The organism is Mycobacterium sp. pV006, from assembly GCF_041287115.1.
In the GTDB taxonomy this organism is placed as follows: Bacteria; Actinomycetota; Actinomycetes; order Mycobacteriales; family Mycobacteriaceae; genus Mycobacterium.
In genome coordinates, this window is record NZ_JBGGKT010000006.1 from 170,266 (window position 1) to 283,093 (window position 112,828).

The 112,828-nt window shown below is 68.3% G+C and carries 109 protein-coding genes, 2 pseudogenes and 1 riboswitch (2 of these 112 running past the window's edge); of the genes and pseudogenes, 43 read left to right on the top strand and 68 right to left on the bottom strand.

Annotation, left to right across the window (positions count from 1 at the left end; genetic code table 11):
* From ACAG25_RS11830 to ACAG25_RS11935, 22 genes are all read right to left on the bottom strand, one after another.
* A protein-coding gene (locus tag ACAG25_RS11830) for a glycosyltransferase (RefSeq protein WP_370488633.1) crosses the window boundary here: on the bottom strand, nt 1–532 show its start. It extends 623 nt beyond the left edge of the window; only the first 532 of its 1,155 coding nucleotides appear in the window; its start codon is at nt 530–532; its stop codon lies off the left edge, out of view.
* Nucleotides 529–1,536: a glycosyltransferase family 4 protein gene (locus tag ACAG25_RS11835; RefSeq protein WP_370488634.1), complete on the bottom strand. Its 1,008-nt coding sequence runs from the start codon at nt 1,534–1,536 to the stop codon at nt 529–531. The genes ACAG25_RS11830 and ACAG25_RS11835 overlap by 4 nt, the downstream gene beginning before the upstream one ends.
* Nucleotides 1,537–1,603: 67 nt before the next feature.
* Nucleotides 1,604–3,085 carry an O-antigen ligase family protein gene (locus ACAG25_RS11840; protein ID WP_370488635.1) on the bottom strand — a complete coding sequence of 494 codons (1,482 nt, stop codon included), beginning with the start codon at nt 3,083–3,085 and terminating at the stop codon, nt 1,604–1,606.
* Nucleotides 3,082–4,500 (bottom strand): hypothetical protein, encoded by a 1,419-nt coding sequence (locus tag ACAG25_RS11845; protein ID WP_370488636.1) that lies wholly within the window; start codon nt 4,498–4,500, stop codon nt 3,082–3,084. The genes ACAG25_RS11840 and ACAG25_RS11845 overlap by 4 nt, the downstream gene beginning before the upstream one ends.
* On the bottom strand, nt 4,501–5,484 hold the full coding sequence (locus ACAG25_RS11850; RefSeq protein ID WP_370488637.1) for an NAD-dependent epimerase/dehydratase family protein: 984 nt from the start codon (nt 5,482–5,484) through the stop codon (nt 4,501–4,503).
* A gap of 92 nt (nt 5,485–5,576) precedes the next feature.
* Nucleotides 5,577–7,157, bottom strand: a complete 1,581-nt coding sequence (locus ACAG25_RS11855; RefSeq protein ID WP_370488638.1) for a sugar transferase — start codon at nt 7,155–7,157, stop codon at nt 5,577–5,579.
* Nucleotide 7,158: 1 nt separating this feature from the next.
* On the bottom strand, nt 7,159–8,085 hold the full coding sequence (locus ACAG25_RS11860) for an NAD-dependent epimerase/dehydratase family protein (RefSeq protein WP_370488639.1): 927 nt from the start codon (nt 8,083–8,085) through the stop codon (nt 7,159–7,161).
* A gap of 528 nt (nt 8,086–8,613) precedes the next feature.
* Nucleotides 8,614–9,456, bottom strand: a complete 843-nt coding sequence (locus tag ACAG25_RS11865) for a hypothetical protein (protein ID WP_370488640.1) — start codon at nt 9,454–9,456, stop codon at nt 8,614–8,616.
* A gap of 56 nt (nt 9,457–9,512) precedes the next feature.
* Nucleotides 9,513–10,958: a KamA family radical SAM protein gene (locus ACAG25_RS11870; RefSeq protein ID WP_370488641.1), complete on the bottom strand. Its 1,446-nt coding sequence runs from the start codon at nt 10,956–10,958 to the stop codon at nt 9,513–9,515.
* Nucleotides 10,955–12,343, bottom strand: a complete 1,389-nt coding sequence (locus ACAG25_RS11875; protein WP_370488642.1) for a flavin monoamine oxidase family protein — start codon at nt 12,341–12,343, stop codon at nt 10,955–10,957. The genes ACAG25_RS11870 and ACAG25_RS11875 overlap by 4 nt, the downstream gene beginning before the upstream one ends.
* Nucleotides 12,340–12,561 carry an acyl carrier protein gene (locus ACAG25_RS11880; protein WP_370488643.1) on the bottom strand — a complete coding sequence of 74 codons (222 nt, stop codon included), beginning with the start codon at nt 12,559–12,561 and terminating at the stop codon, nt 12,340–12,342. The genes ACAG25_RS11875 and ACAG25_RS11880 overlap by 4 nt, the downstream gene beginning before the upstream one ends.
* Entirely contained in the window at nt 12,558–14,090 is a 1,533-nt protein-coding gene (locus ACAG25_RS11885; protein ID WP_370488644.1) for an AMP-binding protein, read from the bottom strand. The genes ACAG25_RS11880 and ACAG25_RS11885 overlap by 4 nt, the downstream gene beginning before the upstream one ends.
* Nucleotides 14,087–15,871 carry a glutamine--fructose-6-phosphate transaminase (isomerizing) gene (gene glmS, locus ACAG25_RS11890; RefSeq protein WP_370488645.1) on the bottom strand — a complete coding sequence of 595 codons (1,785 nt, stop codon included), beginning with the start codon at nt 15,869–15,871 and terminating at the stop codon, nt 14,087–14,089. The genes ACAG25_RS11885 and glmS overlap by 4 nt, the downstream gene beginning before the upstream one ends.
* 146 nt (nt 15,872–16,017) lie before the next feature.
* Nucleotides 16,018–16,842: a LuxR C-terminal-related transcriptional regulator gene (locus tag ACAG25_RS11895; RefSeq protein ID WP_370488646.1), complete on the bottom strand. Its 825-nt coding sequence runs from the start codon at nt 16,840–16,842 to the stop codon at nt 16,018–16,020.
* Nucleotides 16,843–16,978: 136 nt separating this feature from the next.
* On the bottom strand, nt 16,979–17,698 hold the full coding sequence (locus ACAG25_RS11900) for a LuxR C-terminal-related transcriptional regulator (RefSeq protein WP_370488647.1): 720 nt from the start codon (nt 17,696–17,698) through the stop codon (nt 16,979–16,981).
* A 28-nt stretch (nt 17,699–17,726) separates the two neighbouring features.
* Nucleotides 17,727–18,785, bottom strand: a complete 1,059-nt coding sequence (locus tag ACAG25_RS11905; protein ID WP_370488648.1) for a hypothetical protein — start codon at nt 18,783–18,785, stop codon at nt 17,727–17,729.
* A gap of 170 nt (nt 18,786–18,955) precedes the next feature.
* A complete protein-coding gene (locus ACAG25_RS11910) occupies nt 18,956–20,113 on the bottom strand; it encodes a lipid-transfer protein (protein ID WP_370488649.1) in 1,158 nt (385 codons plus the stop codon).
* Nucleotides 20,113–20,514, bottom strand: coding sequence for a MaoC family dehydratase (locus tag ACAG25_RS11915; RefSeq protein WP_370488650.1), 402 nt, complete (start codon nt 20,512–20,514; stop codon nt 20,113–20,115). Before ACAG25_RS11915 ends, ACAG25_RS11910 begins: the two co-directional genes overlap by 1 nt.
* Nucleotides 20,511–21,467 (bottom strand): bifunctional MaoC family dehydratase N-terminal/OB-fold nucleic acid binding domain-containing protein, encoded by a 957-nt coding sequence (locus ACAG25_RS11920; protein WP_370488651.1) that lies wholly within the window; start codon nt 21,465–21,467, stop codon nt 20,511–20,513. Before ACAG25_RS11920 ends, ACAG25_RS11915 begins: the two co-directional genes overlap by 4 nt.
* The gene (gene fadE29 / locus ACAG25_RS11925; RefSeq protein WP_370488652.1) at nt 21,464–22,627 is read right to left on the bottom strand and encodes an acyl-CoA dehydrogenase FadE29; all 1,164 of its coding nucleotides are present in this window, start codon (nt 22,625–22,627) and stop codon (nt 21,464–21,466) included. Before fadE29 ends, ACAG25_RS11920 begins: the two co-directional genes overlap by 4 nt.
* Nucleotides 22,628–23,629 (bottom strand): acyl-CoA dehydrogenase family protein, encoded by a 1,002-nt coding sequence (locus ACAG25_RS11930; protein ID WP_370488653.1) that lies wholly within the window; start codon nt 23,627–23,629, stop codon nt 22,628–22,630. It lies immediately after the preceding gene.
* Between the two features lie 36 nt (nt 23,630–23,665).
* The gene (locus ACAG25_RS11935; protein WP_370488654.1) at nt 23,666–24,925 is read right to left on the bottom strand and encodes a cytochrome P450; all 1,260 of its coding nucleotides are present in this window, start codon (nt 24,923–24,925) and stop codon (nt 23,666–23,668) included.
* Nucleotides 24,926–25,046: 121 nt separating this feature from the next.
* On the opposite strand from ACAG25_RS11935, the gene ACAG25_RS11940 reads away from it, so the two are divergent.
* The 4 genes and pseudogenes from ACAG25_RS11940 (at nt 25,047) to ACAG25_RS11955 (ending at nt 28,380) form a co-directional block, all read left to right on the top strand.
* Entirely contained in the window at nt 25,047–26,210 is a 1,164-nt protein-coding gene (locus ACAG25_RS11940) for a steroid 3-ketoacyl-CoA thiolase (RefSeq protein WP_370488655.1), read from the top strand.
* An 8-nt stretch (nt 26,211–26,218) separates the two neighbouring features.
* Nucleotides 26,219–26,590, top strand: a pseudogene (locus tag ACAG25_RS11945) (hypothetical protein); the annotation flags it as partial.
* Nucleotides 26,591–26,602: 12 nt separating this feature from the next.
* A complete protein-coding gene (locus tag ACAG25_RS11950; protein ID WP_370488752.1) occupies nt 26,603–27,082 on the top strand; it encodes a nitroreductase family deazaflavin-dependent oxidoreductase in 480 nt (159 codons plus the stop codon).
* A gap of 17 nt (nt 27,083–27,099) precedes the next feature.
* A complete protein-coding gene (locus ACAG25_RS11955) occupies nt 27,100–28,380 on the top strand; it encodes a histidine phosphatase family protein (protein ID WP_370488656.1) in 1,281 nt (426 codons plus the stop codon).
* A gap of 10 nt (nt 28,381–28,390) precedes the next feature.
* On the opposite strand, the gene ACAG25_RS11960 is transcribed toward ACAG25_RS11955, so the two are convergent.
* Together ACAG25_RS11960 and ACAG25_RS11965 are read right to left on the bottom strand one after the other, a co-directional pair.
* Nucleotides 28,391–29,296, bottom strand: coding sequence for an SDR family oxidoreductase (locus ACAG25_RS11960; RefSeq protein WP_370488657.1), 906 nt, complete (start codon nt 29,294–29,296; stop codon nt 28,391–28,393).
* A gap of 17 nt (nt 29,297–29,313) precedes the next feature.
* Nucleotides 29,314–30,093 (bottom strand): SDR family oxidoreductase, encoded by a 780-nt coding sequence (locus tag ACAG25_RS11965; RefSeq protein ID WP_370488658.1) that lies wholly within the window; start codon nt 30,091–30,093, stop codon nt 29,314–29,316.
* 56 nt (nt 30,094–30,149) lie between these two features.
* On the opposite strand from ACAG25_RS11965, the gene echA20 reads away from it, so the two are divergent.
* The 7 genes and pseudogenes from echA20 (at nt 30,150) to ACAG25_RS12000 (ending at nt 36,167) form a co-directional block, all read left to right on the top strand.
* A complete protein-coding gene (echA20, locus tag ACAG25_RS11970; protein ID WP_370488659.1) occupies nt 30,150–30,905 on the top strand; it encodes a (7aS)-7a-methyl-1,5-dioxo-2,3,5,6,7,7a-hexahydro-1H-indene-carboxyl-CoA hydrolase in 756 nt (251 codons plus the stop codon).
* Nucleotides 30,902–31,780, top strand: coding sequence for a cholesterol ring-cleaving hydrolase subunit IpdA (gene ipdA / locus ACAG25_RS11975; RefSeq protein WP_370488660.1), 879 nt, complete (start codon nt 30,902–30,904; stop codon nt 31,778–31,780). Before echA20 ends, ipdA begins: the two co-directional genes overlap by 4 nt.
* Nucleotides 31,777–32,526: a cholesterol ring-cleaving hydrolase subunit IpdB gene (gene ipdB / locus ACAG25_RS11980; RefSeq protein WP_370488661.1), complete on the top strand. Its 750-nt coding sequence runs from the start codon at nt 31,777–31,779 to the stop codon at nt 32,524–32,526. Before ipdA ends, ipdB begins: the two co-directional genes overlap by 4 nt.
* Nucleotides 32,523–33,596, top strand: coding sequence for a (3aS,4S,5R,7aS)-5-hydroxy-7a-methyl-1-oxo-octahydro-1H-indene-4-carboxyl-CoA dehydrogenase (gene ipdC, locus ACAG25_RS11985; protein ID WP_370488662.1), 1,074 nt, complete (start codon nt 32,523–32,525; stop codon nt 33,594–33,596). Before ipdB ends, ipdC begins: the two co-directional genes overlap by 4 nt.
* A gap of 46 nt (nt 33,597–33,642) precedes the next feature.
* On the top strand, nt 33,643–34,272 hold the full coding sequence (locus tag ACAG25_RS11990) for a SatD family protein (protein ID WP_370488663.1): 630 nt from the start codon (nt 33,643–33,645) through the stop codon (nt 34,270–34,272).
* Nucleotides 34,269–34,999 (top strand): annotated as a pseudogene (locus ACAG25_RS11995) (hypothetical protein). Before ACAG25_RS11990 ends, ACAG25_RS11995 begins: the two are co-directional and overlap by 4 nt.
* A 55-nt stretch (nt 35,000–35,054) precedes the next feature.
* Complete coding sequence (locus tag ACAG25_RS12000; RefSeq protein WP_370488664.1) at nt 35,055–36,167, top strand: NDMA-dependent alcohol dehydrogenase; 1,113 nt, start codon at nt 35,055–35,057, stop codon at nt 36,165–36,167.
* A gap of 2 nt (nt 36,168–36,169) precedes the next feature.
* Here the strand turns inward: ACAG25_RS12000 and ACAG25_RS12005 are convergent, their stop codons facing one another.
* The 9 genes from ACAG25_RS12005 to ipdE1 all read right to left on the bottom strand — a co-directional run bounded on the left by ACAG25_RS12005 (nt 36,170) and on the right by ipdE1 (nt 45,204).
* Nucleotides 36,170–37,921: a hypothetical protein gene (locus tag ACAG25_RS12005; RefSeq protein ID WP_370488665.1), complete on the bottom strand. Its 1,752-nt coding sequence runs from the start codon at nt 37,919–37,921 to the stop codon at nt 36,170–36,172.
* A 107-nt stretch (nt 37,922–38,028) separates the two neighbouring features.
* Nucleotides 38,029–38,943: an ectoine hydroxylase gene (gene thpD / locus ACAG25_RS12010; RefSeq protein ID WP_370488666.1), complete on the bottom strand. Its 915-nt coding sequence runs from the start codon at nt 38,941–38,943 to the stop codon at nt 38,029–38,031.
* Nucleotides 38,940–39,335 (bottom strand): ectoine synthase, encoded by a 396-nt coding sequence (locus ACAG25_RS12015; RefSeq protein WP_370488667.1) that lies wholly within the window; start codon nt 39,333–39,335, stop codon nt 38,940–38,942. The genes thpD and ACAG25_RS12015 overlap by 4 nt, the downstream gene beginning before the upstream one ends.
* Before the next feature lie 33 nt (nt 39,336–39,368).
* Entirely contained in the window at nt 39,369–40,658 is a 1,290-nt protein-coding gene (ectB, locus tag ACAG25_RS12020; protein WP_370488668.1) for a diaminobutyrate--2-oxoglutarate transaminase, read from the bottom strand.
* A gap of 18 nt (nt 40,659–40,676) precedes the next feature.
* Nucleotides 40,677–41,240 carry a diaminobutyrate acetyltransferase gene (ectA, locus tag ACAG25_RS12025; protein ID WP_370488669.1) on the bottom strand — a complete coding sequence of 188 codons (564 nt, stop codon included), beginning with the start codon at nt 41,238–41,240 and terminating at the stop codon, nt 40,677–40,679.
* A gap of 278 nt (nt 41,241–41,518) precedes the next feature.
* The gene (gene fadA6 / locus ACAG25_RS12030; RefSeq protein ID WP_370488670.1) at nt 41,519–42,667 is read right to left on the bottom strand and encodes a steroid 3-ketoacyl-CoA thiolase FadA6; all 1,149 of its coding nucleotides are present in this window, start codon (nt 42,665–42,667) and stop codon (nt 41,519–41,521) included.
* Nucleotides 42,660–43,271, bottom strand: a complete 612-nt coding sequence (gene kstR2 / locus ACAG25_RS12035) for a TetR family transcriptional regulator KstR2 (RefSeq protein WP_370488671.1) — start codon at nt 43,269–43,271, stop codon at nt 42,660–42,662. The genes fadA6 and kstR2 overlap by 8 nt, the downstream gene beginning before the upstream one ends.
* On the bottom strand, nt 43,268–44,059 hold the full coding sequence (gene ipdF / locus ACAG25_RS12040; RefSeq protein WP_370488672.1) for a (5R,7aS)-5-hydroxy-7a-methyl-1-oxo-2,3,5,6,7,7a-hexahydro-1H-indene-carboxyl-CoA reductase: 792 nt from the start codon (nt 44,057–44,059) through the stop codon (nt 43,268–43,270). The genes kstR2 and ipdF overlap by 4 nt, the downstream gene beginning before the upstream one ends.
* Nucleotides 44,056–45,204 (bottom strand): acyl-CoA dehydrogenase IpdE1, encoded by a 1,149-nt coding sequence (gene ipdE1, locus ACAG25_RS12045; protein WP_370488673.1) that lies wholly within the window; start codon nt 45,202–45,204, stop codon nt 44,056–44,058. The genes ipdF and ipdE1 overlap by 4 nt, the downstream gene beginning before the upstream one ends.
* A gap of 58 nt (nt 45,205–45,262) precedes the next feature.
* On the opposite strand from ipdE1, the gene fadD3 reads away from it, so the two are divergent.
* The 7 genes from fadD3 to ACAG25_RS12080 are packed head-to-tail and all read left to right on the top strand — an operon-like array spanning nt 45,263 to nt 53,703.
* A complete protein-coding gene (gene fadD3 / locus ACAG25_RS12050; RefSeq protein WP_370488674.1) occupies nt 45,263–46,792 on the top strand; it encodes a 3-((3aS,4S,7aS)-7a-methyl-1,5-dioxo-octahydro-1H-inden-4-yl)propanoate--CoA ligase FadD3 in 1,530 nt (509 codons plus the stop codon).
* A gap of 3 nt (nt 46,793–46,795) precedes the next feature.
* Nucleotides 46,796–47,920, top strand: coding sequence for an acyl-CoA dehydrogenase family protein (locus tag ACAG25_RS12055; protein WP_370488675.1), 1,125 nt, complete (start codon nt 46,796–46,798; stop codon nt 47,918–47,920).
* Between the two features lie 6 nt (nt 47,921–47,926).
* Nucleotides 47,927–48,886 carry an acyl-CoA dehydrogenase family protein gene (locus ACAG25_RS12060; RefSeq protein WP_370488676.1) on the top strand — a complete coding sequence of 320 codons (960 nt, stop codon included), beginning with the start codon at nt 47,927–47,929 and terminating at the stop codon, nt 48,884–48,886.
* On the top strand, nt 48,883–49,824 hold the full coding sequence (locus ACAG25_RS12065; protein ID WP_370488677.1) for an acyl-CoA dehydrogenase family protein: 942 nt from the start codon (nt 48,883–48,885) through the stop codon (nt 49,822–49,824). The genes ACAG25_RS12060 and ACAG25_RS12065 overlap by 4 nt, the downstream gene beginning before the upstream one ends.
* Before the next feature lie 51 nt (nt 49,825–49,875).
* Complete coding sequence (locus ACAG25_RS12070; protein WP_370488753.1) at nt 49,876–50,988, top strand: pyridoxal phosphate-dependent aminotransferase; 1,113 nt, start codon at nt 49,876–49,878, stop codon at nt 50,986–50,988.
* Nucleotide 50,989: 1 nt separating this feature from the next.
* On the top strand, nt 50,990–52,384 hold the full coding sequence (locus ACAG25_RS12075; protein ID WP_370488678.1) for a xylulokinase: 1,395 nt from the start codon (nt 50,990–50,992) through the stop codon (nt 52,382–52,384).
* A 35-nt stretch (nt 52,385–52,419) separates the two neighbouring features.
* Nucleotides 52,420–53,703 (top strand): HNH endonuclease, encoded by a 1,284-nt coding sequence (locus ACAG25_RS12080; RefSeq protein WP_370488679.1) that lies wholly within the window; start codon nt 52,420–52,422, stop codon nt 53,701–53,703.
* Here ACAG25_RS12080 and ACAG25_RS12085 read toward each other — a convergent pair.
* Genes ACAG25_RS12085 through ACAG25_RS12095 form a run of 3 tightly spaced genes read right to left on the bottom strand, consistent with a single transcriptional unit; the run spans nt 53,684 to nt 57,665 of the window.
* Nucleotides 53,684–55,576: an acetoacetate--CoA ligase gene (locus ACAG25_RS12085; protein WP_370488680.1), complete on the bottom strand. Its 1,893-nt coding sequence runs from the start codon at nt 55,574–55,576 to the stop codon at nt 53,684–53,686. The genes ACAG25_RS12080 and ACAG25_RS12085 overlap by 20 nt on opposite strands.
* On the bottom strand, nt 55,573–56,319 hold the full coding sequence (locus tag ACAG25_RS12090) for a 3-hydroxybutyrate dehydrogenase (RefSeq protein ID WP_370488681.1): 747 nt from the start codon (nt 56,317–56,319) through the stop codon (nt 55,573–55,575). Before ACAG25_RS12090 ends, ACAG25_RS12085 begins: the two co-directional genes overlap by 4 nt.
* The gene (locus ACAG25_RS12095) at nt 56,316–57,665 is read right to left on the bottom strand and encodes an MFS transporter (RefSeq protein WP_370488682.1); all 1,350 of its coding nucleotides are present in this window, start codon (nt 57,663–57,665) and stop codon (nt 56,316–56,318) included. The genes ACAG25_RS12090 and ACAG25_RS12095 overlap by 4 nt, the downstream gene beginning before the upstream one ends.
* A 110-nt stretch (nt 57,666–57,775) precedes the next feature.
* Here ACAG25_RS12095 and ACAG25_RS12100 point away from each other — a divergent pair, with 110 nt between their 5' ends.
* Nucleotides 57,776–58,687 (top strand): LysR family transcriptional regulator, encoded by a 912-nt coding sequence (locus ACAG25_RS12100; RefSeq protein WP_370488683.1) that lies wholly within the window; start codon nt 57,776–57,778, stop codon nt 58,685–58,687.
* Between the two features lie 60 nt (nt 58,688–58,747).
* Here ACAG25_RS12100 and ACAG25_RS12105 read toward each other — a convergent pair whose 3' ends face one another.
* Genes ACAG25_RS12105 through hsaA form a run of 5 tightly spaced genes read right to left on the bottom strand, consistent with a single transcriptional unit; the run spans nt 58,748 to nt 63,769 of the window.
* Complete coding sequence (locus tag ACAG25_RS12105; protein WP_370488684.1) at nt 58,748–60,196, bottom strand: peptide MFS transporter; 1,449 nt, start codon at nt 60,194–60,196, stop codon at nt 58,748–58,750.
* Between the two features lie 27 nt (nt 60,197–60,223).
* Nucleotides 60,224–60,790 carry a 3-hydroxy-9,10-secoandrosta-1,3,5(10)-triene-9,17-dione monooxygenase reductase subunit gene (hsaB, locus tag ACAG25_RS12110; protein WP_370488685.1) on the bottom strand — a complete coding sequence of 189 codons (567 nt, stop codon included), beginning with the start codon at nt 60,788–60,790 and terminating at the stop codon, nt 60,224–60,226.
* 5 nt (nt 60,791–60,795) lie between these two features.
* Nucleotides 60,796–61,698: an iron-dependent extradiol dioxygenase HsaC gene (hsaC, locus tag ACAG25_RS12115; RefSeq protein ID WP_370488686.1), complete on the bottom strand. Its 903-nt coding sequence runs from the start codon at nt 61,696–61,698 to the stop codon at nt 60,796–60,798.
* Between the two features lie 2 nt (nt 61,699–61,700).
* A complete protein-coding gene (gene hsaD / locus ACAG25_RS12120) occupies nt 61,701–62,588 on the bottom strand; it encodes a 4,5:9,10-diseco-3-hydroxy-5,9,17-trioxoandrosta-1(10),2-diene-4-oate hydrolase (protein WP_370488687.1) in 888 nt (295 codons plus the stop codon).
* Nucleotides 62,585–63,769: a 3-hydroxy-9,10-secoandrosta-1,3,5(10)-triene-9,17-dione monooxygenase oxygenase subunit gene (hsaA, locus tag ACAG25_RS12125; protein ID WP_370488688.1), complete on the bottom strand. Its 1,185-nt coding sequence runs from the start codon at nt 63,767–63,769 to the stop codon at nt 62,585–62,587. The genes hsaD and hsaA overlap by 4 nt, the downstream gene beginning before the upstream one ends.
* Before the next feature lie 163 nt (nt 63,770–63,932).
* On the opposite strand from hsaA, the gene ACAG25_RS12130 reads away from it, so the two are divergent.
* Nucleotides 63,933–65,003 (top strand): 2Fe-2S iron-sulfur cluster-binding protein, encoded by a 1,071-nt coding sequence (locus tag ACAG25_RS12130; protein WP_370488689.1) that lies wholly within the window; start codon nt 63,933–63,935, stop codon nt 65,001–65,003.
* A 21-nt stretch (nt 65,004–65,024) separates the two neighbouring features.
* Nucleotides 65,025–65,600 carry a hypothetical protein gene (locus ACAG25_RS12135; RefSeq protein WP_370488690.1) on the top strand — a complete coding sequence of 192 codons (576 nt, stop codon included), beginning with the start codon at nt 65,025–65,027 and terminating at the stop codon, nt 65,598–65,600.
* On the opposite strand, the gene ACAG25_RS12140 is transcribed toward ACAG25_RS12135, so the two are convergent.
* Entirely contained in the window at nt 65,597–67,720 is a 2,124-nt protein-coding gene (locus tag ACAG25_RS12140; RefSeq protein ID WP_370488691.1) for an acyl-CoA dehydrogenase, read from the bottom strand. The two genes, ACAG25_RS12135 and ACAG25_RS12140, sit on opposite strands and share 4 nt — an antisense overlap.
* A gap of 243 nt (nt 67,721–67,963) precedes the next feature.
* On the opposite strand from ACAG25_RS12140, the gene kstR reads away from it, so the two are divergent.
* Nucleotides 67,964–68,578 carry a cholesterol catabolism transcriptional regulator KstR gene (gene kstR, locus ACAG25_RS12145; protein ID WP_370488754.1) on the top strand — a complete coding sequence of 205 codons (615 nt, stop codon included), beginning with the start codon at nt 67,964–67,966 and terminating at the stop codon, nt 68,576–68,578.
* A gap of 3 nt (nt 68,579–68,581) precedes the next feature.
* On the top strand, nt 68,582–69,331 hold the full coding sequence (gene otsB, locus ACAG25_RS12150) for a trehalose-phosphatase (RefSeq protein WP_370488692.1): 750 nt from the start codon (nt 68,582–68,584) through the stop codon (nt 69,329–69,331).
* Here the strand turns inward: otsB and ACAG25_RS12155 are convergent.
* Nucleotides 69,328–70,422 carry a LacI family DNA-binding transcriptional regulator gene (locus ACAG25_RS12155; RefSeq protein WP_370488693.1) on the bottom strand — a complete coding sequence of 365 codons (1,095 nt, stop codon included), beginning with the start codon at nt 70,420–70,422 and terminating at the stop codon, nt 69,328–69,330. The genes otsB and ACAG25_RS12155 overlap by 4 nt on opposite strands.
* Before the next feature lie 86 nt (nt 70,423–70,508).
* On the opposite strand from ACAG25_RS12155, the gene ACAG25_RS12160 reads away from it, so the two are divergent.
* From ACAG25_RS12160 to ACAG25_RS12190, 7 genes are read left to right on the top strand one after another with little or no spacing between them, the layout of a single operon-like run.
* Entirely contained in the window at nt 70,509–71,420 is a 912-nt protein-coding gene (locus ACAG25_RS12160; protein WP_370488694.1) for a metal ABC transporter solute-binding protein, Zn/Mn family, read from the top strand.
* Nucleotides 71,421–71,429: 9 nt separating this feature from the next.
* Nucleotides 71,430–72,266 (top strand): metal ABC transporter ATP-binding protein, encoded by an 837-nt coding sequence (locus ACAG25_RS12165; RefSeq protein WP_370488695.1) that lies wholly within the window; start codon nt 71,430–71,432, stop codon nt 72,264–72,266.
* On the top strand, nt 72,259–73,116 hold the full coding sequence (locus tag ACAG25_RS12170) for a metal ABC transporter permease (RefSeq protein WP_370488696.1): 858 nt from the start codon (nt 72,259–72,261) through the stop codon (nt 73,114–73,116). Before ACAG25_RS12165 ends, ACAG25_RS12170 begins: the two co-directional genes overlap by 8 nt.
* Nucleotides 73,117–73,126: 10 nt before the next feature.
* On the top strand, nt 73,127–73,891 hold the full coding sequence (locus tag ACAG25_RS12175) for a LamB/YcsF family protein (protein WP_370488697.1): 765 nt from the start codon (nt 73,127–73,129) through the stop codon (nt 73,889–73,891).
* Nucleotides 73,892–73,913: 22 nt separating this feature from the next.
* Entirely contained in the window at nt 73,914–74,738 is an 825-nt protein-coding gene (locus tag ACAG25_RS12180; RefSeq protein ID WP_370488698.1) for an acyl-CoA thioesterase, read from the top strand.
* 8 nt (nt 74,739–74,746) lie between these two features.
* Nucleotides 74,747–75,661: an MBL fold metallo-hydrolase gene (locus tag ACAG25_RS12185; RefSeq protein ID WP_370488699.1), complete on the top strand. Its 915-nt coding sequence runs from the start codon at nt 74,747–74,749 to the stop codon at nt 75,659–75,661.
* On the top strand, nt 75,652–76,905 hold the full coding sequence (locus ACAG25_RS12190; RefSeq protein ID WP_370488755.1) for an SLC13 family permease: 1,254 nt from the start codon (nt 75,652–75,654) through the stop codon (nt 76,903–76,905). Before ACAG25_RS12185 ends, ACAG25_RS12190 begins: the two co-directional genes overlap by 10 nt.
* Here the strand turns inward: ACAG25_RS12190 and ACAG25_RS12195 are convergent.
* The 5 genes from ACAG25_RS12195 to carD are packed head-to-tail and all read right to left on the bottom strand — an operon-like array spanning nt 76,902 to nt 80,901.
* The gene (locus ACAG25_RS12195) at nt 76,902–77,543 is read right to left on the bottom strand and encodes a (2Fe-2S)-binding protein (RefSeq protein WP_370488700.1); all 642 of its coding nucleotides are present in this window, start codon (nt 77,541–77,543) and stop codon (nt 76,902–76,904) included. The genes ACAG25_RS12190 and ACAG25_RS12195 overlap by 4 nt on opposite strands.
* Before the next feature lie 4 nt (nt 77,544–77,547).
* Complete coding sequence (gene rlmB / locus ACAG25_RS12200; RefSeq protein ID WP_370488701.1) at nt 77,548–78,489, bottom strand: 23S rRNA (guanosine(2251)-2'-O)-methyltransferase RlmB; 942 nt, start codon at nt 78,487–78,489, stop codon at nt 77,548–77,550.
* A complete protein-coding gene (cysS, locus tag ACAG25_RS12205; protein WP_370488756.1) occupies nt 78,489–79,892 on the bottom strand; it encodes a cysteine--tRNA ligase in 1,404 nt (467 codons plus the stop codon). Before cysS ends, rlmB begins: the two co-directional genes overlap by 1 nt.
* A gap of 47 nt (nt 79,893–79,939) precedes the next feature.
* Complete coding sequence (gene ispF, locus ACAG25_RS12210; RefSeq protein WP_370488757.1) at nt 79,940–80,416, bottom strand: 2-C-methyl-D-erythritol 2,4-cyclodiphosphate synthase; 477 nt, start codon at nt 80,414–80,416, stop codon at nt 79,940–79,942.
* Nucleotides 80,413–80,901 (bottom strand): RNA polymerase-binding transcription factor CarD, encoded by a 489-nt coding sequence (gene carD / locus ACAG25_RS12215; protein WP_011892341.1) that lies wholly within the window; start codon nt 80,899–80,901, stop codon nt 80,413–80,415. The genes ispF and carD overlap by 4 nt, the downstream gene beginning before the upstream one ends.
* A gap of 252 nt (nt 80,902–81,153) precedes the next feature.
* On the opposite strand from carD, the gene ACAG25_RS12220 reads away from it, so the two are divergent.
* Genes ACAG25_RS12220 through disA form a run of 3 tightly spaced genes read left to right on the top strand, consistent with a single transcriptional unit; the run spans nt 81,154 to nt 84,315 of the window.
* Nucleotides 81,154–81,741: a hypothetical protein gene (locus tag ACAG25_RS12220; protein WP_370488702.1), complete on the top strand. Its 588-nt coding sequence runs from the start codon at nt 81,154–81,156 to the stop codon at nt 81,739–81,741.
* Between the two features lie 53 nt (nt 81,742–81,794).
* On the top strand, nt 81,795–83,183 hold the full coding sequence (radA, locus tag ACAG25_RS12225) for a DNA repair protein RadA (protein ID WP_370488703.1): 1,389 nt from the start codon (nt 81,795–81,797) through the stop codon (nt 83,181–83,183).
* 10 nt (nt 83,184–83,193) lie between these two features.
* On the top strand, nt 83,194–84,315 hold the full coding sequence (gene disA, locus ACAG25_RS12230; RefSeq protein WP_370488704.1) for a DNA integrity scanning diadenylate cyclase DisA: 1,122 nt from the start codon (nt 83,194–83,196) through the stop codon (nt 84,313–84,315).
* On the opposite strand, the gene ACAG25_RS12235 is transcribed toward disA, so the two are convergent.
* Nucleotides 84,312–85,085, bottom strand: a complete 774-nt coding sequence (locus ACAG25_RS12235) for a hypothetical protein (protein WP_370488705.1) — start codon at nt 85,083–85,085, stop codon at nt 84,312–84,314. The two genes, disA and ACAG25_RS12235, sit on opposite strands and share 4 nt — an antisense overlap.
* 64 nt (nt 85,086–85,149) lie before the next feature.
* Nucleotides 85,150–85,770: a carbonic anhydrase gene (locus ACAG25_RS12240; RefSeq protein WP_370488706.1), complete on the bottom strand. Its 621-nt coding sequence runs from the start codon at nt 85,768–85,770 to the stop codon at nt 85,150–85,152.
* On the opposite strand from ACAG25_RS12240, the gene ACAG25_RS12245 reads away from it, so the two are divergent.
* A complete protein-coding gene (locus ACAG25_RS12245) occupies nt 85,769–86,725 on the top strand; it encodes an A/G-specific adenine glycosylase (protein WP_370488707.1) in 957 nt (318 codons plus the stop codon). The genes ACAG25_RS12240 and ACAG25_RS12245 overlap by 2 nt on opposite strands.
* Here ACAG25_RS12245 and ACAG25_RS12250 read toward each other — a convergent pair.
* Together ACAG25_RS12250 and ACAG25_RS12255 are read right to left on the bottom strand one after the other, a co-directional pair.
* A complete protein-coding gene (locus ACAG25_RS12250; RefSeq protein WP_370488708.1) occupies nt 86,668–87,648 on the bottom strand; it encodes a GlxA family transcriptional regulator in 981 nt (326 codons plus the stop codon). The two genes, ACAG25_RS12245 and ACAG25_RS12250, sit on opposite strands and share 58 nt — an antisense overlap.
* A gap of 40 nt (nt 87,649–87,688) precedes the next feature.
* Entirely contained in the window at nt 87,689–88,444 is a 756-nt protein-coding gene (locus ACAG25_RS12255) for an alpha/beta fold hydrolase (protein WP_370488709.1), read from the bottom strand.
* Nucleotides 88,445–88,495: 51 nt separating this feature from the next.
* Here ACAG25_RS12255 and mhuD point away from each other — a divergent pair, with 51 nt between their 5' ends.
* The 6 genes from mhuD (at nt 88,496) to ACAG25_RS12285 (ending at nt 92,989) form a co-directional block, all read left to right on the top strand.
* Nucleotides 88,496–88,813: a mycobilin-forming heme oxygenase MhuD gene (gene mhuD, locus ACAG25_RS12260; RefSeq protein ID WP_370488710.1), complete on the top strand. Its 318-nt coding sequence runs from the start codon at nt 88,496–88,498 to the stop codon at nt 88,811–88,813.
* Nucleotides 88,788–90,146, top strand: coding sequence for a serine hydrolase (locus ACAG25_RS12265; RefSeq protein WP_370488711.1), 1,359 nt, complete (start codon nt 88,788–88,790; stop codon nt 90,144–90,146). Before mhuD ends, ACAG25_RS12265 begins: the two co-directional genes overlap by 26 nt.
* 14 nt (nt 90,147–90,160) lie before the next feature.
* A riboswitch (cobalamin riboswitch) is annotated at nt 90,161–90,363 on the top strand.
* 38 nt (nt 90,364–90,401) lie between these two features.
* Nucleotides 90,402–91,115, top strand: a complete 714-nt coding sequence (locus ACAG25_RS12270; protein WP_370488712.1) for an energy-coupling factor ABC transporter permease — start codon at nt 90,402–90,404, stop codon at nt 91,113–91,115.
* Nucleotides 91,112–91,459, top strand: coding sequence for an energy-coupling factor ABC transporter substrate-binding protein (locus ACAG25_RS12275; protein WP_370488713.1), 348 nt, complete (start codon nt 91,112–91,114; stop codon nt 91,457–91,459). The genes ACAG25_RS12270 and ACAG25_RS12275 overlap by 4 nt, the downstream gene beginning before the upstream one ends.
* Nucleotides 91,456–92,202, top strand: coding sequence for a CbiQ family ECF transporter T component (locus tag ACAG25_RS12280; RefSeq protein WP_370488714.1), 747 nt, complete (start codon nt 91,456–91,458; stop codon nt 92,200–92,202). The genes ACAG25_RS12275 and ACAG25_RS12280 overlap by 4 nt, the downstream gene beginning before the upstream one ends.
* Entirely contained in the window at nt 92,195–92,989 is a 795-nt protein-coding gene (locus tag ACAG25_RS12285; protein ID WP_370488715.1) for an energy-coupling factor ABC transporter ATP-binding protein, read from the top strand. Before ACAG25_RS12280 ends, ACAG25_RS12285 begins: the two co-directional genes overlap by 8 nt.
* 3 nt (nt 92,990–92,992) lie before the next feature.
* Here ACAG25_RS12285 and clpC1 read toward each other — a convergent pair whose 3' ends face one another.
* From clpC1 to lysS, 3 genes are all read right to left on the bottom strand, one after another.
* A complete protein-coding gene (clpC1, locus tag ACAG25_RS12290) occupies nt 92,993–95,536 on the bottom strand; it encodes an ATP-dependent protease ATP-binding subunit ClpC (protein ID WP_370488716.1) in 2,544 nt (847 codons plus the stop codon).
* Between the two features lie 248 nt (nt 95,537–95,784).
* Nucleotides 95,785–96,126, bottom strand: coding sequence for a histone-like nucleoid-structuring protein Lsr2 (gene lsr2, locus ACAG25_RS12295; protein WP_370488717.1), 342 nt, complete (start codon nt 96,124–96,126; stop codon nt 95,785–95,787).
* A gap of 93 nt (nt 96,127–96,219) precedes the next feature.
* The gene (lysS, locus tag ACAG25_RS12300) at nt 96,220–97,737 is read right to left on the bottom strand and encodes a lysine--tRNA ligase (protein ID WP_370488718.1); all 1,518 of its coding nucleotides are present in this window, start codon (nt 97,735–97,737) and stop codon (nt 96,220–96,222) included.
* 23 nt (nt 97,738–97,760) lie between these two features.
* Here lysS and ACAG25_RS12305 point away from each other — a divergent pair, with 23 nt between their 5' ends.
* Nucleotides 97,761–99,005: an alanine racemase gene (locus ACAG25_RS12305; protein ID WP_370488719.1), complete on the top strand. Its 1,245-nt coding sequence runs from the start codon at nt 97,761–97,763 to the stop codon at nt 99,003–99,005.
* A gap of 4 nt (nt 99,006–99,009) precedes the next feature.
* On the opposite strand, the gene ACAG25_RS12310 is transcribed toward ACAG25_RS12305, so the two are convergent.
* The 11 genes from ACAG25_RS12310 to ftsH all read right to left on the bottom strand — a co-directional run bounded on the left by ACAG25_RS12310 (nt 99,010) and on the right by ftsH (nt 108,480).
* Complete coding sequence (locus ACAG25_RS12310) at nt 99,010–99,816, bottom strand: type III pantothenate kinase (protein ID WP_370488720.1); 807 nt, start codon at nt 99,814–99,816, stop codon at nt 99,010–99,012.
* A gap of 4 nt (nt 99,817–99,820) precedes the next feature.
* Nucleotides 99,821–100,228, bottom strand: coding sequence for an aspartate 1-decarboxylase (gene panD, locus ACAG25_RS12315; protein WP_370488721.1), 408 nt, complete (start codon nt 100,226–100,228; stop codon nt 99,821–99,823).
* A complete protein-coding gene (panC, locus tag ACAG25_RS12320) occupies nt 100,228–101,163 on the bottom strand; it encodes a pantoate--beta-alanine ligase (RefSeq protein WP_370488722.1) in 936 nt (311 codons plus the stop codon). The genes panD and panC overlap by 1 nt, the downstream gene beginning before the upstream one ends.
* Entirely contained in the window at nt 101,163–102,107 is a 945-nt protein-coding gene (locus ACAG25_RS12325) for a Rossmann-like and DUF2520 domain-containing protein (protein WP_370488723.1), read from the bottom strand. The genes panC and ACAG25_RS12325 overlap by 1 nt, the downstream gene beginning before the upstream one ends.
* A 78-nt stretch (nt 102,108–102,185) precedes the next feature.
* Nucleotides 102,186–103,241: a DUF6779 domain-containing protein gene (locus ACAG25_RS12330; protein WP_370488724.1), complete on the bottom strand. Its 1,056-nt coding sequence runs from the start codon at nt 103,239–103,241 to the stop codon at nt 102,186–102,188.
* Nucleotides 103,242–103,308: 67 nt separating this feature from the next.
* Nucleotides 103,309–103,785, bottom strand: coding sequence for a DUF3180 domain-containing protein (locus tag ACAG25_RS12335; protein ID WP_370488725.1), 477 nt, complete (start codon nt 103,783–103,785; stop codon nt 103,309–103,311).
* The gene (gene folK / locus ACAG25_RS12340) at nt 103,785–104,303 is read right to left on the bottom strand and encodes a 2-amino-4-hydroxy-6-hydroxymethyldihydropteridine diphosphokinase (protein ID WP_370488726.1); all 519 of its coding nucleotides are present in this window, start codon (nt 104,301–104,303) and stop codon (nt 103,785–103,787) included. Before folK ends, ACAG25_RS12335 begins: the two co-directional genes overlap by 1 nt.
* Entirely contained in the window at nt 104,300–104,668 is a 369-nt protein-coding gene (folB, locus tag ACAG25_RS12345; protein ID WP_370488727.1) for a dihydroneopterin aldolase, read from the bottom strand. Before folB ends, folK begins: the two co-directional genes overlap by 4 nt.
* On the bottom strand, nt 104,665–105,474 hold the full coding sequence (gene folP, locus ACAG25_RS12350; protein WP_370488758.1) for a dihydropteroate synthase: 810 nt from the start codon (nt 105,472–105,474) through the stop codon (nt 104,665–104,667). Before folP ends, folB begins: the two co-directional genes overlap by 4 nt.
* Nucleotides 105,475–105,518: 44 nt before the next feature.
* A complete protein-coding gene (gene folE, locus ACAG25_RS12355) occupies nt 105,519–106,127 on the bottom strand; it encodes a GTP cyclohydrolase I FolE (protein ID WP_370488728.1) in 609 nt (202 codons plus the stop codon).
* A 28-nt stretch (nt 106,128–106,155) separates the two neighbouring features.
* Nucleotides 106,156–108,480: an ATP-dependent zinc metalloprotease FtsH gene (ftsH, locus tag ACAG25_RS12360; RefSeq protein WP_370488729.1), complete on the bottom strand. Its 2,325-nt coding sequence runs from the start codon at nt 108,478–108,480 to the stop codon at nt 106,156–106,158.
* Between the two features lie 149 nt (nt 108,481–108,629).
* Here ftsH and ACAG25_RS12365 point away from each other — a divergent pair, with 149 nt between their 5' ends.
* Together ACAG25_RS12365 and ACAG25_RS12370 are read left to right on the top strand one after the other, a co-directional pair.
* Nucleotides 108,630–109,556, top strand: a complete 927-nt coding sequence (locus ACAG25_RS12365; RefSeq protein ID WP_370488759.1) for an alpha/beta fold hydrolase — start codon at nt 108,630–108,632, stop codon at nt 109,554–109,556.
* Between the two features lie 14 nt (nt 109,557–109,570).
* Entirely contained in the window at nt 109,571–110,311 is a 741-nt protein-coding gene (locus ACAG25_RS12370; protein ID WP_370488730.1) for an SIMPL domain-containing protein, read from the top strand.
* 74 nt (nt 110,312–110,385) lie between these two features.
* Here the strand turns inward: ACAG25_RS12370 and ACAG25_RS12375 are convergent, their stop codons facing one another.
* Complete coding sequence (locus ACAG25_RS12375) at nt 110,386–112,605, bottom strand: molybdopterin-dependent oxidoreductase (protein ID WP_370488731.1); 2,220 nt, start codon at nt 112,603–112,605, stop codon at nt 110,386–110,388.
* Between the two features lie 15 nt (nt 112,606–112,620).
* Nucleotides 112,621–112,828 carry the final stretch of a hypoxanthine phosphoribosyltransferase gene (gene hpt / locus ACAG25_RS12380; protein ID WP_370488760.1) on the bottom strand. It continues 362 nt past the right edge of the window, so 208 of the gene's 570 nt are visible here — the last part of the coding sequence; its start codon lies off the right edge, out of view — the gene reads right to left on this strand; it ends in the stop codon at nt 112,621–112,623.

Here is a 112,828-nt window from a genome sequence, read left to right on the forward strand (position 1 = left end):
CGAACAGCGCCGGGTCTACACCGTTGTGGATGATCCGGACCCTGTCGGCGGCGTAACCCCGCTCGTGCACCAGAAAGTGTCTTTGAACGGCCGCGACTCCGAAATACGCACTGGTCCAACGGCTCAGTGCACGGTCGATGAATCGGTGCACGACGCTGCGCGGAGTGATCTCACTGGCATTGTGCACCCACAGGATCGTGTGACCGACACCGGCGATCCGCGCGGCGATCCGTCCCAGGGTCTCGGCGTTGTACCCGGTCATCACAACGACGTCGGCACGATTTCGGCGGAAGGTGGCGACGAGCTCCCGCACGGCGCGGACAACCTGCCATTTGCGGAGATTCAGCGCTGTCGCCGGAATACCCGCCGCTTCAAGGTCGGCGAACATATTGCCCTCGCCCCCGAGACAAACCACCGACGGACGCAGGCGCGCCGGATCCAGGCGGGGCAGCAGAGTGGTCAGGTGTCGTTCGGACCCGCCTGCCTGCATGAGAGGGACGACGAAGGTCACTCTGATCGGCTGCTCGTTCATCCGCACACCTCCCGGTAGAGCATGTCGATCCGGTGCGCGACGATCTCGGTGTCGAACCGGTCGCCGACCCTGGCATAGGCCGCATCTGCGTAGCGGATGCGGCTTCCGGGATCGCGCACGACGACCTGCGCCAACGCACCGGTCAGTGCGTCCACATCGTCTGGTGGGACAAGGATTCCGGCGCCGTCACCGATCATCTCCGGCAACCCGCCCACGGCGCCGGCGATCACACACAGCCCCCGGGCCATCGCCTCGAGGACTGCCATCGGCTGCCCCTCATTGCGCGACGGCAACACGAGGACGCAGGCACCATCGAGCAGGTCGGCAACCCGGTCCTCCGGCAACCAGCCGTGCACCGTGACGGTGTCGTCCAGACACATGTCGGTCACGTACTGCCTGGCACGTTCCACCTCACCGTCGCCGGCGATCGTCAACGTCGCGGCAGGGCCGCCCGCCGTGGTGAAGCCCGGCTCGCAGACGAGCTTGGCCCACGCGTCCAGCAGCCTGAAGGTGCCCTTGTGGTCACCGATCCGGCCGAGGAATACGACCGCCACAGGGCCCTCCGAGCGCTGATCGACCTGAACTGCCGGACGGACACCGTTGGGAATGGCGAGTATTCGCGCATCAGGGGCGATGCTTCGCATCCGGTCGGCCCACAGCTGACCGAGGGCTACGAAGGCCGCGGCTCGCGACAGGGTCGCGCGGACCAGCATCTGGACCACAGCAGGTGCGTCGTCGTAGTCCTGGGGGAAACCCGATCCGTGCATGTGAATGATCACGGGGGTTCCTGTGAGGCGACTGATCCAGAAAAGTAGCGATTTGCGGAGAAAGCTGCCGCGGGTGCTGGCATGAAGGTGGACGACATCCGGACGGAAGATGGCCAGATGCACGATGAATCGGACCATCCCGACGGCGAACTCGGCGATCTTGTGCGCGACCGTGCCGTCTCGATGGGTGGCGACGTGACGGATGTTCCAGTCGCTCCACAAGGTCGTCACCTGCATGGCACGGACATAGGAGGCGATGCCGCCGCGCGTGTGCGTGCTGGTTGAAACCCACAGGGCCCGCCGTTCATTCATGTTGTCCCGTCCCCCTGTTCGTGACGCGTTCGGAGCAGCCGATCGCGACTCCCACGATGAGAAATGTGGTCGCGGTCGGGAAGTCGAAGTACCGGAGATCGACGGTCAGCCCGGTGCACAGCAGCACAGCCATGGCCATGATGGCGAGCACGACCAGCGACCGGCCGCACAGGTCCGGTTCCTCGAGGCGGCGGTACGCTCGGCGGAGATGCAGCGCGATCAACCACAGCACGCAGAGCCAGAGCGCCAGTCCGATTCCACCCAGTTCCGCCAGCACCGCCATGTCGTTGGAATGTGCGACCTCGCCATACCCACCGATCCAGGGCACCTCTTGTGACCACTGCTGGTGATGGTGGGTGTTCACTGCCGGGAATCTGCCGATTCCCCAGCCCTCCAACGGTTTCTGGCCTCTCGCCCACATCGCTGTTTCGATGTCGTTGAGCCGGGACTGGATCTCGCTTTCCGAAGCAACGCCTCCGGTTCGGCGGTCACTGCTCGTGAACGCCGACCAGTTCACCAGGACCGTGGCGACGACCAGACCGAGGACGGCGACGAACGAGGCACGGAATCCCCTGGCCAGCGCTGCGCCGAGGACGAGAACCACCAACGCGCTGAGCCACACCGCACGTGTGTAGGTGAGGTAGATCCCGATGCCGCACAGAGCGGCAATGAGCCCGGCGGACCATCTTCGCCATGCCGGTTCGACCTTCTCCCCGCACATGAACATCGCGATCGCGAAACCGAGGATCAACACCATACCGTTGACCACGGGCTGGTTGAAGATCCCTACTGCTCGGTCTTCCCACCCGGGATCGGTCACGATGTAGCGGGGCCAAACCCAACGATCCAGACCTATTCGGGGCATCACGCTGACAGCAGCGGAGTAGGCCGCCAACACCAGGACCGTCCACAGCAGCAGGCGGACGGCCCCCTGCCGGTCGAATGTGTAGCGACCGACCAGGTACAGCGCAAACGGAATCACCGTCGCCACAACGATGAAACGCGCGACCGGGAGCGGACCACCATTGGTCGGGTCCATCGCAGGATACTGATGTGGCGAGACCATCGAGTAGACGTTCCACAGCACGAACAGCGCCATCGTCACCTCGACGGCTCCGACTCCGCGCACTCGCACCGCGGTCCGGTCCAGCCACAGACCAGTGGCCACGACGAGGGTCGCGAACACCACCAACCACAACTCGACCGGCAGCTCGGCCGCCGAGGCCAACGGCATCCGCAGGAACAACGTCACGGTCATCAATGTGACCGCGAACGCGGGACTGACGAGCGCGCACATCCCGAATGCGACGGCGACCGTGCCGACGATCAACGCCGACCCCATGTCGGACGGCAGCACGCGTACGGCGAGCACAACCGCACCGGCGATCCCCGCGACGACGACGGCGGGCAGTGCTGCCGGCAGCCGACCGCCGAGGTCCGGTGGGGCGGTCGTTTCGCGCAACCCGGTCGTCATTGCCGGTCCGCGAGGCTCAAGGGGTCGGCGATCTCCCCGAGACGTTGCGCCAGCGCGGGTGGTGCTCCGTGGTTGGCGCGCTTCCTCGCGTCGACGAGGACGATTCCGAGCAACTCGGCGTGGTCTTTGGTGAGGGCTTCCACCGCCGCGGTGACATCACCGGCTCGGGTCACCCGTTTCCCGACCACGAGAATGGTGGAATCGGCTGAGGCACAGAGCGGATGCGCGTCTATCGAGTCTGCGATCGACGGTGCCACCACGATGACCGTGTCGGCGGTCATCCTGAGTTCGTCGAGGACCGCGTCGATGCGCTCCCGGCTCATCAGCGGGTAACGATCTGCGACGGTGGGACCCGCGGGCATGATCTTCAGCGACTCGACCGCAGATTCGGTGAGCGCGGTGTCGACCAGGCTGTGGTCGCTGAGCACCGTGTTGAAGCCGGGCTGGCTCGACGGAGTCCTGTTGTAGTTGTTGGCGTAGACCAGCACCGTTCGACGCTGCTGCTGGGCCGACAACCTGGCCAGGTCTTCGGCGACGTCCTGGGCTCCCCGTGATCCAGCGCAGTCGGTCAGGGCGACCACCGTCGAGGCCGATTGCTGCTGCAGGTTGATGAAGTTCGCCAGCATCCGTAGCCGGTCTTCTCGGAGGCGGTTGCCGCGGATCGAGCCCGGCTTGGGGAGGTCGGCCAGCGGCTCGATTCCGGTCCGGTGGACAAGGTCCGCGGAATTCACCAATCGCGTGGACACTGCCGCGAGCCCGAGCGCCGCGAGCACCCCCAGGAACAGGCCACCCAACGCAGCGGTCGCGATCTGGACGGCGAACTGTGGTTCCATCTTCGTCACGCCGGCACGCAGTTGCAGGTCCCGCAGCTGGTCGCTCGCGTCCGCGCGCAGGTCCTCCAGGCGCTCCTGCAGAACCGGGACCAAGGGGTTCATGCTGCCGTCCGGTTCACGCTGGGCTTTGAGTGTCTCCAGTTGTCGCTCCGCGCCACTGATCTCCCGGGCGAATCCGACGGTGCGCACCGAGTTGATGTCGTCCCGGAAGGCCGCAGCCATCTGTTGTGCGGAGACCTGTGCGATCTCGGGATCCTCGGCGGTCGCCTCGATGGTGAGAATGGGACTGGCCGCCACGGTGCGAGCTTCGAACCCAACGCCGTCGGGGACCTTGATGCGTTGTCGCAACCTGCCGATGGTGACCGGTTCGTTGAACAGCGTCGAATACCCGACCGCCATGGTGGCGTCCTGCTCGGGCGTGCGCTCCGGCGAGGACTGCACCAACAACGACCGGCCCACGTATGTGGCATCGGCGTCTGACGCGTGCACCGCCGCGACGGCGACCGTGAATGCGGCGACCAGCCCCACCACCCACCAGCGACGCCGGATCTGCTCGAGGTGTCGGCCCATCTGGGAGTTCATCTACGACCCGGCCAATGCACTCGGCTCCGGCTGCAGGACACCGCGCAACCAATGCAACGTGTTCTTGATGCCGTGTTCGACGTCTGCCGACGGAGTCCACTCGAGCAAGTTCCGAGCCTTGCTGATGTCCAACGAAATCGCCTGCACCTCACCGGTTCGGGCGGGCGAATAGCGTGGTGGAGGTGCGCCGCCCAGGGCCTCGGCGATCAGTCGGTGGACTTCACTGGTGGTCGTCTGCGTAGCGGTCCCGACGTTGTAGATACCCGGTGCCACGACGTTCGACGTACCGGCGCGTACGAAAGCCTCGACCACGTCGTCGACATATACGTAGTCACGACTGGCTGTCCCGTCGCCGTACACCGTCACCGGTAGACCGGTGAGCATTCTGCTGCAGAATATGGCGATCACGCCGGCTTCGCCGTGCGGGTTCTGACGCGGTCCGTACACGTTGGCCAGCCCAAGGCTGATGGGCAGCATGCCGTACATGTCGCCGTACGTGTTCAGATACACCTCGCCGGCGTATTTTGCTGCGGCGTAGGGCGACAGCGGGTTCGGCGCGGTGGTCTCTGCGACCGGAAGCCGGGTCGGCGCCCCATACCGAGAGCCGCCCGAAGCCGCGTAGACGACCTTTCGCACCCCGGACTTACGGCAGGCCTCGAGAACATTGATGGTGCCCAGCACATTGCAGCTCGCGTCGTGGGCGGGGTCGGTGACCGAAGCACGCAGATCGACCTGCGCGGCCAAGTGAAAAACAACATCCGGATGTGCGGCCGCGACGACGTCGTCGAGCGCCGATGCGCGTACGTCGACCCGCTCGAAAACGAATCTTCTGGTGGGACCGTGGCGTTTTCGGGCATGTTCGATGTTCGTGATCAGGCCGGTGCTCAGATTGTCTATCCCGACCACCCTGTGCCCTTCGAGCAGGAGCCGGTCGACCAATGTCGATCCGATGAATCCGGCTGCTCCGGTGACGAGTGCCTTCATGTCGATCTCACCATCTCTCAATACTTTTCGGTGCAGCCCCGGCAAACTCCGCTGACTCCAGCTGTTGCAGTGCAAACGGCACTGCCTCCCCCTCAGTACGCACCCCTGCGCTCCAATACCGCACGCAGTGTCTTGGCGACGATGGCCAAGTCGCCGACCATCGACCAGTTGTCGACATAGGCCAGGTCCAGTCGGACGGACTTGTCCCACGACAGATCCGAACGACCACTGATCTGCCACAGCCCGGTGATTCCCGGTTTGACCAGGAGACGGCGTGACACATCGCGGTCATAGGCTTCGACCTCGCGGCGCAGCGGCGGCCGGGGCCCGACGACGCTCATCTCTTGCCGCAGGACATTGATGAACTGTGGCAGTTCGTCGATGCTGAATCGGCGCAGCAACCGGCCCACCGGCGTGATCCGCGGATCATCGCGAATCTTGAACAGGACCCCGTCGGATTCGTTCCTCGCCAGCAGGCTCTCGAACTGCTGATCCGCGTCGGCGACCATGCTGCGCAACTTGAGCATCATGAACGGCTTGCCGTCGAGACCGATCCGCTCCGCCCGGTAGAACACCGGCCCCTTGGTGGTCAGCTTGATCAGCAACGCCGAGATGAGCAGGATGGGCGCGGTCGCCATCAGCGCGCAGGCGGCGAAGCCGAAGTCGAAGGCTCGCTTCTGGAAACGTTCTGTCCCGCGATACTGCGGCTTTTCCACCTGGACCAGTGGGATCCCCGATATCGGCCGCAAGACCAGCCGGGACGGTGCGACGTCCACCACGCCGGGTGACACCATCAGATCGACGCCCATCGGTTCGAGGTCCCAGATCAAGGTGCGCAATTGCTGCACGCTGAGATGCCCGGTGCCGGCCAGCGCGACGGTGTCGGCGCCGTAGTCACAGATCGCCCGCAGGGCACCGACTTCGTCGCCGATGATCGGTATCGGCTGATCCGCCACGGTCAGATACTCATCCCGAGCTGCCTGTGCCCCGGGCAGATAGATCCCCACCACGTGGTAACCGCTGGACGGGTCACTCATCAGCTCGACGGCCAGATACGTTGCTGCTGAGGAATCCCCGACGGCCAGGACCGCGGTTCGATATCGGCCGGCCACCCGCTGGGCCGCCACGAATCGCCTGTTGCACCACCGCCCTGCCAGCAGACCGATCGTGCCGACCGGGAGCGCCACCGCCAGGTATCCGCGTGAGATCTCGAGTTTGACCAGGAGCTCGGCGATCGCGAGAGCACCGAAGGTCGACAGCGACGCCACCACCACCCGCCGGTATTCCTCCACGCCGGCGCCGATGACCCTGACCGACCTCGTGCGCAGGGCCGCCAGCGCAATCAGCCAGCACACCGCGATGAGGCCCGATGATGCTGCGAGGTAGAGACTCTCGCGTCCCGATGTCTGCGGAACCGCGCCGAAGCGAACCTGGTGGGCGAGTATCACCGCTGACACCACCAGAGCACTGTCTGTGAGAGCCAGACGGGTGGCGTACCGCTGCTGCCAACGGAGCCGGGCGACGACCGCCTGTGGTCTGGTGTCCACGGCCGGCTGGACCTCGGTCGCTGACGCGCGTGCTGTCGCCCGGACCGGCACAACCCTGTTGGGCAGCCAGACCGATCCGATCGCACGGCGACTCCGGTTGCGGGTGACCAACTGCGAGGACGCCATCTCAGCCCGCCATCTCGACACCGCGCCGCTCACGCAGCCAGTCGGTTGTGCGTGTCAGACCTTCGAGCAACCCGACCCGGGGCGCCCAACCCGGCAGCGGGTCCGGTACGTCAGGTGAAGTCGGGAGCGGCGCCGTGTCAGTGTTCTGAAGCGGGTTGCGGCACGACTGCGGTCCTGGGTGGACCACAGCCGCCACGAGTTCGTACAGTGTGGCCGGTGGCACGCGGTCACCGGTACTGACGCGGTAGGTCATCGTGGTCAGTCCGTCGTGAAATCCTGCGTATATCAACGCGTCCACCGCGTCGTCGATGTAGACGAACTCGCGCGGACGCTCGACATCGTCAGGTACGACGTAGGGATGGCCCACCACCATGGAAGCGACCAGGGCGGCCACGAAGTCATCTGCGCCGGAACATATCTCGCGGGGCCCGTAAACCGTGGCCAGCGCGAGACTGATCGACTGGATGCCGTACCGTGCCGCCAAGGCGCTCAGGTACAGCTCGCCGGCCCGCTTGGCCGCCGCATGCGGTGTGTCGAGCACATCGTATGCGTCCAACGTCGTGGCGTAGACGATCTTGGGCACACCGGCGCGACGGCAGGCCTCACACAGGTTCACCGTACCGAGAACGTTGTTGCGGGCGTCCAGAACCGGATCCTCGATCGAACTCCGGCTGTCTGTGCGTGCAGCGAGGTGGAATACGACCCCCGGGTTGGCGCCGGCGAGCACGCCGGACAGCTCGGGCGCCTGGGTGTCGAGAGCGATCAGACGCAATCGTTCCTGTGCGGAGTCCGCGTGTGCTGTGGCGCCGCCGACGGCGTTGCAGTTGTGCCGGTTGTCGATGGCAACCACGTCGTGGCCCTGCGACAGCAGACGGCCGACAAGTGCGGATCCCACGAAGCCCGCGGCTCCGGTGACTACAGTACGCATGACCGCAGCGCCTCTCGGCGGATCTTGTTGTCCCACAGTGACAGCCACTTCTGGATGTCGCGGTCAGCTAACTCATCGAGCACCCTTCAACTATCGGTTCCCGGGGCTCCGTCGTACATGGGCCGTCGGATCGATCTTCGGATGAATCCCAGATCTAGTTCCGGGGCCAGAGGACGGGCAACTTCAGTTGTCCGACATGGATACCCGCGCGCTTTGTCTCTGAGTGCCCCGGGGGCAGCGGCGTCGACAGGTAGGTTCGGCGCCCGTCGGGTACATCTCCGGATCTACATCCACGGCCCGCGTCGGCACGGTGACCCATGATCGGCGGTCACTTCACTGCAAAAACAATCGGTGGCAACCGGCAACTCGCGATCTCAGTCCGATCGCCGAGACACCGGGCGGTCCTGGGGTATCCGTGAACGCAGTCGCATCCAGAGCACAGCGGTCGCAGTCAGCAAGGTCACCGGGACTGCTGCGGTCAGGATGAGCGCGCCTGCCATGGCGACGACCAGTGTCTGCATCATCGCATCACCATGGCACCGTCACCAGTTCACTGTAGAGATAGTCGATCTGATGTTCGGCGAGGCTGTCGCTGCGGTACATCTTGCGTCTGTCGCGGAGTCGGAAACACCATGACGGCACATCCGACCGATCTCCGAGGATGCGGATCTCGATCAACGTCGCGATCAGTCCGCGGCGTAGCAACAGATGTCGCGTAAGCGCCCGTAGGCAGCGTCGAAACACGAGAGGATCGCTGACGTACAGGATCATCGCGTAGCCCGTTCCCACCGCGTGGCGGAACTCGCGATACATCACGTGACACGTTGCGCCGTCGTGCGCCAAGACGAGTTGGCGGGCGGCGAGGGCGCATACATGATCGCGGTAGATCTGCCGCTGCGAACCGACGAGAGTCCGCTCCACGACCCGCGGTTCGGTGATGACATCGAACCGTCCGGGAAGACTCGGCCACGGTAGGTTGGGCAAGAGCGCGGCGGTGGTGTCGAGATGGGAGAACCCCATCCAGGACAGGACTTCCTGCGGACCCGGGTTCGGGGAAAGGACGGTGAAGTGATTGCCCTCCTGCGCCAAGAGCGCATTGAGCAACGCCATGCTCCTGGAGCGGTAGGCCGGCAGCACACACCAGGTGCCGATGTTGCAGATCTGCACCGCACGTCCGTCTATCATCCGCTCGGAGTAGAGGGCCAACAGCGCACCGACGACGCGTTCTCCGTCCCTGAGCATGAACCCGTTGTTGGGACGTCGCACCTGCCAGGATCCGCCGGCGCACGCACGCATCCACGGCACCCGACCGTCGTGGTGGTCGTGCAGGAACTCGGCGACTGCTCGCACATCCTCGTCGGTGATCGGCACAGGGACCAGACCGCGACCGACCTGTCGGGGTCGCTGGGCTCTTCGGTCTGCGGCGTTCACGCCGTTCCAGTCGTCCCTGCGCACGCTTCGTGCGGATTCAGTGGTGCGCCGTCGGAGTTCTTGCGCCACCACGCCTGTCCGAGCATCGGAAGTGTGTCGATCGGATCGAAGTAGGGGTAGAGCCGACGCAACGCATCCGGGTCCCCGATCTCCAAGCCGGTACGGTAATTCTTGCTCCAGTAGGATATCCCGAGGTTCTGGTCATACCGCACGACCTGGTGGACCCAGCGCTTTCCGACGTAGGGCACGTCACATACCAGGCGAGGGGTGGCGAATCCCGGCAGATAACCCATGATCGCCAACTGCAGCTGCTGCGCCTGCGCCAGCGACGTCCGCCAGTGTTCGGCGTTGGGGATCATGTCGCACATGTAGAAGTAGTAGGGCAAGATGCCCGCCTCCCCCTGCAGCGCGAAGCACAGATCGAGCAAGTCCTTGGTGGTCGCGTTGACCCCGCGCATCAGGACACCCTGGTTACGGATGTCGCGAATCCCGGCATCGAGGAGGGCACGGGCGGCGCCGGCGACAAGCGGCGTCACCGTTTGCACATGGTTGACGTGAGTGTGCACCGCGAGGTTGACCCCGCGCGTCGCCGCCAGCTGCGCCACGCGCGCGAGACCGTCGAGCACCTTGTGCTGCAGCCAGTGCTGCGGCAAGGCCGCGACCGCCTTGCTCGCCAGTCGGATATCGCGGATCGTATCGATCTCCAGCAGCTGCAGCACAAAGCTTTCCAGCCTCGGCCACGGGACGTTGCCGACGTCGCCCCCGGAGACCACGACGTCCCGTACCGTCGGGGTGCTACGCAGATACTCCAGCATCCGTTCGTGCCGGTGGGCCGGCTGCAAGGTCATTCTCGCCTTGGTGACCGTCGGAGTCGAGTTGCCGATCAGGTCCATGCGTGTGCAGTGACCGCAGTACTGCGGGCAGGTCGACAACAACTCCGCGAGAACCTTGGTCGGGTAACGGTGGGTCAGTCCCTCGACCACCCACATGTCGCTCTCGTGCAGCGAATCCCGTTCGGCGTACGGGTGCGAGCACCACTCTGCGTGACGGTCGCTGAGCACCGGCAGCATGTACCGGCGGATCGGATCGGCATAGAAGGCGTCGGTGAACCCGACGTGGCCGCGTACCGGGTCGGGGACCATCGTGTTGATCACCTGCGGGGGCAACAGCATCGACATCGTCGCGCGCTGCTGCTGGTCGGCAGCGAGGTCATCGTAGAACCGATCATCGACCAGATCGCCGAGTACCGCGCGCAACTCCCTGATGTTCTTCACCGAATGCGCCCGCTGCCACTGCGCATCGTGCCACTGGTCGTCGGTCACCCCGGCCCAGCCGGGAAAGCGTCGCCAATCCGGCTCGGTGAGCAGTCTGCGCCGGTAGGTATATGGCTGGTCGATGACCGCGGTGAACCCGCCGACCCCGGATTCTGCGAGCGTCGTCATGGCGCCAGGACCTTCCCTGCACGAGTCGCGTCGTCGGCGACCTCCGTCAACTCCGCCGCAACTCGGCGGCCCGACCTGATGGCACCTTCCATCAACCCGAAGTACTCCAGGCTGGTTTCGGTGCCGGCCCAGTGCACCCGTCCGTGCGGCCGGGTCAACGTCGGTCCCAGCCGCAGCCAGTCCCCCGGGCCGAAAAGCGCCGCGTAGCACCCCCGGCTGTACTTCTCGGTCAACCAGTCGGTGACCGTGCATTGGGCGGGTACCGGGAGGAGCGGAAAGAGCCTGTGCGCATGGCTGAGCGCTGCGGTCTTCTTGTCGGCTGTGGACAGGCGCGAGAATTCGGTGGCGGCGGCGCCGGTGACGAATCCGGTGAGTATTCCGGCGGATTCGTCGGGAGGTGAATCATCGACGGTCGACAGCAGTGGTCCACCGGTGCTGACCGACCAACCGGACAATCCATGATCGCGCCACAGAGGTGCGGAGTAACCGAGGTGAACTTTGACGGCGCAACCACGCCCCGTGGCCGTGGTGGCGCGCGGGAACTGCAACCGTGGGCGAAAGTCGATCCGTTGCGCCAGCTGCGGAGGGATCGCGACGACGACCCGGTCGGCTCGGTGGACCGACCAGGATCCGTCGGTGTCGGAGACGCAGTGCACCGAGACCCCGTCGACATCCTGGTCGATCGCACGGACCGGTTCCTGCAGGCGCACCCGGTCACCGAGACCGGCCGCCATCGCTTCACAGATTCGATGGGCCCCACCTTCGATGCGCCAGTGCTGCGCACCACCTTCGAAGGCGTTGAGATACCGGATACCGCCGCCGGACCGGAGGTAGAACGCCATGTGCAACACCGAGATCGCGGACGGATCCGCCGCCATCATCTCTCCGAGGAACAGCGGGAAGAATGTCGCGGCGTCCGGGCGCCCGACCGTATCGGTCAACCAGCGCGCGGCCGACAGGCGGTCGAGTCGGTCGGCTCCGGCTGTCTGCCAGGGAGCTTCGGGGCGCACCTGTTCGACGAGTTCTTCGAGCACGTCGAACAGCTCGCCGAGCGCGATGGGATCGAGCGGCGGCACTCTGCTCGGTGTCCTGGTGTGCTCGTCGGCGATCAGGAAGGTGCTGTCACCCCGCATCGCGGTGGACGTCAGTGACATGCCGTACCGGCCGACCAGCCTGAGCAACTCGGTGTGTCGGGTACCCAGGTAAGCCGCTCCGGCGTCGCCCACGGCCTGTCCGGCCACCCGCAGCCCGTGGACACGGCCCCCGACACGATCCCGCGCCTCGAGGACCACCACATCGGCACCGCTCTGCGTGAGCTCGGCAGCTGCCGTCAGTCCCGCCAGACCGGCGCCGACGACGATGACCCGCAGATTGTCCCGTCTCATGGCGTCACGGCCGCAGCGAGGCCGAACAGACCCGTCGGTGTCGGATAGTCGACGATGTCGTCATAGGTCAGTTCGACACCGAGGTCACGGGCGATGGCACTGAGTACCCGTGTCGCCAGCAGTGAGTCCCCACCGAGGTCGAAGAAGTCCGAGTGTTCGTCTACTTCGGGGATTTTCAGGACCCGTCGGAAGATGCTGACGATGTGTTCGGCGCTCATAAGGCCACTCCTTTGTCGTTGCCGGTGGATGCTGACCGGCGCACGGCCGCACGGTCGACTTTTCCGCTCGAGGTGTAGGTCAGTGCCTCGACGAAACGGATCCGGGTGGGGACGAACTGCGCAGGCAGGCGCTCGGCGAGGTATCGCCTGAGTTCTCTGCTGCTGGTACCGGGAGCCGCCACGACGTACGCCGTGAGCACTGTGCCGACCGGCATCGGTTCGCCCACGACCACCGCGCCGGTGACTGCCGGGTGGGCCGTCAGTTGCATCTCCACCTCGGCGGGATGCACCCGCACGCCCCGCACCTTGACCTGTTCGTCGGTGCGGCCCCGCGCATAAAGCAGGCCCCGCTCGTCGCGGTGGACGAGATCGCCGGTGCAGAACCACCGTCGGGCTCCATTGCCGTCGTCGAGGAGGGGGAACGCAGACGCAGTCAGGTCCGGCGCTCCGAGGTACCCCGTCGCCAGGCCCGGCCCCGAGATCAAGAGCTCACCGTCGTCGGTGATGTGGTCTCGTACATGAGGCAACGGACGGCCGATCGGCGCTTCGATGAAGTTCTCGGTCGGGGGGTCGGCGTCGGGACCGCTCAGGCGGGCCGCGTGCGTGATCATCGTCGTCTCGGTGCAGCCGTAGGTGTTCAACAATCCGATGTGACCGGTACCAGATCCGCGCCACTGTCTCAGGCGCGTCGGGTCGACGCGCTCGCCCCCGATGATGACCAGTCGGACACCGGCGGGAAGTCTTTGCTGCTCGTCGGCGAGGAAGAGAACGAGTTCGTGCCAGAAGGCGGTCGGAAGGTCCAGCACGGTGATCTGTTGCTCGTCGAGCATGCGCAGAAACGCGGGGAACGACCCCGAATACGCACGATCGTCGAAAACCACTGCTGCACCGCAGATCAACGCCGGCAGCATCTCCTCGAGGCAGGTGTCCCAGGCCAGAGAGGCGAATTGCAGAACCCGGTCCTGGGGAGTCAGTCCGAACAAGTCGCGTAGCGCTCGCACCGTGACCGTGACCGCGTTGCGTGAGACCACCACCGGCTTCGGGCTGCCGGTCGAGCCGGAGGTGCAGAGCACATACGCGGCCTCGGTTCCGCGCCATCGCGCGACCGGGAGCGCGTCGACCGTCCGGTCCCGCGGCGTCGACTCGGCAGCGACGAGTCGGTCGACCCCCAGGGCCGCGGCAACGCTCTGGCGGCGTGCCGCCCCCGATGCGGCGTCCACCGGACAATAGGTCGCGCCGGCCTGCAGCATCCCGAGCAGATGTTCGACGGCGGCAGGATCGTGCGACACCAACACACCGATCCGGCCGGCGACGTTCTTGGCGTCTGCGAGTTCTCCGCTCTGACACCGCGCTGCAGTGTTCCGGACCCGCGAGGCAAGGCCGCGGTAGGTGATCTCGATTTCGTTGTGCACCAGGGCTGGACGGTCCGGCCAGCGGTGGGCCGCCACCCGGAAGTCTTCGGATACATCGTCGGCACGGATGTCAACCGTGCGGTCGGAGTCGGTGACCCATCGTCTGGGGCGGCTCATTCGACCGTCACCGACTTGGCCAGATTGCGGGGCTTGTCGACGTCGCGTCCCAACGCGACCGCCAGTGTGCGGGCGAGCAATTGCAGCGGGATGGTCGCTGCGACCGGACCCCAGGGGTCGATCGCCTCGTCGAGGACCGGGAGGCAACTGCCGGCCGATCCGATGGTGACCACCCGGCCGCCGCGAGCGGCGACCTCGGCGACGCTGCTGGCCAGTTTCGGATCCCCGTTGTCGACGACGATCACCGGTGTACCTGTCGAGACCAACGCCAAGGGACCGTGTTTGAGCTCGCCGGCAGGACAGTGCTCGGCCCACCGGTAGGTCAGCTCCTTCAGTTTCAGCGCACCTTCTGCGGCATACGGGACGCCTGATCCGCGCGAGATGAAGATGAACCCGTCGGCCCGCGCCAACTCGTCGACGAGCGGTGGGATCATCAAGCGGGCGAGGGCATTGGCGGCGGCCAACTGGTCAGGTACTCTCCGGAGACGTTCGACCAGGCCCACCGCGACCGTCCCGGATATCCGTTCCATCGCCACCAGAGCCGAGATCACCACCGCGACACCGGAGATCACTTGGCAGACAAAGGTCTTGGTTGCCGCCACGCCGATCTCGGGACCGGCCGAACAGTTCACCACGGCGTCCACCGACCGCGCCAGCGTCGAATGGATGTTGTTGGTGAGAGCGAGGATCGGCGATTCAGACAGCGCCGGCGCCTCGATGGCCCGCAACAGATCTGCGGTCTCGCCGGACTGACTGATGGCGATGCACAGTTGCGCTCTGTCGGCGACGTCCGAACTCGCTTCACTGGCGACGGTGGCTGCAACCGGAACCCCGCCGACCGAACGGGCCACATGGGCGATCACGTTGCCGGCGTTGAGCGACGTGCCGCAGCCCGCGATCCGGAGGCGCTCGAACCCGGGCAGACCCAGTCGAGACCAGAGTTTCCCGTTCGCGATGTCCGGCGCCAGACCCTCGATGAGCAGAGCCGCCGTCGCGGGCTGTTCGTCGATCTCCTTGGCCATGTAGTCGGCGTGATCGTGGAGTTGGACGTCAGCGCTGCTCCACGCGCATCGATTCAGCGCCGGCGGCGCGGCGACCACACCGCCGCGGCACCACCTGCCGGTCTCGAGTTCCACGAGATCGCCGTCGTCGAGTATCCGGAACTCGTCGGCCCAGTCGGTGATGGCTGCGATGTCGCTGGCGGCGAAAACGCCGTGGCCGGTCTGAGCCACCAGTAGCGGTGATCCGTTGGCCGCGACGACGATCCGCCCGGACTTCTCCTCCATGACCGCGACAGCCCATGATCCCTGAACTCTGGCGAGCGCTTTCTGCATGGCCGGCAGCAGGTCGGCTTCGACGATCAGCTCGTCCTCGACGAGGTGACACAGCACCTCGCTGTCCACGGCGGTCTCGAATGTGTGACCGGCACCGATGAGTTCGGTGCGTAGGCGTTGCGCGTTCTCGATGATGCCGTTGTGGACAACACTGACCCGACCCGAACAGTCGCGGTGTGGGTGCGCGTTCTCCGTGGTCACCGAACCGTGTGTGGCCCAACGGGTATGACCGATTCCCGCGCCACCCAAGGGCGGGCCCGCCCAATCGATGAGCAGGCCGTCGAGATCATCGATCCGGCCGACGGTCCTCAATCGGACGGTGTCGCCGTCCACGGTCCGCACAGCGACGCCCACCGAGTCGTATCCGCGGTACTCCAGCCGCCGCAAACCGGCACGCAGGTACTCCGTTGCCGGCCGGTGTGTCCGACACGCAATGATTCCGCACATCACCGAACTCCTTCGGATCGGTCGGTCGCGGAGAACCCAGAAGACGTAGTACGCCGCACCCCGGCTATTGCCGGACACCGGTGGTGAGGCTCCCCCGCAAACACGTTTTCACTATCTGCGGCACAGGACCGTCGGTAAATGAGCCATCAGAGCGATTTCCCGTCTGTGCCCAGGACCGGATCGCGGACTAGTTCGGCCAGATCTTCCGCGGCAAGCATGTCGCGCGCGAGCGCGGCAGCCTGTTCGCGCGAACTGACGCCCAACTTCGTCAGCACGCTGTGGACGTGGTTTTTCACCGTGTGGACGGCGATGCACAGCCGGTCGGCGATCTCGCGGTTGGCCATCCCTGCCTCGAGCATCCGCAGGATCTCGATCTCGCGGGTGGTCAGGCTGACTTCCCTGGAAGCCGGGTGGCGTTGGGCCGCCAGTGCCGACAGTCGACGGAGGAGGATTCCTGACAGCCTCGGCGAACATGGCGATTCCCCGGCAGCAACCCTGTCGATCAAGGTCAACAGCTCATCGAGCGATTCATTGCGCATGTGGTATCCGACGACACCGGCCTCCGCGCATCCGACTATGGCGGCCTCGTCGTCCTCGGATACTCCTGTGACCACCACCCGCGCGTTCGGGTCGATCCTACGGAGCTGACGCAACAACATCGGGCTGTCGTGCATGGCGCTGTTCAGCAGGATGACCTGCGGACGCGTCAGGTTGATTGCGGTGATCATGGTCGGGAGATCCCAGGCCACGACGGCCGTGATGCCCCCGGGGCGTCCTGCCAGGACGCCGACCAGGCACTCTCTGAAGAGGGCGCAGTCGTCGACGAGCAGGATCTTCATATCGACGCTCGACTCCGGGCGCCGGATTCCTGAGTCCTCGTGACGAGGGTGGACCACATCCAGGGACTGCGATCCGCAGATCCAGTCATCGATCTCTGTCACCGGGCTGCCAGGCCCGCACTGCTTGATCAACAGTCCTCCCCCAGTAGGGGGTCGAAGGTCCGAGAGAGCCTCGGTGACAGTGGCTTTGGTTTGTGGGTTCCGACCCCGGCGAACACACACCACAACTATCGGGCGCGTCAGTTCCGCCGTACATGGGTCATCGGGACTAATTTCGACTAGTCCCTGGACCAGGCATCCCGGGTGGTCCCCGGTCCAGATCCAGACGACGCGCCAAGGCCGCGGCCTCGGCGCGCGAGCTCACTCCCAGCTTGGACAGCAGACTGTGCACGTGACTCTTGACCGTGTGCACCGCGATCGACAGGTGAGCGGCGATCTCCTGATTCGGTTGGCCCATCTCGATCAAGCGCAGAACCTGCGTCTCACGCGCTGTGAGACGCGGGGAGCGGCCGGCGGGACGGCTGCGGTCGCCGAGCGTCTGGACCCGTTTGTGCAGGATCGCCGCGACGTCCGGCGGACAGTAGGTCCTCCCCTGCAGCACCGTTCGGATCAGGACGAGGAGCGTGGCCAGTGAGTCGGCACGCCGATGGTAGGCAGCCACTCCCGCCTCCGCGCAGGCGACCAGACCTTCCTCGTCCTTCTCGCATGCACCGATAGCGATCACCGGGACGTCCGGACACAGACTCGCGGTCGCGTGCAGGAAGGTTCGCACCTCGAGGGTCGCGAGGTTCACCAGAATCACCAGCGGCGCTCTCGCCTCGAGGACCGCGACGAGGGAGGGCAGGTCCCACGCGGAACGAACCGGACCGACGCCGTGTGCGGTCAGGGCTGACGTGAGAGCCTCACGGTAGATCGCACAGTCATCGATGATCACAACGGGACCGCCGGCGACGGCGCGCCGGTCAACCAAGGCGTGTCGACCTGTCATTCTCGGCACGTTCGAACAGCATTGCGGCTCAGCCGCTGGTCGGTTCGCCGGCCGGCGCCTCGGTGGCGCCACCGGACGGGACCTCGGTGCCGTCTGGTTCCGGACCGCTGTCCGCGACGTCGTCATCCGGACTGTCGGTCGGTGACACCGCATCTCCGCCCGTCTCATCGAAGTCCCGCGCAGCCTCGTCGAGCGCCGTCTCCTCCTCGGAACCGATTGGTGCGGGTGCGGGGTCGATGATCTGATCGGGTTCGACCGGTCCGATCGACGGTTCCGGTAGGGGAAGATCCAAGACGATTTCGGCGGGCTGGAGCACGACAGGAGGCGCGGTCGGCTCGGTCTGAACAGGAGCCGGCTGAGGGGCCGGCGGCAGAGGGTCCGGTGGGGGCGCCGGTGGTGCCGCGGACGCCGGGGTGACCGGCCCCGGCATGCCGGGCGCGGGGGGAGCGACCGACTGAGCGGGGGCCGGGGCCGGCACCGTCTCGGGCGGCAGCGGCACCGGTGCTGCCGGCAGTGCGAGAATCTGGATCCCTGCCGCCTCCGGGACAGGAGGCGGAGGGGCGATCCGTTGCAGGACCGTCGCCAGTTCGTGAAAGATCCGGGCCGGTAGCTGCCGCATCAGAAAGTTCAGGTAGATCAGCCAGTCCGGCAGAGCGGCGGCGCCCACCGACGCGCCACCGCCACCTCCACCGCTCATGACGAAGATCGCGGAATACATTTCGCAGCTGACCGGAACTGCCGCAGGGAAGTCACCGGCGTCCAACAGTTGGCCCCACGCAGCAGGCACGGAGACTGCATCGTTGGGCGTCAGACGTGCTTGCGCCACGAGAACGCGGGCCAGTTGCCAGAGTTCGTGCGTCCCGATTGTCGTGTCCTCGGCTCTACGGATGATCGAGATGGGTTCGACGAGAACGGGAAGGCCGAACGCCTGGTTGAGCCCCGGATCACCGAACGACCCGAAGAACGGCACCTCGTCTGGGGCGGGATACAACGAGGCGCTCAAAGCCAGACCGCCGGCGACGACCGCCGCTGTCAGTGAACGAGCAGATCGACGCTCCCCGTCGACGGGGTCAGTCCGGTCGGACATGTCGCTCCTTCCCGCTGACAGTCGGGAGGAGCCGCTCACAACCTGCGATGCACCCCAGTCGGCGCCGCCCACTCGTCCCGTGGCTTACCACTATCGACCGTGGGAAGCCGGACGTATATGGACAGTTGGAGCGATTTCGGTCGTGGGCCTCGGCCTAGTTCTTCTCCGGCTCAGCCCAGGATCAGACCGGACGTCGGCACGCCGGTGCCGGCCGTCACGAGCACGTGCTCCACGTCGGGCACCTGGTTCACCGACGTGCCCCGCAACTGGCGGACCCCCTCGGCGATGCCGTTCATCCCGTGGATGTAGGCCTCACCGAGCTGGCCGCCGTGGGTGTTGATCGGCAGGCGTCCACCGAGCTCGATGGCACCACCGGCGATGAAGTCCTTGGCTTCGCCCTTCCCGCAGAACCCGAGTTCCTCGAGCTGGATCAGGGTGTACGGCGTGAAGTGGTCGTAGAGCACCGCGGTCTGGATGTCTTCGGGCGACAACCCGCTCTGCGCCCAGAGCTGCCGGCCCACCAGACCCATCTCGGGCAGCCCGAGTTCCTCGCGGTAGTAGGAGTACATGGTGAACTGGTCGGCGCCGGCGGCCTGCGCGGCCGCCTCGATCGTGACCGGTCGATGCTTGAGGTCCTTGGCGCGCTCCGGTGTGGTGACCACGATGGCCACACCGCCGTCGGTTTCCTGGCAGCAGTCCAGCAGCCGCAGCGGTTCGGCGATCCACCGCGAGTTCTGGTGGTCCTCGATGGTGATCGGCTTGCCGTAGAAGTGCGCCTTCGGGTTGTTGGCCGCGTGCTTGCGGTCGGCCACCGACACGGCACCGAAATCAGCACTGGTAGCGCCGTATTCGTGCATGTAGCGCTGAGCGATCATCGCGACCGACGCGGCCGGGGTGCTCAACCCGTGCGGGTAGGACCAGCTGTACTCGACACCGCGGGAATCGGCGTTGACGGTCAGTCCGGTCATGACCTGACCGAACCGGTGCCCAGAGCGTTCGTTGAACGCTCGGTAGGCCACGACGACCTCGGCCACCCCCGTCGCGACGGCCAGGGCGGCCTGCTGGACGGTGGCCGCTGCCGCGCCTCCGCCGTAACCGATCTGGCTGAAGAACTTCAGTTCGCCGATGCCCGTGGACCGCGCGACCGCGGTCTCCAGGTTCGAGTCCATCGTGAACGTCACCAGACCGTCGACCTCGGCCGGAGTCAGTCCAGCGTCGTCGAGTGCGTCGAGCACCGCTTCGGCGGCCAGCCGGAGCTCGCTTCGCCCCGAGTTCTTGGAGAAGTCGGTCGCGCCGATACCCGCGATCGCGGCTTTACCGGAGAGCATCAGTGGTCCCCCAACGTGAGCGTCGCCGTGGCGATGACGTGGTTGCCGAGGCTGTTGGCGCCGATGACCTTCACGGTCGCGACTCCGTCGTCGACCGCGGTCACCTCACCGGTGAACGTGATGGTGTCGTAGGCGTACCACGGCACGCCCAGGCGCAGTCCGATCGACTTGATCCGCGCGGTCGGGCCGGCCCAGTCGGTCAGGTAGCGCTGCACCAGGCCGGTGTCGGTGAGGATGTTGACGAAGATGTCCTTGGACCCCTTGGCCTGCGCCTTGTCCCGGTCGTGGTGCACGTCCTGGTAGTCGCGGGTGGCGATGGCCGTGGAGACGATGAACGTCGGGTCGCCGTAGATCTTCAGCTCGGGCAGCTTCGCGCCCACCTCGAGGGCCGGCGCGCTCATCGGACCGGCTCCCAGGCGTACAGCGTCCACGCGGGACTGACGTCGCTGTCCGGGAAGTCGATATACGTTGCGCGCACCGGCATTCCGATCTTCACCTCGGCAGGGTCGGCGTTACGGAGTTCACCGAGCATGCGCACCCCTTCCTCGAGTTCGACGAGAGCGACGATGAACGGCAGGCTGCGGCCCGGCACCTGCGGCGCATGGTGGACGACGTAGCTGAACACCGTGCCGTTACCGGAGGCCACCAGGTAGTCCACCGGCGCGTCCTTGTCCTGCCACACCGCAGGGACCGGAGGATGCTGCAGGGTGCCGTCGGGACGGCGTTGGATGCGCAGTTCGTGGGCGTTGACGCCGTCCCAGAAGAACTGGGTGTCCTTCGACGACGACGGGCGCATCAGTTTGTCCGGATCGAGATCGTCGGGGACGGCCGGTTTCGCGTCCTCGCGAGGCCGGAATTTCATGATGCGCCAGTTCATCTCCGCGACCGTCTCGCCGTCGGCGACGGTCCACGTGATGAGCTGGTTGATGAAGAAGCCCTCACCCAGCGCGGTCTGCTTGGGGCCCACCACGTCGGTGATCTCGGCGTGGATCGTGAGCTCTTCGCCCGGCTGCAGATAGCGATGGTAGGTCTGCTCGCAGTTGGTGGCGACCACGCCGACGTAGCCGGCGTCGTCGAACAGCGCCATGATCTTCGACAGCGGATCGTCCTCGGAGCGGCCCTGGCCGAGTCCGCCCATCGTCCACACCTGGATCATCGCCGGCGGTGCCACGATGCCCGGATGCCCGGCCGCCTTGGCGGCGTCCTCGTCCACATAGATGGGGTTCTTGTCGCCGATGGCGTCGACCCAGTGGTGAATCATGGGACGGTTCACCGGGTCTCGGCCGTTGCGTGGTTCGCTCTTGCCGGCGGCCTTGATTTTCTCGATGCCGGTCTGCAGGTCGGTATTGCTCATCGCGGAACCCTCGGCACCTTGAGTCCCGCCGCCGCGATCATCTCGCGCATCACCTCGTTCACCCCGCCGCCGAACGTGATGACCAGATTGCGCTTGGTCATCTTGTCGAGCCAGTCGAGCAGTTCGGCGGTGTGGGCGTCGGCCGGGTTGCCGTAGCGGCCGACCAATTCCTCGGCCAGGCGCCCGACCTCCTGGATCCGCTCGGTCGAGAACACCTTGGTCGCAGCGGCATCGGCGACGGCGATGGTCTCACCGGATGCCGCGACCTGCCAGTTCAACAACTCGTTGATCCGCCAGATCGCCTTGATCTGGCCGAGCAGCCGTCGCGCGGGTTCCTGCTCGAGCGGTACCACGCCATCGGAACCCGGGGTGGCCGCCCACTCGCGGACCTCGTCGTAGATGCCGGCGACGCGGCCGGCGGGACCGAGGCCGACGCGCTCGTGGTTGAGCTGCGTGGTGATCAGCTTCCAGCCGCCGTTCTCCTCGCCGACGAGCATGTCGGCGGGGACCCGCACGTCGTTGTAGTACGACGCGTTGGTGTGATGGGCGCCGTCGGACAGGATGATCGGGGTCCACGAGTAGCCCGGATCCTTGGTGTCGACGATCAGGATCGAGATGCCCTTGTGTTTGGCCGCGCTCGGATCGGTCCGACAGGCCAGCCAGATGTAGTCGGCGTCGTGCGCGCCGGTGGTCCACATCTTCTGCCCGTTGACGATGTATTCGTCACCATGGCGGACCGCTGTGGTGCGCAACGACGCCAGGTCGGTACCGGCCTCGGGTTCGGAGTACCCGATCGCGAAATGCACGTCGCCGGACAGGATTCCGGGCAGGAACTTCTTCTTCTGCTCCTCGGTGCCGTGGACCTGCAGAGTCGGGCCGACGGTCTGCAACGTGACCATCGGCAGTGGCACGTCAGCGCGGTTGGCCTCGTTGACGAAGATCTGCTGCTCGATCGGGCCGAAGCCGAGACCGCCGTACTCCTTCGGCCAGCCCACGCCGAGCTTGCCGTCGCTGCCCATGCGTTTGATCACCGCACGGTAGGCCTCGTTGTGGCGGTCGGTCTTCATCGCCTCGGCCTCTTCGGGCGTGATCAGCGTCGAAAAGTATTCCCGCAGCTCAGATTGCAGCGCCCGTTGTTCGGGCGTCAAATCGATGTACATCTATGCTCCCACCAGATCCAGACGGTGTGACGGGCCGCCCAGGTGGCGTGTCAGGTCTTTGATCGACGAGTAGTAGCGGTCCATGGGATAGGTGATGTCCATGCCCATACCGCCGTGCAGGTGATGGCAGAGCCGCATCGCCGGCGGCGCCTGCGACGTCAGCCAGTAGCCGAGGATCGCGAGGTCCTCGCCGGCATCCACGCCCTCAGACAGTCGCCACACCACCGACGTCGACACCAGATCGATGGTGCGCGAGGCGATGTAGACCTCCGACAACTGCGCGGCCACGGTCTGGAATGTCGACAGAGGGCGGCCGAACTGCTCCCGGTTGGCGACGTAGTCCGCCGTCAGCCGCAGCGCGCCGGCCACCAGGCCGGCCGCGAATGCACCGATCGCGGCCAGGGCCAGCTGGTTGACCCGGGCCACGGCGGCACCGGCGAGCACATCCTCGTCGGCGACCGCGACGTCGGTGAACGTCACGGTGGCTTCCTCACCGCCGTTGGCGGCCGGCGTCGCGGTCACGGTGACGCCGTCGGCGCCGGCGGGCACGACCACGACCCCGCTGTCGGTCGTCGCCACGAACCAATCTGCCTGCGCCGCATACCCGACTGCGATCTTGGTGCCGTTGAGCTTGCCGCCGGACAGGGTGACGCCGGGTTGCTCGGGCAGCGACGCACCGGGCTCGTTGAGCGCCAGGGTGAGCACCGAACCCTTCGCGACGCCCGCGAGGTAGCGGTCCTGTTGGGCTTCCGACGCCAGGTCGAGCAGCACCACGGTCGAGGCGAGGGTGCTCAGTGCGGGGCTGACCGTGCCGTGCCGGCCGATCTCGGTCAACGCGGTGGCGATCTCGGCCAGTCCGACACCGTCCCCGCCGAGACGCTCCGGGACCGCCAGTGCGGTGACACCGCCGGAAACCAGTGCGTCCCAGGTGTTGTCACGCTCGAGTACCGAGGTCACCACATCGGCGACAGCCTGCTGCCCCTCGTCTGGACTGAAATCCACCCGACTCCTCCTTGAGCCTTCGTGCCGATCAGAGCGTCAGTGCTGCACCGGACATTGGCCTGTGTAATCCACCTGCCAGTGCTTGATGCCGTTGAGCCAGCCGGACTTCAGCCGCTCGGGCTCACCGATCGGCTTGAGGTCGGGCATGTGGTCGGCGACGGCGTTGAAGATCAGGTTGATGGTCATCTTGGCGAGGTTCGCGCCGATGCAGTAATGCGCCCCCGTGCCGCCGAACCCGACGTGCGGGTTCGGATTTCGCATGATGTCGAACGTGTGCGGGTTCTCGAAGACCTCTTCGTCGAAGTTGGCCGAGCGGTAGGACATCACCACCCGCTCACCCTTCTTGATCTTCACCCCGCCGAGTTCGGTGTCCTCGAGCGCGGTGCGTTGGAACGCCGACACCGGCGTTGCCCAGCGGACGATCTCGTCGGCCGCGGTCTCCGGACGCTCCTTCTTGTAGAGCTCCCACTGATCGGGGTTCTGCGAGAACGCGATCATGCCGTGGGTAATGGAGTTCCTGGTGGTCTCGTTACCGGCCACGGCGAGCATGATCACGAAGAAGCCGAATTCGTCGTCGGAGAGCTTCTCCCCGTCGATGTCGGCCTCGATCAACTTGGTGACGATGTCCTCAGTCGGGTTCTTGGCCCGGTCCTCAGCCATCTTCATGGCGTACTGGATCAACTCGAACGACGACATCGCCGGGTCGACATCGGCGTACTCCGGGTCCTCGCCTGCGGTCATCTCATTGGACCACCGGAAGATCTTGTCGCGGTCGTCCTGTGGCACGCCGAGAAGTTCGGCGATGGCCTGCAACGGCAGTTCGGCCGAGACCTGCTCGACGAAATCGCCGGTGCCCTCCGCCTTGGCGGTCTCCGCGATCTTCTGCGCGCGCGCCCGCAACTCGTCCTCGAGCCGGCCGACGGCCCGTGGGGTGAAGCCTCGCGAGATGATCTTGCGCAGACGGGTGTGCTGCGGCGCGTCCATGTTCAGCAGGACGGCTCGTTGCAGGTCGATCGCCTCGCGGGTCATGTCCTTGGGCCACACCGGAATGGCGCCGTCGGGCGAGCTGCCGAAGATGTCGTTGCGCTTGGAGACCTCTTTGACGTCGGCGTGCTTGGTCACCAGCCAGTAACCCTTGTCGCCGAAACCACCCGTGCCTTCCGGGACGTCCACCCAGTGGATAGGCTCGGACTTACGCAGTTCGGCCAGTTCCTCCACGGGGAGGCGTTCCAGGTTCAGGGTCGCGTCGAGGAAATCAAACTCGGGGTCGATCGGGCATTTGTTCGGGCCGGGCATAGCTATGCACTCCTCAATTGCAACGTGTTCTAGTGCCAGTAAAACATGCCTTCTGCGCAGATGAAAGGCACGACGGCATCCCTGCTTGTCAGACTAATGAAACGTGTTCTAGCCTGACGCAATGGGTAACCCTGTCATCGTCGAAGCCACTCGCAGCCCCATCGGCAAGCGCAACGGATGGTTGTCCGGTCTGCACGCCACCGAGTTGCTGGGCGCGGTACAGAAGGCGCTCGTCGACAAGGCCGGAATCGATGCCAACGAGATCGAACAGGTCATCGGCGGCTGCGTCACACAGTACGGCGAGCAGTCCAACAACATCACCCGCGTCAGCTGGCTGGTCGCCGGTCTGCCCGAACACGTCGGCGCCACCACCATCGACTGCCAGTGCGGCAGCGGGCAGCAGGCCAACGGCCTGATCGCCGGACTCATCGCCACGGGCGCGATCGACGTGGGCATCGCCTGCGGCGTCGAGGCGATGAGCCGCGTCGGCCTGGGCGCCAACGCGGGCCCGGACCGCAGCCTGATCCGGCCGGCGTCGTGGGACATCGACATGCCCAACCAGTTCGAGGCCGCCGAGCGGATCGCCAAGCGTCGCGGCATCACCCGCGAGGACATCGACCGCTTCGGGCTCGAGTCGCAGCGCAAGGCCGCCCAGGCGTGGGCCGAAGGCCGCTTCGACCGAGAGATCTCGCCGATCGAGGCGCCGGTGCTCGACGAGAACAAGCGCCCCACCGACGAGCGCGCCCCCGTCAGCCGGGATCAGGGCATGCGCGAGACCACTCTGGAAGGTCTTTCGGCACTGAAGCCGGTCATGGAGGGCGGCATCCACACCGCCGGTACGTCGTCGCAGATCTCCGACGGCGCCGCGGCGGTCCTGTGGATGGACGAGGAGAAGGCACGCGCGCTCGGTCTGAAGCCGCGGGCCCGCATCGTCAGCCAGGCACTCGTGGGGGCCGAGCCGTACTACCACCTCGACGGACCCGTGCAGTCGACGCAGAAGGTGCTGGAGAAGGCCGGGATGAAGATGGGCGACATCGACATCACCGAGATCAACGAGGCGTTCGCGTCGGTCGTGCTGTCCTGGGCGCGGGTGCACGAGCCCGACATGGACACCGTCAACGTCAACGGCGGCGCGATCGCGCTGGGCCATCCCGTCGGCAGCACCGGCAGCCGGCTGATCACCACCGCCCTGCACGAACTCGAGCGCACGGATAAGACCACGGCACTGATCACCATGTGCGCCGGCGGCGCCTTGTCGACCGGGACCATCATCGAGCGGATCTGAGGCACCCCGTGCCCGCCTCGGAAGCAGAGCGCATCGCAGCCGCGCAGGCCTACATCGACGCGCTGTCCACCCACCGCGCCGACGCCGTGCCGTTCCATCCCGGCTGCATCCGGATCGAGATGGGCATCAAGACCGGGCGCTCCGGAGATCACCTGCGCCGCAGCCTGAACAACGGCCCGCAGTTCAAGGTGATCGAGGAGACGACGCCGCCGGAGTTCACCGTCGACGGAGACCACATCCGGGCCCGCTTCGATGTGCTGACCAGACCGCGGCTGTTCGGACGGCGGGTGTGCTCGCACGTCGACGAGACCTTCTACATCCCGGCCGACGATCCGCGGATCCACCACATCCGGGCGTCGCTCAAACCGTTCATCAGCCGAGAGGGTTCCGCCATGACCGAAACGCCCCGCCCGCTCAGCCCGAAGCAGCTCGAGCGGCTCAACACCCCGGCGACGGGCACCCTGATCAAATGGATGTCGCGGGCGCAGACGTGGATCTTCAAGAAGTCCGGCGGCAAGCTCGGCAACAAGTTCCTCCGGGGCGCCGAAGTCGGCATCCTGACCACCATCGGCCGCAAATCCGGTGAGCCGCGGGACAGTCCACTGTTGTTCCTGCAGGAGGGCAAGCGCATCGTGCTGGTCGCCTCGCAGGGCGGACGCGCCACCAACCCGATGTGGTACCTCAACATCAAGGCCAATCCGGCGATCACCTTCCAGACCAAGAAAGAGAAGCTGGAGCTCGTGGCGCGCGAGGCCACCGACGCCGAACGCGACGAGTACTGGCCCAAACTGGACGCGATGTACCCCGACTTCGCCAACTACCGGTCCTACACCGACCGCAAGATCCCGATCCTCATCTGCGACCCCGCCTGACCGGTTAGTGTGACCCCATGGTCGCGGGGTCGCACCGCAAGCTGACGTCGACACTGTTGGCGGTCTTGACCGCCGCGCTGCTGTGGGTGGCCGCCGCCATCCCCGCGGCGGCTCTGACGGTGACGTTCGTCCGGCACGCTCAGTCCGAAGCCAATGCCGCGGGCATCATCGACACCAAGGTGCCCGGGCCCGACATCACCACAGATGTCGGGGTGCCCGAGGCCGCCGCGGTCGCCGCCGCACTCGCGGCGACCGGCATCGACTACGACGCGATCTACACCTCGAACATGGTGCGTACCAGTCAAACCGCTGCACCGTTCGCGGCGCTGACCGGCCTGGATCCGATCGCGTTGGCCGGTTTCCGCGAGATCGGTGCGGGCATCTTCGAAGGTTCGTCGGAGAACTCCGGGCTGGGCCGCATCGGTTATGCGCTGAGTCCGGCGTTGTGGATGCTGGGGGCCCGGTCGCTGCCGATCCTCGGCGGAATTGACGGCAATACCTTCGATGCGCGGGTGGACGGTGCACTCAAGGTGGTCGAGGACAGCGGGGCCCAGAATCCCGTCGTGTTCTCGCACGGGGCGACGATGATGTTCTGGACCATGATGAACGTCGACAACCCGGATCTGGGGTTACTGCTCAGCCACCGGTTGGGCAACACCGACATCGTCGTCATCGAGGGCAGCGCCGAAGAGGGTTGGACTTTGAAGTCCTGGGCGGGCAAGTCGGTCGGGCCCGCATCGTTGGGCACCAAGCTCTTCGTCAACGTGCGCGATCTGGTGGTGACCCCGCAGACCGCGATCTACAACGTGGTGCAGGCTTTCCGCACCGGTGACATTCATCAGATCGCGGGTGCTCTGCGGGAGGGCGTCATCGACGTACTGACGGCGCCGATCACGTTCGCCGCTGCGGTGGTTCGCGACATCGTCGACGCGGTGCGTCCGCCGACAGCTCAGGTCGAGCCGGGCCTGCCGGACGACACCACGTCCGCCGCGACAGCTGACCCGGCACGAGAGAACATCGAGGCGAGTGAGGAGCCCGACTCGGCCACCGAACCGATGACGCGGGTCCGGGCCGTCGAGAGCCCGCGCCGGTCCGACCGGGTCCGGGTGGTGACCGAGACCGAGGAGCCGTCCCTGGTTGTGGAGGACCTGAAGGATGACGCAGAGGCCGAGTCCTCGCTCGACACCGACACCGACACCGACACCGACACCGACACCGACACCGATGATGCTCCGACGGCGAAGGATTCGGATCCGACGGGCGGCACCGACGCCGCTGCCCGGAAGGCCGCGGCGTGACGGGCGAGCCCTAGGTGCCGAAGACCGGTAGCGGGGTCCGCGACTTGGCCAGCAGGTCGGCGACCACCGGACCGAGTTCGGCGGGATCCCAGCGTGCGCCCTTGTCGATCTCGCCGCCGCGCGCCCAGCCCTCGGCCACGCGGATGATGCCGCCCTCGACCTCGAAGACGCGGCCGGTCACGTCACGCGACTCGACGCTGCCCAGCCACACCACCAACGGCGAGACGTTCTCCGGGGCCATGGCGTCGAAATCCTTGTCCTGCGTGGCCATCATGTCGGCGAACACGGTCTCGGTCATCCGGGTGCGCGCCGACGGTGCAATCGCGTTGACGGTCACCCCGTAACGGCCCATCTCGGCCGCGCCGACCAGCGTCAGCGCGGCGATACCGGCCTTGGCGGCGCTGTAGTTGGCCTGCCCGACGCTGCCCTGCAGTCCCGCACCGGAGCTGGTGTTGATGATGCGCGCGTCGACCTGCTCGCCTGCCTTGGACTTCGCGCGCCAGTAGGCGGCCGCGTGCTTCATCGTGGCGAAGTGCCCTTTGAGGTGCACCGCCACCACGGCGTCGAACTCTTCTTCGCTGGTGTTGGCGAACATCCGGTCGCGCACGATGCCGGCGTTGTTGACCAGCACGTCGAGGCCGCCGAAGTGCTCGACGGCGGTCTGGATCAGGCCTTCGGCCTGGGCCCAGTCGGCGACGTTGGCGCCGCTGGTGACGGCTTCGCCTCCGGCGGCGACGATTTCGTCGACGACGCTCTGGGCGGCGCTGCCGCCGCCGGCCGGGGAGCCGTCCAGACCGACGCCGATGTCGTTGACCACGACCCGTGCCCCCTCGGCGGCGAACGCCAATGCGTGTGCGCGGCCGATCCCGCCGCCCGCGCCGGTCACGATGACCACCCGACCGTCAAGCAATCCCATGTGTGTTGTCTCCTGATCTATTTGATGTCTGCAGTGGTCGTCGAAAGATAGTGGGGTGGCTCGCCGCCGCCATGTACCTCCAGGGAGGCACCGCTGATGTAGGCCGCCGCATCCGATGCCAGAAACGCTGCGGCCCAGCCGATGTCGGTGGGCTGCGCCAGACGGCCCAGCGGCACGTTGCGCGAGATCGCGGCGATCGAGTCGGCGTCGCCGTAGAACAGTTCGGACTGCTCGGTCTCGACCATGCCGACGACCACAGAGTTCACCCGCACCTTCGGCGCCCACTCCACCGCCAGCGTCGTGGTCATGTTCTCCATACCGGCTTTGGCGGCGCCGTAGGCCGCGGTGCCCGGAGTGGGACGCCGGCCGCTCACGCTGGTGATGTTGATGATCGACCCGCCGGTGTCCTGGCCCTGCATGACGGTGTTGGCGTGCTGGGAGACCGACAGCGCTCCAAGCAGATTCAGTGCGACGATCTTGGTGCTGAATTTCGCCGACGCCTCGGCGGCCAATACATAAGGAGACCCGCCGGCGTTGTTGACCACGACGTCGAGACGTCCGTGGTCGGCAGCGATCCCGTCGATCAACTCCTTGACGGCGTCGTCGTCGCGGATGTCGCAGGCGCGGAACTCGTACGGCAGCCCCTCGACGGGACGGCGCGCGCAGGTCACGACGGTCGCGCCCTGGTCGGCGAAGACCTTGCTGATCCCGGCTCCGACGCCCCGCACCCCGCCGGTGACGAGGACGACCCGGCCGGTCAGGCCCAGTTTGATGGCGCTATCGACGGCGTCAGTCACTGTGCTAGCGTACCAAGCAAGTGCTTGCTTAGGTAGCCACCCCCTCAGGAGTCCGCATGACCATCAGCACCAAGACCGTCGACCCGGGGATCGTCTCGGTCACCGTCGACTACCCGCCCGTCAACGCGATCCCGTCCCGCGGATGGTTCGAGTTGGCCGACGCGATCACCGCCGCCGGCCGCGACATGAGCACCCACGTGGTGGTGTTGCGCGCCGAAGGCCGCGGCTTCAACGCCGGGGTGGATATCAAGGAGATGCAGAACACCGAGGGCTTCACCGCGTTGATCGACGCGAATCGTGGTTGCTTCGAAGCGTTTCGCGCGGTGTACGAGTGCGCGGTCCCTGTGGTGGCCGCGGTCAACGGCTTCTGCGTCGGCGGTGGGATCGGCCTGGTCGGCAACGCCGACGTCATCGTCGCCTCCGACGACGCCAAATTCGGGCTCCCCGAGGTGGAGCGCGGAGCGCTCGGCGCCGCGACGCACCTGTCCCGGCTGGTACCCCAACATCTGATGCGCCGACTGTTCTTCACCGCGGCCACCGTCGACGCCGACACGCTGCATCACTTCGGTTCGGTGCACGAGGTGGTTCCGCGCACCGAACTCGACGAGGCGGCACTGCGGGTGGCGCGCGACATCGGCAGCAAGGACACCCGGGTGATCCGCGCCGCCAAGGAGGCGCTGAACTTCATCGACATCCAGCCCGTCAACGCGCGCTACCGGATGGAGCAGGGCTTCACGTTCGAGTTGAACCTCGCCGGTGTCTCCGACGAGCACCGCGACGCGTTCGCGGGCACGAACAAGGGAACGAAGTGAGCAATAAGACAACGACTCTCGAGGATGCCGTTTCGGGCATCCGCAGCGGTATGACTATCGGTATCGGCGGCTGGGGTTCCCGCCGCAAGCCGATGGCGTTCGTACGGGCCCTGCTGCGCACCGATGTCACCGACCTGACGGTGGTGACCTACGGCGGTCCCGATCTGGGTCTGCTGTGCTCAGCCGGCAAGGTCAAGCGCGTCTACTACGGCTTCGTGTCGCTGGATTCCCCGCCGTTCTACGACCCGTGGTTCGCCAAGGCCCGCATGTCCGGCAGCATCGAGTCCCGCGAGATGGACGAGGGCATGCTGCGGTGCGGTCTGCAGGCCGCCGCGCAGCGGTTGCCGTTCCTGCCGATCCGCGCCGGCCTGGGCAGCGACGTGCGCAACTTCTGGGGCGACGAGCTCAAGACGGTGCGCTCGCCGTACCCGACCGGCGACCAGCACGAGGAACTGATCGCGATGCCCGCGCTGAACCTCGACGCGGCATTCGTCCACCTCAATCTCGGTGACGCCCAAGGCAATGCGGCCTACACCGGCATCGACCCGTACTTCGACGACCTGTACCTGATGGCCGCCGAACAGCGCCACCTGTCGGTGGAGAAGATCGTCTCCACCGAGGAGCTGGTGAAAGCCGTTCCGCCGCAGGCGTTGCTGGTCAACCGCATGATGGTCGACACCGTGGTCGAAGCGCCCAACGGAGCGCACTTCACCACCGCCGAGCCCGACTACCGTCGCGACGAGAAGTTCCAGCGCCACTACGCCGAGGCCGCAGGCTCCGACGAGACATGGGCGCAGTTCGTCGGGACCTATCTGTCCGGGAGCGAGGCCGACTACCAGGCCGCGGTGGCCGAGTTCAAGGAGCAGCAGTCATGACGTCCCCCACCCGCGCCGAGGTGTGCGCCGTTGCGTGCGCCGAACTGTTCCGCGATGCCGGCGAGATCATGGTCAGCCCGATGACGACGATGGTGTCCGTCGGTGCCCGACTGGCGCGGCTGACCTTCTCCCCCGACATCCTGCTGACCGACGGCGAGGCCCGGTTGATCGCCGACACCCCGGCGATCGGCGCACCCGCGGCGATCGAGGGCTGGATGCCGTTCGGACGGGTCTTCGAGACCCTGACCTGGGGCCGGCGGCACGTCGTGATGGGCGCCAACCAGATCGACCGCTACGGCAACCAGAACCTGTCGGCGTTCGGGCCGCTGCAGCGGCCCACCCGGCAGATGTTCGGTGTGCGTGGAGCCCCCGGCAACACCATCAACCACATCACCAGCTACTGGGTGGGCAATCACTCCCGGCGCGTCTTCGGCGAGTCCGTCGACATCGTCTCCGGAATCGGCTGGGACAAGGTCGATCCCGACAACCCGGCGTACCGCTTCTTCAACGTTTACCGTGTGGTGACCAACCTCGGTGTGTTCGACTTCAACGGTCCGGACCATCAGATGCGGGCCGTGTCGTTGCACCCGGGTGTCGAGGCCGAGCAGGTCGCCGAGAACACCTCGTTCGAGGTGCACGGTCTCGGCGAGGCCGAGACCACGCGCCTGCCGTCGATGGAGGAACTCACGCTGCTGCGCGAGACCATCGACCCGAAGTCGTTGCGCGACAAAGAAGTCAAACAGTGACGTCGTTGAAGACCCCGCTGACCGAGTTGGTCGGGATCGAGCACCCGGTGGTGCAGACGGGCATGGGCTGGGTCGCCGGTGCGCGTCTGGTGTCGGCGACCTCCAACGCGGGCGGCCTCGGCATCCTGGCCTCGGCGACGATGACACTCGACGAGCTCAAGACCGCGGTCGCCAAGGTCAAGGCGGCCACCGACAAGCCGTTCGGCATCAACATCCGCGCCGACGCCGGCGACGCGAACGAGCGCGTCGACCTGCTCATCTCCGAAGGGGTCAAGGTCGCGTCGTTCGCGCTGGCCCCCAAACCGGACCTGATCGCCAAGCTCAAGGATGCCGGCGTGGTGGTCATTCCCTCGGTGGGCCTGGCCAAGCACGCCAAGAAGGTCGCGAGCTGGGGTGCCGATGCGGTGATCGTGCAGGGCGGCGAGGGCGGTGGCCACACCGGCCCGATCGCGACCACCCTGCTGCTTCCGTCGGTGCTCGACGCCGTGGCCGACACCGGGATGCCGGTGGTCGCCGCGGGCGGGTTCTTCGACGGCCGCGGTCTGGCGGCGGCGCTGTCGTACGGTGCCGCGGGCGTCGCGATGGGGACCCGGTTTCTGCTGACGTCGGATTCGACGGTGCCCGATGCGGTCAAGCAGCGCTACCTGCAGGCCGCCCTGGACGGCACCGTGGTCTCGACCCGGGTCGACGGAATGCCGCACCGGGTGCTGCGCACCGGCCTGGTCGAGAAGCTGGAAAGCGGCTCTCCGGTCAAGGGTTTCGCCGCAGCCGTGGGCAACGCACAGAAGTTCAAGAAGATGACCGGCATGACCTGGACGTCGATGGTCAAGGACGGTCTGGCGATGCGCAAGACCAAGGACCTGACCTGGTCCCAGGTGGTGATGGCGGCCAACACCCCGATGCTGCTCAAGGCCGGCCTGGTGGAGGGCAACACCGACGCCGGTGTGCTGGCTTCCGGACAGGTCGCGGGCATGATCGAGGATCTGCCGTCGTGTGCGGAACTGGTGCCGCAGATCGTGGCGGATGCCATCTCCCACCTCACTGAAGCCTCTTCCTTCATCCAACCGTAATGAAGCAGATAGCTTTATTAGCTCTATGTGAAGCTATGCTCTTCACATGCCGGTGGTGCGTGCGACGCTGATCGGCGACGTGGTCGGTTCACGGCACGCCACCGACCGACGGGCGCTGCACCGCGAGGTGAGCGCCGCCCTGCGCTCCGTCGCCGAGGGCGCCCTCGATGCACCGGCCTTCACCGTCGGCGACGAATTCCAGGGCACCTTCTCCCGCGTCGGCGAGGCACTCGCCGCAGCATGGGCCATCCGGGTGGCCGTCGCGCCCGGCATCGACGTCCGGTTCGGGATCGGCTGGGGCGAGGTCAGTGTGCTCGACAAGGCCACCCGCATCCAGGACGGGCCGGGATGGTGGGCGGCGCGCGCGGCCATCGAGTCGACCGCCGAGACCCAGCGGCAGCCGGGCCTGACGCAGGTGCGGATCACCTACCGCAGCCAGGCCGACACCGGGCCACCCGCCGACCTCGTCAACGCGGCACTGATGTGTCGGGACCACATGTTTGGATCGCTCGATGAACGCTCGATCCGCATCCTGAGAGGTCTCATGTCGCACCGGTCCAAGAAGCAGCTCGCCGCCGCGGAGCAGATCAGCCCGTCGGCGATCTCTCAGCGCGCCGGCCGCGACGGCTTGGATCTCATCGTGATTGCTTCGCAATACCTTTCGGAGATCTCATGAGCATGCTGGCGGTGTTCTTCATCGCCGCCGGCATCGGTGACATCGGCCGTCGCGCCGGCCGTCGCCGATGGCTACCGTTGCTGCTCAGCACCGGTGTGCTGGTGGGCGGACCCTGCTGGCGGGCCTCTGGGGGCGCGGCGACCTCGCCCTGCTCGCGCTCGCCGCGATCGGTCTGGCGGGTTGGCAGTTCTGGTGCGCTCGCGCCGAGCGCACCGGCACGCGCCAGGTCATCGCGCTCACGACGTTCGGCGCCACCGTGGCAGCGTTGATCCTGTTGTCGGGCTGGGCTTCGGAGGTATCGGGGCCGCTCGCCCGATGGGTGTCGTGGACGGGTGTGACCGGTGACGCTCCCGCCGACCGCGTGCTGATGGCCATCGGCGTGCTGGTGATCCAGGTCAGTACCGCCAATCAGCTGGTGCGCCTGATCTTGGGATCCGTCGGTGCGGTCAAACCCGCCGGTCAACCGCAGGCGTCGGACCAGTTGAAGGGCGGCAGACTGCTGGGCCCGATGGAGCGGCTGCTGATCGTCGGGCTGGGACTGGCGGGCCAACTCGCCCTGGCCACCGCGGTGGTGGCGGCCAAGAGCATCATCCGGTTCCCCGAGATCAGCGCCAAGCGCGACCGCGACGTCGTCGGAATCGACGAAGTCACCGAGTACTTCCTGGTCGGCAGCTTCACCAGCTGGATCGTCGCATTCGCCGGGCTGGCACTGGTTGCGACGACCTGAGGACCATTGTCCGAAAACGGCGCTACGCCGCGGCAGCCTTCCTAGACTCGGCCGCATGAAGACCAATGCGGCGATTCTGTGGGAGTACGGCGGCGACTGGACCGTGGAGGAGATCGACCTGGACCCGCCGGGTGATGGCGAGGTGTTGGTGTCGTGGGAGGCCACCGGTCTGTGCCACTCCGACGAGCACATCCGCACCGGTGACCTGCCGGCGCCCCTGCCGCTGATCGGCGGCCACGAGGGTGCCGGCATCGTGCGCGAGGTGGGACCAGGCGTCGTCGGGCTGGCGCCCGGCGACCACGTCGTCGCCTCGTTCCTGCCCGCGTGCGGGCGCTGCCGGTTCTGCTCGACGGGCCACCAGAACCTGTGTGACCTGGGCGCGCTGATCATGGCGGGCACCCAGGTGGACGGCACCTACCGGCGCCGGGCGCGGGGCCAGAATGTCGGTGCGATGGCGTTCGTCGGGACGTTCTCGCAGTACGGGTCGGTGCCCGAGGCGTCCATCGTCAAGATCGACGACGACGTTCCGCTGTCACGAGCGTGTCTGCTGGGCTGCGGTGTCACCACCGGATGGGGTTCGGCGGTCAACACCGCCGACGTCTCCCCCGGTGACACCGTGGTGATCATCGGGTTCGGCGGCATCGGCAGCGGCGCGGTGCAGGGGGCACGCCTGGCCGGGGCGGAGAAGATCATCGTGGTCGAACCCAACGAGCAGAAACGGGCGAAGGCCATGCTGTTCGGCGCCACGCACTTCGCCACCTCGATGGAGGAGGCCACCGCGCTGGTCGCCGACCTGACCCGCGGAGTGATGGCCGATTCGGCGATCCTGACCGTGGGTCTGCTCGAAGGCTCTCAGATCGAAGAGGCCGCGAACATCATCCGCAAGGGCGGCGCGGTGGTGATGACGGCCCTGTCGACGATGGCCGACAACCAGCCGACGCTGGGCATGATGATGTTCACGCTGTTCCAGAAGCGACTGCTGGGCAGCCTCTACGGCGAGGCCAACCCGCGCGCCGACATTCCGCGGCTGCTGTCGCTCTACCGCGAGGGCAAGCTGCTGCTCGACGAGACCGTCACCCATGAATACAAGCTGGCCGAGGTCAACGAGGGCTACGAGGACATGCGGTCAGGGCGCAACATCCGCGGCGTCATCCTGCACGACCACTGACATCAGGGCCGGAACAGGATCCCGTCGTCCGAGGCCCGCTTCATCAGCTCCGGGATGGTCAGCGTCCCGTAGCCGGTGTGGACGGGCCCGCGGGCGGTGCCGAGGAAAGTCACCATGCCGGGGTCGGGTTTGACGTCGAGGTGGTAGGCCTGCACGCCCGGCAGGTGGTACTGGAAGAAGTTCCCGAGGAAGTCGACCAGGAAGATCATGCTGCCGATCAGGCTGCGGCCCCACAGCGCCGAGGCGTTGTAGAGCGGTGTCATGGCGGCGGGGTCGCCGATCATCACGATGGGGCCGAAGTGCGGCTTGGTGCCGCCGCCGGGAGCGAAGCGCGGCATGAACGGTTGCAGGCCCGGCAGGTCGGACGCCAGGTAGGGCGCCGAGCTGCCGTAGGTGCCGATGTTGACGAACATCGAGTCGGCCCCGTTGCCCGGGGTGCGGGTGTTCATGCCGGGAGCCTCGAACCCGATGCCGGCCAAGCCGGTCTGCTGGGCGACGAACTGCGCTTCCCAACCACCCAGGGAGTGCCCGGTGACGAAGATGTCGTCGGAGGTGTAGCCCTGCTTCGCCGCCGCGGTCTGCACGCGTTCGGCGAAGGACAGTGCGTGGTAGAAGGCCAGCGGTGTGGTGCGGGTGAAGACCACCTGCAGATCTGCGAGGATCTGGCTGATCGTGATGAGCGGGTTGAACAGCAGGTGGGACCCACCGGTGGTGCCCTGGTAGGCGATGATCAGCTGTCCCTCCGGTGTCACCCAGGTCTTGGCCACCATGCCGGAGAAGATGTTGGTCGATGCCAGCTGAAAACCGTTGACGGTGAACGGTACGAGCCCGCCGGGCGTCGAGCCGAGCACGTAACCGGCCGCGGACGCGTTGAGGAACTGCGCCACGGTCGGGGTCGGCCGGGTGACCGGTCCCGTGTAGGTCAGCGTCGGGATCTCGGGCTGCGGCGGCGGTGGACGGTGTAGCCCCAGCAGCCGTTCGATCTCCCGGAAGGCACCGAAGATCAGGTCGTTGATCGGCTGCAGGCCGTGGGGCCGGTCGTCGGGCCGGTTCGCCGTTGCGGTCAGGTCCAGCACCTGCAGGACGGCGTTGACGAGCCGCGCCGGGAACGTCAGGAGTTCGGCCAGCGGCGACAATGGCTGGGGCGCAACGGGTGCCAGTGTCTCGACCGACAGCTGTGCGACCGTCGGTCGCGCGGTCGGTCCGTCGGTGCGCGCGGGTGTCAGCAGACGGGTCGATGCGCGACGCACCGAGCGCTCCGGACGCTCGACGGTGGTCGGCTGCGGGGCGGTGGCGGTGCGCCGCGCCGCGGGCGGCGCCTGCGGTTCCGGTTGCGTGTCGACCAGATCCGGGGCGGGCTCGCGGGTCCCGGTATCGTCGTCGGCCGTCTCCCGGGTCGAGCGCGCATCGGTCGGTTCGGTCTCGAGCGTGGTCTCCGGTTCGAGCGTGGCATCGATCTCGGCCGACGACTCGGTCTCGTCGCGCTGGTTCGCGCGCAGTGCATTTCGGCGCTGGGAGGGGCCCAAGTCGGAGTCGCCGCGCTCCGCGCGCACGTCACCGCGCTCGGTGTGCGTCTCGGCCGTCGGGCCGGCGGTCTCCGTCTGGCTCGACGTGGTGTCCGTGCCTGCAGTGTCCGCCGCGGCGTCGTTTCCGGACGGAGCGACCAGCAGCGCGGCCGACAGTGCCGCGGCGGCGAGTACCCGACCGATGCGTCGGGCCGTCGGTGCGTCTTCGGCCCGCAGGGCACCTTCCATGGCAGACGTTCCCCTGTCGCTCCGGCCGCTGTCACGATCTGACAACGTCAAATGTCAGATGACAATAACCAGACGACAGCAGGCGTGTCACGCACCTGCCGAGTTTGCTAGGCGCTCAACGACGGGGTGCGCAGCGGGGTGAACTGCCTGGCGGCCAGGTACTCCGGACGCGGCTTCTCGGCCCGATACGGCGAAACCAGTTGGTTCTGCACCGAATTGAACACCAGGAAGATGTTCGACCGCGGGTAGGGCGTGATGTTGGAGCCGGACCCGTGCATGATGTTGCAGTCGAACCACAACGCGGTTCCCGCCGGACCCGTCACCTGGTCGATGCCGAACCGGTCGGCCGCCTCGGTGAGGGTCGCGTGATCGGGTACGCCGATCTCCTGTTTGACCAGTGAGGACGTGTGATTGTCCCGCGGCGTGGCACCAACACACGGATAGAAGACGCGGTGCGAGCCGGGCATCACCATCAGCGAGCCGTTGTACGGGTAGTTGCGTGTCAACGCGATCGAGCAGGACACCGCCCGCATCTCCGGCATCCCGTCTTCGGCGTGCCACGTCTCGAAGTCGGAGTGCCAGTAGAAGCCGGTCCCGGTGAACCCCGGCATCAGGTTGATCCGGGCCTGGTGCAGGTACACGTCGCTGCCCAGCAGCTGGCGCGCCACCGGCAGCACCGCGTCGAGCGCGACGATGTCGGCGATCGCGTCGCTGAGCAGGTGCGGTTCGAACACCGACCGGACGCTGCCGCCCGGCTCGCGGATGATCCTGGGATCGCCGGCATCGGTGCGCGCGGCGATCTCGTCGAGTTCTGCGCGCAGTTCCGGCAGCCGATCGGTCTCGACGGCGTCAGGACGTACCAGGTAGCCCTTCTCCGCCATGGTCTGCAGATCGTCGGCCGTCAGTGGTCCGTCGGCCGCCTCACCCCACACCGTGGGTTCCACGCGGGCGATGGGTGCCAGCCGCTCCTCGAGCCGGGTCGGATAGCGGTCTTCTCCGGGTGAAAGTGGTTGGTAACTCAATTGGTTGCCACCGCCGGTGGAGGGTAGGCGCCGCTCTCGTCGTGGACTTCCTGGCCGGTGACGGGCGGGTTGAAGACGCACAGCATCCGCATCGTGGTGTCGCACGCCACCCGATGCCGTTCGTGGCCATTGAGCAGATACATCGTGCCCGGCTTCAACGGGTACTCCTGCCCGGTCTCGAGATCGGTCAGCGTGCCCGTCCCCTCGACCACCCAGACCGCCTCGACATGATGCTGGTAGTGGAACTCGCTCACCGAGTTCGCGTTGATGGTCGTCTCGTGGAACGAGAACCCGACACCGTCGTCGGCCAGGATGATGCGCTTGGAGCGCCAATGCTTGTCCGCGACATCACGTTCGGTACCGGTGATCTCGTCGGTGGTGCGGACTATCACGTCAGCACCCTCCTTTCTCGTCGCGCCTCTCGCTCAGCCGAGGGTATCCGCGATGGAGTCAGCCAGGATGTCGATGCCCGCGTCGAGGTCCTCCTCGGAAGTGGTCAGCGGCGGCAGCAGCTTGATCACCTCGTCGGAGGGGCCGCTGGTCTCCATCAACACGCCACGCTCGAACGCGACGCCGCAGATCTTCGAGGCCAGTGACTCGTCCTCGAACTTCAGTCCCTGGGCCATCCCCCGACCCCGGGAGCTGACGCCGGGGTACTTCGCGGCGATGCTGTCCAGCCGCTCCCGGATCTGACGACCCTTGGCCAGGGTGTCCTCAGCGAATGTCTCTGTCTCCCAGTATGTTTCCAGTGCCTTGGTCGCCGTCACGAACGCTGGGTTGTGACCCCGGAACGTACCGTTGTGCTCACCCGGTGCCCACACGTCCAGATCCCGGCGGAACAGGGTGAGCGCCATCGGAAGCCCGTATCCGCTGATCGACTTGGACAGGGTGACGATGTCGGGGACGATGCCGGCTTCCTCGAAGCTGAAGAACGGACCGGTGCGGCCGCAGCCCATCTGGACGTCGTCGACGATCAGCAGGATCTCGCGGCGGTGACACAGGTCGGCCAGACCCTGGAGCCACTCCATGCGCGCGACGTTGAGACCGCCTTCGCCCTGCACGGTCTCGACGATGACCGCGGCGGGCCGGTTCAAACCGCTACCGGAGTCGTCGAGCACCCGCTCGAACCAGTGGAAGTCCTCGGTGACACCGCCGAAGTAGTTGTCGTAGGGCATGGGGGTGGAGTGCACCAGGGGGATGCCGGCACCGGCACGTTTCATCGAGTTGCCGGTCACCGAGAGAGCGCCCAGCGTCATGCCGTGAAATGCGTTGGTGAAGCTGATGACCGACTCGCGACCGGTCACCTTACGGGCGAGCTTGAGCGCAGCCTCCACCGAGTTGGCTCCGGTGGGACCGGGAAACTGCACCTTGTAATCGAGGTCGCGGGGCTTGAGGATCAACCGGTCGAACGTCTCGAGGAACCGCGTCTTGGCCTCGGTCGCCATGTCCAACGAGTGCACGATCCCGTCGCCGGCCAGGTAGTCGATGAGCGGTTGCTTGAGGATCGGGTTGTTGTGGCCGTAGTTCAAAGCGCCTGCACCGGCGAAGAAGTCGAGGTACCGGTTGCCGGAGCTGTCGGTGACCCAGGATCCCTGGGCACTGGCCATCGTGGCGGGCCAACCGCGACAGTAACTGCGCACCTCGGACTCGACGGAGTCGTACACCGCCGGGAGATCGGGTTTTTCGGACCGGGTGATCGTTGCAGGTGTTGACATGTGTCCTTTCAAATGGTGTCAGTCGGCCAGGGGTGAGCTGACCGGGCCGATCCGCAGGAGCGGCTCGTCCGGGTGTTGACCATCGGCGTCCAACTGGGCGGCGGTGAAGTGTGGCTGCTCGACCAGGGGCACTCCCCGCCGCCGGGCGAAGGAGCCGAAGAATGCGCGCGACGCCGCGGTGTCCGGTGCGACCGTGGCCTCCACCGTGACGGGGTGGCCGTGCCGTTCGTGACGTACCCGGTCGACGAGACCGTCGAGCATGACGCTGGCCAGTCCGGTGCCCTGCGCGCGACGGGCGACTGCGACCTGCCAGACGAAAAGGACCTCCGGTCGGTGCGGGGGGTGGTAACCGGTGATCAACCCGCACAACTCGCCGTCCCGATCCGCCACGATGGTGGTGTCGGCAAAGTCTGTTGCCATCAAGAGATACGTGTACGTCGAGTTGACGTCGAGCACTTCGGTCTCGATGACGAGATCTCGCATTGCGATGGCATCGCCCGCGTGCGGACGCCGAAGAAATCGACCCCACGAGTTTTCCCGGCGGACAGCGCTTTTGGTCGCCACCGTCCACGGGCGCGGCATGAGGTCAGCACCGCGCGGTTCGTCGTCACCCAAGTCGAGATCACCACCGAACAAAAAGTTGCGTGCGTCATCAGTTACGTCATCGGTGTTATGACCGTATTCGGGCAAACCTCGGCGATGCAACCTCCGACCACGCCGATCAGGCCGGTCAGCGCACCGCGTACAACGCGTCTATCTGCGCAACCAGCACCAAAAAGCCCCTCTCAGCAACATCACAGGTTGTTACCAGTTTGTTACCAAAAGGGGCTGATCGGTGACCTGAGTCACAACAAGGCAGGTCAGAGCCTTTCGATGATGGTGACGTTGGCGGTGCCGCCGCCCTCGCACATGGTCTGCAGCCCGTAGCGGCCGCCGGTGCGCTCCAGGGTGTTGAGCATCGTCGCGAACAGCTTGGCGCCGGTGGCGCCCAGCGGGTGCCCGAGCGCGATGGCGCCGCCGTTGGGGTTGACCTTCTCGGGGTCGGCCTTGGTCTCCTTGAGCCAGGCCTGCACCACCGGGGCGAACGCCTCGTTGATCTCGACGGTGTCGATGTCGTCGATCGTCAGGCCGGTCTTGTCCAGCGCATAGCGCGTCGCGGGGATCGGGCCGGTCAGCATGAAGACCGGATCGGCGCCGCGGGCGCTGATGTGGTGGATGCGGGCGCGCGGCTTGAGGCCATGGTCTTTGACCGCCTGCTCGGAGGCCAGCAGCACGGCGCTGGCGCCGTCGGAGATCTGGCTGGCCATCGCCGCGGTCAACCGGCCGCCCTCGACGAGGGTCTTCAGGCCGGCCATCTTCTCCAGCGAGGTGTCGCGGGGTCCTTCGTCGACGGCGAAACCGTCGACGTCGATGATCTCGTTCTCGAAGTGGCCCGCGCGGATCGCCGCCTGCGCCCGCTGGTGACTGGCCAGGGCGAACTGCTCCATGTCCTCGCGGCTGATGTCCCACTTCTCGGCGATCAGTTCGGCGCCGCGGAACTGGGAGATCTCCTGATCGCCGTACCGGTGCAGCCAGCTCTTCGATTCGTTTGTCGGAGAGGTGAATCCGAATTGTTCGGCGACGGTCATCGCGGAGCTGATCGGGATCTGGCTCATGTTCTGCATGCCACCGGCGACGATCAGGTCGGCGGTACCGGAGAGGATGGCCTGCGCGCCGAAGGAGATGGCCTGCTGGCTCGAGCCGCACTGGCGGTCGACGGTGACACCGGGCACCTCTTCGGGGTATCCCGCCGCCAGCCACGACAGTCGGGCAATGTTGCCGGCCTGCGGTCCGATCGCGTCGACACAGCCGGCGATGACGTCGTCGACCGCACCCGGGTCGACGTCGTTGCGGGCGAACAGACCGCGCCAGCCCGCCGCGCCGAGGTCGACGGGATGGACACCGGCCAGCGACCCGTTGCGCTTGCCGACCGCGGTCCGTACGGCGTCGATGACATACGCCTCAGCCATTGGTGCTCTCCTTGCTTGTTGGCCCGGCGGTTATCCCGCCGAGGACGATCGAAAGATACTGCTGGCCCACCTGTTGTGCGGTCAGCGGCCCGCCGGGCTGATACCAGCGGACGGAAACCCACGTGGTGTCCCGGATGAACCGGTACACCAGGTCGACGTCGACGTCGGGGCGGAAGTAGCCCTCCTCGATGCCTTGGGTGAGTACGTCGACCCACATCTTGCGCTGCTGCCTGTTGCGTTCGTCGACGTAGGAGAACCGCTCGTGCGACGACAGCCGCTTGGCCTCGTCCTGGTAGATCACGACTTCGGCGTGGCGGGTCTCGATCGCCTCGAACGACGCCATGAACAGCCCTTTGAGACGCTCCAGCGGATTGGACTGCGTGTCGATGATCTCCTGGTAGCGCGCGAAGAGCCAGTCCAGGAACCCGCGCAGCACCTCGTCGACCATCTCCTCCTTCGAGGAGAAGTGGTGGTAGAGGCTGCCCGAGAGGATCCCGGCCGAGTCGGCGATGTCGCGCACCGTGGTCGCGCGTAGCCCGCGCTCGGCGAACATCGCCGCGGCCAGGGCCAACAACTCGTCGCGCCGGGTGTTGGCGGCACTCATGGGTGCTGACTCGACACCGAGATCACCTCGCCGGTCAGGTAGCTGGAGTAGTCGCTGGCCAGGAACGCGATGGTGGCGGCGACCTCCCAGGGTTCGGCGGCGCGTCCGAACGCCTCACCTTCGGCCAACCTGTCGAGAAGGTCGGCGCTGCTGGTCTTCTCGAGGAACTTGTGTCGCGCGATGCTCGGCGAGACGGCGTTGATCCGCACCCCGTACTCGACGGCCTCGATCGCGCTGCAGCGGGTCAGCGCCATCACCCCGGCCTTGGCCGCCGCGTAGTGCGACTGCGAATGCTGGGCGCGCCAACCGAGCACGCTCGCGTTGTTGACGATGACGCCGCCGTGCGGTGCGTCGCGGAAATACCGCAGCGCGGCGCGGGTCGCGCGCATCACCGACGTCAGGGTCACGTTGAGCACGCGGTCCCATTCCTCGTCGGTCATGTCGACAACGGGTGTCTGCCCGCCCAATCCGGCGTTGTTCACCAGCACGTCCAAGCGTCCTGCGGCGGACACCGTTTCGGTGATCAGCGCGTCGACCGCCTCGGTGGAGGTGACGTCGCAGACCACCGCGTCGACCTTGCCGAGCCCGAGGGCGGCCAGTTCGTCCCGGGTCTCCCCGAGCCGGCGTTCGTGGTAGTCGGAGACGACGACGTCGGCGCCTTCGAGCAGCGCGCGGCGCGCGGTGGTCGACCCGATGCCGGTGCCGGCCGCGGCCGTGACGAGCACGACTTTGTCTTTGAGGAGGCCGTGACCCTCGATCTCCTGCGGTGCGACGGAAAGATCACTCACCCTTTGGCCTCCCGGGGCAGGCCGAGCACGCGCTCGGCGATGATGTTGCGCTGGATCTCGTTGGATCCGCCGTAGATGGTGTCAGAGCGCGAGAACAGGTACAGGCGCTGCCACTCGCTGAACTCACCGTCGGGCAGGGTCAGGCCGGCCATGCCCTGCACGTCCATCGCGATCTCGCCGAGTTCCCGGTGCCAGTTGGCCCACAGCAGCTTCGAGATGTTGTCCTGGCCGGGACGCTCGACATCCATGGTGGCCAGCGCGAACGACCGCATGGCCTTCAGGCCCGCCCAGGACCGGGTCAGTCGCTCGCGGATCAACGGGTCGTCGGCCGCGCCGGTGCGCTTGGCGAGCTCGACGAGGTTGGAATGTTCACGCGCATAACGGATCTGCTGGCCCAGCGTCGAAACCCCGCGCTCGAACGTGAGCGTGCCCATGGCCACCCGCCACCCGTCACCGGGTTCACCGACCACGAGGTCAACATCGGTGCGTGCGTCGTCGAAGAACACCTCGTTGAACTCGGAGTCGCCGGTGAGCTGGATGATCGGCCGGATCTCGACACCGGGCTGGTCCAGCGGGACCAACAGATAGGACAGGCCGGCGTGGCGCTTGGAGCCCTTCTCGGTGCGGGCGACGACGAAGCACCACTGCGCCCAGTGCGCCAGCGACGTCCAGACTTTCTGCCCGTTGATCACCCAGTGGTCGCCGTCCAGGGTCGCGGTGGTCGACACATTGGCGAGGTCGCTGCCGGCTCCAGGTTCGGAGTAGCCCTGTGACCACAACTCGGTGACGTCGAGGATCTTGGGCAGGAAGCGCTGCTGCTGTTCCGGTGTGCCGTAAGCGATCAGCGTGGGACCGAGCAGTTCCTCGCCGAGGTGGTTGACCTTGTCGGGGGCGTTGGCCTTCGCGTATTCCTCGTAGAACGCGACGCGGTGGGCGACCGACAGACCGCGGCCACCGTGCTCGACCGGCCACCCGAGACAGGTCAGTCCGGCGGCGGAAAGATGACGGTTCCACGCGAGGCGTTCCTCGAAGGCCTCGTGCTCGCGGCCCGGACCGCCCAGCCCCTTCAACGCCGCGTATTCGCCGACCAGATTCTCGGCGAGCCAGTCGCGGACCTCAGCCCTGAACTCCTGGACCTCTATCACCCCTGTAGGGTAGCCTACCAAGCACTTGCTTGGGTAGCCGATCCCTGAGGAGCCATCGATGACGATTCGCGCGCGGACCACCCCCGCGGTTCTCGACCGCGTCGCGCGCGAACTCCCCGACCACCCTGCGGTCGTGACCCCGTCGAAGACTCTCACCTACAACGAGTTGCGCGACGAGGTCCGCCGGGCCGCCGCGGCGATGATCGACCTCGGCGTCGAGCGCGGTGACCGGGTGGCCATCTGGTCACCGAACACGTGGCACTGGGTGGTCGCCTGCCTGGCCATCCACCAGGCCGGCGCAGTCCTCGTGCCGTTGAACACGCGCTACACCCCCAGCGAGGCGGCCGACATCCTCGCCCGCACCGAAGCGCCACTGTTGTTCGCATCGGGCGAGTTCCTCGGTGCCGACAAGGCCGCCGAGCTGCCCCGATCCGAGTTGCCCGCGCTGCGCCACGTGGTCCGCATCCCGATCGAGAAGGACGACGGCACCTGGGACGAGTTCATCGCGCGCGGAACAAATCTCGCTGCCCTCGACGAGCGCGTCGCCGCCGTCACCGAGGACGACGTCTCCGACATCCTGTTCACCTCCGGCACCACCGGCCGCAGCAAGGGGGTGCGCTGTGCGCACCGCCAGTCGCTCGACGCGTCGGCGGCCTGGGCCGAGTGCGGACAGGTCTCCAGTACCGACCGCTACCTGTGCATCAACCCGTTCTTCCACAATTTCGGTTACAAGGCCGGGATCCTCGCGTGTCTGCAGACCGGCGCAACGCTGTTCCCGGAGCTGACGTTCGATCCGGAGCGGACCATGCGGGCTGTCGAGGAACACCGCATCACGGTGCTGCCCGGTCCCCCGACGATCTACCAGACACTCCTGGATCATCCGAAACGCGGTGACTACGACCTGAGCTCACTGCGGTTCGCGGTCACAGGCGCCGCAACCATCCCGGTCGTACTGATCGAGCGGATGCAGAGCGAACTCGACATTGACATCGTCCTGACGGCTTACGGACTCACCGAGGCCGCGGGTTTCGGCACGATGTGCCGCGCCGACGATGACGCGGTCACCGTGGCCACCACCTCGGGCCGGCCGATCGCGGACTTCGAACTCCGCATCGGCGAGCATGGTGAAGTCCTGCTGCGCGGGCCCAACGTGATGCTCGGCTATCTCGACGATCCGGACGCCACCGCGGCTGCGATCGACGCGGACGGCTGGCTGCACACCGGCGACGTCGGCGAACTCGACGACGCCGGCAACCTGAAGATCACCGACCGGCTCAAGGACATGTACATCTGCGGCGGCTTCAACGTCTACCCTGCCGAGATCGAGCAGGTGCTCGCCCGCCTGGACGGGGTGGCCGAAGCCGCGGTGATCGGGGTCCCCGACGAACGACTGGGCGAGGTGGGTAAGGCGTTCGTGGTCACCCTGCCCGGTGCCGAACTGGGCGAACAGGCCGTGATCGACTACACGCGAGAGCATCTCGCGAACTTCAAGACCCCGCGGTCGGTCGAGTTCCTCGACGCGCTACCGCGCAATCCGGGCGGCAAGGTCGTCAAGCCGGTGCTGCGCCAACACAGTGAAAGGGCCTGACTGTTGGACCTGACCTTCGACGACGCCACGCGCGAGTTCCAGGCTGAGGTGCGTGAGTTCCTCGCCGCGAACCGCGACGCGTTCCCGACCAAGTCGTATGACACGCAAGAGGGCTTCGAGCAGCACCGCCGCTGGGACAAGGTGCTTTTCGATGCCGGCCTGTCGGTGATCACGTGGCCCGAGAAGTACGGCGGCCGTGACGCCTCGCTGCTGCAGTGGATCGTCTACGAGGAGGAGTACTTCCGCGCCGGCGCTCCGGGACGGGCCAGCGCCAACGGCACCTCGATGCTGGCGCCGACGCTGTTCGCCCACGGCACCGAGGAGCAGCTCGACCGCATCCTGCCCAAGATGGCCAGCGGCGAAGAGATCTGGGCCCAAGCATGGTCGGAGCCCGAGTCCGGCAGCGACCTGGCCTCGCTGCGGTCGACGGCGACCAAGACCAACGGCGGTTGGCTGCTCAACGGGCAGAAGATCTGGAGTTCGCGCGCGGTGTTCGGCGAGCGTGCGTTCGGATTGTTCCGCTCCGACCCAGAGGCCCAGCGTCACAAGGGTCTGACCTATTTCATGTTCGACCTCAAGGCCGACGGTGTGACGGTACGCCCGATCGCCCAGCTGGGTGGGGACACCGGGTTCGGGGAGATCTTCCTCGACGACGTGTTCGTCCCCGACCAGGACGTGATCGGGGGTGTGCACGACGGCTGGCGTGCAGCGATGAGCACGTCGAGCAACGAACGCGGCATGTCGCTACGCAGTCCGGCGCGGTTCCTGGCCCCGGCGGAACGTCTTGTCGCACAGTGGAAGGACAACCCCGACCCCGCATTCACCGACCGGGTCGCCGACGCCTGGATCAAGGCACAGGCCTACCGGCTGCACACGTTCGGCACGGTCACCCGCGTCGCAGGCGGCGGCGAGCTGGGCGCCGAGTCGTCGATCACCAAGGTGTTCTGGTCCGAGCTCGACGTCGCCCTGCACCAGACGGCCCTGGATCTGCGCGCCGCCGACGGTGAGCTGGTCGATGCGGTGACCGACGGTCTGCTGTTCGCACTCGGCGGGCCGATCTACGCCGGCACCAACGAGATCCAGCGCAACATCATCGCCGAACGGCTCCTGGGCCTGCCCCGAAAGTAGACGAACGTGAACTTTGAGATCGACGAACAGCAGCGCGATTTCGCGGCCAGCATCGATGCTGCGCTGGGTGCGGCGGACGTGCCCGCCGCGGTGCGCGCCTGGGGCGACGGTGACACGTCGCCGGGTCGCAAGGTGTGGGCGCAGCTGACCGAGTTGGGTGTGCCGGCGCTGATGGTGCCGGAGAAGTTCGACGGCATCGACGCCCACCCGGTGGACCTGGTCGTGGCGTTGGAGCGGCTCGGCAAGTGGAACGTGCCGGGTCCCGTCGCCGAATCGATCGCCGTGGCACCGGTCTTGCTGACCGAGGACGAGCGCAGCGCCGCGCTGGCCGCTGGGGAGCTGATCGCGACGGTGGCCGCGCCGCCGCTGGTGCCGCGGGCGGTCAACGCCGACGCCGCGGGCCTGGTCCTGCTGGCCGCCGACGACTCGGTCAGCGAGGCGACCACCGGTACCGAGCACGAATCGGTCGATCCGAGTCGAAGGCTGTTCGAGGTCACCGCCTCCGGTGATGCGTGGGACGCCGACGTGCAGCGCGCCTTCGAATTCGGTGCGCTGGCGACATCGGCGCTGCTGGTGGGTGCGGCCCAGGCGATGCTCGACGCATCGGTGGAGTACGCCAAGCAGCGCAGCCAGTTCGGCACCGTGATCGGCACCTACCAGGCCATCAAGCACAAGCTGGCCGATGTGTTGATCGCCGTCGAGTTGGCTCGGCCGCTGGTCTACGGCGCGGCGTTGTCGCTGGCCGACGGGTCGGCCGACACGGCGCGCGATGTCAGCGCCGCGAAGGTGGCCGCGGCCGATGCCGCGCTGCTGGCCGCACGCTCGTCGCTGCAGACCCACGGCGCGATCGGCTTCACCCAGGAGCACGACCTGTCGCTGCTGCTGCTGCGTGTGCAGGCCTTACGTCCTGCGTGGGGCGATCCGACATGGCATCGCCGGCGAGTGTTGGAGGCACTGACCAAATGAGCGAAGAACGAGACCTGTTGCGCGACACCGTCGCCGCACTGGTCGAGAAGCACGCCTCGCCGGAGGCGGTCCGCGCCGCGGCCGCGTCGGAGCGCGGATACGACGAGTCCCTGTGGACGATGCTGTGCGAACAGGTCGGCGCGGCAGCGCTGGTGGTTCCCGAGGAGCTCGGCGGAGCCGGCGGCGAGCTGGCCGACGCGGCGGTGGTCCTCGAGGAGCTCGGCAAAGCCCTGGTGCCCACCCCGTTGCTGGGCACCACGCTCGCCGAGCTGGCACTGCTGTCGGTCGACGAACCGGACACCGACACACTCGAGTCGCTGGCCGAGGGGACCGCCATCGGCACGGTCGTCTTCGATCCCGGCTACGTGCTCAACGGGAACGTGGCCGACGTCGTGATCGCCGCCGACGGTGAGAACTTGACGCGCTGGTCCTCGTTCACCGTCACCCCTGCGGTGGCGATGGACGTCACCCGGCCGTTGGCCGCGCTCGAGTCCACCGAGACGGTGCCCTTGGGCGCCGACCCCGGTCTGGCCGACACCGCGGCAATCCTGTTGGCTGCCGAGCAGATCGGCGCCGCCACCCGCTGCCTCGACCTGACGGTGCAGTACACCAAGGATCGCGTGCAGTTCGGTCGGCCGATCGGCAGTTTCCAGGCTCTCAAGCATCGGATGGCCGATCTCTACGTCGCGGTGCAGTCCGCCAAGGCCGTCGTCGACGAGGCGGTCGCCGAACCGTCGTCGACATCGGCTGCGTTGGCCCGGCTGGCAGCCAGCGAGGCCTTCAGCAAGGTCGCCGCAGAGGCGGTGCAGATGCACGGCGGTATCGCGATCACCTGGGAGAGCGACATCCAGTTGTACTTCAAGCGGGCACACGGCAGTGCCCAGTTGCTCGGACCACCGCGTGAGCAGCTTCGCCGCCTCGAACCCGAGGTGTTCTAGCCTGGCGGGGTGACCCCTTCGCTGCGCTCCGGCATCCCGCCGTTTTACGTCATGGACGTGTGGTTGGCCGCCGCCGAACGGCAGCGCAGCCACGGCGACCTGGTCAACCTGTCGGCTGGGCAGCCGAGCGCGGGTGCGCCGTCGGCGGTGCGGGACGCCGCCGCCGCCGCGCTGCAACGCAACCAGCTCGGCTACACCGTCGCGCTCGGTATCCCCGAGCTGCGGGAGGCCATCGCCGGTTCCTACGCCGCACGCCACGGACTGTCGGTCGACCGCGACGACGTCGTCGTTACCACCGGTTCCTCGGGCGGCTTCCTGCTGGCGTTCCTGGCGTGCTTCGACGCCGGTGACCGCGTCGCGATCGCCAGTCCCGGCTACCCGTGTTACCGCAACATTCTGACCGCACTCGGTTGCGAAGTGGTCGAGCTGCCCTGCGGCCCCGAGACCCGATTCCAGCCGACGCTGCAGATGCTGCGCGACATCGATCCACCGGTGGCGGGCGTCATCGTGGCCAGCCCGGCCAACCCCACAGGAACCGTGATCCCGCCGGAGGAACTCGCGGCGATCGCGTCGTGGTGCGCGTCGACCGGCGTGCGGTTGATCAGCGACGAGGTCTACCACGGCCTGGTCTATCCGGGTGCGCCCGCCACCAGTTGCGCGTGGGAGACCTCACGGGATGCCGTGGTGGCCAACAGCTTCTCGAAGTACTTCGCGATGACGGGATGGCGGCTGGGCTGGCTGCTGGTGCCCGACGAACTCAAACGCGCGGTGGATCGACTGACCGGCAATTTCACGATCTGTCCGCCCGTGTTGCCGCAGTTGGCTGCCGTTTCGGCGTTCACCCCCGAATCCATCGCCGAGGCGGAGTCGCTGCTCGACGGGTACGCGTCGAACCGGACCATGTTGCTCGACGGACTACGCGCCCTCGGTATCGATCGGCTGGCTCCCACCGACGGCGCGTTCTACGTGTATGCCGACGTGTCGCATCTGACCACCGACTCGCTGGCGTTCTGTTCGAAGCTGCTCGACGACACCGGCGTGGCGATCGCGCCGGGCGTCGATTTCGACCCCGTGCGCGGCGGAGCGTTCGTCCGATTGTCCTTTGCCGGTCCACCGTCGGACCTCGAGGAGGCCCTGCGCCGCATCGGAGAATGGTTGCCCTGACATGACATTCGTCGCGGGAGTCGATTCGTCGACGCAGTCGTGCAAGGTCGTCGTCTGCGATGCCGACACCGGCAGGATCGTGCGGTCCGCGTCGACACCCCACCCGGGCGGCACCGAGGTGGACCCGCAGCACTGGTGGGACGCGCTGCAGGCCACCGTCACGGCCGCAGGTGGACTCGACGATGTGTCGGCGATGTCCGTGGGCGCTCAACAGCACGGGATGGTGTGTCTGGGCAGCTCCGGCATGCCGGTCCGAGATGCGTTGCTGTGGAACGATACTCGATCCGCCGATGCCGCCGTGCAGTTGGTGGACGAACTGGGCGGTCCGGATGCGTGGGCGCAGCGGGTCGGTGTCGTACCGGTGGCGGCGGTCACCGCGACCAAGCTGCGCTGGCTCGCCGACCACGAGCCACAGCACGCCGACGCGACCGCGCTGGTGTGCCTGCCGCACGACTGGCTGACCTGGCGGTTGAGCGGATCGTCGGACCTCGCCGACGTACGCACCGACCGCAGCGACGCCAGCGGCACCGGTTACTTCAGCGCGTCCACCGACAGTTACCAGCCGGACCTGTTGGAGCTTGCGATGCGCGGTCGGACACCGGCGGTGCCTCCGGTGCTGGGTCCGCGCGAGGTGGCGGGCACGACCTCCGGCGGCGCGCTCCTCGGGCCGGGTGCCGGTGACAATGCCGCTGCCGCACTGGGTTTGAACGCCTCCTCGGGGGACTGCGTGGTGTCGTTGGGGACCTCGGGCGTGGTCAGTGCCGTGAGCCCGGTGGGGGCGCAGGATCCCGACGGCATCGTCGCCGGGTTCGCCGACGCGACCGGGCAGCACCTGCCGCTGGTGTGCACGCTCAACGGCGCACCGGTCCTGGCCGCTGCCGCACAGATGCTGCAGGTGGATTTCGCCGAGTTCGACCGACTGGCCCTGTCGGCACCCGCGGGCGCCGAAGGGCTGGTGCTGGTGCCCTATCTCGAGGGCGAGCGGTCCCCCAACCTGCCCGCGGCGACCGGAGCTCTGCACGGAATCACCACACGAAACCTGAACGCCGCCAACATCGCCCGGGCCGCGGTCGAAGGTCTGCTCAGTTCGATGGCGTATTGTCTCGACCGGATTCGGGACCAGGGGGTCCAGACGCAGCGCATCATGCTGATCGGCGGCGCCGCGCGGTCGGAGGCGGTGCGGCGGATCGCGCCCGCGGTATTGGGCACGACGGTGCACGTACCGGCGCCGGCCGAGTACGTCGCGCTGGGTGCCGCACGGCAGGCTGCCTGGGTGTTGTCGGGTGCCGATGATGCGCCGGCCTGGTCCACACAGGAGGTGACGCGCTACGACGCCGACGCGACGCCGTGGGTGCGCGAGCAGTACCAGGCAGCGGAGCCACTGACCTTTCGGTAGCGGACTTGTCGGTGGCGCTGAGTACTGTCGGTTATGTGTTCGAAACTTTGTTCGATATTTCTGACGCGGCGTCGGAGGCGCAGTTGCGGTCGGTCGTCGAGGAGTGCGAGCGGCTGAAATCGGTCGCTGCTGCCGCGCAGGCGCGGGCCACGGCGTTGTGGGCGGCCAAGCGGGCTGCCAGCGAGGAAGCCGACGGGATCCCGAAAGCCCGGCGGGGTAAGGGGTTCGCGTCGGAGGTGGCGTTGGCCCGCCACGAGGCTCCGGTGCGTGGCGGCCAGCACCTCGGGTTCGCGCGAGCGTTGGTCCACGAGATGCCGCACACGTTGGCGGCGTTGGAGTCCGGCGTGCTGAGCGAGTGGCGGGCGACGTTGATCGTGCGGGAGTCGGCATGTCTGAGCGTCGAGCACCGCCGCCAACTCGATCTCGAGTTATGCGCTGATCCGTCCCGGCTGATCGGGTGGGGTGATGCGCGGGTGGCCGCCGAGGCCAAGCGGATCACCGCGCGCCTGGACGCCGCCGCGGTCGTCGAGCGTGGGCGCCGGGCGGTCCAGGATGCGGGGGTGTGGGTGCGGCCGGTGTCCGACACCATGGCCCAGGTGACCGTGCGGTTGCCGATGTCCCAGAGCGTGGCCCTCTTCGCGGCCTGTAAGCGCGCCGCCGACATGACCTTCGACGAGCGCCCGCGTGGGCGGGTGATGGCCGAGACGGTCTATGAGCGGGTCATCGGCCGACCCGCCGAGACGCCGGTGCCGATCGCGCTGAACCTGGTGATGGCCGACACCACCCTGGCCGGTGACGACGACGAACTGGGCTGGCTCGATGGGTACGGGCCGGTGCCGGCCGGGTTCTGTCGCGCCCTGGTCGGAGATGCTGCGCTGGACGCCGACACGAAAGCCACGTTGCGGCGGCTGTATCGCCATCCCGATTCCGGGCAGCTGGTCGCGATGGAATCCAAGGCCCGGATCTTTCCGAAAGGCTTGGCGGCGCTGCTGCAACGGCGGGATCAGACCTGCCGCACCCCATACTGCAACGCCCCGATCCGCCACCACGACCACGCCACACCTGCCCGCGACGGCGGGGCCACCAGCGCGACCAACGGGCTCGGCAAGTGCGAGGCCTGCAACTACGCCAAGGAAGCGCCCGGCTGGCAGGTCACCACCGAGGACACCGACGGACAGCACGCAGCGACCTACCGAACACCCACCGGCGCGGTCTACCAGTCCATCGCCCCACCACTACCCGGCCCACCGGTCCGAAGACGGATCAGCCTGATGGAAGGCCGACTCAGTGTCGACCTGGTTACGTTCGACGCTGCGTGACGTACCAGTCGAGCAGCGCGGGGTCGTCGACGGCGCTGCGTTCGACGACTTTGGCGGCGTCGCGGCCCTGGAACAGCTTCTTGATGGGGACCTCGAGCTTCTTGCCGGTGCGGGTGTGGGGAATGCCTGGCGCAACGATGATCTCGTCCGGGACGTGGCGCGGCGAGACCTCAGTGCGGATGGTGTTGTTGATCTTGTCGCGGACCGCGTCGGTGAGCTCGGTGCCGTCGGCGAGGACGACGAACAACGGCATCCAGTAGCCGCCGTCGGGTTGCTCGGCGCCGATCACGAGGGCTTCGGCCACCTCGGGCAGCCGTTCCACGGCTTGGTAGATGTCGGCGCTACCCATCCGGATGCCGTGCCGGTTCAGCGTCGAGTCGGATCGTCCGTGCACGATGATGCTGCCGTGGTTGGTGACGGTGATCCAGTCACCGTGGCGCCACACTCCGGGATAGGTGTCGAAATACGCGTCGTGGTAACGGGTCCCGTCGGGGTCGTTCCAGAAGGCCACCGGCATCGAGGGCAGCGGTTTGGTGACGACGAGTTCGCCGACCTCTCCGATCACGGGTTCGCCGGACTCGTCCCATGCCGCGAGCGCGACACCCAGGTACGGCGCCGAGAGTTCACCGGGCCACACGGGCACCGTGGGCACACCGCCGATGAACGCCGACACCACGTCGGTGCCACCGCTGATGGACGCGACGTGGACACCGACATGGTCACGCAGCCACAGCGACGATGCCGGCGGCAACGAGGACCCGGTGATCCCGACCGAGCGCAGCGCCGAGAGGTCGTGGGTCTCGCGGGGGTGTGCGTCGGCCTTGATGCATCCGAGGACATAGCCGGGGCTGGTGCCCAGCACGGTCGCCCGGACGCGAGCGGCGATCTCCCACAACGAGTCCGGCTTCGGTGCGTTCGGGCTGCCGTCGTAGCAGACGATCGTGGCGCCCACCAGCAGCCCGGCGACCTGGAAGTTCCACATCATCCAGCTGGGACTGGTGTACCAGAAGAAGGTGTCGGAGGCGCCGATGTCCGACTGCAGCGCAATGGCCTTGAGGTGCTCGACCACCACGCCCCCGTGGCCGTGCATGATGCCTTTCGGCAACCCCGTGGTGCCCGACGAGAACAGGATCCACAGCGGGTGGTCGAACGGCACGGCCAGCGGGGACAGCGCGGCATCGGTGGTGTCGGCCAGACCGTCGAGACCGAAGCTCGCCTGCAGTGTCGGCAGCCCGGCCCGCAGCTCCTCGACGTCGGCTCGCTTGTCCCGGTGCTTCCCCGCGAAGTAGTAGCCGTCGGCGGCCACGAGCACCTTGGGTTCGAGTTGACCGAGCCGGTCCAGCGCGGCCTTGGCGGAATAATCCTGGCCACACGCACTCCACACCGCGCCCAAACTTGCGGTGGCCAGGAACGCGATGATCGCCTCGGGAATGTTGGGCAGGTAGCCGACCACGCGATCGCCGGGCTCGACACCGGCCGCGCGCAGCTTGTCGGCGAAGGCCGCTGTGCGGCCCAACAGTTCGGACCAGCTCACCTCGCGGTCGGCACGATCCTCGCTGACGCTGATGATCGCGGGACGGTCGGTGCGTGCGTTCCGCAGGACCTGGTCGACGTAGTTCAGTGTCGTGCCCGGGAACCATTGCGCACCCGGCATCGTCGCGCCGGAGAGCACGGTGTCTCCGCGTTCACCGAGATCGAAGTAGTCCCACAGGGCCGCCCAGAACCCGTCCAGGTCGTCGACCGACCACTGCCACAGCGCCCGATAATCGTCGAAGGTCACGTCGGTGCGCTTCTCCACGAAGCGGGCGAAATCGGTGATGCGGGCTCGGGCGATGTCGTCGTCGGTGGGGGTCCACTGCGGGGCGTCGCTCACTTGGCGCTCCACCCGCCGTCCATCGTGTACGACGCTCCGGTCACCATTCCCGCGTGCGGCGATGCCAGCCAACCCACCAACGCCCCTACCTCCTCCGGTTCCACGAGCCGTTTGACGGCGCTCTCCTTGAGAAGAATCTCGGTGAGCACCTCTTCCTCGGGGATGTTATGCGTTCGCGCCTGATCGGCGATCTGCTTGGTCACCAGTGGCGTACGGACATAGCCCGGGTTCACGCAGTTGCTTGTCACGCCGCGCGGCCCACCTTCCAGGGCGGTGACCTTCGACAGCCCTTCGAGTGCGTGCTTGGCCGTGACGTAGGCGGACTTGAACGGTGAGGCCCGCAGTCCGTGCACCGAGGAGATGTTGATGATCCGACCGAACTCGCCGCGGTACATGTGCGGCAGCGCCGCGCGGATCAACAGGAACGGCGCCTCGACCATCAGTGCCAGCATGGCGCGGAACTTCTCCGGCGGGAACTCGTGGATCGGGTTCACGCTCTGGATGCCTGCGTTGTTGACCAGGATGTCGACGTCGAGGCGCAGCTCCTCGAGGGCTTTGACGTCGAGAAGGTCCAGACCCCAGGCGGTTCCGCCGATCTCGTGGGCCACGTTCTGCGCACCGGCTTCGTCGACGTCGGCGACCGTCACCGCGGCCCCGCGCGCGGCGAGCTCGCGTGCACACGCCGCGCCGATCCCGCCCGCACCGCCGGTGACCAGCGCGGTGCGGCCGGCCAGCTCGGTCATGTGAGGCCGGCCTTGGCCAGTTGTTCGCGGTCGGCCTCGTCGAGGTTGTGCAGGTCCAGCCCGTTGGTCTCGCGGGTGAACCACGCGGCGATCAGCGTGATCACCGACGCGCCGGCGAGGTAGACCGCGATCGGCACCCAGGTGCCGAACCGGTCGAGCAGCCAGGTCGCGATGGCCGGCGCCAGCGAACCGGCGACGATCGAGGTGACCTGATAGCCCAGCGACACACCGGAATACCGCATCCGCGTCGGGAACATCTCCGCCATGATGGCCGGCTGCGGGGCGTACATCAGGGCGTGGATGACCAGCCCCAGGATGACGGCGCCCATGATCATCAGGTAGCTGCCGGTATTCATCATCGGGAACGCGAAGAAGCCCCACGTGATGGCCAGGATCGCGCCCGCCATGTAAACCGGGCGCCGGCCGTACCGGTCGGCGAGGCGACCCACCTGCGGGACCACCACGAAGTGCACGGCGTGGGCGGCCAACAGGTACCAGAGGATGTCACTGGTGTCGGTGCCGACGTGAGTCTTGAGGTAGACGATGGAGAACGTGACGACGAGGTAGTACATGATGTTCTCCGCGAAGCGCAGCCCCATCGCGGTGAAAACACCACGCGGGTAACGCCGCAACACCTCGACCACGCCGTAGGACACCGACTTGACCCGCTCGACCTCCTCCTGAGCGGCCACGAAGATCGGCGCGTCAGTGACCTTGGTGCGGATGTAGTAGCCGATGAGCACGACCACCGCCGACAGCCAGAACGCCACCCGCCAGCCCCACGACATGAACGCCGCCTCGGGCAGCACACCGGTGAGCACGAGCAGCACGACGGTGGCGAGCATGTTCCCGACCGGCACCGCGGCCTGCGGCCAGCTGGCCCAGAAAGCGCGGTCCTTGCTGGGGCTGTGCTCGGCGACCAGCAGCACCGCGCCGCCCCATTCCCCGCCGACCGCGAACCCCTGCATGAAGCGCAACGCGACCAGCAGGATCGGCGCCCACACCCCGATCTGCTCATAGGTCGGCAGGCAACCCATCAGGAACGTGACGGCGCCGACCAGCAGAATCGCGAACTGCAGCAACTTCTTTCGGCCGTACTTGTCGCCGAAGTGGCCGAAGACGATGCCGCCCAAGGGCCGGGCGACGAAACCGACGGCGTAGGTCAGCAGCGCCGCGATCAGACCGGCGGCCTCACTGGTGCCCTCGGCGAAGAACACCTTGTTGAACACCAGCGTCGCGGCGGTCGCGTACAGGAAGAACTCGTACCACTCGACGACGGTGCCGGCCATCGACGCGACCACCACGCGCTTGAGACCGGTTGCGACACCGGATTGTTGCGTGCTCATCGCCCACCCTCCCTTTGTGATGCCCACCACAAACTGCCAGTGAGTATTCATGCAGCTACCCCGAACCTGCAATGCCCAAAACCGCAGCAGCCATCTGCAAAAATGCAGATATGGCCTCCCCCATCCGCCGCCCGAGCGCCGACGACCTGCTGGTCCTGTTGGCGGTCGGCCGAACCGGCCGTTACACCACGGCGGCCGACGAACTGGGGCTCAACCACACGACGATCAGCCGTCGGATCGCCGCACTGGAACGGGCCATGGGCGGCCGCGTGCTCGCGCGCGTCGGCGGCGGCTGGGAACTGACCGACCTCGGCCGCGAAGCACTCGCCGCGGCCGAGGCCGTCGAGACCGCAGTGCGTTCCCTGGCCACCGATACGGCAGGTCAGCGGGCGTTGGAGGGCGTGGTGCGCATCTCGGCGACCGACGGGTTCTCGGCCTACATCGCCGCGCCCGCGGCAGCCGCCGTGCAGCGCGACCATCCGAAGGTCGCCGTCGAGCTCGTGGCCACCACCCGCCGGGCCACCCAGCAGCGCTCCGGAATGGACATCGAGGTGGTGGTCGGGGAACCGAAGGTGCATCGGGCCGAGGCGCTGCGACTGGCGGACTACTGCCTGGGCCTGTACGGATCGCGCGAATATCTCGCCGAGCACGGCCGACCGGACGCCATCACCGATCTGCAGCGGTTCCCGCTGGTGTACTTCATCGACTCGATGCTGCAGGTCGACGACCTGGACCTGGCGACCAGCTTCGCCCCGGCCATGCGGGAGTCGGTGACCTCGACCAACGTCTTCGTCCACGTCGAGGCCACCCGCGCCTCCGCCGGCCTGGGTCTGCTGCCGTGCTTCATGGCCGACCGGCATCCCGACCTGGTGCGGGTGCTTCCCGACGCGGTGTCGATCCGGCTGACGTACTGGCTGGTGACGCGACCGGAGACGCTGCGGCGCCCGGAGGTCGCGGCGGTCGTCGACGCGATCCGGGCCCGGGTCCGCGACCAGCGCGACGTGCTGCTGGGAAACCGCTGAGCGGGTTGTCCACAGGGGTTATCCCCAGTGTGGATGAATCACATCGTTGTCATTCACACCTCAGTGCACGCCTTCCATGTGCCGGCTGATCCACGGCGACATCAACAGCACCGCCACTCCGGTGAGCACGGTGAACCCACCGAGCACTCCGAAGTAGGCGACCTCCCGGTCCGGGTCGTACCAGGCGGCCAGGACGCCCGACATCGAGGTCCCGATGCCCACCGAGAAGAAGTACAGCGCCATCATCTGCGCGCGGAACGCCTCGGGAGCAAGCTTCGTGGTGACCGAGAGGCCGATCGGCGACAGCAACAATTCCGATGTCGCGAACACCCCGAGGATCGCCAGAACGAGAAGTGCGGGTACGGCATCGATCCCGGCCAGCGGGACGAAGCACAAGAATGCCAGCCCCATCCCGACCACACCGTAGGAGAACTTGCGTGGGGTGGTCGGGGCCCGGTCGCCCAACCGCGTCCACATCAGGGCAAACAGCGGTGACAGCACGATGATCCATATGGGCTCGATCGAACCGATCCAGTTCGACGGCGCGATCCAGCCGAAGATCGACCAGTTCATCCGTTCGTCGGAGTAGACGGCCAGCACCGTGAAGATCTGCTGGAACAGCGACCAGAAGACCGCGTTCGCGACGAACAACGGGATGAACGCGCGCACCCGGGCCCGCTCCGGCGCGGTGACCTTCCCCGAGCGCAGCAGGACGGTGAAGTAGCCGACCGAGGCGACGATGATCACCGCTGTGGTGACCTGCGACAGGTTCTCCAACGTCACCAGCCGCAGGCCGATCACCGCGGCGACGACGACCACGACCAGCGCACCGACACCGACGGCCTTGTTGACCGCACTGCGTGGCAGTGGGTTGGGCACCGCGGCGCCGTGGCCGCCGAGGTTGCGCCGGAACATCACGTACTGGATCAACCCGAGCGCCATACCGACCGCCGCCGCGCCGAACCCGAAGTGAAAGCCGAGGCTGGTCTGCAACAGCCCCGTCAGCAGCGGCCCGACGAACGCACCCAGGTTGATGCCGAGGTAGAACAACGTGAATCCACCGTCGGCACGCGCGTCACCTTTGGCGTACAGGGTCCCGAGCAGCGACGATGCGTTCGCTTTCAGCGCTCCTGAGCCCAGCGCGACCAAGACCAGACCCGCGCCGACCCCGGCCAGTCCGGGCAGCACCGCCAGCGCGATGTGGCCCAGCATGACGACGACCCCGCCGTAGAAGACGGTGCGTTCCATGCCGAGGAGACGGTCGGCGACCCACGCGCCGAGCACCGTCGACAGGTACACCAGGCCGCCGTACGCGCCGACGATGCCGGTGGCCGTGCTCTGTGCCAGACCCAGTCCGCCGTCGACGGTCGAGTAGTACAGGTAGTAGCCGAGGATCGTCAGCATCCCGTAGAACGAGAACCGCTCCCAGAGTTCGACCCCGAAGAGGTTGGTCAGCCCGATCGGGTGACCGAAAACCGTCCGGGTCGGTTTGTCCTCACCGATCGTCATCGCGCTGGACTACCCGGCTGCCGGTTGCTACAACCAGGTGTCCTCGCGGGCCACCGTCAGGAAGGCCTCCAGGTCGTTGCGCCAATCGGCCGGGGTGTTCTTCTCCGGCTCGATGCCGGTGTACTGGCCCTGGTAGAACAGCAGCGGCCGCGGCTTCTTGTCCGATATCTGCGACAGCGAGTGCACCGCGCCGAACACCACGAAGTGGTCGCCGCCGTCGTGCACGGATGCCACTGTGCAGTCGAGATGGGCCAGGCTGCCCTCGATGATCGGCGAGCCGAGTTCCGAGCGGTGCCAGTCGATGCCGGCGAACTTGTCGGGTTCCCGCGACCCGAAGCGCGCCGAGACGTGCTGCTGGTCCTCGTGCAGGATGTTCACGCAGAACCGTCCCGCCGCCTCGATGGCCTGCCACGACCGCGACTGCTTGGTCGGACAGAACAGCACCAGGGGCGGGTCCAGCGACAGCGCCGCGAACGACTGGCAGGCGAAGCCGACCGGGGCATCGTCACTGATCGTCGTGATCACCGTGATGCCGGTGCAGAACTGCCCCAGCACATTGCGGAAAGTGCGCGGATCGATCGACGGGGTGCCCACAGCCGCTAGCTCTTGAAGCCCACGCTGAAGTCGTGACCCCACAGCGAAACCGCCGTGCTCTCCCGGGCAACCCAGTTGTCGTCGTCGACTTCGAGCCCCTCACAACCGAACTCGATGTCGAAGCCGCCTGGCGTCTTCATGTAGAAGGACAGCATCTTGTCGTTGACATGACGCCCCAGGGTCGCGGCCATCTTGACGTTGCGCCGCAGCGCACGGTCCAGGCACAACCCGACGTCATCGGAGTTCTCCACCTCGACCATGAGATGCACGATGCCGCTCGGGGTTTCGCCCGGCATGAACGCCAGGCTGTGATGGCGCGGGTTCACCCCGAGGAAGCGCAGCCACGCCGGGGCGCCGTCGGCGGGCCGGCCGACCAGCTGCGGCGGCAGTCGCATCGAGTCGCGCAGGCTGAAGCCCAGTACGTCGCGGTAGAAGTGCAGTGTCTCGGTGTCGTCGCGGGTGGTCAGCACCACGTGGCCCAGACCCTGCTCCTCGGTGACGAACTTGTGTCCGTACGGGCTGACCACGCGCCGGTGTTCGAGGGCGACGCCGTGGAACACCTCCAGCACGTTGCCCGACGGGTCGTCGAAGACGATCATCTCGTCGACGCGACGCTCGGCCAGCTCGGCAGCGGTGGCTTCCTTGTACGGGGTGCCGTGCACGTCGAGGCTGTTGCGGATCTCCTGCAGCGCAGCGGCGTTGGCGGTCTCCCAGCCCGAGCTGATCAGCCGGTCCCGCTCTCCGGGCACGATCACCAGGCGCGCCGGGAACTCGTCCATCCGCAGATAGAGCGCGCCGTCGGTGTCGCCTTTCCCTTCCACCATCCCGAGCACCTTGAGCCCGTACTCGCGCCACGCCGCGACGTCGGTGGCCTCGATGCGCAGGTAGCCCAGTGATCGGATGGTCATGGTCATCCCTCCAGAAGGAAGTCTGTGGTCAGCTTGTTGAACTCGTCGAACTTCTCCAGCTGTGCCCAGTGTCCGCACTGGCCGAAGACGTGCAACTGCACGCGGGGAATCTGCTTGAGCGCCACCAGCGCGCCGTCGAGCGGGTTCACCCGGTCCTCGCGGCCCCAGATCAGCAGCACCCGCTGGCGCAGCTTGTAGACATCCCGCCACATCATGCCGAGCTCGAAGTCCGCACCGGCGAACGACTTTCCCATCGCCTTGGTCGCGGCCAGCGACTCGGGCGTGCTGGCGATCCGGAAGCGCTCCTCGACCAGTTCCGGTGTGATCAGGCTCTGGTCCCAGACCATGATGCGCAGGAACTTCTCGATGTTCTCCCGCGTGGGCTCGGCGGCGAACTTGCCGAGCAGCTTGACCCCTTCGGTGGGGTCCGGTGAGAACAGGTTTACGCTGAGCCCGCCGGGACCCATCAGCACCAGGCGACCCGCGCGCTTCGGGTTGTCCAGCGCGAACCGCACCGCGGTGCCGCCGCCCAGTGAATTACCCACCAGCGCAGCGCGTTCGATGCCGAGATGATCGAACAGATTCAGCAGCGCGGTGGCGCTGTAGCGGTTGTACTGCTCGTGCTCGGTGTGCTTGTCGGAGTGCCCGTAGCCCGGCTGGTCGACGGCCAGGACGTGGAAGTGCTGGGCCAGCACCGGAATGTTGCGGCTGAAGTTCGACCAGCTGGACGCGCCCGGCCCGCCGCCGTGCAGCAGCACGACGGTCTGCGAGTTCCCGACGCCGGCCTCGTGGTAGTGCAGCCGCATGTCTTCACGCACCTGCGCATAGCGCGAAGTCGACTCGAACGTGATCTCGACCTGCTGCTCGGTCTCCTGGATGTAGGACGTCATACCATCGTGTCCTGCGGAGGCAGCCCGAACGCGTCGTTGCCGAAGATCAGGTAGGCCCGCTCCGGCTCGTTGGCCGCGTGCACGCGGCCCGCATGGGCGTCCCGCCAGAACCGCTGCACGGGCTGGTCCAGCCCCAGCGCGGTGGCGCCGGACGCCTCGAACAGCAAATCGATCGACGCGATCGCGCGCGCCGTGGCACGCACCTGGTCGCGGCGCGCTGCGGCGCGCAGCGAGAACGGGATCTCCTTGCCGGCCTGCAGCAGCTCGTACTCGTCGCGGACGTTGCCGATCAGCTGCCGCCAGCCGGCGTCGATGTCACTGGCCGCCTCGGCGATCCGGATCTTGGCGAAGGGATCATCTTTGGACTTCTCCCCCGCGAACGCCGCGCGCACCCGCTTGCCCTGGTGTTCGACGTGAGCGGCGTACGCGCCGTAGGCCATTCCCATGATGGGTGCGCTGATGGTGGTGGGATGCATGGTGCCCCACGGCATCTTGTAGACCGGCGCCGTGTTGTTCTCGTAACCTCCGGCGGTACCGTCGTTCATCGCCCGGTAGGACAAAAACCGGTGCCGGGGGACGAACACGTCCTTGACCACGACGGTGTTGCTGCCGGTGGCCTTCAGGCCCACCACGTTCCACACGTCGTCGATGGTGTACTCGGTGCGCGGGATCAGGAAGCTGCCGAAGTCGACCGGCTTGCCGTCCTTGATCACCGGGCCGCCCAGGAAGGCCCAGGTGGCGTGATCACAACCCGACGACCACTGCCAGGCGCCGCTGACCAGGTAACCGCCGTCGACGACGTGACCGGCACCCATCGGGGCGTACGACGAGGACACCCGCACCGTCGGGTCGCTGCCCCACACGTCGTCCTGCGCCTGCTGGTCGAACAAGGCCAGGTGCCAGTTGTGCACGCCGATGATCGAAGCGACCCATCCGGTGGAACCACAGGCGCTGGCGATCCGCCGGACGGCTTCGTAGAACAGGCTCGGATCGCACTGCAGGCCGCCCCACTGCTCGGGCTGCAGCAGCTTGAAAAAGCCGACCTCGTCAAGCTCGGCCACGGTCTCGTCGGGCAGACGGCGCAAGTCCTCGGCGGCTTGTGAGCGTTCGGCGATCCGCGGCAGCAGGTCGTCGATACCGGCGAGAACCGACTGCGCGTCGCGCTGTTGAATGGACGTCACTGATGTGCCTCCCGAGGCGTGCGAAGTAACGTATAAGAGATTAGAACACGTTACGATTCATGTCGAGTAGCAGTGCAGTTTAGCTTCTGTACCTGCAGACATGCGTTTCTGTAACCTGTTCTAGTTATGACCGACCGATGACGTAGAGGGAAGGCCTGATCTTGTGACGGACGTAGCCGCCGACGAGCCGTTGGGCAGTCACGTTCTGGAGTTGGAGATCGCTTCGATCGTCGACGAGACCTCCGACGCCCGTTCCCTGGTCTTCAAATCTCCGGCCGACGCGCCCGTGGACCCGGACAAGCTCCGCTACTCCCCGGGGCAGTTCCTGACCTTGCGCATCCCCAGTGATCGCACCGGCTCGGTCGCCCGGTGCTACTCGCTGTGCAGTTCGCCGTTCACCGACGACCGGCTCACCGTCACCGTCAAGCGCACCGCCGACGGCTACGCGTCGAACTGGCTGTGCGACAACGCCCATGCCGGGATGCGGATGCACGTGCTCGCCCCCTCGGGCACGTTCGTCCCGAAGAACCTCGACACCGACTTCCTGCTGCTTGCCGCCGGCAGTGGCATCACCCCGATGATGGCGATCCTGAAGTCGGCGCTGAGCGAGGGCACCGGCAAGGTGACGCTGATCTATGCCAACCGCGACGAGAACTCGGTGATCTTCGCCGCCGCTCTGCGCGAGTTGATCGCCACCCACCCGGACCGGCTGACCGCGGTGCACTGGCTGGAGTCCGTGCAGGGCCTGCCGACGGCGGCGGCATTGCGGGACCTGGTCACCCCGTACGTCGCGCGCGAGGCGTACATCTGCGGTCCCGGGCCGTTCATGGCCGCCGCCGAGGAGGCTCTCAAGACCACCGGGATGGCCGCCGAGCGCATCCACATCGAGGTGTTCAAGTCGCTGGAGTCCGACCCGTTCTCGACCGTGAAGATCGAGGAAGACGACAGCGACGAAGGTCCCGCCACCGCCGTCGTCACGCTCGACGGGCAGACCCACGAGGTGACCTGGCCCCGCAAGGCCAAGCTGCTCGACGTGTTGCTCGACAAGGGCCTCGACGCCCCGTTCTCGTGCCGCGAGGGCCACTGCGGCGCATGCGCGGTGGTGAAGAAATCCGGCGACGTCGAGATGGAGATCAACGACGTGCTCGAACAGCAGGACCTCGACGAAGGCCTGATCCTGGCCTGTCAGGCGCACCCGCGCACCGATTCGGTCGAAGTCACCTACGACGAGTAGCGAAGGACTAGCTTCGTGACGATGAACCGGCTTGCAGCGGCAGGCGCCACCGCGCTTCTCCTCTCGGCGCTGTGCCAGCCCGCGACCGCGGCGGCAGCGTCGAACTCCGCGGTCACATCGATCCCGGTCGACGGGGCCACCTCGATCGAGATGCACGTCAACGCCAACTGCGTGCCGGGCGAGAACAGGTGCTATTTCGACACCGCGGCCAACCTGCTGACCCCCGCCGGACCCATCGGGTTCCCGCAGGACACGTGGGCGCGGCAGACCATCACGTTGCGCAGCAACGAGCGCAGCGTCTGGCAGGAGGCCTGGTACAGCGCACCGGCCGGGGTGCCGCGAGAACTGAAGGGCGCCAACCACAACAACGTGCTGTCGAAGATGTACAAGGCGCTCAACAACGTCGAGATCTCGGTGACGTACTTCGGTGGCGGGCCCCTCGAGCGGTTCCGTGTCGACGGCGACTCGGTGCCCACCGTCTGGGAGACCGGATTGCCGGCCACCGGCGCCGACTTCCTGGCCTGCTCGCAGATCCAGGTCGTCTACGGCGGGGTGAACCTGACCACCCCCACCGCCTGCGCGCAGACGCGCTTCTAACGCGGCAGGCCGAGCAGCCGTTCCCCGGCCATCGTCAACAGGATCTGCTCGGTCCCGCCGGCGATGGTCAGGCATCGCGTGTTGAGGAAGTCGTGCACCTGCTGGTTGCTCACCACCCCGGCACCCTCGGACAGCTCCATCCGGAACTCGGACAGGCCCTGCCGGTACCGCACACCGATCAGCTTGCGGGCGCTGGCTTGGGCTCCCGGATCCTGACCCTCGAGCGCTAGCTGCGCGATGCGCTGATCCAGCAGCGAACCCACCTGCGCCAGCCCGATCAATGCGCCGAGCTGATCCTGTTGTGCCGCATCGATTCCCGTGTCAGCGACCACCCGCAGCAGCTCCTCCATCGGGTTACCCAGGGCGGTGCCGTTGGCCATCGCGACGCGCTCGTTGGCCAGCGTGGTGCGCGCCAGCCGCCAGCCGTCGTTGACCTGCCCGACCACCATCTCGTCGGGCACGAAGACCTCGTCGAAGAACACCTCGTTGAACAGTTCGTCACCGGTGATCTCGCGCAGCGGCCGGATCACGATGCCCGGTGAGCGCATGTCGATCAGGAAGTACGTGATGCCTTTGTGTTTCGGGGCGTCCGGGTCCGTCCGGGCCAGGCACACACCCCAGTGCGCCTGCTGCGCAGCCGACGTCCACACCTTCTGCCCGGTGAGCTTCCAGCCCCCCTCGGCGCGAACGGCTTTCGTCCGCAACGCGGCCAGGTCCGAGCCCGCACCCGGCTCGCTGAACAGCTGGCACCACTTGAGCTCACCGCGCAGCGTGGCCGGCACGAACTGTTCGATCTGCTCGGGGCTGCCGTGCTCGAGGATCGTCGGCACCGCCCACCAGCCGATCACCAGGTCGGGGCGGGCGATGTCGGCGGCGGCGAGTTCCTGGTCGATCAGCAGCTGCTCGGCCGGGCCGGCCCCCCGTCCGTACGGACGCGGCCAGTGCGGGGCCAGCAGTCCGGTCTCGGCGAGCGCCACCTGGCGCTGGCCGGCCGGCGCGGCCGCCACCTGGGCCACCGCGGCAGCGATCTCGGGACGCAGGTCGGCCACCGCGTCCAGGTCGATGTGCAGTTCGCGGCGCGCCCCCTGCTGCGTCAACTCCACCACGCGGCGTAACCACCGGGACCGACCGCCCAGGAACTGGGCGATGCCGTAGGCCCGCCGCAGGTACAGATGCGCGTCGTGTTCCCAGGTGATGCCGATACCGCCGAGTACCTGGATGCAGTCCTTGGCATTGGCCTTGGCGGCCTCGATCCCCACCGACGCGGCCAGCGCGGCGGCGATCGACAGCTGGTCGGCGTCCTGTCCGCCCGCGGCTTCTGCCGCGTCGGCGGCGGCCACCGAAGCCTGTTCGGAGCGCAAGAGCATCTCGGCACACATGTGCTTGATGGCTTGGAAGCTGCCGATCGGCTTGCCGAACTGCTCACGCACCTTGGCGTACTCGGTGGCGGTCTGCAGCAGCCAGCGCGCCAGCCCCGCGGCCTCGGCCGCCATCAGGGTCACCGCCAGGTCGACGATCCGCGCGCCGGGCACCGCGATCTCGATGGCGGCGGCGCCGTCGAGGGTCACCCGCGCCAGCGGTCGGGAGAAGTCGGTCGCGGTCAGCGGTTCGACGGTCACGCCACCGGAGGTGGCGTCCACCAGCACCCACCGCTCGCCGGCGGGCAGCAACAGCACGCAGTCCTCGTCGGCGCCCAGCACGTACGGCGCGGTTCCGGACACGCGTCCGTCGGCGTGGTCCAACGAGGCGGTCAGAGTCATCCCGGCAGCACGCTCTCCGGCGACCAGCGCCTCCAGCAGTTCGGGAGCGGTGTCACCCAGAACCAGGGTGGCCAGCGCGGTGGTGGCCACCGGGCCGGGCACGAGCGCGGCGGCCGCTTCGTCGACCATCGCGCACAGGTCGCCGATCGAGCCGTCGGCGCCCCCGAGCTCCTCGGGCAGCGCCACACCGAACAGCCCTAGTTCTGCCAGGCCCCGGTACGGCGCGCGCCAGGCGTCCCGACGGCCCTGCTCGACCTCACGCGCGGCCTCGATGCCGCCGGAGCCACCCGCCCAGCTCCGCACCAGTTCGCGGGCCGCGGCCTGCTCGTCGGTGGTGCTCGCCGAGGAAGATACCGACACCGTGACTCCTAGCGTTTGGGGGAGAAGACGCTGCTTCTCACTAGAACGTGTTCTAATAGTGCCAGCGCTCGACCGTCAAGTCGACCGCCATCGCAGCAGCGCACGCCAGGGTCGGCGCACCGCGCGGGGTGGGAAATCCGGCCCGGACGTGCGTATCGTTTCCCAGCGAGACCGCATCACGTGAGGAGCGCAGGCCGCATGTCCGGGACTTCCGAGTCAGCCGACTCACGACCCCGCCAGGTCATGAACGTCGCCGTGCTGGCCGAGTCGGAACTGGGCTCCGAGGCGCAGCGCGAACGTCGCAAACGCATCCTCGACGCCACCCTGGCCATCGCGTCCAAGGGCGGTTACGAAGCCGTCCAGATGCGCGCGGTGGCCGAGCGCGCCGACGTCGCCGTCGGCACCCTGTACCGCTACTTCCCGTCCAAGGTGCACCTGCTGGTGTCCGCGCTCGGTCGCGAGTTCGAGCGCATCGACGCCAAGACCGACCGCTCGGCGTTCCCGGTCGGCGCCACCTCGTATCAGCGACTGAACATCATGGTCGGCAAGCTCAACCGCGCCATGCAGCGCAATCCGCTACTGACCGAGGCCATGACGCGGGCGTTCGTGTTCGCCGACGCGTCGGCGGCCGGCGAGGTGGACCACGTGGGCAAGTTGATGGACTCGATGTTCGCGCGCGCCATGAGCGACGGCGAACCCACCGAGGACCAGTACCACATCGCGCGCGTGATCTCCGATGTGTGGCTGAGCAACCTGCTGGCCTGGCTGACGCGTCGAGCGTCGGCCACCGATGTCGCCAAACGGTTGGACCTGGCCGTGCGACTGCTCATCGGAGACGACGACCGCCCTAAGATCTGACGCATGGGCGATCTGCCGGCCGAGGTGACCTCGGCGCTCGACGCGGTCGCACGGGTGCCGCGTCTGCTGGTCACCTCCGACTTCGACGGGACACTGGCGCCGATCGTGAACAATCCCGGTGACGCGCGCCCGCTGCCCGGCGCCGCGGAGGCGCTGATCGGCCTGGCCGAGTTGCCCGGCACCGCAAGCGCTCTGATCTCCGGACGGGCGTTGGCCGACTTACGTGTGCTCTCCGGATTGCCGGCGTCGGTGCATCTGGTCGGCAGCCACGGCGCCGAATTCGACGCCGGGTTCGCGCGCCGCATCGACGAAGCACTGCTCGAGAGCATCACCGCCGCCCTGAGAGCGATCGCGTCCGGCAAGCCCGGGGTGACCGTGGAGACCAAACCGGCCAGCGTCGCATTGCACGTACGCAACGCCGACCCCGCCGTCGGAGAGGCCGCGCTGGCCGAGGCGTGGGCTGCCGCGAACAGTTGGGACGCACACGCCACCACGGGCAAGGCCGTCCTCGAGTTCGCCGTGATCGACACCGACAAGGGCGAGGCCGTCGACATCCTGCGCCGCGAGCACGACGCCTCGGCGGTGGTGTTCTTCGGAGACGACGTCACCGACGAGAAGGCGTTCCGCCGCCTCGGCGGCGAAGACGTCGGCGTCAAGGTCGGTCCCGGCGACACCTCGGCGGCATACCGCGTGGACTCCCCCGATGACGTCTGCGCCGCGCTGCATCATCTGCTGCGACGCCGCCGCGGCTAGGCCGGTGGGCCCGACGTCCGCCCGCGCACCATCTCGGTGGGCAGTACGTCGAGCACCGGTATCCCTGACCGTTCGTGCAGCAATTCGCCTGCGCGCCTGCCTTTTTCCACGCTGGGTTGCACGACGGTGGTCAGGCCCCGCCGCAACGCCTCGGGCACCCCGTCGAACCCGGTGACCGTCATCTGCCCCGGCACATAGATCCCCCGCGCCCGCAGATGGTCCATCGCCGAGAGCGCCAGCACGTCGGCGGTGCACATCAGCGCCGTCAGACGCGGGTTGGCCTGCAGTGCCACCTCGGCCGCCGCGCCGCCCGAGGTCGGTCCGTGCTCGTAGCTCTCCACGATCGTCAACGCCTGCGGATCAAGTCCCGCCGCGGCCATCGCGTCACGCACACCGCCGATGCGCTCACCCTGCACGTGGAACTGGGGGTTGCGCACGCGGGCCGGGTCCGCGAGGACCGGCCCGGGCCCTGCCGGCGGCAGGGCGCGGTCCAACCGCATGGTCAGCAGGCCGATGTCGCGGTGGCCGAGACCGACGACGTGGTCGGCCAGAGCACGCATCGCAGCCCGGTCGTCGATGTCGACGCGAGACACACCGGGCACATCCTTGGGTTGGTCGACCACCACGACCGGCAGGTGGCGCTGCAGCACCGCGGGCAGGTACGGATCGTCGTCGGCGGCCGAGTACACCACGAAGCCGTCGACCCCGGCACCCAGCACCGCCGCCGATCCCTCGGCGACGGTGCGGTTGGGGCCGACCGCGACCAGCAGGAGGCCCTGCCCCACCGCTTCACACGATTCAGCCAGTCCGGCAACGAAATCCAGGGCCTCCGGGTCGCTGAACGAATAGTTGAGCGGTTCGGTGATCACCAACCCGACCGCTCCGGCCCGGCGGGTGCGCAGGGACCGCGCCACCGGGTCGGGCCCCGGATAGCCCAGTCGCTTGGCCGCCGAGAGCACCCGCTCGCGCATCTCGGCCGACAACTGGTCGGGACGGTTGTAGGCGTTGGAGACGGTGGTCCGCGACACGTTGAGCTCGGCAGCCAGAGAGGCCAGGGTGGCGCGACGGCGCGGCGCGGGACTCCTGGACATGCTCCTCGACGTTAGCCCACCGCAGCAGCTATCGGGGGTGCGCTACAGTTATTGGAAACGGTTTTCATTTGCATGAGGAGATACGCATGCGTGCGCTGGCCGCCGCAGCCGTGAGCGCTGCCCTGACGTTCTCGATGGTCGGCTGCTCGACCGCCGAGGACACCGCCGCCCCGCCCCGGGACGTGTCCGTGGTCGCGTCGACCGACGTCTGGGGCAGCGTCGCCGCGGCCGTCGCGGGCGACCACGCCACGGTGACCCCGATCATCACCGGCACCGTCGCCGACCCGCACTCGTTCGAGGCCAGTCCGGCCGAGGCCGCCACGATCTCGGACGCCTCGCTGGTGGTCTACAACGGCGGCCACTACGACCATTGGATCGACCAGGTCCTCCAGAACGCCCCCGAGGTTACGCGCGTCGACGCGTACTCGCTGTCGCCGACCGCCGAATCCGGAGAGTCGGCCAACGAGCACGTGTTCTACGACCTGCCCACCGTGAAGGCCGTCGCCACCCGGATCGCCGAACTGCTCACCGAGGCCGACTCGGTCAACGCCGCCGACTACGCGGCCAACGCCGAGCGGTTCGGTTCCGAGGTCGACACCCTGGCGATGGCCCAGCGGGCCGTCGGCGCGGCCCACCCCGGCGCCTCGGTGGTGTCCACCGAACCGGTGGCCTTCTACGCGTTGCGCAACGCGGGCATCGCCGACCTGACCCCGCCGTCGTTCACCAACGCCGTCGAGCACGGCGGCGATCCCGCGCCCGCCGACGTCGCTGCCATGCTCGACCTGATCGACAACCGGGAGGTGTCCGCGGTGGTGGTCAACGCGCAGACCGAATCATCGGTCAGCCGTCAGATCTCCGACGCCGCCGCCGCGGCGTCACTGCCGGTCATCACCGTCACCGAGACCCTGCCCGAGGGAACCGACTTCCTGCAGTGGCAGGGCGACACCATCGACTCGATCGCCGCCGCCCTGGACGCCGCGCGCGGGCCCGGCGAATAATCTCCGCGAGTGAGCATCCCGTCCCGCGACGTCGTCGGTCTCGCCGACGCCAGACTGGCCTTCGGCGAGCGTGTGCTGTGGGACGGCCTCGACCTCACCGTCGGCGCAGGCGAATTCATCGCCATCCTCGGCCCCAACGGCACCGGCAAGACCTCACTGCTCAAGGTGCTGCTCGGTGCGCTGCCGCTGACCGCGGGCACCGTCACCGTCGAGGGGGAGCCGGTTCGCGCCGGCAGCGAACGCATCGGCTATGTGCCCCAGCACCGGTCGATGGACCGCGGAGTCTCGCTGCGCGGTTCGGATCTGGTCGCCCTGGGCTACGACGGTCACCGGTGGGGCCTGACCGGCTGGGGTCCCCGGGCGCGCGCGGCCAAGCGTGAAGCCGTGCGCCACGCCCTGGCTCAGGTCAACGGAACCTCCCTCGCGCACGTCCCGGTCGGGGTGATGTCCGGCGGCGAACTGCAGCGGGTGCGGGTGGCCCAGGCGCTGGCCACCGACCCCGCCCTGCTGTTGTGCGACGAACCGCTGCTCAACCTCGACCCGGCCAATGCCCGACTGGTGTGCAGTCTGATCGACCGGCGCCGCCGGGAGGCCGGCACCGCGGTGCTGTTCGTGACCCACGAGGTGGACCCGGTGCTGCCGTATGTCGACCGCGTGATCTACCTCGTCGAGGGCAGGTCCCGGATCGGCACCGTCGAGGAGGTGATGACCTCGGCCACCCTGTCGGAGCTCTACCGCGCCGACATCGAGGTCCTCAAGGTCGGCCACCGCTACATCGTCGTCGGCGACGAGAGCCAGTACCACCACGACCATCACGACCCGCACGCCGGACACGACCATGACTGACAGCCTCGAGAAGTTGTTCGCCAACCTGTTCGCGTTCGACACGACCGTCGACCTGCTCGGACGCGACTTCGTCCAGCAGGCGCTGATCGCGGCGGCGTTGCTGGCGCTGGTGTCGGGTGTGATCGGTCCGCTGATCGTGATGCGGCAGATGTCGTTCGCGGTGCACGGATCGGCCGAATTGTCGCTCACCGGAGCCGCATTCGCTTTGTTGGCCGGATTCAGCGTCGGCATCGGAGCCCTGATCGGCTCTGCACTGGCCGCCGTGCTGTTCGGGATCCTGGGTCAGCGCAGCCGCGAGCGCGACTCGGCGATCGGGGTGGTGCTGGCCTTCGGGCTGGGCCTGGCGGTGCTTTTCATCCATCTCTACCCAGGGCGGACAGGCACCAGCTTCTCGCTGCTGACCGGACAGATCGTCGGCGTCGGCTACTCCGGGCTGACCCTGCTGGCGGTGGTGACGGTGCTGGTGATGGTCGTGCTGGCGGTGGCGTTCCGGCCGCTGCTGTTCGCGACCGTCGATCCGGAGGTGGCGGCCGGACGAGGGGTGCCCGTGCGAGCGCTGGGCATCGTGTTCGCCGCCCTGGTGGGGGTGACGGCCGCGCAGGGTGTGCAGATCGTCGGGGCGCTGCTGGTGATGTCCCTGCTGATCACCCCGGCAGCCGCCGCGGCGCGGGTGTTCAGCTCGCCGCTCAAGGCGATCGCGGCGTCGGTGGTGTTCGCCGAGGTCGCCGCCGTCGGCGGCATCGTGTTGTCGCTCGCACCGGGAGTGCCGGTCTCGGTGTTCGTCACGTTGATCTCGTTCGCGATCTTCCTGGTCTGCTGGGCGATCGGGGCACGCCGCACCGCGCACTAGGCTGGCGGAGGTGGACAAGCCGACCGTGGACCTCAACGCCGACCTCGGCGAGGGTTTCGGCGTGTGGCGCATCGGTGACGACGACGCCATGCTCGACATCGTCACCAGCGCCAATGTGGCGTGCGGTTTCCACGCCGGCGATGCCGCGACGCTGGCGCGCACCTGCCGCGCGGCCGCCGCGCGAGGGGTGCGCATCGGCGCGCAGGTCGGTTATCGCGACCTGGCCGGGTTCGGCCGGCGGTTCATCGACGTCGAACCCGACGAACTCACCGCCGACGTGATCTACCAGATCGGCGCCCTGCAGGCGCTGGCACGTGCCGCCGGTTCCACCGTGAAGTACGTCAAACCGCATGGGGCGCTGTACAACGCGATCGTCGACCACGAGGAACAGGCCGAGGCGGTCGCGGCGGCGGTGCATGCCACCGACCCCGACCTGGCCGTGCTGGGGCTGGCCGGTTCGGCCTTCCTGGCCGCCGCGCAGCGACTGGGGCTGCGCACCATCGCCGAGGCATTCGCCGATCGCGCCTACACGCCCGACGGCCGGCTGGTGTCGCGGCGCGAGCCGGGCGCCGTCCTCGAAGACCCCGACGAGATCAGCCGACGGGTGGCCTCGATGGTCCGCGACGGCACGGTCACTGCGATCGACGGTTCCCCGGTCGCCATCCAGGTCGAATCCGTGTGCGTGCACGGTGACTCGCCCGATGCGGTACGCATCGCGGCTGCCGTGCGCCGGCGGTTGCTCGCCGACGGGATCGTCGTCGCACCGTTCGGTTGACCGTCGGGCATGATGTGCGTCGATGTCCTCCTCATTGCGTGACGTACTGGCCACCCTGCGCCTGGATCGCTCCGGCGACACCACGTTCGTCGGCGAGCAGTTACCGGCCCCGGCCAACCACATTCTCGGCGGCCACATCTCGGCCCAGGCGCTGCTGGCTGCGGGACTGACCGCCCCCGGCCGCCGAGCGCACAGCGTGCACACCTACTTCCTGCGCCCCGGCGACGCGAGCCGGCCGGTCGAGTTCGAGGTGGTGCCGCTGCAGCAGGGCCGGACGTTCTCGGCGCGACGCGTCACCGCGCGCCAGGACGGCGAGGTGCTGCTCGAAGCGATGGCGTCGTTCAAGAACGCCACCGCTGACGACACCGAGTACCAGCCGCCGATGCCCGACGCCCCCGCGCCGGAATCGTTGCCGGCCGCGCCGACCCATGCGGCAGAGGACCCCGAGAAGGTCCAGGGCCGAGGCCAGTGGGCGAGCCTGCGCTGGTATCAGCGGCGCGTCGTCGACGCAGCGACCGGGCCGCCGGCACCCGCATGCTTCTGGTGGCGTCCCGACGGCGACGTGCCCGACGATCCGGGCGTGCACACCGCCCTGGTGGCCTACCTGTCCGCGGTCACGCTGACCGAGCCGACGTTCGCCGCGCGTGGCGGCCGGTTGAGGGCGAACGCGCAACGCGACCATTCGGTGTGGTTCCACCGGCCGGCTCAGTTGTCGGACTGGATGCTCTACGACCAGAGTTCGCCGAGCGCGGTCGACGGTATCGCGCTGGCCAGCGGCCGGATGTACAACCGCACCGGTGACCTGGTGTGCACGGTGCGCCAGGAGATGTACTTCCCACCCGCCTAGGAGAGACCATGCGTCTGACGCTGCGCCGGCCCGACCTGCGCACCTACGCACACCGTTTCGACGTGCCTACCGCGACCTACGACTCCGCGGTGACGGTGACGTGGGCCGGTGTCACGACGCTGTTGATCGATGCCGGCGACTCCGCAGTGCTGACCGACGGATTCTTCTCCCGCCCAAGTCTTCTCACAGTGGCCACCCGTGCGTTGACGTCATCGCCGGCACGGATCGGCGCCGGGTTGACGCGGCTGGGGGTGCACCGCCTGGACGCGGTGACGCCGGTGCACACGCATTACGACCACGCCCTGGACTCCGCCGCAGTGGCCCGGCGCACCGGGGCGCGGCTGATCGGCGGTGTTTCGGCCGCGCAGATCGCCGGTGGGTACGGGCTGACCGACGTCGAGGTGGTGACCCCCGGGCAGCCCGTCACAGCAGGCGAGTTCGAGCTCACACTCGTCGAAGGTGCGCACTGCCCGCCCGACCGCTATCCGGGTCCGATCACCGCGCCCGTGCGGCAGCCCGCGCGGGTGTCGGCCTACCGGTGCGGTGAAGCGTGGTCGACGCTGGTGCACCACCGCCCCAGCGGGCATCGCCTGTTGATCGTGGGAAGCGCGGGGTTCGTCTCCGGTGCGTTGGCCGGGCACCGTGCCGAGGTCGTGTATCTCGGCGTCGGCCAGCTCGGCATCCAACCGCACGACTATCTGACGACGTACTGGCAAGAGACGGTGCGCACGGTCGGCGCACGCCGCGTGGTGTTGACCCACTGGGACGACTTCTTCCGCCCGCTGGACAAACCCCTGCGCGCACTGCCCCGCGCGGTCGACGACCTCGACGCCTCCATGCGGGTGCTGACCGGTCTCGCCGAGACCGACGGTGTCGCGCTGCACCTGCCGACACTGTGGCAGTGCAGCGACCCATGGCGCTGACCCTCTCGCTCGCAGCTCTTTTCGCCGTGCTGGCGTTCGCGCTCGCGCGGCCCCACGGCTGGCCCGAAGCGGTGGTCGCGGTCCCGGCCGCGGCGGCCGTGGTGGCCGGGGGCGCGCTGTCGTGGGACGACGCAGTCGCCGAGGTTCACAGCCTGGCCCCGGTCGTCGGATTCCTGGGCGCGATCCTGGTATTGGCCAGACTGTGCGCCGACGAAGGATTGTTCCGGGCCGCAGGCGATTTCATGGCCCGCACCGCCGGCGGCAGCCAACGGCGGCTCCTGGTGTCGGTGTTCGGCGTCGCCGCCCTGGTGACCGCGGTGCTGAGCCTGGACGCCACCGTGGTGCTGTTGACTCCGGTCGTGCTGGCCACCGCACGCAGGCTCGGCGTGCCCGCGCGGCCGCACGCGTACGCGACCGCGCACCTGGCGAACAGCGCCTCGCTGCTGCTGCCGGTGTCCAACCTGACCAACCTGCTGGCGTTCACCGCCGCGGGCGTGACGTTCCTCCAGTTCGCGGCCGCGATGACGCTGCCCTGGTTGATCGCCGTCGCGGCCGAGTTCTGGTTGCTCCGCCGGTATTTCGCGCAGGACCTGGCTGTCGTGCCCCGACGCGCGGCCGGCGACGAGACGGTTCCGGTGCCCCGCTTCGCCGTCACGGTGGTCGCGTCGACATTGGTCGGATTCGCGGTGACCTCGCTGGCGGGATGGTCGCCGGGGTGGGCGGCGTTGGCCGGCGCGGTGGTCCTCGGCCTGCGGAGTCTGACCGCCGGGCGCAGCACGCTGCGCGGAATCGTGGGTGCACTCGATCTGCCGTTCCTGACGTTCGTGCTGTGCCTGGGCGTGGTGGTCGAGGCGGTCATGCGCAATGGCATGGAAGGTGCCATGGCGCAGGTGATCCCGTCGGGAGACAGCCTGCCCGCGCTGTTGGCGATCGCCGCCGTCGCGGCGCTGCTGTCCAACGCGGTGAACAACCTGCCCGCCGTGCTGGTGATGTTGCCGCTCGTGACGGCGTCCGGTCCGGTCGCGGTGCTGGCGGTGCTGATCGGCGTCAACATCGGACCGAACCTGACCTATGTCGGTTCGCTGGCCAACTTGTTGTGGCGCAGGGTCATCCGGGCCGAGAGCGCAGATCAGACCGGGATCGGGTTCACCGATTTCAGCAGGGTGGGGCTCTACACCACCCCGGTGGTACTGGTCGCCGCGGTCGGCGCGCTCTGGCTCAGCGCCCGCGTGCTCGGACTCTAGATCCCGCAGTCCGCACACTTGGCGCCACCGCTGACGCGGTAGTACAGACAGCAGCTGTGTCGCCGGAAGACCAGATCGCCCCGGACGGTTCCGGTGCCGTGCAACCGACCCGTCTGCAACAGCTTTCGGGCCAACCGGATCGCCGGCGCCCGCAGGTCCGGGCGGGCACGGCACCAGGCGTGGGTGGCGGCGACCATCGCCGAGGCCGCGTTGCCGTCGAGCAGCCCGGGGGCGACCTCGACCCGCAGACGCGCCGCCAGCGGATCCAGATGGCGCTCGAAGATGTTGCGGTACAACAGCGCGGCCAGCTCCTCCTCGCCGTGCGCACGCACCCCGGTGGGCCGGAAGATCAGCAACTCCGCGGAATCGTCGGCGCGGTACAGGCCGGTGAAGTCGGGCACCACACCGAAGGCCGACGCGCACGCGATCGCCGGGGACCACAGCCGCGAGGCCACGCTCATCTGCACCAGCGACGCGGCGGTGCGCAGATCCGGTGCGCCGGTGCGCCGGGCGGTCGACTCGACCAGGTCGTCGAAACCGTCTGCGGTGGGCCGGAATCCGGGGGCGGGCGGCCCGGTGCGGATCGCGAAGAACCCGCCGTGGCGCGCGACGTCGCCCAGTTCGGCGTCGATGCGCACCGCGTCAGGAACGGCGCTGCCGGGCGATCTCGGCCAACACCACGCCCGCGGCCACCGAGGCGTTGAGCGATTCGGTCGGGCCTGCCATCGGGATGGACACCACCGCGTCGCAGTTCTCGCGCACCAGACGCGAGAGACCCTTGCCCTCGGAGCCGACCACCACCACCGTCGGTCCGGTGCCGTCGAGTTCGTCCAGTGTGGTGTCACCCTCGGCGTCGAGGCCGACGATCTGCAGGCCGGCGTCGGCCCACGACTTGAGCGTGCGGTTGAGGTTCGTCGCCCGCGCCACCGGAACACGTGCTGCGGCACCGGCGCTGGTGCGCCACGCGACCGCGGTGACCGACGCCGAACGGCGCTGCGGGATCAGCACACCGTGGCCGCCGAACGCGGCAACGGACCGCACGATGGCACCCAGGTTGCGCGGATCGGAGATGTTGTCCAGCGCCACCAGCAGCGCCGGTTCCGCGTCGCGGCGGACGTCGGCGAGTACGTCGTCGGGATGGGCGTACTCGTAGGGCGGTACCTGCAGCGCGATGCCCTGGTGCATGCCGTTGGCGGCGATGCGGTCCAGATCGTGGCGCGGCACCTCGAGGATCGAGATGCCCTTGTCGGCGGCCATCTGCACCGATTCGGTCAGCCGCTCGTCGGCCTCGGTGCCCAACGCCACGTACAGCGCCGTGGCCGGTACGCCTGCCCGCAGGCATTCGATGACCGGATTGCGACCGAGCACGATCTCCGTTTCGTCGGTCTTCTTCGGGCGCCCCTGCTGCTTGCGCGCCGCCTTGGCCGCGCGCTTGGCCGCCGGGTGGTGCGGACGCATGTGGGCCGGGGGCGTGGCGCCGCGCCCTTCCAGGCCCCGTCGCCGGACGCCGCCCGAACCGACCGTGGGCCCCTTCTTCGTGCCTTCCTTGCGGACCGCGCCGCGGCGCTTCGAATTGCCTGCCACTATCCGTCCGATCCGTCGATCAGCGCCCACTGCGGACCGTCGGCCGTGTCGGTCACCTCGATACCTGCTTCTTTGAGACGGTCGCGGATCGCGTCGGCCTCGGCCCAGTCGCGCCGCGCGCGGGCCTGCTGGCGCCGCTCGACCTCCGCAGCCACCAACACGTCGAGTGCGGCCAGCGCCGCCGAGGTCTCGTCACGAGACTCCCACCGCTCGTCGAGCGGATCGGCACCCAGGATGCCGAGCATCGCCCGGATCGACGACGCGTGATGCAGCGCCGCGTCGTGGTCGCCGGCATCGAGCGCACGGTTACCCTCCGCGCGTGCGGCGTGCACCTCGGCCAGGGCGATGGGCACCGAAAGGTCGTCGTCGAGCGCGGCGGCGAACTTCGGTGTCCACTGACCGGGCGTCACCGCTCCCACCCGGGTGCGCACCCGGTGCAGGAAGTCCTCGAGACCGCTGTAGGCCTTCGCCGCGTCCTGCAGGGCGGTCTCGGAGAACTCCAGCATCGACCGGTAGTGCGCACTGCCCAGGTAATACCGGAGTTCGGCGGCCCGGACCCGTTGCAGCACAGCGGGTATCGCGAGCACATTGCCCAGCGACTTGCTCATCTTCTCGCCGCCCATGGTGACCCAGCCGTTGTGCAGCCAGAACCGCGCGAACCCGTCACCGGCCGCCTCGGCCTGGGCGATCTCGTTCTCGTGATGGGGGAAGACCAGGTCCATGCCGCCGGCGTGGATGTCGAACTGTGCACCCAGGTAGGCCTCGCACATGGCGACGCACTCGGTGTGCCAGCCCGGACGGCCACGGCCCCACGGCGTCGGCCAGGACGGCTCACCGGGCTTGGCGGCCTTCCACAGGGTGAAGTCCCGTTCGTCGCGCTTGCCCTTGGCCACGCCCTCGCCCTGGTGAACGTCGTCGAGTTTGTGACCGGACAACTTGCCGTAGTCGGGCAGGCTGCGGACGTCGAAGTACACGTCGCCGGCGCCGGCGCCCTCACCTGGGTACGCATGGCCGCGTTCGACCAACCGCTCGATCAACTCGACCATCTGGGTGATGTGGCCGGTGGCGCGCGGCTCAGCCGACGGCGGCAGCACGCCCAGCGCGTCGTAGGCCGCGGTAAAGGCGCGTTCGTAGGTGGCCGCCCACTCCCACCACGGACGGCCGGCGTCGGCGGCCTTGATCAGGATCTTGTCGTCGATGTCGGTGACGTTGCGGATGAACGCGACGTCGAGGCCCTTGGCGGTGAGCCAACGGCGCAGCACGTCGAACGCGACACCGCTGCGCACGTGGCCGATGTGGGGCAGCCCCTGCACCGTCGCGCCGCACAGATAGATCGAGGCATGTCCGGGACGTAGCGGGACGAAGTCGCGCACGGCACCCGCCATGGTGTCGTAGAGCCGCATTGAAGTGGCGGGGCCGTCGGTCACGACGTGCCAGCTTACCGGGACAGTTACCCGGCGATGACCAGTGCCGTGGCGATCGCGGCCAGACCTTCGCCGCGCCCGGTCAGGCCCAGGCCGTCGGTCGTGGTCGCCGACACCGACACCGGTGCATCGAGCAGCCCCGAGAGCAGTTGCTCCGCCTCGGCACGGCGGGGACCGATCTTGGGTCGATTGCCGATCACCTGCACCGCGGCGTTGCCGACCCGATAGCCATTGGTGGTGAGCAGGCCGTGGACGTGGCGGAGCATGTCGGCTCCGCTCACGCCACGCCACTGCGGTTGATCCGTACCGAAGACGCCGCCGATGTCGCCCAGCCCGGCTGCGGACAGCAGGGCGTCACAGAGGGCGTGCGCGGCGACGTCTCCGTCGGAATGACCGGCGCAACCGTTCGCGCCGTCGAACAACAAACAGAGCAGCCAACACGGCCGACCGTCCTGGATCGGGTGGACATCCGTGCCCAGCCCGATGCGGGGAAGCACGGTCAGGACGCGGCAGCCAGAACTTCGTCGAGAATGGTGGAGGCCTTGGCGTCGTCGGTGTTCTCGGCCAGCGCGAGTTCTCCGACGAGGATCTGCCGGGCCTTGGCGAGCATCCGCTTCTCGCCGGCGGACAGACCGCGCTCTTGATCCCGGCGCCACAGGTCGCGAACGACCTCGGCCACCTTGTTCACATCACCGGAAGCCAGCTTCTCGAGATTGGCCTTGTAGCGGCGCGACCAGTTGGTCGGCTCCTCGGTGTGGGGTGCCCGCAGCACCTGGAAGACCTTGTCGAGGCCCTCCTGTCCGACCACGTCACGGACGCCGACGTATTCGGCATTGTCAGCAGGCACCCGAACGGTGAGATCGCCCTGCGCAACCTTGAGGACGAGGTATTCCTTCTGCTCGCCTTTAATGGTCCGGGTTTCGATCGCCTCGATCAACGCAGCACCGTGGTGTGGATAGACGACGGTGTCTCCGACCTTGAAAATCATCAGTTTCGAGCCCCTTTCACCCCACGATCTTAACATGCGCGGGAACCGGGCGCGGATCAACGATGCAGGTCAGGGGCACAGTGGGCCGACAATGGGGGTTGACACACCGCGTTAATCGTGCAATGCGGGCACTGCTTCGGCCCTGCGCTACCGCGCCGGATCGTCACCTACTACTCTGCATAGTCGAACCACAGCAACCGGCACGAGAGTCGCCTAGCCGGCCGAGCAGGAGGCCTTTCGACAGTGATCCAGATGACACGCCGCACCCGTTTCGCCGGCCGGTCCATCGCTGCGTTGGCGGCGTCGGGTGTGGCGCTGACGGCCGCGCTGACCGGCTGCAGCGCCGGACAGGTCTCGCAGACCGCGACCCAGGAACCGGCGATCAACGGAGTCAACGGCAACCTGGGCGATCTGGCCCTGCGCAACGTGCACATCTTCGCCACCCAGAGCGGCGCGCAGATCCAGCCCGGCCGCGACGTGGATCTCGTCTTCGTCGTGACCAACCAGTCCGCCGACACCCCCGACAAGCTGGTGTCGGTCACCTCCGACGTCGGCCGCGTGCAGCTGACCGGCAGCCGGGACATCCCGATCGGCGGCAGCCTGGTGGTCGGCACCCCCGACGGTCAGCCCACCCCGCTGGAGGCGGTGGAACCCGCCGACAGCGCCGACGCGACCGTCTCGCTCAGCAAGCCCATCGCCAACGGGCTGACCTACGACTTCGTCTTCGAGTTCGAGCGTGCGGGCGAGGCCAAGCTGTCGGTGCCGGTCTCGGCCGGTGAGGCCCCGCGCCGGGACTCCCTGGGTGACTCCGGCGGCGGCAGCCACTCCGGCGGTCACTGAGCAAAGGCCCGCGCCTTCGGCGTTCTGTCGGTGCCGGCGGTTACGGTCAGCAGGTGGTCAGGGCCAATTCGAAAGTTCGTTCCCAATATCGCTGTTCCGAGTGTCACCACGTCACGCCCAAGTGGGTGGGCCGGTGCTCCGAATGCGGCACCTGGGGCACGGTCGACGAAGTCGCGCTGATCGCGGTCGGGGGCTCGGCGACTCGCCGCGCGGTCGCACCGACCTCGCCTGCGGTGCCGATCAGCTCCATCGACCCGGGCCGCACACGCCACTTCCCCACCGGCATCAGCGAGCTCGACCGGGTGCTCGGCGGCGGCGTGGTGCCGGGTTCGGTGACGCTGCTGGCCGGCGACCCCGGCGTCGGCAAGTCGACTTTGCTGCTCGAGGTCGCCCATCGCTGGGCGTCGTCGGGCCGGCGTGCGCTGTACCTCTCGGGTGAGGAGTCCGCGGGCCAGATCCGGTTGCGCGCCGAACGCACCGGCTGCACTCACGACGAGGTGTTCCTGGCCGCGGAGGCTGACCTGCAGACCGCACTCGGCCACATCGACGCCGTGCGGCCGTCGCTGGTGGTGGTCGACTCGGTGCAGACGCTGTCGACCACCGAGGCCGACGGCGTCACCGGAGGGGTCACCCAGGTTCGGGCGGTCACCACGGCGCTGACGATGACCGCCAAGACCACCGGCGTGGCGATGCTGCTGGTCGGCCACGTCACCAAGGACGGTGCGATCGCCGGGCCGCGCTCGCTGGAACATCTCGTCGACGTGGTGCTGCACTTCGAGGGTGACCGCGCGTCGGCGCTGCGGATGGTGCGCGGCGTCAAGAACCGATTCGGCGCCGCCGACGAAGTGGGCTGTTTCCTGTTGCACGACAACGGTATCGAGTGTGTGTCGGATCCGTCGGGACTGTTCCTGGACCAGCGTCCCAAAGCGGTGTCGGGTACCGCGGTGACCGTCACCCTCGACGGTAAGCGCCCGATGATCGGCGAGGTGCAGGCCCTGATCGGGGCGCCCGCGACCGGCACCCCGCGCCGCGCGGTCAGCGGTATCGACTCCTCGCGCGCGGCGATGATCACCGCGGTGCTCGAGAAGCGCGCCCGGTTGCCGGTGGGCAGCAACGACATCTACCTGTCCACGGTCGGCGGGATGCGGCTGACCGACTCGTCGTCGGACCTCGCGGTGGCGTTGTCGATCGCCTCGGCCTACATCGACCTGCCGCTGCCGGCCACCGCGATCGCGATCGGCGAGGTCGGCCTGGCCGGGGACCTGCGCCGCGTCACTGGCATGGACCGTCGGCTGGCCGAGGCCGCGCGGCTGGGCTTCACCACCGCGATCGTGCCGGCCGGGGTGGTCGACGCACCGGCCGGCCTGCGCGTGATCTGCGCCGACGACATCGTCTCGGCATTGCAGGTACTGCGCCGGATCGGCGACAATGGCGCGACCTGAGGGGGTGAACATGGCCGTGAAGTCGTCGACCAGTCGCAACGCGCGCACGGTCGTGCCGATGACCCGGCCCACCCTGCGCGAGACCATCGCCCGGCTGGCCCCGGGCACCGCGCTGCGCGACGGGCTGGAACGCATCCTGCGGGGCCGTACGGGCGCGCTGATCGTGATCGGCTACGACGACAGCGTCGAGGCCATCTGCGACGGCGGATTCGAACTCGACGTGCGCTACGCCCCCACCCGGTTGCGGGAGCTGTCCAAGATGGACGGCGCGGTCGTGCTCAGCAGCGACGGCAGCCGGATCCTGCGGGCCAACGTGCAACTGGTGCCCGACCCGTCGATACCCACCGAGGAGTCCGGTACCCGGCACCGCTCGGCAGAGCGCACCGCGATCCAGACCGGCTATCCGGTGATCTCGGTGAGCCACTCGATGAGCATCGTGACCGTCTACGTCGCCGGTGAGCGCCACGTGGTGCCGGACTCCGCAACCATCCTGTCGCGCGCCAACCAGACCATCGCCACACTGGAGCGCTACAAGATGCGCCTCGACGAGGTCAGCCGGCAGCTCTCCACGGCCGAGATCGAGGACTTCGTGACGCTGCGCGACGTGATGACCGTGGTGCAGCGCCTGGAGATGGTGCGCCGGATCAGCCTCGAGATCGACGCCCACGTGGTGGAGCTGGGCACCGACGGCCGTCAGCTCAAGCTGCAACTCGACGAACTGGTGGGCGACAACGACACCGCCCGCGAACTGATCGTGCGGGACTACCACGCCAACCCGGACCCGCCGACCGCCGCGCAGGTCTCCACCACCCTGGAGGAGCTCGACACGCTGTCGGACAACGAGCTGCTCGACTTCACCGCGCTGGCAAGGGTTTTCGGGTATCCGTCGACGGCGGAGGCGCAGGATTCGGCGATGAGCTCGCGCGGCTACCGCGCCATGGCCGGCATCCCGCGGCTGCAGTTCGCCCACGTCGACCTGCTGGTGCGCAACTTCGGCTCACTGCAGGGTCTGCTGGCGGCCAGCGCGTCGGACCTGCAGTCCGTCGACGGCATCGGCTCGATGTGGGCGCGCCACATCCGGGAGGGCCTGTCGCAGCTGGCCGAGTCGACGATCGCCGATCGGCTGGCTTAACCCGCCGGCGGCGGCGCCGGCAGGTGCGGCACGCCCTCGGCGGGCGGCGGCGGCACCTGTGCGGTCGGGGCGAGGATGAACGGCACCGTGGCCGATCTCAGATTGCCCAGCTGGACGACGAGGTTGTAGGTGCCCGGACCGATCGGTTGCCGCGGCAGCGGGCAGTTGGGCGCCGAACCCATGCCCGTCCACGTCACCTCGGTGGTGACCTGTTCGCCGGGCTGGAACGTCTTGATCAGTGTCTCGTTGGACGGTGCGCAGTCCAGGTTGCTCCACAGGCGCTGGTTGTCCAGCGAGTACACGTAGGCGGCGAGCACCGCGGCGCCGACGTCGCGCTGGCAGGCGACCAGACCGATGTTGGTGACGACCATCGTGAACTTGGGCTGGTCGCCGACGACGTACTGCGGTTCGTTGGTGATGCCCTTGACCGCCAGCGTCGAATCCGGGCAGTCGTCACCCTCCCGCAGGATCGGCGGGGGGACGACGGCGGCGGTCGGAGTCGGGGTGGGCGGCGGGGCGTCCTGGGCCGGCGGCTGGATCGGCGACTTGACCTCGGGGTCCTGACCGGGCAGAGGCGGTGGCGCGTCGGCGACCGTCTCGGCGGACGACTCGTTGGCGGTGGGTTGCTCGTCGCTGGTGCTGTTGGACACCACGACCGCGATCACGGCGGCGATGATCGCGATGACCAGCACCGCGATGCCGAGCGCCAGCGCCCGGCGTCGCCAGTAGATCTGGGTGGGCAGCGGGCCCTGCGGTTCTAGATCCAGCACGTAACCACGGTAAGCCCAGGTCATCCCGTGTCGGTCGAGGCGTGTCGGCGTGTCGCCGCCGAGGTCAGCTCTCGCCGATGTCGCCGATGTGATCGCGCAGTGCGATCTGCCCGTCGGACAGGTGGTAGGTGACCCCGGCGATGGCCAGGGTGCCGGCCTTGACCGCGTCGTCGATCGTGGTCGACCGGTTCAGCAGCTGCTGGCCGGTCTCGATGACGTGGCGCGCCTCGAACTCGTCGACGCGGGCGAGACCGTCGCGGCGGCCCAGCAGGATCGAGGGCATGACCCGCTCGACGACGTCACGCACATAGCCGCCGGGCACCTCGCCCTCGTCCAGCGCCGCCAGCGCGGCCTTGACCGCGCCGCAGCTGTCGTGGCCGAGCACCACGATCAGTGGCACCTCGAGGATCGCCACGGCGTACTCGATCGAGCCCAGCACCGCGGAGTCGATCACGTGGCCGGCCGTGCGCACCACGAACATGTCGCCGAGGCCCTGGTCGAAGAGCAGTTCTGCGGCCACGCGGCTGTCGCCGCAGCCGAATACGACCGCCGTCGGCTTCTGCGAGGCGGCCAGGCTGGCCCGGTGCTCGACGCTCTGGCTGGGGTGCATGGCCTTGCCCGCGACGAAGCGCTCGTTACCCTCTTTGAGTGCTTTCCAGGCGGTCAATGGGCTGGTGTTCGGCATGGCCGTCATTGTGCACCAGGAAACGCCGATGATCGATCCCATTGAGCTGCTTGCCTGGTACGACCGCGAACAACGGGACCTGCCGTGGCGGCAGCCGGGGGTGTCGGCGTGGCAGATCCTGGTCAGCGAGTTCATGCTGCAGCAGACGCCGGTGGCCCGCGTCGAGCCGATCTGGCGGGACTGGGTGGCGCGCTGGCCCACCCCGTCGGCGACCGCGTCCGCCGGTCCGGCCGAGGTGCTGCGGGCCTGGGGGAAGCTCGGCTACCCGCGGCGGGCCAAGCGGCTGCATGAGTGCGCCACGGTGATCGCCACCGAGCACGCCGACGTGGTCCCCGCCGACGTCGACACCCTGCTGGCATTGCCGGGCATCGGGACCTACACCGCACGCGCGGTGGCGTGCTTCGCCTACCGGCAACGGGTTCCGGTGGTCGACACCAACGTGCGGCGGGTCGTGGCCCGCGTGGTGCACGGGCGGGCCGACGCGGCGGCGGCCTCGGTGCGCGACCTCGACGACGTCGAGGCGCTGCTGCCCGACGACGCGACGGCACCGGTGTTCTCGGTGGCGCTGATGGAGTTGGGCGCGACGGTGTGCACCGCACGTTCGCCTCGCTGCGGCGTGTGCCCGCTGAGTGAATGCTCTTGGCGCGCAGCGGGTTTCCCGGCGTCGACCGGACCTGCCAAACGCGTGCAGCGGTACGCGGGCACCGACCGGCAGGCCCGGGGGCGACTGCTCGACGTGCTGCGCGCCAGCACCTCCCCGGTCACCCGCGCCCAGTTGGACGTGGCCTGGACCGTCGACACCGCGCAGCGGGACCGCGCGTTGGACTCGCTACTGGTCGACGGCCTCGTGGAACAGACCCCGGCCGGACTGTTCGCCCTGTGCGGGGAGGGCGAGGCTCACGCCGATTCGGCGCACTCGGCTTCGGCGGTGACCGCGGTGAAGCGCCTGCGATAGTCCGACGGCGTGACGCCGACGATGCGCCGGAAGTGGTGGCGCAGCAGCGTGGCGCTGCCGAATCCGCTCTGGTCGGCGATGCGGTCGATGTCCAGCGTCGTCTCCTCGAGCAGACGGCGCGCGAACAGCACGCGCTGATCGGTGACCCACTGCATCGGTGTGCGGCCGGTCTCCTCGACGAAGCGGCGCGCGAAGGTCCGCCCCGACATGTGGGCGCGGCGGGCCAGCGTGTTCACCGTGTGCGGCTTGTCGAGGTTGGCCAGGATCCAGTCCAGGTGCGGGGCGAAGCGATCCGAACCGCGCACCGGGATGGGTTGGTCGATGTACTGGCGCTGACCGCCGTCGCGCTGCGGCGGCACCACCATGCGGCGGGCGATCTTGTTGGTGACCGCGCTGCCCAGTTCGCGGCGCACCAGATGCAGGCACGCGTCGATGCCTGCGGCCGTGCCGGCGCTGGTGATCAGGTTGCCGTCGTCGACGAACAGCACGTTGCGGTCCACCACCGCGGTCGGGTAGCGCCGCTGCAGCTCCTCGGCGTGCATCCAGTGCGTGGTGCAGGGCCGGCCGTCGAGCAACCCCGCGGCGCCGGCCACGAACGCCCCGGAGCACACCGTCAGGATGATCGAACCCGACGCCGCCGCCTGGCGGACCGCCTCGAGCGCGGCGGGCAGGTATTCGGCGGAACCGATCGCCGGTATCGCGACCAGATCCACTCCGGCAAGACCGTCGAGTCCGCATTCGGGGGTCAGCGTCGCGCCGACACTCGTGCGCACCGGGACACCGGCCTGCGGGCCACACACCTTGAAGTCGAAGTTCGGGACGTCGTCGGCGGACCGGTCGATGCCGAACACCTCGCAGATGACCCCGAACTCGAACATCGCAACGTCGTCGAGCACCAGGGCCGAGACCGATCGCAGTGTCATGGCCGAATTTTATTCGGGATGCCCGGTGCGGCCAATCGATTTACGCGGTCGCGAGGAAGGCCTCGACCGCCTCCCGATATCGGTCCGGCGCGTCGTCGTGGATCAGGTGTCCGGCGTTGGCGATCCGCAGGTAGGTGGCCCGGCCGGCAGACTGCTCGGCCATCGCCCGCATCTGGTCCGGCGGTGCGACGGTGTTGGCCGCTTCCAGCAGCAACGCCGGCGCGCGCACCGCCTGCCACTGCGTCCAGTAGTCGCGCTCGCCCCACTGTGCGGCGATCTCGATCCACCTGTCCGGTTCCCCGTGCAGCCGCCAGCCCGTCGGAGTGCGGTCGAACGCCTCCAGGAAGTACTGGCCGGCGACCGGGCCGAACTCGGCGAAAACCTCATCGGCTGAAGCGAACTCGACCGGCAGCGCGTGCAGCCAGGGTTCCCACGGCCCGGTGGTGCGGCCACGGAAGTCCGGCGCCATGTCCTCGACGACCAGCGCGGCGACCAGCTCCGGATGCGCCGCGGCCAGACACCACGAGTGCAGCGCCCCCATCGAGTGACCGACCATGACCGCCGGCTCCCCCAGCGGCGCCACGGCGTCGCGCAGGTCCTCGACGAAACGTTCGGTGCTGATGGGGTACGGGTCGTGGACCTCCCGGCCGCGATGCCACGGGGCGTCGTAGGTGAACACCCGTCCCAGTCGGGTCAGCCACGGCAGCTGGCGCGACCAGGTGGAGCCGCGCCCCATCAGCCCGTGCACCAGCACCAGCGGCCGGCCCGCACCGCCGCGCGCGGTCAGCAGATCCATAGGGTCATCATGCCGACGATCGCGTCCGCGGCACGCGGTAGCCTGAACGACATGGCTGTGGTCAAGATCAATGCAATCGAGGTCCCGCCCAACGCCGGCCCCGAACTGGAGAAGCGCTTCGCCAACCGAGCCCATGCCGTCGACAACCAGCCGGGCTTTCTGGGCTTCCAGTTGCTGCGGCCCGTCAAGGGTGAGAACCGCTACTTCGTGGTGACGCAGTGGGAGTCCGACGAGGCCTTCCAGGCCTGGGCCAACGGGCCCGCCGTCGAAGCCCACGCCGGCGAGCGCAAGAACCCCGTGGCCACCGGTGCCTCCCTCCTGGAGTTCGAGGTCGTGCTCGACGTTGCCAGGACCGACACCGCGTCCTGACGCAGGGGCGCGGCGCCGCGCGGCCGTGGTGACGGTCGCGCTGTCGCTCGTCGCGGCCCTCGTCGGCGGTTGCGCCGCCACCCGTCCCGCGCCGGCCGAAGCGGCCTACGGCGTCCCCATCGCGATCAACACCCCGCAGGGACTGCGCGCCAAGCAGACGATGGACATGCTCAACAGCGACTGGCCCATCGGCGAGAACGGCATCCGGACGCTGGCCGCCCCGGAGCTCGTCGAGCACGTCGGGGTCACGCTGGACCGCATGTGGTGGGACCGCCCGTTCACCGTCACCGACGTCGACGTCGGCGCCGGAAACGCCACCCTGCACGTCACCACGTCCTACGGGGTCGGCCAGGTCATCGAGCTCCGCACCGACGACGCGTCGATGGTCGACCGATTCGCGGTGACGCTGGTCGAGCCGGAGATCCGGCAGTTCTCCGACGTCGACGCCGCGCTCACCTCTTCCGGAGCGCGCTACTCCTACCAGGTGGCCAAGGTCGTCGACGGGCGCTGCGAGAAGGTCGCCGGCACCAACACCGAGTTGTCGCTGCCGCTGGCATCGATCTTCAAGCTCTACGTGCTGCTCGCGGTCGCCGAGGCCGTCGAGAGCGGGACCGTGCGGTGGGACGACACCCTGACGATCACCGCACAGGCCAAGGCCGTGGGTTCCTCCGGCTTCGACAAGCTGCCCCCGGGCGCGACGGTCTCGGTACGCGACGCCGCCCAGCAGATGATCTCGGCCAGCGACAACATGGCCACCGACCTGCTGATCGAGCGCCTCGGACCCGGCGCGGTCGAGCGCGCCCTGGTCACCGCGGGGCACCACGACCCGGCCAGCATGACGCCGTTCCCGACGATGCACGAGCTGTTCTCCGTCGGCTGGGGACGCCCGGACGTGCGCGAACAGTGGAAAGAGGCGTCTCCGCAGAAACGCGCCCAGTTGCTGCAGCAGGTCAAGTCGCGGCCGTACGAACCCGACCCCGAACGCGCACACGAGCCGGCGTCGGCCATCGGCGCCGAGTGGTACGGCAGCGCCGCCGACATCTGCCGGTTACACGCCGCCCTGCAGGAATCCGCGGTCGGCGAGGCCGCTCCGGTCCGCGACATCCTCTCCGCGATCCCCGGCATCGACCTGGACCGCCAGACCTGGCCCTACATCGGTGCCAAGGCCGGCAATCTGCCGGGCGACCTGACCTTCAGCTGGTACGCCGTGGACCGCACCGGGCAGCCCTGGGTGCTCAGCATGCAATCGAACTGGCCGAAGTACCGCAGCCAGACCGCGGCGGCGTGGCTGTTGTCGATGGCCGAGCAGATGTTCGGTCTCGTCGCCCCCTGACCCCCGACCCGGGGGTACGCTCCACCTGCTGCGGTGTACGGGAACCCGGTGTGAATCCGGGGCGGCCCTCGCCACTGTGAACGGGAAGTCGGTGCCCTCCATGCCACTGCCCGCGCGTCTCGCGTGGGTGGGAAGGCGGGTACCGGCGTTTCGGCCCACCTCGGGTGTGCCGGTGGATCCGTGAGCCAGGAGACCGGCCGCGGCACCGACACACGATGCCCACGAGGTGCTGGGCAGAAAGGCGCAGCAGTAACAATGCACATCGCAGAAGGCTTTCTTCCGCCGGCGCACGCGCTGGCCTGGACCGTGGCGGCGGCACCGTTCGTCGTCTACGGAGCCAGGCAGGTCGTCGTCACCGTCAAACGCCATCCGTCCTCGGGTCCGCTGCTCGCGGCGGTCGGCGCGTTCTCGTTCGTCATGTCGGCGATCAAGCTGCCGTCGGTGACCGGATCGAGTTCGCACCCGACCGGCACCGGCCTGGGCACCGCGATCTTCCGGCCCCCGGTGATGGCGTTCCTCGGCACGATCGTCCTGCTCTTCCAGGCTCTGCTGCTGGCCCACGGCGGCATCACCACGCTCGGCGCGAACGCGTTCTCGATGGCGATCGCAGGGCCGTGGGCCGGGTTCGCGGTGTTCTTCGCGCTGCGCCGCGCCGGGGTGGGTGTGCTGCCCGCGGTGTTCGCGCTGGCATTCGTCGCCGACCTGGTCACCTACCTCGTCACCAGCATCCAGCTGGCACTGGCGTTCCCGGCCGCCGAGGGCGGTGTCGGGGAGAGCCTGGTGGAGTTCCTCGGCGTCTTCGCGTTGACCCAGGTGCCGCTCGCGATCGTCGAGGGGCTGATCACCGTGGTGGTGGTGCGTGTGTTGATGCAGGTGGCGTCCTCTGAACTGCTGAACCTCGGCTTTCTGAAGGGCGCCGAGGTTCCGGCCGGCGCCGAACCGACCGACCGCACGGAGGTCGGCAAATGAGCGCCCGCACCGACAGGTCCGCGCGCAGCGGGTCGATCCTGGTCCTGACCGCCGTGCTGCTGTTCCTCGCAGCCGCCGTCGCGGTCGGCTCACTGTTCTACGGCTACTCCCGCGACGCCGAAGCCGAGTTCGGCGGCGCCGACGGGCAGGCCGAAGAGGTGATCACGGTCATCCAGGAGGACTACGAACCCTGGTTCTCCCCGCTGGTCGGAGAGCTGCCCGGCGAGGTCGAGTCCGGGTTGTTCGCGTTGCAGGCCGGGGTCGGCGGCATCGTCCTGGGCAGCGCGATCGGCTGGTACGCCGGTCGTCGCCGTGGCCGCAGCGAGGCGCAGAGCGGGGGGTGAACCCGCTCGATCTCAGCGCGGCCCGCAACCGCTGGTCGGGGCACCCGGCTGCCGAGAAGTTGTTCCTCTACGGCGGGCTGCTGCTGTGCGCGATGCTGCTGCCGCCGCGGACCGGGGCACCGTTGATCCTCGTCGCGGTCGCGGTGGCCACGCTCGCGCTGGCGCGGGTTCCGGTCCGCACCTTCACACTCGCGCTGGCCGGGCCCATGGTGTTCATCGCGCTGGGCTCCGTGCCGATCGCGGTCAGCCTGCGCGGCGGACCGCACCTGGAGCCCGGCGGTGTCGATCTCGCGATCGACACAGCGCTGCGTGCGATCGCCGCGTCGGCGGCCACCATCGGTCTGGCGATGACGACGTTGATGGCCGATCTGCTGGATCTGGCGCGCCGCGCCGGGGTCCCGGCGGCGCTGTGTCATGTCATCGACCTGACCTACCGGCAGGTGGGAATCCTGCTGCGCTCCGCCCGGATGGCGCGCGACGCGGTGGCGCTGCGTCTGGGGCTGCGCCGGCCGCGCGATGCGATCGCGGTCATCGGCGCCCAGTTCGCGCTGATCTTCGTCCGCGGCACCGACCGCGCCCGCGCGATGTCCGAGGCGATGTCACTGCGCGCCGAACCGGGGATGACCGCGGTGCTCACCGCGGACCACCCGGTGCGTCGGGTGCGTCTCGCCGTGATCGCGGCAATGCTCGGCGGTCTCGCCGCGACCGCGGTCCTGAGCTCGAGGATGTGGACCGGTGGGTGACGACCGGTCCGGCGCACTGGAGTTGCGCGACGTCGGTTTCGGGTACCCGCGGGGCCCGCGGATCCTCGACGGGGTCGACCTGGCGCTGCGGCCCGGTCAGCGGATCGCGCTGCTGGGCGCCAACGGATCGGGCAAGACCACCCTGCTGCGCATCCTGGTGGGTCTGCTCAGGCCGACGACCGGTTCGGTGATGCTGGACGGCACCGCGGTCGACGGGTCGCGGGCCGCGCGCACGCGTCTACGCAGCCGGATGCAGATGGTGCTGCAGGAACCCGACGACCAGATCGTCGGTGCCACCGTGCGCGCCGACGTGTCGTTCGGGCCGATGAACATGGGCCTGGACAGAGCCGAGGTGCTCGAGCGCGTCGACACCGCGATGACCGCACTGGGAGTGGCCGACCTCGCCGACCACACGCCCACCCATCTGTCGTTCGGGCAGCGCAAACGGGTGGCGATTGCCGGAGCGGTGGCGATGCGACCCGGCGTGCTGCTGCTCGACGAGGCCACCGCCGGTCTGGATCCGCGCGCTGTGGACGATCTGTTGCAGACGCTGACCACGCTGTCCGACACCGGGACGGCCGTGGTCTTGGCCACCCACGACGTCGACGTCGCCTGGGCCTGGTCGCAGGAGTCGTTGGTGCTGCACGACGCGATGCTGCGCCGCGGCAAGACCCACGAGGTGTTGACCGACGACGCGCTGCTCGCCGAGGCACGCCTGGTGACGCCCTGGGGCGCAGCGGTGTCGCGCCGGCTCAACCGGCTCGTGCTGCGCCCCGGGGACGTCTGACGTCTACTCCGCCGCGCTGGGCGCGCCGGCCGCTCCGGCCTGCGCCAGATCCGGCTCGGCGGCCGCCGCCTGCTTGCGGCTGCTCGAGAACGTGAACTTGGCGTCCTCGCCCGCGCTCTCGCCGTCCCAGCCTTCGACGTCGACCGTGACGAGCTGACCGGGTCCGATCTCCTCGAAGAGGATCTTCTCCGACAGCTGGTCCTCGATCTCGCGCTGGATGGTGCGGCGCAGCGGCCGCGCCCCGAGCACCGGATCGAAGCCGCGCTTGGCCAGCAGTGCCTTGGCCTTGTCGGTCAGCTCGATGGCCATGTCCTTGGCCTTGAGCTGGTTGGCGACTCGGCCGATCATCAGGTCGACCATCTTGATGATCTCGTCCTGCGTCAGCTGGTGGAACACGATGATGTCGTCGATACGGTTGAGGAACTCCGGACGGAAGTGCTTCTTCAGTTCGTCGTGAACCTTCTGCTTCATCCGCTCGTAGTTGTTCTCGCCGCCGCCCTGGGTGAAGCCCAGACCAACCGCCTTGCTGATGTCGCTCGTACCGAGGTTCGAGGTGAAGATCAGCACCGTGTTCTTGAAGTCGACCGTGCGGCCCTGACCGTCGGTCAGACGGCCGTCCTCGAGCACCTGCAGGAGGCTGTTGTAGATCTCCTGGTGGGCCTTCTCGATCTCGTCGAACAGCACCACGCTGAACGGCTTGCGGCGCACCTTCTCGGTGAGCTGCCCGCCCTCTTCGTAACCGACGTACCCCGGAGGGGCACCGAACAGCCGCGACGCGGTGAAACGGTCGTGGAACTCGCCCATGTCGATCTGGATGAGCGCGTCGTCCTCGCCGAACAGGAAGTTGGCCAGCGCCTTGGACAGCTCGGTCTTACCCACACCGGACGGGCCGGCGAAGATGAACGAACCGGACGGGCGCTTCGGATCCTTCAGACCCGCACGGGTACGGCGGATCGCCTTCGAGACGGCCTTGACGGCGTCCTCCTGGCCGATGATCCGCTTGTGCAGCTCCTCCTCCATGCGCAGCAGCCGGGTGGTCTCCTCCTCGGTCAGCTTGAACACCGGGATGCCGGTCCAGTTGCCCAGCACCTCGGCGATCTGCTCGTCGTCGACCTCGGCGACCACGTCGAGATCACCGGAGCGCCACTGCTTCTCCCGCTCGGCGCGCTGAGCGACCAGCTGCTTCTCCTGGTCACGCAACCGCGCGGCCTTCTCGAAGTCCTGCGCATCGATCGCGGACTCCTTCTCCCGGCGCGCGTCGGCGATCTTCTCGTCGAACTCACGAAGGTCCGGCGGCGCGGTCATCCGGCGGATCCGCATCCGGGCGCCGGCCTCGTCGATCAGGTCGATCGCCTTGTCCGGCAGGAACCGGTCGTTGATGTAGCGGTCGGCCAGCGTCGCGGCGGCCACCAACGCGCTGTCGGTGATCGACACGCGGTGGTGTGCCTCGTAGCGGTCGCGCAGACCCTTGAGGATCTCGATCGTGTGCTCGACCGTCGGCTCGCCCACCTGGACGGGCTGGAACCGGCGCTCCAGCGCGGCGTCCTTCTCGATGTACTTGCGGTACTCGTCGAGGGTGGTGGCGCCGATGGTCTGCAGCTCACCACGGGCCAGCTTCGGCTTGAGGATGCTCGCGGCGTCGATCGCGCCCTCGGCGGCACCGGCACCGACGAGGGTGTGCAGCTCGTCGATGAACAGGATGATGTCGCCGCGGGTGTTGATCTCCTTGAGCACCTTCTTCAGGCGTTCCTCGAAGTCACCGCGGTAGCGGCTGCCCGCGACCAGTGAACCCAGGTCCAGCGTGTAGAGCTGCTTGTCCTTCAGCGTCTCGGGCACCTCGCCGGCGACGATGGCCTGCGCCAGGCCCTCGACGACGGCGGTCTTGCCGACGCCGGGCTCGCCGATGAGCACCGGGTTGTTCTTGGTGCGGCGGCTCAGCACCTGCATGACCCGCTCGATTTCCTTCTCGCGGCCGATGACCGGGTCGAGCTTGCCCTCCATCGCCGCGGCGGTCAGGTTGCGGCCGAACTGGTCGAGCACCAGCGAGGTGGACGGGTTGCCCGCCTCGCCGCCGCGGCCGCCGGTGCCGGCCTCGGCGGTCTCCTTGCCCTGGTAGCCGCTCAGCAGCTGGATGACCTGCTGGCGCACCCGGGTGAGCTCGGCGCCGAGCTTGACGAGCACCTGGGCCGCCACACCCTCACCCTCGCGGATGAGTCCGAGCAGGATGTGCTCGGTGCCGATGTAGTTGTGGCCGAGCTGCAGCGCCTCGCGCAGGCTCAGCTCGAGGACCTTCTTGGCTCGCGGCGTGAAGGGGATGTGCCCGGACGGCGCCTGCTGGCCCTGGCCGATGATCTCCTCGACCTGGCTGCGCACACCCTCCAACGAGATGCCCAGCGACTCGAGTGACTTGGCGGCTACGCCCTCACCTTCATGGATGAGGCCCAGCAGGATGTGCTCGGTGCCGATGTAGTTGTGGTTGAGCATCCGGGCTTCTTCTTGAGCCAGGACGACAACCCGACGTGCTCGGTCGGTGAATCGTTCGAACATCCGTGGTTACCTGCTTCCATCGCATAGGTAGTGCAGCGCTTCGCGGAGCACTTCGCACCTGCCGTCCACTGTAGTGGGCGGCAGCGCTGAGCGTCCCGCCTGCCGGTCCGTTGAAGGGACGACAGAGTTCTGTAATCCGATCCCGCAACGGTGCTGTCAGGACAACGCAGGACGTCAGGGATTCGTTTCCCGCGCGCGGGCGGATGGCATTCGCCGATAGCGAACCGGAAGCGAGGTCAGGTGACCGCTTACGTGGCGGCGTGGAATGCGTCGATCACGTCGGCCGGGATGCGGCCACGGGTGGACACGTTGTGGCCGTTGCGGCGCGCCCATTCGCGGATCGCGGCGCTCTGTTCCCGGTCGATGGCCGCGCGGCCCCGGCCGGTGCCCACCGCACGCCCGCGCCGGCGACCACCGACGCGACGGCCGGCCTCGACCCATTGCTTCAAATCGTTGCGGAGCTTCGCGGCATTCTTGGCGGAGAGATCGATCTCATAAGTCACGCCGTCGAGGCCGAATTCGACTGTCTCGTCGGCGGCGCCTTCACCGTCGAAATCATCAACCAGAGTGACGGTGACTTTTTTCGCCATTGCCCCACAGCCCTTCTTCGCTATCGGTCCCACACCCCGCACCAATGTGCCATAAAGGCGGGACCCATTTCAAACAACGCGAGAATCTGCGGTTCAGTTGCCGTGTCGGCGAACAATAGGGAACAAAACCGTGTCCCTAATCGACAGTCCGGTCAGCGCCATCAACAACCTGTCGACACCCATTCCGGTGCCCGTGGTCGGCGGCATGCCGTGTTCGAGAGCGGCCAGGAAATCCTCGTCCAGCGCCATCGCCTCGTCGTCACCGGCAGCGGCGGCCCGGGCCTGCGCCTCGAAGCGTTCCCGCTGGATGACGGGGTCGATCAACTCCGAATAGCCCGTGGCCAATTCGATGTGCCGCACGTAGAGGTCCCATTTCTCCGTGACACCGTCGATGCTGCGGTGCGACCGGGTCAGCGGGGTGGTCTCGACGGGGAAATCGCGGACGAACGTGGGCGCCCACAGTTTGTCGCCGACGGTGAACTCCCACAGTTCCTCGACCAATTTTCCGTGACCGTAGCCGCGGTCGCGCGGAATCTCGACACCGAGCCGGTCGGCGATCTGCCAGAGATGTTCGGCGGTGGTCTGCGGGGTGATCTCTTCGCCGAGCGCTTCGGACAAAGACGGATACATTTGAATGGAGTCCCATTCGCCGTCGAGATCATAGATCGAGCCGTCGGGCAAAGTGACCTGTCGCGTACCGATGGCCTCGTCTGCGACTTCCTGAATAATTTCGCGGGTGGTGATCGCGGAATCGTCGTAGGTGCCGTAGGCCTGATAAGTCTCGAGCATCGCGAATTCCGGGGAATGCGTGGAATCCGCACCTTCGTTTCGGAACACCCGATTCAACTCGAATACCCGGTCGAATCCGCCGACCACGCAGCGCTTGAGGAACAGTTCGGGCGCGATGCGCAGATACAGGTCGGAGTCCAGAGCGTTGGAGTGCGTCACGAACGGCCGCGCCGCCGCGCCGCCGGCCAGTGTCTGCAGCATCGGGGTCTCGACCTCGAGGAAACCGCGCCGCTCCAGCGCCGAGCGCAGGGCCCGCATCACGGCGATGCGCTGGCGGGCGACGGTGCGGGCCTCCGGGCGCACGATCAGGTCGACGTAGCGCTGCCGGACGCGGGATTCCTCGCTCATCTCCTTGTGGGCCACCGGCAGCGGCCGCAGCGACTTCGACGCCATCTGCCACGAGTCGGCGAGCACCGACAGTTCGCCGCGGCGTGAGCTGATCACCTCGCCGGCCACGAACACGATGTCGCCGAGGTCGACGTCGGCCTTCCACGCGTCCAGGGCTTCCTGACCGACTTGGTCGAGGCTGATCATCGCCTGCATCTGGGTGCCGTCACCTTCTTGCAGGGTGGCGAAGCACAGCTTGCCGGAGTTGCGCGCGAAGATCACCCGTCCGGCGACCCCGACCTGCTGCCCGGTCTTGGTGTCCGCCGCGAGGTCCGGGTAGGCCGCGCGCAGCTCGGCCAGTGTGTGGGTGCGGTCCACCTCGACCGGATACGGGTCGCGTCCCTCGGCGAGCAGGCGCTCACGTTTGGCCTGCCGGATACGGAACTGTTCCGGGAGGTCCTCACGCGGGTCGGAGTCAGAATCAGAGGAGGTCACGACGTGCCAGCTTAAATGAACAGGTGACCGACACCGGCAACGCGCTGATCGACCCGGCGCCACTGCGCGCGCTGGCCCGGCAACCGCTGGAGCCGGGCACCAAGGGTGTGCCGCCGTACTGGTGGGGCCGCAGTCCCGCCGAGGTGCTCGCCGCCGACCCGCGCCTGTTCGAGGAGGGCGTGTTCGGCCCGGTGTGCATTCTCGATGCCGACGCACTGGCCCACAACCTCGCGGTGATGGCGCGCTGGTGCACCGACCGCGGCGTCGAGCTGGCTCCGCACGGCAAGACCCACATGGCGCCCCAACTGGCGGCCCGACAGCTCGCGGCCGGGGCATGCGCGGTCACCGTGGCCACCATCGGTCAGGCCGCGACCTACCACGCGTTCGGGGTGCGCCGGCTGATCCTGGCCAACGAGCTGGTGGACGCGGCCGGGTTGCGCTGGCTGGGCGCCGCGATGGACGCCGACCCGGCTCTGCAGGTGCTGTGCTGGGTGGACTCGGTGGCCGGGGTGGAGCTGATGACCGCGGGGTTGGCCGGCGCCCGGCGACCCGTGGACGTGTGCGTCGAGGTCGGTCTGCCCGGTGGACGGACCGGCTGCCGAAGCGACGGCGACATCGACGCCGTCGCGCGCGCAGCGGCCGCATCGCCGCGGCTGCGCCTGGTCGGTGTCGCGGGCTATGAGGCCGCGCTCGGCCACGGCCGCGGCGGCGACGCGCTGGCGGTGGTGCGTGATCATCTGGCGCAGGTGCGGGCGGCAGTGCTGCGGTTGGCGCCGCTGTTCGAGACCGGGCGGGTGGTGGTCTCCGCGGGCGGCAGCACGTATTTCGACGCGGTCGCCGACATGCTCACCGACTGGCCCGGCGCGCTGTCGGTGCGCACCGTCCTGCGCAGCGGCTGCTACCTGACCCACGATCACGGCCTGTACGCGCGGACCTCGCCGCTGCCCGATCTGCTGCGGCCCGCGTTGTCGGTGCACGCGCAGGTGGTGTCCTGTCCGGAGCCGGGTCGGGCGATCCTGACGATGGGCCGCCGCGATGTGGCGTTCGACCAGGATCTGCCCGTCGCGCTGGACCTGCCGGGCAGCTCGGTGGTCAAGCTCAACGACCAGCACGCCTACCTGCAGACGGGTCCGGCAGAACAGGTGACGGTGGGCCGGTGGTTGCGGTTCGGGATCTCGCATCCGTGCACCGTGTTCGACAAGTGGCGGGTGCTCTGCGAGGTCGATTCCGACGGACGGGTGGTCGACCTCATCCGGACGTTCTTCTAGCCCCTCAGCGCGAAACCTTGTTCTTGGCACGCTGATTGCGTTCGAACACCAGCCGCAGACCGTCGAGCGTCAGATGACGGTCGTAGTGCTCGACGGTGCGCAGGTCCGGCAGGACCAGCGGGGCGCTGTGCCCGGTCGCGACCACCGCGACGTTGTCCCCGCCGAAACCATCGACGTCGTCGCGCACCCGGCTGACGAGGCCGTCGACCAGACCGGCGAAACCGAACACCGCGCCGGCCTGCATGCACTCCACGGTGTTCTTGCCGATCACCGAGCGCGGACGGGTCAGTTCGACGCGCCGCAACGCGGCCGAGCGGGCCGCGGCCGCGTCCGAGGAGACCTGGACGCCGGGTGCGATGGCACCACCGAGGAACTCTCCCTTGGCCGAGACCACGTCCACGCAGATCGACGAGCCGAAGTCGACGACGATGGCTGCCCCGCCGAACTTCTGGTAGGCGGCAAGGCAGTTCACGATCCGGTCGGCGCCGACTTCCTTCGGGTTGTCGACCAGCAGCGGGATGCCGGTGCGCACGCCGGGTTCGATCAGCACGTGCGGGACGGCCGGCCAGTACTGCTCGAGCATGACCCGCACCTCGTGTAGCACCGAGGGCACCGTGGACAGGCCGCACGCACCGGTGAGCCGCTCGGAGTCGTCACCGATGAGCCCGTCGATGGTCAGCGCCAGTTCGTCGGCGGTGACCTCCGGTTCGGTGCGGATCCGCCAGTGGTGCAGCACTTTCGCGTGCTGGCCGATCCCGGAGACCAGCCCGACCACGGTGTGGGTGTTGCGAACGTCTATCGCGAGCAGCACAAGCTCACCTGGGCGCCAGCAGACCGGCGGCGTCGGCCGGCACGGCTGCCGGGTCGTCGCCGAGGTCGACCTGCCGGTTCTCGCTGTCGACGAAGACCACCCGGGGCCGGTAGCTGCGCGCCTCCGCGTCATCCATCACGCCGTAGGCGATCAGGATCACCAGGTCGCCAGGATGTACGAGATGTGCTGCGGCACCGTTGATCCCGATGACACCGCTACCGCGTTCACCGGTGATCACGTAGGTCACCAGGCGGGCGCCGTTGTCGATGTCGACGATGGTGACCTGCTCGCCCTCGATGAGGTCGGCGGCGTCCATCAGGTCGGCGTCGACAGTCACCGAGCCGACGTAGTGCAGGTCGGCCTGCGTCACCGTGGCGCGGTGGATCTTGGACTTCAGCATGGTCCGAAACATCAGTTCCTCCAGGGCAATTGATCGTCGGCGGTATTGGGGTGACCATCGATGCCCGCGCTGGCACCGATGTCGATAGCGACGTTGTCGAGCAACCGGGTGCGACCCAGCCGCGCGGCGACGAGCATGCGGGCCGCGCCGCGTTCGGGTGCGGGTCCCAGCCCGGGATCACGCACCTCCAGATAGTCGAGTTCCAGTTCGGGCACCTCGTCGAGGACGGCGCGCGCCGCGTCCAGCGCCGCGGCCGCCCCGCCGCCGGCGGCGTACACCCCGGCCAGCAGCGCCGCCGACAGCGCACCGGCCTGCTCGCGCTGTGCGGTGTCGAGGTAGCGGTTGCGCGACGACATCGCCAGACCATCGGGTTCGCGCACCGTCGGCACCCCCACCACCTGGATTCCCAGATCGAGGTCGGTGACCATCTGGCGGATCAGCGTCAGCTGCTGATAGTCCTTCTCACCGAAGTACGCGCGGTCTGGGCGCACCACGTTGAACAACTTGAGCACCACCGTCAGCACACCCGCGAAATGTGTTGGGCGCACCGCACCTTCGAGCTCGTCGGCGAGCGGGCCGGGCAGCACGGCGGTGCGTTTGCCGTCGGGGTACATGTCGTTCTCGGTCGGGGTGAACGCGATCTGCACACCTTCGCCGCGCAGCGCGGCCAGGTCGTCGTCGAGTGTGCGCGGATACGCGTCGAGATCCTCGCCGGCGGCGAACTGCAACGGGTTGACGAAGATCGACACCACCACCACCGCGCCGGGCACACGTTTGGCGGCGCGGATCAGGCTCAGGTGGCCGTCGTGCAGCGCACCCATCGTGGGCACCAGCACGATCCGCCGGCCGGTGGTGCGCAGCGCCCGCGTCACCGCCGCCACGTCGACGGGCCGCGAGTACACGTTGAGTTGGTCGGGCACGAACTTCGGGGTTTTCCCGGGCATCATCACTGTCCTGCTTCCGCGAGCACGTCGAGAACTTCCTGGGGTGCGTGCGCCCGCCTGGCGGTGCGCAGTGCGTTGGCCCGGTAGGCCTGCGCCACTTCGGGATCGGCCTCGGTGAGGGCCTGCAGGTGCCGGGCCACCGCCGCGGCGTCGCCCCGGGCGACCGGCCCGGTCAGCGCGGCCTGTCCGCGCTGCAGCGCATTGTCCAGGGAGGCGCGCGCCAGCGGGCCGATGATCCGCTCGGCAACCCCACCGGGATTGTCGTCGATCAGCTGCTGTCCCAACAGTTCCTGGCCCCACAGCGCCACGCGCAGCGCCTCGACCGCGTCGAGCACCACGGTGACCAGATGGTTGGCCGAGTGGGCCAGTGCGGCGTGATAGAGGGTGCGGGCGTCCTCGCGGACCCGGAACGGTTCGCCGCCGATCTCCAGGACCAGCGATTGTGCGATGGCGTAACCGATCTCGTCGGCCGCGGTGATGCCGAAGCAGGTGCCGCGCAGGCGGTCGACGTCCTCGTCGGTACCGGCGAAGGTCATCGCGGGGTGGATCGCCAGCGGCAGGCAGCCCTGCTCGGTCAGCGGGGCGAGCACCGCGACGCCGTTCGCACCGGAGGTGTGGGCGACGATCGTGTTGGGCCGCACCGCACCGGTGGCGGCCAGACCTTGGACCAGCGCGGCGAGTTCGGCGTCGGGCACCGCCAGCAGCAGCAGTTCCGCGCGACTCGGCACCTCGTCGACCGGCAGCACCGCGGTGTCGGGCAGCCATCGCTGCGCGCGGCGGCGCGACTCGGCCGAGACCGCGCTGCACGCGGCCACGACGTGGTCGGAGCGTTCCAGCGCCGCGCCCAGTGCGGTGCCGACGCGGCCGGCGGATATCACTCCGATCGTGAGGCGGGCGGGACGCAGCCCGTCATGCGGAGCGTCGGCGCCGGCCGGTGACTGCACCATCGCAGACGACCTCGCAGATTCTGATTCGTTCGTTCCGGTCCCGAGCGCGGGTACCGGACGGTCGCTGACGAGCCTAACTCACTCCTCGCGACGCCTGCGGCGCCCGCCCGGCGACGGCGAGGCCTGCAGCCGCGCCAACAGCTCGGCCACCGACTGTCCCCCGGTGTGCGCTCCGCCGCCGTCGTCCTCGGGCTCCGGTGCCGGTTCGGCAGGAGGTTCGGGCGCGACGTCCGGTGCGACGTAGTGGCGGCCGGCCGCCGGGGCGGCATCGTCACGGCGACGCCGCCCGACGTACTCGGACGGCGGTTCGGGCGCCGGCTCCCACTTCGGTGGCGGTGGTGGGGGCGGCGGGGCGGGGGGCGCGGGTGGCGGGGTGGGCGGCAGCCACGGCATGTGAGTTTCGGGGGCCGGCGGCGGCGGGGGCGGCGCCCACCGCGGCGGCGGCTCGGACTCGTCACGGTACCGGCGACGACGGCGCGGCTCCTCGGCGGGTGCCGGCTCCTCCTCGGGAGGCTGCGGGACCGCGGACACGTCGATGATCGGGCTCTCCACCGTGTCGGGCGGGCCGGGGTCGAGGTCGGGTGCGGGTTCGGCGGTGTCGACCCGGCTGCTGCTGACCCGCCCGGTGGTGTCGGCGCTCGGCGTCCACTCCTCCAGCGCCGGGGCACCGCCGCGCTCGCCGCCGATGGCGCGGTGGTGCGAGAGATCGGTGTCGAACAGGTACTCGAGATTGGCGCGCAGCGCCGCCAGTTCGGCGCGCAGCGCGGCCACCTCGTCGGCGGACTGCTCGCGCAGTTCGGCGGCCAGTTCCCGGCGCAGGTGAGACTCGACGGTCAGTTCATATTCGCGGCGCGCGGAGATCTCACGTTCGAGCTGCAGGTCGTAGACGAGCTTGAGGTCGCGCACCTTGGCCTGGTCGCTGTCGGACTGCCGGCGGTAGATCACCGACACGAACGCGGCCACGACCGCGGCCCACAGCGCGAGGATCACGGCCAGCTTGAGCAGTTCCACGCGGTTGGTGAACACGAGCGCCGAGCTGGCCGCGATGGCCAGCACCAGCAACACCGTCATCAAGATCCAACCCGGCCTTCGACCGCTGCGCCGAAGCCGGGCGCCGCGGGTCGGATCGATCATGGGCCGACTGTACCTGCCACTGGTCGTCTGGCGTGTCGACCGTCACGGCGATTCGACCGGCACCGATTCAGTTGTGCGCGGCGTCGGCGTCGCTCGGGGCGTCGTCGGGCGATTTGCAGCAATGCTGCAGCCACAACGCGGCGATCACCAGCACCAGCGCGCACAGGGCGGCCACCACGACCCCCGGCGTGTCCTCGGCGGCCACCCGCAACGTCGCGCGGCGCGGCAGCAGATAGACCGCCACGCCGACCCACCAGCCCAGCACCACACTGCCCATCCACGCCGACGCCTTGGCGATCACCACCGACCGCGCCACCGCGAGCGGATGCAGCCGATTCACCCCGACCCCGATGTCGCCGTCACGGATGCGGGCTCGGACGTAGAAGCCCCAGCCGGCCACGGCGACGGCGACCCCGAGCAGGGACATCCCCGTCCACAACGTGATCGGCGGGAACCACCGGTAGAGGATGCGCACCACCAGGTAGGCGACGACGGCCACCGCGGCGACCGCCGCGGCCAGGTCGCGGGCCTTGGTCGGACCCATCAGCGGATCACCAGCGTGAAATCGGTCCGTCGTACACCCGCGCGCTCGGCCGGGTCCAGCGCGGCCAGCAGCGTCGCCACGTCGGCGTGCCCGCCGTCGTGGGTGAGCGAGGCGTCGGGCTCCACCGCCAGCCACGGCACCAGCACGAACGCCCGCTGGTGGGCGTACGGGTGGGGCAACGTCAGGACGTCGTCGGCGACGGTGACCTCGATCCCGTCGGCACGGACCGTGACGAGGTCGACGTCGAGCGTCCGCGGCCCCCAGTGCTGGGTGCGGGTGCGTTGCGCGGCGTCCTCGATGTCGTGTGCCAGCCGCAGCCAGCCGTGCGCGTCGCGGCCGGGGTCCTCTGCCAGCACCACCGCGTTGAGGAACGGTCCCTGTTCGACACCACCCCAGGCGTCGGTCTCGTACACCGGGGACACCGCACGCGCCGCGGCGCCCAGGGCGTCGACGACCGACTGCAGATGGGCCAGTCGGTCCCCGAGGTTCGACCCGATCGAGAGCACGGTGGAGGTCACGGCGCGCCTCGTTCGCGGCGGGCGACCACCGCCACGTCGGCGAAGTCCAGCGGGATCGGCGCCGACGGCTTGTGCACCGTGACCTCCACGGCGTTGACGCGCTCGTCGGCCAGGACACCGTCGGCGATCTCGGCGGCGACGGTCTCGATGAGTTGGCGGGGCTGCCCGGCGATCACGGCGGCGGCCTGCTGGGCCAGCGCGCCGTAGTCCAGGGTGTCGGCGAGGTCGTCGCTCGCAGCAGCCGGACGCAGGTCCATCCACACCGTGATGTCGACGACGAAGTCCTGGCCGTTGCGGCGTTCGTGGTCGAACACGCCGTGGAAGCCGCGTACCCGCAGCCCGCGCAGCTCGATGCGGTCGGTCATGCGTGCTCTCCTGCCTCCTGCCAGGCGGCGGTGACGGCCAACGCGTCGACGGAGGCGCGCACGTCGTGCACCCGAACCCCCCAGGCGCCGTGCCATCCGGCCAGCGCGGAGATCACCGCGGTGGCGGTCTCCCGTCCGTCCGGCGGGCGCGGCGTGCCGTCGGGGCCGGCCAGCAGCGTGCCCAGGAACCGCTTGCGTGACGCCCCGACCAACACCGGGATGCCGGTGGCGACGAACTCGGGCAGCGCGGCCAGCAGCGCCCAATTGTGTTGTGCGGTCTTGGCGAAACCCAGGCCGGGGTCGATGATCAGCTTGGCCGGATCCACCCCGGCCCGCACCGCCTCGTCGACCGCGGCCAGCAGTTCGTCGCGCACCTCGGCGACCACGTCGCGGTAGTCGGGTACGGCGTGCGGCCGTTCCCGGCCGACCGAGCGCCAGTGCATCAGCACCCACGGCACCCCGGTCTCGGCGACCACCCGCACCATGTCGGGATCGGCGCGGCCCCCGGACACGTCGTTGACGATCGCCGCTCCGTTGGCCACGGCCGCTTCGGCGACCTTGGCGTGCATGGTGTCGATGCTGATGGTGATCGCTTGCTGGGCAAGCTCTTTGACGACCGGCAGCACCCGCGCGGTCTCGACGTCGGCGTCGATGCGCACCGCGCCGGGGCGGGTGGATTCGCCACCGACGTCGACGATCCCGGCGCCCTGGGCCACCAGGGCCGCACCGTGCTCGATCGCGCGGTCGCGGTCGAGGAACAAACCGCCGTCGGAGAACGAGTCGTCGGTGACGTTGACCACGCCCATCACGGTCACGCGCGGCGGCGCAGACGGCGGTATGTCGGCGAGGTTCACTTTCGCAGGATCAGTTCCAGAGCTTCGGCGCGAGATGCCTTGTCGGTCTTGAATTGTCCGCGCACCGCGGAGGTGGTGGTGACCGCACCGGGTTTGCGGATGCCGCGCATCGCCATGCACAGGTGCTCGGCCTCCATCACCACGATGACGCCCCGCGGATCCAACCGGCGCATCAGCGCGTCGGCGACCTGCGCGGTGAGCCGTTCCTGGACCTGCGGACGCTTGGCGTACAGGTCCACGACGCGGGCCAGCTTCGACAGGCCGGTGACGCGACCGTCCTCACCGGGGATGTAGCCGACGTGCGCCACACCGTGGAACGACACCAGATGGTGCTCGCAGGTGGAGTACATCGGGATGTCCTTGACCAGGACGAGTTCGTCGTGCTGCTCGTCGAACATCGTGGTGAGCACGTCGTCGGGATCGGTGTAGAGCCCGGCGAAGATCTCGCGGTAGGAACGGGCCACGCGAGCCGGGGTGTCGACGAGCCCTTCCCGGTCGGGGTCCTCACCCACGGCGATCAGCAGTTCGCGGACGGCGGCCTCGGCGCGCGCCTGGTCGAACTCCGCGAAACTCACCGAGGACGAGTTGTTGTGCGACCGCGTCATCGAAGCCTCCATTCAGTTGTCGGCAGGGCTAGTCCCGGCGCGGTGCGTCGTTGCGCCCGGAATCCCTGCCCGTGTCGTGACCAGGCTCAGTCTGGCCCGGGTACGGCTGCGGTTGGTACGGCGGGTAGGGCGGCTGCGGTGCGGCCTGACCCCATCCCGACGGCGGGTACCAGTACCCCTGCTGCTGGTGCGGCGGGGCGCCGTGCGGCTGCGGCTGCGGTCGGTGCTGTGGCGGCGGCTGCTGTTGCGGATGCTGCGGGGACGGCGGCCAGCCCGGCGCGTGCCAACCGGCGGGTGCGCCGTAGTCGGGCTGAGTGGGTCCGGCGGGGGCGCCGTTGGTGCCACCGTTCTTCGCGGCCGCCTCGGCGGCTTCCCTGGATGCCTGCGCGATCGCGGTCTTGAACGCCGGCTCGGGCACCGGTTTGGGCCACGGCTCGCCGCGTTCGATCGCCAGTTCGCCGGGCGTCTTGATCGGCGGCTTGTCCGACGGGATCCGGCCGCCGAAGTCGTCGAACATCGTCAGCCGCGGCCGCTTCTTGACGTCGGCGAAGATCTTCTCGAGCTCGTTGCGGTGCAGCGTCTCCTTCTCGAGCAGCTGTCCGGCCAGCGTGTCGAGCACGTCGCGGTACTCGGTGAGGATCTCCCACGCCTCGGTGTGCGCGGCCTCGATGAGCTTGCGGATCTCGTCGTCGATGTCGCGGGCCACCTCATGGCTGTAGTCGGCCTGGGTGCCCATGGTGCGGCCCAGGAACGGGTCACCGTGCTCGGTGCCGTAACGCACCGCGCCCAGCTTGGAGCTCATGCCGTACTCGGTGACCATGGCGCGGGCGATCTTGGTGGCCTGTTCGATGTCGGACACCGCACCGGTGGTGGGCTCACGGAACACGAGTTCCTCGGCGGCGCGGCCGCCCATCGCGAACACGAGCCGGGCGATCATCTCCGACCGGGTCATCAGGCCCTTGTCGTCCTCCGGGACGGCGACGGCGTGGCCGCCGGTGCGGCCGCGGGCGAGGATCGTGACCTTGTAGATCGGTTCGATGTCGGGCATCGCCCACGCGGCCAGCGTGTGACCGCCCTCGTGGTAGGCGGTGATCTTCTTTTCCTGCTCGCTGATGATGCGGCTCTTGCGGCGCGGCCCGCCGACGACGCGGTCGACGGCCTCTTCGAGGGCAGCGCCGGTGATCACGGTGCCGTTCTCGCGGGCCGTCAGCAGCGCGGCCTCGTTGATCACGTTGGACAGGTCCGCACCGGACATGCCGACGGTGCGCTTGGCCAGCCCGTCGAGGTCGGCGTCGGGTGCGATCGGCTTGCCCTGGGCGTGCACCCGCAGCACCGCGCGGCGGCCGGCAAGGTCGGGGCTGGACACCGGGATCTGGCGGTCGAAGCGGCCGGGCCGCAGCAGCGCCGGGTCGAGGATGTCGGGCCGGTTGGTGGCCGCGATCAGGATGACGCCCTGCCGGTCGCCGAAGCCGTCCATCTCGACGAGCAGCTGGTTGAGCGTCTGCTCGCGCTCGTCGTGGCCGCCGCCGAGGCCGGCGCCGCGCTGGCGGCCGACGGCGTCGATCTCGTCGACGAAGATGATGCACGGGCTGTTCTGTTTGGCCTGCTCGAACAGGTCGCGCACGCGGGAGGCGCCGACACCGACGAACATCTCGACGAAGTCCGAACCCGAGATCGTGAAGAACGGCACCCCGGCCTCGCCGGCGACGGCGCGCGCGAGCAGCGTCTTGCCGGTGCCGGGCGGGCCGTAGAGCAGAACGCCGCGCGGGATCTTGGCCCCGAGCGCCTGATAGCGGCTGGGGTTCTGCAGGAAGTCCTTGATCTCGTAGAGCTCTTCAACCGCCTCGTCGACGCCGGCGACGTCGGCGAACGTGGTCTTGGGCATGTCCTTGGACAGCATCTTGGCCTTGGACTTGCCGAACCCGAAGCCCATGCGGCCGCCGGTCTGCATGCGGGAGAACATCACGAACAGGCCGACGAGCAGCAGCAGCGGCAGCATGTAGATCAGCAGCGTGCCGAGCATGCTGGACTGGTTGACGACCGTCTTGATCGTGACGTTCTTGTCCTGCAACGCCTCGAACAGCGGCACGCCGTACCCGGTGGGGTACTTCGTGATGATCTGGGTGTTGTTCTCGGTCTCGTCGTTGCCGTTCTTCAGTTCGAGACGCAGCTGCTGTTCGCGGTCGTCGATCTGGGCGCTCTCGACGTTGTCGCCGCTGATCTGCGCCATCGCGACCGAGGTGTCCACGGGGTGGAATCCGCGGGTGTCGTCGCTGAAGTAGAAGAACGACCAACCGAGCAACAGCACCACGGCGATCACCGTGAGCGTGCGGATCACATTCTTGCGGTTCATGAGGGGGTGCGGTTCATCGATGTGTACAGCCGGCGGGACGGGCCCGCCAACAAATCCTTCCAATATGCGCAGCTGGAATAGTCAAGGCTACCGCTAGACCAACGATTGGCAGTTCCCGGAGGGAAAGGGAGGTGGCTGTGCAGTCGCGCATGGTGCGCACCAACGGCGTCTCGCTGCGCGTGCTCGAGGCCGGCCGGCGCGGTGATCCGGTGGTGGTGCTCTGCCACGGATTCCCCGAGCTGGCGTTCACCTGGCGCCACCAGATCCCCGCGCTCGCGGCCGCGGGCTACCACGTTCTGGCGCCTGACCAGCGCGGATACGGCGGTTCGGACAAACCGCTGGACGTCCCGGCGTACTCCGTGGACCAGCTGACCGCCGACGTGGTCGGGCTGCTCGACGACGCCGAGGCCGAGCAGGCCGTGCTCGTCGGGCACGACTTCGGTGCAGTGGTCGCGTGGGCGGCGCCGTTGTTCGCTCCGGACCGAATCCGCGCGGTCGCGGGTCTGAGCCTGCCGCCGGTGCCCCGCCCGACGGTGCCGACCACCGAGGCCTTCCGCCGCATCTTCGGCGACGAGTTCTTCTACATCCTCTACTTCCAGGAGACCGGCCCGGCCGATGCCGAGCTGGCGCGCGACCCGGCGACGACGTTTCGCCGGCTGTTCGGGATGGGAACCGGCGGCGGCGAGGTCGCCGCCGAGCCCGAGGGTTTCCTCGACCGCCTCCCCGAACCCGGCGGTCTTCCCGACTGGCTGTCGCAGGAGGAGTTCGACGTCTACGTCGACGAGTTCACCCGCGGTGGCTTCACCGCACCACTGAACTGGTACCGCTGCTTCGACCGCAACTGGGAGCTGACCGCCCGCACCCCCGCACCCACGGTCGACGTCCCGGCGTTGTTCATCGGGGGATCCGCCGACCCCACGCTGGCCTACACGCCGCGCCATCGCGTCCGCGAGGTCGTGACCGGTGACTACCGCGAGGCGATGATCGACGGTGCCGGGCACTGGCTGCCCGAGGAAAGGCCGGACGACGTGACACGCCTGCTGATCGAGTTCCTCTCGGACGTACACCGCGCCTGACTACTCTGCCGTGCATGCCGATCTCGTCTCCGGTCCGCCGAGCCAGGGGCCTCGCCGCCGCCGTACTGCTGATCGCCGCGCTGACCGCGTGTGACGCCCAGGCCGGGCCGACCCCGTCGCCGAGTTCGGACAGCCGGCAGGTCACCGTCGTCGGGGAAGGGCAGGTGCAAGGCACTCCGGACACCCTGACGGTGAACGCGTCGACGGAGACACTGGCCGCGGATGCCACCACCGCGATGGAGGAGACCAACACGCGGGGTCAGGCCATCATCGACGCCCTGGTCGACCTCGGCATCGACCGCGCCGACCTGGCGACCACCGAAGCGAGCCTGCAGCCGCAGTTCGGCGGCGCCGACAACACCACGATCACCGCCTACCGGGCCACCAATTCGCTGAACATCAAGATCCGCGACCTGGCCAAGGCGTCCGACGCGATCGGGCTGGTGGTCAGCACCGGCGGTGACGCGGCGCGGGTCAACTCGATCAGCTACTCGATCGACGACGAATCCCAACTGGTCCGCGACGCGCGCGCCCGCGCCTTCGAAGATGCCGAGGACCGCGCGCGGCAGTACGCGCAGCTGTCGGGACTGACGCTGGGCAAGGTCATCTCGATCAACGAGGCCGGCGGACCGACCCCGCCGGTACCGATGACGATGATGCCCGACGCACCGCGCGCGATGGAGGCCGCCGTTCCGCTGGAGCCCGGTCAGCAGAGCGTCGGGTTCTCGGTGACGGTGATCTGGGAACTGGTCTGACGGCGTCGGCCGCCGAATGAACGGTTTCTGACGGATTTTCGCCGATTCCTGTCAGAAAGCGTGCGTTCGGCGACTCAGCCGGCCGGTTCGACGAGCACCGGGATGCCGTTGAGCACCGCGGTGCCCGATAGCGGATCCAGCGTCGCGCCGTCGTTGAGCTGATTGACGTTGACACCCGGGGTTCGTGCGGCGACCCGCTGCCCGGTGCCGGCGCGGTCGTGGCCCCAGCCGTGCGGCAGCGACACCACGCCGCGGCGGATGCCGTCGTCGAGTTCGACCGGCACCACGAGTTCGCCACCGGGCCCCTTCACCCGGGCGGTGTCGGAGACACCGAGTTCGGCGGCGTCGGCCGGATGCAGACGCAGCGTGCACCGGTTGGTGCCACCGGCCAGCGCGGGCAGGTTGTGCATCCAGCTGTTGTTCGACCGCAGGTGCCGCCGCCCGATCAGCACCATGCCGGCCGGGGTGGAGGCCAGGACCGTCCGCAGTCGTTCGGTATCGGCGACCAGCGCCGGCGGGGCCAGTTCGATGCGGTCCGACTCGGTGCGCAGGACCTCGCGCAAGCGCGGCTGCAGAGGGCCGAGGTCGATACCGTGCGGGGCGGCGAGCAGCCGGGCCAGGGTCAGCCCGTCGGCGCGCGCGCCGAATGCCTCGCCGTAGGCGCCCAGCCGCAGCATCATGTCCAGGCGGCGCTCGTAGCCGCGGCCCGGTGGCAGCTGCGCGACGAGCTCGTCGACCGGCCGCCCCGCGACCGGCGAGGCGGGGTCGGCGGTCTCCTTGGCCAGCGTGGTGGCGATGACCTGCTCGTCGACCAACGCGGGGTCGGCGTCCTGCCCGATTCCGTAGAGCGCCATGGTGATTCGCGACAGGATCTCGGCCTCGTCGGGGCGGTCGCGCAGCGGCAGCGCGGGCGGCGAGTAGCGCGCGTTGTTGCGGATCGCCAACCCATTGAGCGCGAAGTCGAAGTGCGGGCTGCGTGACGGGGCCGGAGGCGGGAGCACCACGTCGGCGTGGCGGGTGGTCTCGTTGAGGTACGGGTCGACGCTCACCATGAAGTCGACGCCGGCCAGCGCGCGGTCCAGGCGGTCGCCGTCCGGAGCCGAGAGCACCGGGTTGCCGGCGATGGTGATCATCGCCTTGATCTGCCCGTCGCCGGGCGTCTCGATCTCTTCGGAGAGAGCGGCCACCGGCAGCTCGGAGAGCACCTCGGGATAGCCCGACACCCGGCTGTGCCAGCGACCGGTGCGCCATCCACGACCGCCGCGCTGCGGGCGCGGCGCCGGCGCGGTGGGCGAGAGCGGGAACATCGCGCCACCGGCCCGGTCCAGGTTGCCGGTCAGCACGTTGATCACGTCGACCAGCCAGTTGCCCAGCGTGCCGAACTCGACGGTGGAGGTGCCCATGCGGCCGTAGACGGCGGCGGTCGGTGCGGCGGCCAGTTCGCGGGCGAGATGGCGGATGGCCTCGGCGTCGACGCCGCAGTGCGACGCGACCGCGTCGGGTGCGAAGTCGCGCGCCAGGTCGCGCAGCTCGTCGAGGCCGGCCACCTCGTCTGACAGGTGGCGCAGGTCGGTGAGGTTCTCGTCGAACAGCACGTGCACCACGGCGAACAGCAGTGCGGCGTCGGTGCCCGGGCGCGGCGCGATGTGCACGTCGGCCAGTTCGGCGGTGCGGGTGCGCACCGGGTCGATCACGACCAGACGGCCGCCGCGTCGACGCAGCGCGCGCAACCGGCCGCCGAAATCCGGGGCGGTGGCCAGGCTGCCGTTGGACACCAACGGGTTGGCCCCGATGATCACCAGGTGGTCGGTGCGGTCCAGGTCGGGCACCGTGAACGCGACCGGGTTGCCGAACATCAGCCCGAGGGCGACGTGCTTGGGCATCTGGTCGAGCGTGCTGGCCGAGAACACCTGCCGGGTGCCCAGCGCCCGGATGATCAGCGGCGGGTACAGCGCCCCGGCGACGGTGTGCGCGTTGGGGTTTCCGAGATAGACACCGACCGAGGTCCCTCCGTGGGTGGCGATGACGTCGCCGAGCCCGGCGGCCACGGCGGCGAACGCCTCGTCCCACCCGGCCTCGGTGAGCACGCCGTCCCGGCGGATCAGCGGTCGGTTCAGCCGGTCGGGGTCGTTGTCGAGTTCACCGAAGCTCGCCCCTTTGGGGCAGATGAACCCGGCGCTGAACACATCGTCGCGGTCGCCGCGCGCGGCGGTGACACGGTCGGTGTCGATGGTCAGCGTGAGCCCGCAGGTGGCCTCACAGAACGGGCAGATCCTCAGCGCGGTGTCGGCCATGCCCGCATTGTGCGCTCATGCGTGCCCTTCGTACACCTTCGGTTCCAGTGTTCCGATGTACGGCAGGTCGCGGTACCGCTCGGCGTAGTCGAGGCCATAGCCGACGACGAACTCGTTGGGGATGTCGAAGCCCACGTAGGTGATGTCCACGTCGGCGCGCACGGCCTCCGGTTTGCGCAGCAGCGTGCAGACCCGCAGCGAACGCGGGTTGCGGGTGGCGAGG

What these genes read in the sequence shown, in the direction of transcription:
- ACAG25_RS12170 (WP_370488696.1), top strand. Translation starts at nt 72,259, where the DNA reads ATGACTGACAGCCTCGAGAAGTTGTTCGCCAACCTGTTCGCGTTCGAC.
- folP (WP_370488758.1), bottom strand. Translation starts at nt 105,474, where the DNA reads ATGGGCGTGGTCAACGTCACCGACGACTCGTTCTCCGACGGCGGTTTG.
- ACAG25_RS11855 (WP_370488638.1), bottom strand. Translation starts at nt 7,157, where the DNA reads ATGGCGTCCTCGCAGTTGGTCACCCGCAACCGGAGTCGCCGTGCGATC.
- ftsH (WP_370488729.1), bottom strand. Translation starts at nt 108,480, where the DNA reads ATGAACCGCAAGAATGTGATCCGCACGCTCACGGTGATCGCCGTGGTG.
- ACAG25_RS11920 (WP_370488651.1), bottom strand. Translation starts at nt 21,467, where the DNA reads ATGAGCAATACCGACCTGCAGACCGGCATCGAGAAAATCAAGGCCGCC.
- ACAG25_RS11910 (WP_370488649.1), bottom strand. Translation starts at nt 20,113, where the DNA reads ATGCTCTCCGGTAAAGCCGCGATCGCGGGTATCGGCGCGACCGACTTC.
- ACAG25_RS12270 (WP_370488712.1), top strand. Translation starts at nt 90,402, where the DNA reads ATGCACATCGCAGAAGGCTTTCTTCCGCCGGCGCACGCGCTGGCCTGG.
- ACAG25_RS12335 (WP_370488725.1), bottom strand. Translation starts at nt 103,785, where the DNA reads ATGGGTCCGACCAAGGCCCGCGACCTGGCCGCGGCGGTCGCCGCGGTG.
- panC (WP_370488722.1), bottom strand. Translation starts at nt 101,163, where the DNA reads ATGATGCCCGGGAAAACCCCGAAGTTCGTGCCCGACCAACTCAACGTG.
- ACAG25_RS11835 (WP_370488634.1), bottom strand. Translation starts at nt 1,536, where the DNA reads ATGCAGGTGACGACCTTGTGGAGCGACTGGAACATCCGTCACGTCGCC.
- lsr2 (WP_370488717.1), bottom strand. Translation starts at nt 96,126, where the DNA reads ATGGCGAAAAAAGTCACCGTCACTCTGGTTGATGATTTCGACGGTGAA.
- ACAG25_RS12180 (WP_370488698.1), top strand. Translation starts at nt 73,914, where the DNA reads ATGTCCTCCTCATTGCGTGACGTACTGGCCACCCTGCGCCTGGATCGC.
- ACAG25_RS11845 (WP_370488636.1), bottom strand. Translation starts at nt 4,500, where the DNA reads ATGAACTCCCAGATGGGCCGACACCTCGAGCAGATCCGGCGTCGCTGG.
- ACAG25_RS12100 (WP_370488683.1), top strand. Translation starts at nt 57,776, where the DNA reads ATGGCCTCCCCCATCCGCCGCCCGAGCGCCGACGACCTGCTGGTCCTG.
- cysS (WP_370488756.1), bottom strand. Translation starts at nt 79,892, where the DNA reads ATGCGGCTCTACGACACCATGGCGGGTGCCGTGCGCGACTTCGTCCCG.
- ACAG25_RS12255 (WP_370488709.1), bottom strand. Translation starts at nt 88,444, where the DNA reads ATGGATCTGCTGACCGCGCGCGGCGGTGCGGGCCGGCCGCTGGTGCTG.
- fadE29 (WP_370488652.1), bottom strand. Translation starts at nt 22,627, where the DNA reads ATGTACATCGATTTGACGCCCGAACAACGGGCGCTGCAATCTGAGCTG.
- ACAG25_RS11875 (WP_370488642.1), bottom strand. Translation starts at nt 12,343, where the DNA reads ATGAGACGGGACAATCTGCGGGTCATCGTCGTCGGCGCCGGTCTGGCG.
- ACAG25_RS12090 (WP_370488681.1), bottom strand. Translation starts at nt 56,319, where the DNA reads ATGACCGAGCTGGCCGGCCGCACCGCGCTGGTCACCGGCGGTGCGGGC.
- folE (WP_370488728.1), bottom strand. Translation starts at nt 106,127, where the DNA reads ATGACGCGGTCGCACAACAACTCGTCCTCGGTGAGTTTCGCGGAGTTC.
- ACAG25_RS12105 (WP_370488684.1), bottom strand. Translation starts at nt 60,196, where the DNA reads ATGACGATCGGTGAGGACAAACCGACCCGGACGGTTTTCGGTCACCCG.
- ACAG25_RS12330 (WP_370488724.1), bottom strand. Translation starts at nt 103,241, where the DNA reads ATGATCGATCCGACCCGCGGCGCCCGGCTTCGGCGCAGCGGTCGAAGG.
- ACAG25_RS11860 (WP_370488639.1), bottom strand. Translation starts at nt 8,085, where the DNA reads ATGCGTACTGTAGTCACCGGAGCCGCGGGCTTCGTGGGATCCGCACTT.
- ACAG25_RS12065 (WP_370488677.1), top strand. Translation starts at nt 48,883, where the DNA reads ATGAGCGAAGAACGAGACCTGTTGCGCGACACCGTCGCCGCACTGGTC.
- ACAG25_RS12190 (WP_370488755.1), top strand. Translation starts at nt 75,652, where the DNA reads ATGGCGCTGACCCTCTCGCTCGCAGCTCTTTTCGCCGTGCTGGCGTTC.
- ACAG25_RS11905 (WP_370488648.1), bottom strand. Translation starts at nt 18,785, where the DNA reads ATGTCCGACCGGACTGACCCCGTCGACGGGGAGCGTCGATCTGCTCGT.
- ACAG25_RS12375 (WP_370488731.1), bottom strand. Translation starts at nt 112,605, where the DNA reads ATGGCCGACACCGCGCTGAGGATCTGCCCGTTCTGTGAGGCCACCTGC.
- ACAG25_RS12005 (WP_370488665.1), bottom strand. Translation starts at nt 37,921, where the DNA reads ATGGAAGGTGCCCTGCGGGCCGAAGACGCACCGACGGCCCGACGCATC.
- fadA6 (WP_370488670.1), bottom strand. Translation starts at nt 42,667, where the DNA reads ATGGCTGAGGCGTATGTCATCGACGCCGTACGGACCGCGGTCGGCAAG.
- mhuD (WP_370488710.1), top strand. Translation starts at nt 88,496, where the DNA reads ATGGCTGTGGTCAAGATCAATGCAATCGAGGTCCCGCCCAACGCCGGC.
- ACAG25_RS12325 (WP_370488723.1), bottom strand. Translation starts at nt 102,107, where the DNA reads ATGGTGCAGTCACCGGCCGGCGCCGACGCTCCGCATGACGGGCTGCGT.
- hsaC (WP_370488686.1), bottom strand. Translation starts at nt 61,698, where the DNA reads ATGACCATCCGATCACTGGGCTACCTGCGCATCGAGGCCACCGACGTC.
- kstR2 (WP_370488671.1), bottom strand. Translation starts at nt 43,271, where the DNA reads ATGAGTGCCGCCAACACCCGGCGCGACGAGTTGTTGGCCCTGGCCGCG.
- ACAG25_RS12250 (WP_370488708.1), bottom strand. Translation starts at nt 87,648, where the DNA reads ATGACACTGCGATCGGTCTCGGCCCTGGTGCTCGACGACGTTGCGATG.
- panD (WP_370488721.1), bottom strand. Translation starts at nt 100,228, where the DNA reads ATGTTTCGGACCATGCTGAAGTCCAAGATCCACCGCGCCACGGTGACG.
- ACAG25_RS12075 (WP_370488678.1), top strand. Translation starts at nt 50,990, where the DNA reads ATGACATTCGTCGCGGGAGTCGATTCGTCGACGCAGTCGTGCAAGGTC.
- ACAG25_RS12185 (WP_370488699.1), top strand. Translation starts at nt 74,747, where the DNA reads ATGCGTCTGACGCTGCGCCGGCCCGACCTGCGCACCTACGCACACCGT.
- ACAG25_RS12135 (WP_370488690.1), top strand. Translation starts at nt 65,025, where the DNA reads ATGAACCGGCTTGCAGCGGCAGGCGCCACCGCGCTTCTCCTCTCGGCG.
- ACAG25_RS11850 (WP_370488637.1), bottom strand. Translation starts at nt 5,484, where the DNA reads ATGAAGGCACTCGTCACCGGAGCAGCCGGATTCATCGGATCGACATTG.
- disA (WP_370488704.1), top strand. Translation starts at nt 83,194, where the DNA reads ATGGCCGTGAAGTCGTCGACCAGTCGCAACGCGCGCACGGTCGTGCCG.
- folB (WP_370488727.1), bottom strand. Translation starts at nt 104,668, where the DNA reads ATGACCGACCGCATCGAGCTGCGCGGGCTGCGGGTACGCGGCTTCCAC.
- otsB (WP_370488692.1), top strand. Translation starts at nt 68,582, where the DNA reads ATGGGCGATCTGCCGGCCGAGGTGACCTCGGCGCTCGACGCGGTCGCA.
- kstR (WP_370488754.1), top strand. Translation starts at nt 67,964, where the DNA reads ATGAACGTCGCCGTGCTGGCCGAGTCGGAACTGGGCTCCGAGGCGCAG.
- ACAG25_RS12275 (WP_370488713.1), top strand. Translation starts at nt 91,112, where the DNA reads ATGAGCGCCCGCACCGACAGGTCCGCGCGCAGCGGGTCGATCCTGGTC.
- ipdB (WP_370488661.1), top strand. Translation starts at nt 31,777, where the DNA reads ATGACGTCCCCCACCCGCGCCGAGGTGTGCGCCGTTGCGTGCGCCGAA.
- ACAG25_RS12160 (WP_370488694.1), top strand. Translation starts at nt 70,509, where the DNA reads ATGCGTGCGCTGGCCGCCGCAGCCGTGAGCGCTGCCCTGACGTTCTCG.
- ACAG25_RS12000 (WP_370488664.1), top strand. Translation starts at nt 35,055, where the DNA reads ATGAAGACCAATGCGGCGATTCTGTGGGAGTACGGCGGCGACTGGACC.
- ectA (WP_370488669.1), bottom strand. Translation starts at nt 41,240, where the DNA reads ATGCCGCGCCCGTGGACGGTGGCGACCAAAAGCGCTGTCCGCCGGGAA.
- ACAG25_RS11955 (WP_370488656.1), top strand. Translation starts at nt 27,100, where the DNA reads ATGGTCGCGGGGTCGCACCGCAAGCTGACGTCGACACTGTTGGCGGTC.
- ACAG25_RS11885 (WP_370488644.1), bottom strand. Translation starts at nt 14,090, where the DNA reads ATGAGCCGCCCCAGACGATGGGTCACCGACTCCGACCGCACGGTTGAC.
- hsaD (WP_370488687.1), bottom strand. Translation starts at nt 62,588, where the DNA reads ATGACGTCCTACATCCAGGAGACCGAGCAGCAGGTCGAGATCACGTTC.
- ACAG25_RS11940 (WP_370488655.1), top strand. Translation starts at nt 25,047, where the DNA reads ATGGGTAACCCTGTCATCGTCGAAGCCACTCGCAGCCCCATCGGCAAG.
- ACAG25_RS11960 (WP_370488657.1), bottom strand. Translation starts at nt 29,296, where the DNA reads ATGGGATTGCTTGACGGTCGGGTGGTCATCGTGACCGGCGCGGGCGGC.
- fadD3 (WP_370488674.1), top strand. Translation starts at nt 45,263, where the DNA reads ATGACGATTCGCGCGCGGACCACCCCCGCGGTTCTCGACCGCGTCGCG.
- ACAG25_RS12155 (WP_370488693.1), bottom strand. Translation starts at nt 70,422, where the DNA reads ATGTCCAGGAGTCCCGCGCCGCGCCGTCGCGCCACCCTGGCCTCTCTG.
- ACAG25_RS11915 (WP_370488650.1), bottom strand. Translation starts at nt 20,514, where the DNA reads ATGAGCGCGCCGGCCCTCGAGGTGGGCGCGAAGCTGCCCGAGCTGAAG.
- carD (WP_011892341.1), bottom strand. Translation starts at nt 80,901, where the DNA reads ATGATTTTCAAGGTCGGAGACACCGTCGTCTATCCACACCACGGTGCT.
- ACAG25_RS11990 (WP_370488663.1), top strand. Translation starts at nt 33,643, where the DNA reads ATGCCGGTGGTGCGTGCGACGCTGATCGGCGACGTGGTCGGTTCACGG.
- ACAG25_RS12220 (WP_370488702.1), top strand. Translation starts at nt 81,154, where the DNA reads ATGACACGCCGCACCCGTTTCGCCGGCCGGTCCATCGCTGCGTTGGCG.
- ectB (WP_370488668.1), bottom strand. Translation starts at nt 40,658, where the DNA reads ATGTCAACACCTGCAACGATCACCCGGTCCGAAAAACCCGATCTCCCG.
- ACAG25_RS11840 (WP_370488635.1), bottom strand. Translation starts at nt 3,085, where the DNA reads ATGACGACCGGGTTGCGCGAAACGACCGCCCCACCGGACCTCGGCGGT.
- ACAG25_RS11900 (WP_370488647.1), bottom strand. Translation starts at nt 17,698, where the DNA reads ATGACAGGTCGACACGCCTTGGTTGACCGGCGCGCCGTCGCCGGCGGT.
- ACAG25_RS12370 (WP_370488730.1), top strand. Translation starts at nt 109,571, where the DNA reads ATGCCGATCTCGTCTCCGGTCCGCCGAGCCAGGGGCCTCGCCGCCGCC.
- ACAG25_RS11870 (WP_370488641.1), bottom strand. Translation starts at nt 10,958, where the DNA reads ATGACGACGCTCGCAGAATCCGGGGTCGGCGGGTTCACCGCGGTCATC.
- ACAG25_RS12365 (WP_370488759.1), top strand. Translation starts at nt 108,630, where the DNA reads ATGGTGCGCACCAACGGCGTCTCGCTGCGCGTGCTCGAGGCCGGCCGG.
- ACAG25_RS12095 (WP_370488682.1), bottom strand. Translation starts at nt 57,665, where the DNA reads ATGAGCACGCAACAATCCGGTGTCGCAACCGGTCTCAAGCGCGTGGTG.
- ACAG25_RS11950 (WP_370488752.1), top strand. Translation starts at nt 26,603, where the DNA reads ATGACCGAAACGCCCCGCCCGCTCAGCCCGAAGCAGCTCGAGCGGCTC.
- ACAG25_RS12070 (WP_370488753.1), top strand. Translation starts at nt 49,876, where the DNA reads ATGGACGTGTGGTTGGCCGCCGCCGAACGGCAGCGCAGCCACGGCGAC.
- clpC1 (WP_370488716.1), bottom strand. Translation starts at nt 95,536, where the DNA reads ATGTTCGAACGATTCACCGACCGAGCACGTCGGGTTGTCGTCCTGGCT.
- ACAG25_RS11880 (WP_370488643.1), bottom strand. Translation starts at nt 12,561, where the DNA reads ATGAGCGCCGAACACATCGTCAGCATCTTCCGACGGGTCCTGAAAATC.
- ACAG25_RS11935 (WP_370488654.1), bottom strand. Translation starts at nt 24,925, where the DNA reads ATGCCCGGCCCGAACAAATGCCCGATCGACCCCGAGTTTGATTTCCTC.
- ACAG25_RS12240 (WP_370488706.1), bottom strand. Translation starts at nt 85,770, where the DNA reads ATGCCGAACACCAGCCCATTGACCGCCTGGAAAGCACTCAAAGAGGGT.
- ACAG25_RS12245 (WP_370488707.1), top strand. Translation starts at nt 85,769, where the DNA reads ATGGCCGTCATTGTGCACCAGGAAACGCCGATGATCGATCCCATTGAG.
- echA20 (WP_370488659.1), top strand. Translation starts at nt 30,150, where the DNA reads ATGACCATCAGCACCAAGACCGTCGACCCGGGGATCGTCTCGGTCACC.
- glmS (WP_370488645.1), bottom strand. Translation starts at nt 15,871, where the DNA reads ATGTGCGGAATCATTGCGTGTCGGACACACCGGCCGGCAACGGAGTAC.